The sequence below is a fragment of the Terribacillus halophilus genome (genome assembly GCF_900162685.1).
GTDB lineage: Bacteria > Bacillota > Bacilli > Bacillales > Amphibacillaceae > Terribacillus > Terribacillus halophilus_A.
This window is the reverse complement of the sequence record NZ_LT727828.1, coordinates 1,977,214-2,086,240: the sequence shown is the minus strand read 5'-3', so window position 1 is coordinate 2,086,240 and position 109,027 is coordinate 1,977,214. Positions and strand designations below refer to the sequence as shown.

111 protein-coding genes and 2 pseudogenes are annotated in these 109,027 nt (G+C 43.9%); 109 read left to right on the top strand and 4 right to left on the bottom strand.

The window, feature by feature from the left end; translation table 11 throughout:
* From B1K52_RS15225 to B1K52_RS15190, 8 genes are all read left to right on the top strand, one after another.
* Nucleotides 1-1,316, top strand: a 1,316-nt coding sequence (locus B1K52_RS15225; protein WP_143588944.1) for an ATP-binding protein, incomplete at its 5' end; no start/stop codon positions are given.
* Nucleotides 1,313-2,083, top strand: coding sequence for a dihydroorotate dehydrogenase electron transfer subunit (locus B1K52_RS15220; RefSeq protein WP_077309712.1), 771 nt, complete (start codon nucleotides 1,313-1,315; stop codon nucleotides 2,081-2,083). The genes B1K52_RS15225 and B1K52_RS15220, both read left to right, overlap by 4 nt.
* The gene (locus tag B1K52_RS15215; protein WP_077309710.1) at nucleotides 2,080-3,015 is read left to right on the top strand and encodes a dihydroorotate dehydrogenase; all 936 of its coding nucleotides are present in this window, start codon (nucleotides 2,080-2,082) and stop codon (nucleotides 3,013-3,015) included. Before B1K52_RS15220 ends, B1K52_RS15215 begins: the two co-directional genes overlap by 4 nt.
* Nucleotides 2,987-3,703 carry an orotidine-5'-phosphate decarboxylase gene (pyrF, locus tag B1K52_RS15210; RefSeq protein WP_077309708.1) on the top strand — a complete coding sequence of 239 codons (717 nt, stop codon included), beginning with the start codon at nucleotides 2,987-2,989 and terminating at the stop codon, nucleotides 3,701-3,703. The genes B1K52_RS15215 and pyrF overlap by 29 nt, the downstream gene beginning before the upstream one ends.
* Entirely contained in the window at nucleotides 3,687-4,298 is a 612-nt protein-coding gene (pyrE, locus tag B1K52_RS15205) for an orotate phosphoribosyltransferase (protein ID WP_077309706.1), read from the top strand. The genes pyrF and pyrE overlap by 17 nt, the downstream gene beginning before the upstream one ends.
* Before the next feature lie 288 nt (nucleotides 4,299-4,586).
* A complete protein-coding gene (locus tag B1K52_RS15200) occupies nucleotides 4,587-5,030 on the top strand; it encodes a GNAT family N-acetyltransferase (RefSeq protein ID WP_077309704.1) in 444 nt (147 codons plus the stop codon).
* 191 nt (nucleotides 5,031-5,221) lie between these two features.
* Complete coding sequence (locus tag B1K52_RS15195; protein WP_077309702.1) at nucleotides 5,222-5,719, top strand: GNAT family N-acetyltransferase; 498 nt, start codon at nucleotides 5,222-5,224, stop codon at nucleotides 5,717-5,719.
* A gap of 572 nt (nucleotides 5,720-6,291) precedes the next feature.
* Entirely contained in the window at nucleotides 6,292-7,467 is a 1,176-nt protein-coding gene (locus tag B1K52_RS15190) for a NupC/NupG family nucleoside CNT transporter (RefSeq protein ID WP_077309700.1), read from the top strand.
* Nucleotides 7,468-7,766: 299 nt separating this feature from the next.
* Here the strand turns inward: B1K52_RS15190 and B1K52_RS15185 are convergent, their stop codons facing one another.
* On the bottom strand, nucleotides 7,767-9,473 hold the full coding sequence (locus B1K52_RS15185; RefSeq protein WP_077309698.1) for an Rqc2 family fibronectin-binding protein: 1,707 nt from the start codon (nucleotides 9,471-9,473) through the stop codon (nucleotides 7,767-7,769).
* 88 nt (nucleotides 9,474-9,561) lie between these two features.
* Here B1K52_RS15185 and B1K52_RS15180 point away from each other — a divergent pair, with 88 nt between their 5' ends.
* On the top strand, nucleotides 9,562-12,210 hold the full coding sequence (locus B1K52_RS15180) for a cation-translocating P-type ATPase (protein ID WP_077309696.1): 2,649 nt from the start codon (nucleotides 9,562-9,564) through the stop codon (nucleotides 12,208-12,210).
* 321 nt (nucleotides 12,211-12,531) lie between these two features.
* Here the strand turns inward: B1K52_RS15180 and hmpA are convergent, their stop codons facing one another.
* Nucleotides 12,532-13,749 (bottom strand): NO-inducible flavohemoprotein, encoded by a 1,218-nt coding sequence (hmpA, locus tag B1K52_RS15175; RefSeq protein WP_077309694.1) that lies wholly within the window; start codon nucleotides 13,747-13,749, stop codon nucleotides 12,532-12,534.
* Between the two features lie 287 nt (nucleotides 13,750-14,036).
* On the opposite strand from hmpA, the gene B1K52_RS15170 reads away from it, so the two are divergent.
* The 15 genes and pseudogenes from B1K52_RS15170 to spoVM all read left to right on the top strand — a co-directional run bounded on the left by B1K52_RS15170 (nucleotide 14,037) and on the right by spoVM (nucleotide 27,503).
* Entirely contained in the window at nucleotides 14,037-14,915 is an 879-nt protein-coding gene (locus B1K52_RS15170; RefSeq protein ID WP_077309692.1) for a YicC/YloC family endoribonuclease, read from the top strand.
* A gap of 164 nt (nucleotides 14,916-15,079) precedes the next feature.
* Nucleotides 15,080-15,340, top strand: a complete 261-nt coding sequence (gene remA / locus B1K52_RS15165) for an extracellular matrix/biofilm regulator RemA (RefSeq protein ID WP_038560050.1) — start codon at nucleotides 15,080-15,082, stop codon at nucleotides 15,338-15,340.
* Nucleotides 15,341-15,354: 14 nt separating this feature from the next.
* On the top strand, nucleotides 15,355-15,969 hold the full coding sequence (gmk, locus tag B1K52_RS15160) for a guanylate kinase (protein WP_077309690.1): 615 nt from the start codon (nucleotides 15,355-15,357) through the stop codon (nucleotides 15,967-15,969).
* Between the two features lies 1 nt (nucleotide 15,970).
* Entirely contained in the window at nucleotides 15,971-16,168 is a 198-nt protein-coding gene (rpoZ, locus tag B1K52_RS15155; RefSeq protein WP_373022542.1) for a DNA-directed RNA polymerase subunit omega, read from the top strand.
* A gap of 98 nt (nucleotides 16,169-16,266) precedes the next feature.
* Nucleotides 16,267-17,475, top strand: coding sequence for a bifunctional phosphopantothenoylcysteine decarboxylase/phosphopantothenate--cysteine ligase CoaBC (gene coaBC / locus B1K52_RS15150; RefSeq protein ID WP_077309688.1), 1,209 nt, complete (start codon nucleotides 16,267-16,269; stop codon nucleotides 17,473-17,475).
* On the top strand, nucleotides 17,472-19,004 hold the full coding sequence (gene priA, locus B1K52_RS15145) for a replication restart helicase PriA (RefSeq protein WP_077309686.1): 1,533 nt from the start codon (nucleotides 17,472-17,474) through the stop codon (nucleotides 19,002-19,004). The genes coaBC and priA (B1K52_RS15145) overlap by 4 nt, the downstream gene beginning before the upstream one ends.
* A pseudogene (gene priA, locus B1K52_RS15140) lies at nucleotides 18,932-20,065 on the top strand (replication restart helicase PriA); the annotation flags it as partial. The gene priA (B1K52_RS15145) and the pseudogene priA (B1K52_RS15140), both read left to right, overlap by 73 nt.
* An 18-nt stretch (nucleotides 20,066-20,083) precedes the next feature.
* Nucleotides 20,084-21,034, top strand: coding sequence for a methionyl-tRNA formyltransferase (fmt, locus tag B1K52_RS15135; RefSeq protein ID WP_077309682.1), 951 nt, complete (start codon nucleotides 20,084-20,086; stop codon nucleotides 21,032-21,034).
* Nucleotides 21,021-22,364 carry a 16S rRNA (cytosine(967)-C(5))-methyltransferase RsmB gene (gene rsmB, locus B1K52_RS15130; protein WP_077309680.1) on the top strand — a complete coding sequence of 448 codons (1,344 nt, stop codon included), beginning with the start codon at nucleotides 21,021-21,023 and terminating at the stop codon, nucleotides 22,362-22,364. The genes fmt and rsmB overlap by 14 nt, the downstream gene beginning before the upstream one ends.
* A gap of 60 nt (nucleotides 22,365-22,424) precedes the next feature.
* Nucleotides 22,425-23,180: a Stp1/IreP family PP2C-type Ser/Thr phosphatase gene (locus B1K52_RS15125; RefSeq protein WP_077309678.1), complete on the top strand. Its 756-nt coding sequence runs from the start codon at nucleotides 22,425-22,427 to the stop codon at nucleotides 23,178-23,180.
* A 1-nt stretch (nucleotide 23,181) separates the two neighbouring features.
* Entirely contained in the window at nucleotides 23,182-25,188 is a 2,007-nt protein-coding gene (pknB, locus tag B1K52_RS15120) for a Stk1 family PASTA domain-containing Ser/Thr kinase (RefSeq protein WP_077309676.1), read from the top strand.
* Complete coding sequence (gene rsgA / locus B1K52_RS15115; RefSeq protein ID WP_077309674.1) at nucleotides 25,189-26,073, top strand: ribosome small subunit-dependent GTPase A; 885 nt, start codon at nucleotides 25,189-25,191, stop codon at nucleotides 26,071-26,073.
* A gap of 2 nt (nucleotides 26,074-26,075) precedes the next feature.
* The gene (rpe, locus tag B1K52_RS15110) at nucleotides 26,076-26,729 is read left to right on the top strand and encodes a ribulose-phosphate 3-epimerase (protein WP_077309672.1); all 654 of its coding nucleotides are present in this window, start codon (nucleotides 26,076-26,078) and stop codon (nucleotides 26,727-26,729) included.
* Nucleotides 26,730-26,732: 3 nt separating this feature from the next.
* Nucleotides 26,733-27,392, top strand: coding sequence for a thiamine diphosphokinase (locus tag B1K52_RS15105; protein ID WP_077309669.1), 660 nt, complete (start codon nucleotides 26,733-26,735; stop codon nucleotides 27,390-27,392).
* A gap of 30 nt (nucleotides 27,393-27,422) precedes the next feature.
* Nucleotides 27,423-27,503 carry a stage V sporulation protein SpoVM gene (spoVM, locus tag B1K52_RS15100; protein WP_077309667.1) on the top strand — a complete coding sequence of 27 codons (81 nt, stop codon included), beginning with the start codon at nucleotides 27,423-27,425 and terminating at the stop codon, nucleotides 27,501-27,503.
* A gap of 85 nt (nucleotides 27,504-27,588) precedes the next feature.
* Here the strand turns inward: spoVM and rpmB are convergent, their stop codons facing one another.
* The gene (gene rpmB / locus B1K52_RS15095; protein ID WP_038560076.1) at nucleotides 27,589-27,777 is read right to left on the bottom strand and encodes a 50S ribosomal protein L28; all 189 of its coding nucleotides are present in this window, start codon (nucleotides 27,775-27,777) and stop codon (nucleotides 27,589-27,591) included.
* A 209-nt stretch (nucleotides 27,778-27,986) separates the two neighbouring features.
* Between rpmB and B1K52_RS15090 the strand changes: the two genes are divergently transcribed.
* The 11 genes from B1K52_RS15090 to rnc all read left to right on the top strand — a co-directional run bounded on the left by B1K52_RS15090 (nucleotide 27,987) and on the right by rnc (nucleotide 38,182).
* Nucleotides 27,987-28,349, top strand: coding sequence for an Asp23/Gls24 family envelope stress response protein (locus tag B1K52_RS15090; RefSeq protein WP_077309665.1), 363 nt, complete (start codon nucleotides 27,987-27,989; stop codon nucleotides 28,347-28,349).
* Nucleotides 28,350-28,378: 29 nt separating this feature from the next.
* The gene (locus B1K52_RS15085; RefSeq protein WP_077309663.1) at nucleotides 28,379-30,031 is read left to right on the top strand and encodes a DAK2 domain-containing protein; all 1,653 of its coding nucleotides are present in this window, start codon (nucleotides 28,379-28,381) and stop codon (nucleotides 30,029-30,031) included.
* A 119-nt stretch (nucleotides 30,032-30,150) separates the two neighbouring features.
* Nucleotides 30,151-30,813 (top strand): L-serine ammonia-lyase, iron-sulfur-dependent subunit beta, encoded by a 663-nt coding sequence (sdaAB, locus tag B1K52_RS15080; protein WP_077309661.1) that lies wholly within the window; start codon nucleotides 30,151-30,153, stop codon nucleotides 30,811-30,813.
* A 14-nt stretch (nucleotides 30,814-30,827) separates the two neighbouring features.
* Nucleotides 30,828-31,712 (top strand): L-serine ammonia-lyase, iron-sulfur-dependent, subunit alpha, encoded by an 885-nt coding sequence (gene sdaAA / locus B1K52_RS15075; RefSeq protein ID WP_143588895.1) that lies wholly within the window; start codon nucleotides 30,828-30,830, stop codon nucleotides 31,710-31,712.
* 5 nt (nucleotides 31,713-31,717) lie between these two features.
* A complete protein-coding gene (gene recG, locus B1K52_RS15070; protein ID WP_077309657.1) occupies nucleotides 31,718-33,754 on the top strand; it encodes an ATP-dependent DNA helicase RecG in 2,037 nt (678 codons plus the stop codon).
* A 75-nt stretch (nucleotides 33,755-33,829) separates the two neighbouring features.
* The gene (fapR, locus tag B1K52_RS15065; RefSeq protein ID WP_077309655.1) at nucleotides 33,830-34,399 is read left to right on the top strand and encodes a transcription factor FapR; all 570 of its coding nucleotides are present in this window, start codon (nucleotides 33,830-33,832) and stop codon (nucleotides 34,397-34,399) included.
* A gap of 3 nt (nucleotides 34,400-34,402) precedes the next feature.
* Nucleotides 34,403-35,413, top strand: coding sequence for a phosphate acyltransferase PlsX (plsX, locus tag B1K52_RS15060; protein WP_077309653.1), 1,011 nt, complete (start codon nucleotides 34,403-34,405; stop codon nucleotides 35,411-35,413).
* Entirely contained in the window at nucleotides 35,414-36,364 is a 951-nt protein-coding gene (gene fabD / locus B1K52_RS15055) for an ACP S-malonyltransferase (RefSeq protein WP_077309651.1), read from the top strand.
* A complete protein-coding gene (fabG, locus tag B1K52_RS15050; protein ID WP_077309649.1) occupies nucleotides 36,364-37,104 on the top strand; it encodes a 3-oxoacyl-[acyl-carrier-protein] reductase in 741 nt (246 codons plus the stop codon). Before fabD ends, fabG begins: the two co-directional genes overlap by 1 nt.
* Nucleotides 37,105-37,172: 68 nt before the next feature.
* Nucleotides 37,173-37,406, top strand: a complete 234-nt coding sequence (gene acpP, locus B1K52_RS15045) for an acyl carrier protein (protein WP_077309647.1) — start codon at nucleotides 37,173-37,175, stop codon at nucleotides 37,404-37,406.
* Between the two features lie 92 nt (nucleotides 37,407-37,498).
* Nucleotides 37,499-38,182: a ribonuclease III gene (gene rnc / locus B1K52_RS15040; RefSeq protein WP_077309644.1), complete on the top strand. Its 684-nt coding sequence runs from the start codon at nucleotides 37,499-37,501 to the stop codon at nucleotides 38,180-38,182.
* Nucleotides 38,183-38,363: 181 nt separating this feature from the next.
* Here the strand turns inward: rnc and B1K52_RS15035 are convergent, their stop codons facing one another.
* Nucleotides 38,364-38,585 carry a DUF1128 domain-containing protein gene (locus B1K52_RS15035; protein ID WP_077309642.1) on the bottom strand — a complete coding sequence of 74 codons (222 nt, stop codon included), beginning with the start codon at nucleotides 38,583-38,585 and terminating at the stop codon, nucleotides 38,364-38,366.
* 133 nt (nucleotides 38,586-38,718) lie between these two features.
* On the opposite strand from B1K52_RS15035, the gene smc reads away from it, so the two are divergent.
* From smc to B1K52_RS18350, 74 genes and pseudogenes are all read left to right on the top strand, one after another.
* On the top strand, nucleotides 38,719-42,285 hold the full coding sequence (smc, locus tag B1K52_RS15030) for a chromosome segregation protein SMC (protein WP_077309640.1): 3,567 nt from the start codon (nucleotides 38,719-38,721) through the stop codon (nucleotides 42,283-42,285).
* Between the two features lie 15 nt (nucleotides 42,286-42,300).
* Complete coding sequence (ftsY, locus tag B1K52_RS15025) at nucleotides 42,301-43,314, top strand: signal recognition particle-docking protein FtsY (protein ID WP_077309638.1); 1,014 nt, start codon at nucleotides 42,301-42,303, stop codon at nucleotides 43,312-43,314.
* A gap of 74 nt (nucleotides 43,315-43,388) precedes the next feature.
* Entirely contained in the window at nucleotides 43,389-43,715 is a 327-nt protein-coding gene (locus B1K52_RS15020) for a putative DNA-binding protein (protein WP_077309636.1), read from the top strand.
* 12 nt (nucleotides 43,716-43,727) lie between these two features.
* Complete coding sequence (gene ffh, locus B1K52_RS15015) at nucleotides 43,728-45,071, top strand: signal recognition particle protein (protein ID WP_077309634.1); 1,344 nt, start codon at nucleotides 43,728-43,730, stop codon at nucleotides 45,069-45,071.
* Between the two features lie 79 nt (nucleotides 45,072-45,150).
* The gene (gene rpsP / locus B1K52_RS15010) at nucleotides 45,151-45,423 is read left to right on the top strand and encodes a 30S ribosomal protein S16 (protein ID WP_077309632.1); all 273 of its coding nucleotides are present in this window, start codon (nucleotides 45,151-45,153) and stop codon (nucleotides 45,421-45,423) included.
* Between the two features lie 14 nt (nucleotides 45,424-45,437).
* Nucleotides 45,438-45,662, top strand: coding sequence for a KH domain-containing protein (locus B1K52_RS15005; RefSeq protein WP_077309629.1), 225 nt, complete (start codon nucleotides 45,438-45,440; stop codon nucleotides 45,660-45,662).
* Nucleotides 45,663-45,734: 72 nt separating this feature from the next.
* On the top strand, nucleotides 45,735-46,118 hold the full coding sequence (locus tag B1K52_RS15000; RefSeq protein WP_077309627.1) for a YlqD family protein: 384 nt from the start codon (nucleotides 45,735-45,737) through the stop codon (nucleotides 46,116-46,118).
* Nucleotides 46,119-46,133: 15 nt separating this feature from the next.
* The gene (gene rimM / locus B1K52_RS14995) at nucleotides 46,134-46,655 is read left to right on the top strand and encodes a ribosome maturation factor RimM (RefSeq protein ID WP_077309625.1); all 522 of its coding nucleotides are present in this window, start codon (nucleotides 46,134-46,136) and stop codon (nucleotides 46,653-46,655) included.
* Complete coding sequence (gene trmD / locus B1K52_RS14990; protein WP_077309623.1) at nucleotides 46,652-47,380, top strand: tRNA (guanosine(37)-N1)-methyltransferase TrmD; 729 nt, start codon at nucleotides 46,652-46,654, stop codon at nucleotides 47,378-47,380. Before rimM ends, trmD begins: the two co-directional genes overlap by 4 nt.
* Nucleotides 47,381-47,508: 128 nt before the next feature.
* The gene (gene rplS / locus B1K52_RS14985; protein WP_077309621.1) at nucleotides 47,509-47,853 is read left to right on the top strand and encodes a 50S ribosomal protein L19; all 345 of its coding nucleotides are present in this window, start codon (nucleotides 47,509-47,511) and stop codon (nucleotides 47,851-47,853) included.
* 79 nt (nucleotides 47,854-47,932) lie between these two features.
* Nucleotides 47,933-48,490, top strand: a complete 558-nt coding sequence (gene lepB, locus B1K52_RS14980) for a signal peptidase I (protein WP_077309619.1) — start codon at nucleotides 47,933-47,935, stop codon at nucleotides 48,488-48,490.
* A 15-nt stretch (nucleotides 48,491-48,505) separates the two neighbouring features.
* Nucleotides 48,506-49,363, top strand: a complete 858-nt coding sequence (ylqF, locus tag B1K52_RS14975) for a ribosome biogenesis GTPase YlqF (RefSeq protein WP_077309617.1) — start codon at nucleotides 48,506-48,508, stop codon at nucleotides 49,361-49,363.
* A gap of 78 nt (nucleotides 49,364-49,441) precedes the next feature.
* Nucleotides 49,442-50,218, top strand: a complete 777-nt coding sequence (locus tag B1K52_RS14970; RefSeq protein WP_077309615.1) for a ribonuclease HII — start codon at nucleotides 49,442-49,444, stop codon at nucleotides 50,216-50,218.
* 15 nt (nucleotides 50,219-50,233) lie between these two features.
* Nucleotides 50,234-51,997, top strand: a complete 1,764-nt coding sequence (locus B1K52_RS14965; RefSeq protein ID WP_077309613.1) for a hypothetical protein — start codon at nucleotides 50,234-50,236, stop codon at nucleotides 51,995-51,997.
* Complete coding sequence (locus B1K52_RS14960) at nucleotides 51,994-52,269, top strand: EscU/YscU/HrcU family type III secretion system export apparatus switch protein (RefSeq protein WP_077309611.1); 276 nt, start codon at nucleotides 51,994-51,996, stop codon at nucleotides 52,267-52,269. The genes B1K52_RS14965 and B1K52_RS14960 overlap by 4 nt, the downstream gene beginning before the upstream one ends.
* 201 nt (nucleotides 52,270-52,470) lie before the next feature.
* The gene (gene sucC, locus B1K52_RS14955; protein WP_077309609.1) at nucleotides 52,471-53,631 is read left to right on the top strand and encodes an ADP-forming succinate--CoA ligase subunit beta; all 1,161 of its coding nucleotides are present in this window, start codon (nucleotides 52,471-52,473) and stop codon (nucleotides 53,629-53,631) included.
* An 18-nt stretch (nucleotides 53,632-53,649) separates the two neighbouring features.
* Complete coding sequence (gene sucD, locus B1K52_RS14950; protein ID WP_077309607.1) at nucleotides 53,650-54,552, top strand: succinate--CoA ligase subunit alpha; 903 nt, start codon at nucleotides 53,650-53,652, stop codon at nucleotides 54,550-54,552.
* A gap of 62 nt (nucleotides 54,553-54,614) precedes the next feature.
* Nucleotides 54,615-55,520: a DNA-processing protein DprA gene (gene dprA / locus B1K52_RS14945; protein ID WP_077309605.1), complete on the top strand. Its 906-nt coding sequence runs from the start codon at nucleotides 54,615-54,617 to the stop codon at nucleotides 55,518-55,520.
* Between the two features lie 139 nt (nucleotides 55,521-55,659).
* Complete coding sequence (topA, locus tag B1K52_RS14940) at nucleotides 55,660-57,738, top strand: type I DNA topoisomerase (RefSeq protein ID WP_077309603.1); 2,079 nt, start codon at nucleotides 55,660-55,662, stop codon at nucleotides 57,736-57,738.
* A gap of 346 nt (nucleotides 57,739-58,084) precedes the next feature.
* Nucleotides 58,085-58,993 carry a tyrosine recombinase XerC gene (xerC, locus tag B1K52_RS14935; RefSeq protein ID WP_077309601.1) on the top strand — a complete coding sequence of 303 codons (909 nt, stop codon included), beginning with the start codon at nucleotides 58,085-58,087 and terminating at the stop codon, nucleotides 58,991-58,993.
* Nucleotides 58,994-59,009: 16 nt separating this feature from the next.
* Nucleotides 59,010-59,555 carry an ATP-dependent protease subunit HslV gene (hslV, locus tag B1K52_RS14930; RefSeq protein ID WP_077309599.1) on the top strand — a complete coding sequence of 182 codons (546 nt, stop codon included), beginning with the start codon at nucleotides 59,010-59,012 and terminating at the stop codon, nucleotides 59,553-59,555.
* Between the two features lie 11 nt (nucleotides 59,556-59,566).
* Nucleotides 59,567-60,955, top strand: coding sequence for an ATP-dependent protease ATPase subunit HslU (gene hslU, locus B1K52_RS14925; protein ID WP_077309597.1), 1,389 nt, complete (start codon nucleotides 59,567-59,569; stop codon nucleotides 60,953-60,955).
* A gap of 16 nt (nucleotides 60,956-60,971) precedes the next feature.
* On the top strand, nucleotides 60,972-61,748 hold the full coding sequence (codY, locus tag B1K52_RS14920; protein WP_077309595.1) for a GTP-sensing pleiotropic transcriptional regulator CodY: 777 nt from the start codon (nucleotides 60,972-60,974) through the stop codon (nucleotides 61,746-61,748).
* A gap of 424 nt (nucleotides 61,749-62,172) precedes the next feature.
* On the top strand, nucleotides 62,173-62,571 hold the full coding sequence (gene flgB / locus B1K52_RS14915; RefSeq protein WP_077309592.1) for a flagellar basal body rod protein FlgB: 399 nt from the start codon (nucleotides 62,173-62,175) through the stop codon (nucleotides 62,569-62,571).
* A 2-nt stretch (nucleotides 62,572-62,573) separates the two neighbouring features.
* A complete protein-coding gene (gene flgC / locus B1K52_RS14910; RefSeq protein ID WP_077309590.1) occupies nucleotides 62,574-63,029 on the top strand; it encodes a flagellar basal body rod protein FlgC in 456 nt (151 codons plus the stop codon).
* Nucleotides 63,030-63,042: 13 nt separating this feature from the next.
* A complete protein-coding gene (gene fliE / locus B1K52_RS14905; protein ID WP_077309588.1) occupies nucleotides 63,043-63,342 on the top strand; it encodes a flagellar hook-basal body complex protein FliE in 300 nt (99 codons plus the stop codon).
* A gap of 70 nt (nucleotides 63,343-63,412) precedes the next feature.
* The gene (gene fliF / locus B1K52_RS14900; protein WP_077309586.1) at nucleotides 63,413-65,032 is read left to right on the top strand and encodes a flagellar basal-body MS-ring/collar protein FliF; all 1,620 of its coding nucleotides are present in this window, start codon (nucleotides 63,413-63,415) and stop codon (nucleotides 65,030-65,032) included.
* 15 nt (nucleotides 65,033-65,047) lie between these two features.
* A complete protein-coding gene (gene fliG / locus B1K52_RS14895) occupies nucleotides 65,048-66,061 on the top strand; it encodes a flagellar motor switch protein FliG (protein WP_077309583.1) in 1,014 nt (337 codons plus the stop codon).
* Nucleotides 66,054-66,800 (top strand): flagellar assembly protein FliH, encoded by a 747-nt coding sequence (gene fliH / locus B1K52_RS14890; protein ID WP_179106570.1) that lies wholly within the window; start codon nucleotides 66,054-66,056, stop codon nucleotides 66,798-66,800. Before fliG ends, fliH begins: the two co-directional genes overlap by 8 nt.
* Nucleotides 66,797-68,110 (top strand): flagellar protein export ATPase FliI, encoded by a 1,314-nt coding sequence (fliI, locus tag B1K52_RS14885; protein WP_373022657.1) that lies wholly within the window; start codon nucleotides 66,797-66,799, stop codon nucleotides 68,108-68,110. The genes fliH and fliI overlap by 4 nt, the downstream gene beginning before the upstream one ends.
* Before the next feature lie 4 nt (nucleotides 68,111-68,114).
* A complete protein-coding gene (fliJ, locus tag B1K52_RS14880; RefSeq protein ID WP_179106569.1) occupies nucleotides 68,115-68,561 on the top strand; it encodes a flagellar export protein FliJ in 447 nt (148 codons plus the stop codon).
* A gap of 1 nt (nucleotide 68,562) precedes the next feature.
* Nucleotides 68,563-69,192, top strand: a complete 630-nt coding sequence (locus B1K52_RS14875; RefSeq protein ID WP_179106568.1) for a MotE family protein — start codon at nucleotides 68,563-68,565, stop codon at nucleotides 69,190-69,192.
* Nucleotides 69,193-69,196: 4 nt separating this feature from the next.
* Nucleotides 69,197-70,591 (top strand): flagellar hook-length control protein FliK, encoded by a 1,395-nt coding sequence (locus B1K52_RS14870; protein ID WP_179106567.1) that lies wholly within the window; start codon nucleotides 69,197-69,199, stop codon nucleotides 70,589-70,591.
* Nucleotides 70,588-71,034 carry a flagellar hook capping FlgD N-terminal domain-containing protein gene (locus tag B1K52_RS14865; protein ID WP_077309571.1) on the top strand — a complete coding sequence of 149 codons (447 nt, stop codon included), beginning with the start codon at nucleotides 70,588-70,590 and terminating at the stop codon, nucleotides 71,032-71,034. Before B1K52_RS14870 ends, B1K52_RS14865 begins: the two co-directional genes overlap by 4 nt.
* 27 nt (nucleotides 71,035-71,061) lie before the next feature.
* Nucleotides 71,062-71,886, top strand: coding sequence for a flagellar basal body rod protein FlgG (gene flgG, locus B1K52_RS14860; RefSeq protein ID WP_077309569.1), 825 nt, complete (start codon nucleotides 71,062-71,064; stop codon nucleotides 71,884-71,886).
* Nucleotides 71,887-71,926: 40 nt separating this feature from the next.
* Entirely contained in the window at nucleotides 71,927-72,145 is a 219-nt protein-coding gene (locus tag B1K52_RS14855) for a flagellar FlbD family protein (RefSeq protein ID WP_077309567.1), read from the top strand.
* A complete protein-coding gene (gene fliL / locus B1K52_RS14850; RefSeq protein ID WP_077309565.1) occupies nucleotides 72,135-72,554 on the top strand; it encodes a flagellar basal body-associated protein FliL in 420 nt (139 codons plus the stop codon). The genes B1K52_RS14855 and fliL overlap by 11 nt, the downstream gene beginning before the upstream one ends.
* A gap of 32 nt (nucleotides 72,555-72,586) precedes the next feature.
* Nucleotides 72,587-73,588: a flagellar motor switch protein FliM gene (fliM, locus tag B1K52_RS14845; protein WP_077309563.1), complete on the top strand. Its 1,002-nt coding sequence runs from the start codon at nucleotides 72,587-72,589 to the stop codon at nucleotides 73,586-73,588.
* Nucleotides 73,581-74,708, top strand: coding sequence for a flagellar motor switch phosphatase FliY (fliY, locus tag B1K52_RS14840; RefSeq protein WP_077309561.1), 1,128 nt, complete (start codon nucleotides 73,581-73,583; stop codon nucleotides 74,706-74,708). The genes fliM and fliY overlap by 8 nt, the downstream gene beginning before the upstream one ends.
* A 26-nt stretch (nucleotides 74,709-74,734) precedes the next feature.
* Complete coding sequence (locus B1K52_RS14835) at nucleotides 74,735-75,097, top strand: response regulator (protein WP_077309559.1); 363 nt, start codon at nucleotides 74,735-74,737, stop codon at nucleotides 75,095-75,097.
* Between the two features lie 16 nt (nucleotides 75,098-75,113).
* The gene (locus tag B1K52_RS14830; RefSeq protein ID WP_077309557.1) at nucleotides 75,114-75,800 is read left to right on the top strand and encodes a flagellar biosynthetic protein FliO; all 687 of its coding nucleotides are present in this window, start codon (nucleotides 75,114-75,116) and stop codon (nucleotides 75,798-75,800) included.
* Complete coding sequence (gene fliP / locus B1K52_RS14825) at nucleotides 75,793-76,458, top strand: flagellar type III secretion system pore protein FliP (RefSeq protein WP_077309555.1); 666 nt, start codon at nucleotides 75,793-75,795, stop codon at nucleotides 76,456-76,458. Before B1K52_RS14830 ends, fliP begins: the two co-directional genes overlap by 8 nt.
* 20 nt (nucleotides 76,459-76,478) lie before the next feature.
* Entirely contained in the window at nucleotides 76,479-76,748 is a 270-nt protein-coding gene (fliQ, locus tag B1K52_RS14820) for a flagellar biosynthesis protein FliQ (protein WP_077309553.1), read from the top strand.
* A gap of 4 nt (nucleotides 76,749-76,752) precedes the next feature.
* Nucleotides 76,753-77,532: a flagellar biosynthetic protein FliR gene (gene fliR, locus B1K52_RS14815; protein ID WP_077309551.1), complete on the top strand. Its 780-nt coding sequence runs from the start codon at nucleotides 76,753-76,755 to the stop codon at nucleotides 77,530-77,532.
* The gene (flhB, locus tag B1K52_RS14810) at nucleotides 77,533-78,612 is read left to right on the top strand and encodes a flagellar biosynthesis protein FlhB (protein ID WP_077309549.1); all 1,080 of its coding nucleotides are present in this window, start codon (nucleotides 77,533-77,535) and stop codon (nucleotides 78,610-78,612) included.
* 18 nt (nucleotides 78,613-78,630) lie between these two features.
* Nucleotides 78,631-80,664: a flagellar biosynthesis protein FlhA gene (gene flhA, locus B1K52_RS14805; RefSeq protein WP_077309547.1), complete on the top strand. Its 2,034-nt coding sequence runs from the start codon at nucleotides 78,631-78,633 to the stop codon at nucleotides 80,662-80,664.
* Entirely contained in the window at nucleotides 80,661-81,770 is a 1,110-nt protein-coding gene (flhF, locus tag B1K52_RS14800; RefSeq protein WP_077309545.1) for a flagellar biosynthesis GTPase FlhF, read from the top strand. The genes flhA and flhF overlap by 4 nt, the downstream gene beginning before the upstream one ends.
* The gene (locus B1K52_RS14795) at nucleotides 81,763-82,650 is read left to right on the top strand and encodes a MinD/ParA family protein (protein WP_077309542.1); all 888 of its coding nucleotides are present in this window, start codon (nucleotides 81,763-81,765) and stop codon (nucleotides 82,648-82,650) included. Before flhF ends, B1K52_RS14795 begins: the two co-directional genes overlap by 8 nt.
* Nucleotides 82,622-83,689, top strand: a complete 1,068-nt coding sequence (locus tag B1K52_RS14790) for a protein-glutamate methylesterase/protein-glutamine glutaminase (protein ID WP_077309540.1) — start codon at nucleotides 82,622-82,624, stop codon at nucleotides 83,687-83,689. Before B1K52_RS14795 ends, B1K52_RS14790 begins: the two co-directional genes overlap by 29 nt.
* Nucleotides 83,689-85,701, top strand: a complete 2,013-nt coding sequence (locus B1K52_RS14785) for a chemotaxis protein CheA (RefSeq protein WP_077309538.1) — start codon at nucleotides 83,689-83,691, stop codon at nucleotides 85,699-85,701. The genes B1K52_RS14790 and B1K52_RS14785 overlap by 1 nt, the downstream gene beginning before the upstream one ends.
* Nucleotides 85,702-85,713: 12 nt before the next feature.
* A complete protein-coding gene (locus tag B1K52_RS14780) occupies nucleotides 85,714-86,184 on the top strand; it encodes a chemotaxis protein CheW (RefSeq protein WP_077309536.1) in 471 nt (156 codons plus the stop codon).
* Nucleotides 86,184-86,828, top strand: a complete 645-nt coding sequence (locus B1K52_RS14775) for a chemotaxis protein CheC (RefSeq protein ID WP_077309534.1) — start codon at nucleotides 86,184-86,186, stop codon at nucleotides 86,826-86,828. Before B1K52_RS14780 ends, B1K52_RS14775 begins: the two co-directional genes overlap by 1 nt.
* Complete coding sequence (locus B1K52_RS14770; RefSeq protein WP_077309532.1) at nucleotides 86,821-87,315, top strand: chemotaxis protein CheD; 495 nt, start codon at nucleotides 86,821-86,823, stop codon at nucleotides 87,313-87,315. Before B1K52_RS14775 ends, B1K52_RS14770 begins: the two co-directional genes overlap by 8 nt.
* Nucleotides 87,316-87,365: 50 nt before the next feature.
* Nucleotides 87,366-88,142 (top strand): FliA/WhiG family RNA polymerase sigma factor, encoded by a 777-nt coding sequence (locus B1K52_RS14765; RefSeq protein ID WP_077310622.1) that lies wholly within the window; start codon nucleotides 87,366-87,368, stop codon nucleotides 88,140-88,142.
* A 36-nt stretch (nucleotides 88,143-88,178) separates the two neighbouring features.
* On the top strand, nucleotides 88,179-88,658 hold the full coding sequence (locus B1K52_RS14760) for a DUF6115 domain-containing protein (RefSeq protein ID WP_077309530.1): 480 nt from the start codon (nucleotides 88,179-88,181) through the stop codon (nucleotides 88,656-88,658).
* Between the two features lie 172 nt (nucleotides 88,659-88,830).
* Nucleotides 88,831-89,577 carry a 30S ribosomal protein S2 gene (gene rpsB, locus B1K52_RS14755; RefSeq protein ID WP_077309528.1) on the top strand — a complete coding sequence of 249 codons (747 nt, stop codon included), beginning with the start codon at nucleotides 88,831-88,833 and terminating at the stop codon, nucleotides 89,575-89,577.
* Nucleotides 89,578-89,659: 82 nt separating this feature from the next.
* Nucleotides 89,660-90,541 (top strand): translation elongation factor Ts, encoded by an 882-nt coding sequence (gene tsf / locus B1K52_RS14750; protein ID WP_077309526.1) that lies wholly within the window; start codon nucleotides 89,660-89,662, stop codon nucleotides 90,539-90,541.
* Between the two features lie 65 nt (nucleotides 90,542-90,606).
* Nucleotides 90,607-91,332: a UMP kinase gene (gene pyrH / locus B1K52_RS14745; RefSeq protein ID WP_077309524.1), complete on the top strand. Its 726-nt coding sequence runs from the start codon at nucleotides 90,607-90,609 to the stop codon at nucleotides 91,330-91,332.
* Nucleotides 91,332-91,889, top strand: a complete 558-nt coding sequence (gene frr, locus B1K52_RS14740) for a ribosome recycling factor (RefSeq protein ID WP_077309522.1) — start codon at nucleotides 91,332-91,334, stop codon at nucleotides 91,887-91,889. Before pyrH ends, frr begins: the two co-directional genes overlap by 1 nt.
* A gap of 149 nt (nucleotides 91,890-92,038) precedes the next feature.
* Nucleotides 92,039-92,803 (top strand): undecaprenyl pyrophosphate synthase, encoded by a 765-nt coding sequence (locus tag B1K52_RS14735; RefSeq protein ID WP_077309520.1) that lies wholly within the window; start codon nucleotides 92,039-92,041, stop codon nucleotides 92,801-92,803.
* Between the two features lie 15 nt (nucleotides 92,804-92,818).
* Complete coding sequence (locus B1K52_RS14730) at nucleotides 92,819-93,643, top strand: phosphatidate cytidylyltransferase (protein ID WP_077309518.1); 825 nt, start codon at nucleotides 92,819-92,821, stop codon at nucleotides 93,641-93,643.
* Between the two features lie 25 nt (nucleotides 93,644-93,668).
* Nucleotides 93,669-94,814, top strand: coding sequence for a 1-deoxy-D-xylulose-5-phosphate reductoisomerase (gene dxr, locus B1K52_RS14725; RefSeq protein ID WP_077309516.1), 1,146 nt, complete (start codon nucleotides 93,669-93,671; stop codon nucleotides 94,812-94,814).
* 15 nt (nucleotides 94,815-94,829) lie between these two features.
* The gene (gene rseP / locus B1K52_RS14720) at nucleotides 94,830-96,086 is read left to right on the top strand and encodes an RIP metalloprotease RseP (protein WP_077309514.1); all 1,257 of its coding nucleotides are present in this window, start codon (nucleotides 94,830-94,832) and stop codon (nucleotides 96,084-96,086) included.
* Between the two features lie 15 nt (nucleotides 96,087-96,101).
* Entirely contained in the window at nucleotides 96,102-97,799 is a 1,698-nt protein-coding gene (locus tag B1K52_RS14715) for a proline--tRNA ligase (protein ID WP_077309512.1), read from the top strand.
* Between the two features lie 78 nt (nucleotides 97,800-97,877).
* Nucleotides 97,878-102,173: a PolC-type DNA polymerase III gene (locus B1K52_RS14710; protein WP_077309510.1), complete on the top strand. Its 4,296-nt coding sequence runs from the start codon at nucleotides 97,878-97,880 to the stop codon at nucleotides 102,171-102,173.
* A 277-nt stretch (nucleotides 102,174-102,450) separates the two neighbouring features.
* Nucleotides 102,451-102,924: a ribosome maturation factor RimP gene (gene rimP, locus B1K52_RS14705; protein ID WP_077309508.1), complete on the top strand. Its 474-nt coding sequence runs from the start codon at nucleotides 102,451-102,453 to the stop codon at nucleotides 102,922-102,924.
* Nucleotides 102,925-102,938: 14 nt separating this feature from the next.
* Nucleotides 102,939-104,042, top strand: coding sequence for a transcription termination factor NusA (gene nusA / locus B1K52_RS14700; RefSeq protein WP_077309506.1), 1,104 nt, complete (start codon nucleotides 102,939-102,941; stop codon nucleotides 104,040-104,042).
* Between the two features lie 15 nt (nucleotides 104,043-104,057).
* Nucleotides 104,058-104,330, top strand: coding sequence for an RNase P modulator RnpM (gene rnpM / locus B1K52_RS14695; RefSeq protein WP_077309504.1), 273 nt, complete (start codon nucleotides 104,058-104,060; stop codon nucleotides 104,328-104,330).
* The gene (locus B1K52_RS14690) at nucleotides 104,327-104,644 is read left to right on the top strand and encodes a L7Ae/L30e/S12e/Gadd45 family ribosomal protein (RefSeq protein ID WP_077309502.1); all 318 of its coding nucleotides are present in this window, start codon (nucleotides 104,327-104,329) and stop codon (nucleotides 104,642-104,644) included. Before rnpM ends, B1K52_RS14690 begins: the two co-directional genes overlap by 4 nt.
* A 4-nt stretch (nucleotides 104,645-104,648) precedes the next feature.
* On the top strand, nucleotides 104,649-106,790 hold the full coding sequence (gene infB / locus B1K52_RS14685; RefSeq protein ID WP_077309500.1) for a translation initiation factor IF-2: 2,142 nt from the start codon (nucleotides 104,649-104,651) through the stop codon (nucleotides 106,788-106,790).
* On the top strand, nucleotides 106,787-107,065 hold the full coding sequence (locus B1K52_RS14680; protein WP_077309498.1) for a DUF503 domain-containing protein: 279 nt from the start codon (nucleotides 106,787-106,789) through the stop codon (nucleotides 107,063-107,065). Before infB ends, B1K52_RS14680 begins: the two co-directional genes overlap by 4 nt.
* Before the next feature lie 30 nt (nucleotides 107,066-107,095).
* Nucleotides 107,096-107,446, top strand: coding sequence for a 30S ribosome-binding factor RbfA (gene rbfA, locus B1K52_RS14675; protein WP_077309496.1), 351 nt, complete (start codon nucleotides 107,096-107,098; stop codon nucleotides 107,444-107,446).
* Between the two features lie 72 nt (nucleotides 107,447-107,518).
* Nucleotides 107,519-108,439, top strand: coding sequence for a tRNA pseudouridine(55) synthase TruB (gene truB, locus B1K52_RS14670; RefSeq protein WP_077309493.1), 921 nt, complete (start codon nucleotides 107,519-107,521; stop codon nucleotides 108,437-108,439).
* Nucleotides 108,426-109,027: pseudogene (locus B1K52_RS18350) on the top strand (bifunctional riboflavin kinase/FAD synthetase); the annotation flags it as partial. The gene truB and the pseudogene B1K52_RS18350, both read left to right, overlap by 14 nt.

Here is a 109,027-nt window from a genome sequence, read left to right as displayed (position 1 = left end):
TGGGCGTTATCGTTCAATTCGGCGGTCAGACAGCAATCAATCTAGCAGAAGGGCTGGAACGGCGCGGCGTGAAAGTACTAGGAACATCACTGCAAGCAATTGATGCTGCTGAAGACCGAGATAAGTTTGAAAGATTGCTAGACGAACTGAAAGTTGCGAAGCCAGAAGGTGCATCTATTACAAAACTTGAGGATGCAGCAGAAACAGCGGCTAAAATCGGTTATCCGGTACTTGTCCGCCCGTCTTATGTCATCGGCGGCAGCAACATGGAAATCGTCTACAACGAAGCAGAATTACACCATTACATGGAAAAACGGGTTCATGTCCGTCATGATCATCCAGTACTAATCGACCAATACTTGACTGGTATTGAAGTGGAAGTCGATGCCATCAGTGACGGTGAAACAACGATCATCCCTGGCATTATGGAACATATAGAACGCGCAGGTGTCCATTCGGGAGATTCTATCGCCGTGTACCCAACGCAGACGATTACAGAAGAATGCCGTCAGCAATGTATCGAGGCGACGATGCAGATATCGAGAGCACTTGGTGTAAAAGGTCTGATCAACATCCAATTTGTTATCCATCAAGGAAAAGCTTACGTGCTGGAAGTGAATCCGCGGGCAAGTCGTACGATTCCATTCTTGTCTAAGATTACTCACGTAACAATGGCTAATATTGCGACAAAAGCTATTCTCGGTCAAAAGCTAGCTGATATGGGCTATGTAAGCGGCCTGCTGCCAGAACCAGAAGATGTGTTTGTAAAGGTGCCAGTATTCAGCTTTGAGAAGCTGCGCAGTGTCGATACACTGCTCGGACCAGAAATGAAGTCCACAGGAGAAGCAATTGGTCATGATCGGACGCTTGAAAAAGCATTGTACAAAGGGTTGCTCGCATCCGGACTTTCTGTGCCGCAGGAAGGAGCAATACTTCTGACAGTAGCAGATAAAGACAAAGCAGAAGCAATGGAAATCGCCAAACTGTTCTATGCACTAGGCTTCCAATTATATGCAACAGAAGGGACAAGTACAGCCGTAGAGGAAGCAGGACTTCCGGTCACAACCGTCGGTAAAGTCGGATCAGCAGAGCAAAATGTCATTAGCATCATTGAAAATGGCGAAGTACAATTTGTCGTCAACACGCTGACTTCCGGCAAACAGCCGCGATCTGATGGGTTCCTAATCCGACGCGAAGCAGTGGAGCACGGACTCGCATGTTTGACGAGCTTGGATACAGCCAAAGCAATTGCAAGCATTATTGAATCGATGACCTTTACTGCTAAGCCGGTTGTGGCAGGAGGCGTACTGTCTTGATTCATGAGCAACTCGAAATTATCAGTAAACAATATATTGCCAAAGATACAGTAGAGATGACCTTCCGCGGAAGAATGGCCCAGGAGAAAATTCTCCCAGGCCAGTTTCTTCATCTGCTTGTAGGTGAAGGGACGAATCATATGCTCCGCCGCCCAATCAGCATTGCGGGAGTAGATCAACAAGCTTCTACCATCACCATCATTTTTAAATTGCTGGGAGAAGGAACAAACACATTAGCTAAAGCGGCATTAGGAGATCAGCTGGATGCGCTCGGTCCTTGCGGGCAAGGCTATCCTGTCGACGACTTGCAACTGGAAAAAGCGTTGCTTGTCGGAGGGGGCATTGGGGTACCGCCGCTTTACTACCTGGCGCAGAGTCTGAAACAGAAAGGTGTGCACGTCACAATGGTGGCAGGGTTTCAGAATAAAGAGCACGTTTTTTATGAGGACCAGTTCCAGCTTCTCGGAACCTACTATCTCGCAACAGATGATGGCAGTGCAGGAGTAAAAGGGTTTGTAACGGATATTATTGACGCAGAAGAGCTGGATTATGATCAGTACTTTACTTGTGGTCCAACTGGTATGCTGAAAGCTGTATCTACGAAGCTTTCTGATCAGGAAGGATTTATCTCCATTGAACAGCGAATGGGCTGCGGCATCGGAGCTTGCTTCGCTTGCGTTGTTCCCGCACCGGATAGTGCAAGTGGGTATAAAAAAATCTGTAAAGACGGTCCTGTGTTCCGAGCAAAGGAGGTTGTGTTGACATGAATCTAGCAGTCCATCTGCCAGGCTTAGCAATGAAAAATCCGATTTTGCCAGCTTCTGGTTGCTTTGGCTTCGGCAAAGAGTACGCAGAGCTGTATAATTTGAACTTGCTAGGTGCCATTACGATTAAAGCCGCGACTGGCACAGCCCGATACGGCAATGCGACACCACGTGTAGCCGAGACAGATGCCGGCATGCTGAATGCAATCGGTCTGCAAAATCCAGGTGTCGATCAAATTATGGCACAAGAGCTGCCGTTCTTAGCAACTTACGATACGCCTATCATGGCAAATGTAGCAGGAAGCACAATTGAAGAATACGTCGAAGTAGCACAAAAGATCAGCACACATCCAGTCATCAAAGCAATCGAATTGAATATATCTTGCCCGAATGTAAAAGAAGGCGGTGTGCAATTCGGAACAGATCCAGCACTGGCTCAGACAGTTACTGCTGCAGTAAAAGAAGTTAGCATGGTTCCTGTATATGTGAAGCTGTCACCGAATGTCACGGATATCACAGCGATAGCTTCTGCAGCAGAAGCGGGCGGTGCAGATGGCTTATCTTTAATTAATACGCTGACAGGCATGCAAATCAATTTAGCGAGCCAAAAACCGCTGCTTGCGAATAAAATAGGCGGTTTGTCGGGGCCAGCTGTTAAACCTGTTGCCATTCGCATGGTCTACCAAGTCCGCCAAGTGACGGATTTACCGATCATTGGCATGGGCGGCGTAACAACAGCAGAAGATGTGTTGGAATTCCTGCTTGCGGGTGCCTCAGCAGTAGCAGTCGGTACCGCCAATTTCCAGCATCCATTTGTTTGTCCGGAAATTATTGAGCAGTTGCCGGCTGTACTCGAGAAATATGGTTTCTCAAGCGTGGAAGACGCAATCGGAAAGGGGCATGAACATGCAGACACCCATTTATCTCGCACTTGATTTTCCGACAGGAAACGATGCACTGCATTTTCTTGACAGGCATGAACTGGATGAAGTGCCAGTAAAAGTTGGCATGGAGCTTTTCTACCGCGAAGGGCCGCATATCATCTATCAATTAAAAGAGAAAAATCATCCAATCTTTCTTGATCTGAAATTGCACGATATTCCCAACACGGTTAAAAGAGCAATGCGTAATCTAGCAGCACTTGATGTTGATATCGTCAATGTGCATGCGCTTGGCGGAGCGACGATGATAGAGGCAGCGAAAGAAGGATTACATAGCGGAGCAGCAGATACTGTACCAAAACTGATCAGTGTGACAATGCTGACCTCCATGGATGAACAAACAGTCCAAACAGATTTACAGCAGCCAATGGAATTAGCTGCTTATGCACGTCATTTAGCAGAGCTGTCTAAACGCGCAGGGGCGGATGGCGTTGTATGTTCTCCGCATGAAGCAGCGAGCATCAAGGCAGCCTGCGGCGATAGCTTTCTAACTGTCACGCCTGGCATTCGCCTGGCTGGTTCTGCGCAAAACGACCAGCACCGTATTGCCACACCAGCTGCGGCGAAGAAGATGGGTGCTGATTACTTGGTCATCGGCAGAAGTGTGACGGCAGCGGAAAATCCAAAACAAGCCTACAACCAGGCAATACAGGAGTGGAAAAACGATGACAACGACAACTGATTTAGCAGAAGCACTGCTTTCTATCGACGCAATCCAAATTGATCCTTCCAAATCGTTCGTATGGGCAAGCGGCATTCATTCTCCGATCTACTGTGACAACCGGCTTACATTAGGTCATCCTGAAGTCCGAAGTGAGATTAGCAGACAGTTCCAAGACATACTGGCAGAATTACCGGAAACCGAAATTATTGCTGGCTGTGCCACAGGAGGAATCCCGCACGCTGCCTGGCTTGCTGAAAAAGTGAATTTGCCTATGATTTACGTTCGATCCAGTAAGAAAGGACACGGCAAAGGCAATCAGATTGAAGGAGCAGATGTGGCTGGTAAGCATGTGGTCGTTATCGAAGACCTTATTTCGACAGGCGGTTCTGTTCTGAATACCGTGCAAGCTCTAAAAGAAGCAGGGGCGATCGTTACAAAGGTATTAGCTATCTTTAGCTACAACTTACAAAAAGCGGATGATAACTTTGCTGAGGTGGAAGTTCCATTTGAAACGCTCACTAACTTTGATTCATTAACGGAGGTACTTGTGGCAAGAGGCACCATTACATCTCAGGAAAAGCAGGAACTATTGGATTGGCGCAACACACTGTAAAGATTTATTATATAAAATGTGCGAAGGCTTTAGCCCCGAAAGTAAGGGAGCTAAAGCCTTTTTACGCCTCATCTCATATTACATCAAAACACCCCAATAGGTGATGACAGCGATATCGCACAAACACCCATTTGCCACATAAACTAACGAAAAGATACAGGGAATGATCTGCCATACCGGTGCAGTGTATGAACATCAGTTTTCTTACACACAAGCAGTTGGGTCCCAATGTGTGGCGGATATCGTGGCCAGAGATTCTTATATGTAGTAAAGGAGATGTTTAAGCAGATGTCAATTAGAAGAGCTACACGTAATGAGACACAAAAAATCTGGAATCATTCTTCCGTCGTTTTTAATGAAGCAACGATGGGGTATGGGAAATTAACAAGCGATAAAGTGCTGCAAATGGCAGCTTCATTCTTGCATAGTGGAGGATATTACCTCGTTCATAATGAAAGTAATGATATCCAAGGGTGGATCGGTGTAGGAAAATCAAGCGATCATTACAATAATGAAATGGCAGGGTTTATATTCGAAATATATGTGCTGCCGCATTATCGTAAACAAGGAGTAGCCGAAAAGTTATGTGAGGCAGCGTTCCGGCAATTACAGGCAGAAGGTCTTCATAAAGTTCAGTTAAACGTCTTTGCAGGAAACCAGGCGAAACACCTTTATCAAAAACTTGGCTTCCAAGAAGTCTCTGCCTTGATGGAAAAAAGAATAAGTTATTAGAAGGAGGAGACAGTCCGGTTGTGAGCTGCCATTAACTGTACTTTTCGTTCTATTTAAAGTTACTAGTGTGTCATACATCCTAATCTGAAAGAGTGGGTTAAGATATTGTAAAAGGTTGCATTGCTTTGCTTTATAATAGAACAATAGGAAACAAGAACAGTAGTTATAGGGCGGGAATGGAGGAGAAAGTCATGCAGGTTATGGAAATAAAAGAGATAAGTGCTTATGAAGAAGAATTGGCTAATTTGTTTCAGGAAATAGTGGCGGCCGGTGCTTCTATGAATTATTTGCATCCGATGCAGCATAAAACTGCCACTGCGTATTGGCATAACGTCCTCTCCGAACATGTACGCCTATTTGTTGGCTTACTGGATGGTAAAATTGCAGGGACAGTGCAATTACATCTCAGTGATAAGGAAAACGGCCACCACCGAGCTGAAATCGCTAAGCTTATGACACACCCGGACGCTCAACGTAAAGGCATTGCAAGAAAACTGCTGCAGCACGCTGAGCAGGCCGCCCGGCAGGAAGGAAGAACGCTGCTTTTGCTAGACACAGAAAAACAAGGACCAGCAAATGTGTTATACCAGTCAGAAGGCTATGTATTGTATGGAGAAGTACCAGCATTTGCGCAAGATGCATTCGGCAATTACAAAGATGGCAATTTTTATTACAAAAAATTGAATTAATCTGCAAATAAGACCAATTCTGTTAAATATTTTAGAATTGGAGCAGGTGATAAGTTCTAAGTTATGAAAAGAGATATCCACTCTAAAAATCTATTAAAGTGGATATTTCGTTAACTTTTATCCGAACAAGACGGCAATTTTCAAGCATGGAGATGCACCGTATTGTCCGGTTTTTTTGTGCGTTTAAAATCTAGGGTAATAAATTATACATGATTATTCCTTCTATTTCTTCACAAATTCCCTCTATTCTCTTTCAAATGTTCAGCAGCATACAATATTTAGCAGTTGTAGTTATTGAAATTGAAATACTTTTATAAAAAATGTTAATAATGCAACTAATAATAAAAGTGTTATCACGAAATATGATATGTGTCATAATAGACGCCAGTACGCAGGAGATACTGTTAACATTTTTATAATCTGCTTATGATAACGGATTTATGTTAATCCTATAAATAAGTCCAAGTATAGAATCGCAGCTGCAGCAGCAGGGTGCGGGTCTATTAACTTTATATTTATAAGCTATGTACAAAAATCCACGGTTGGTTCTGCAAGGTTGGAGGGTAAATTGCGTGTCTATTGTTATTGGAGTTTTAGGAATACTTGTTTTAGTCGCTATTGCCTGGGCAATGTCAAACGACAAAAAACATATCAATTATCGCGCAGCTGGTATCATGTTGGCTGTGCAGCTCATATTAGCTTGGTTCTTGCTTAATACGTTAATTGGCAGAACGATCATAAGAAGAATAGTCGAGGTATTCACGAAAGTCCTTTCCTTTGGACACGAAGGCATTTCATTCGTATTTGGTGATTTGTCCACAAAAGGTTATTTCTTCCTTAATGTTCTTATGATGATCATTTTTATTTCTGCATTATTGTCTATTTTAACGTATCTCAGAATATTGCCTTTAGCGATTAAGTATGTAGGCGGTATTGTGTCCAAAATAACGGGACTGCCAAAAGTTGAATCCTTTGTGGCTGTAAATTCTATGATATTCGGTGATACGACAGCAATTATTTCGGTTAAGTCTCAACTTCATAAGCTGAGCCCAAACCGTTTGTTTATCGTTGCAACATCTTCACTTGTCGCGGTGTCTTGTTCAACTTTAGGAGGGTACTTGCAGCTGATACCACCTGAGTATGTGCTTGTCGCATTGCCGATAAATGTATTCTCTGGTTTAATTTTATCTTCTATTGTTGCTCCTGTTCGAAGCGAAGAAGATTATGATATTGACCTAAAAGAGATGAATACAGATAAATCATTTTTTGAAGCTGTTGGAAACGGTACCTTATTAGGTGGTAAAACGGCGCTGATCGTAGGTGCCATGCTAATAACGTATATGGCGTTACTGGCCATGATTAACTTCGTATTCAATGGCTTAGTGGGCATGACATTCCAAGAAATACTTGGTTATATCTTTGCACCTGTGGCATTTATTATGGGAATTCCAACTTCTGAAATTGTCAATGCAGGTTCCATTATGGGGACAAAAGTAGCTGCCAATGAATTTGTCGCCATCTCAGATTTCGTTAAGCTAGTCCCTGTCATGTCTGACAAAACAGTCGGTATTATTTCAGCTTACTTAATTTCATTTGCTAACTTCTCCTCGATCGGAATGATTTTAGGAACCGTACAAGCAATTGATCAAAAGCAGGCAAGTTTGCTTGCTAAAGTTGGACTGAAGGTGTTGTTAGTGGCAACAATGGGGTCCATATTGACTGGAACGATTGTTGGGTTGTTTTTATAAAAACAACATTATCTTCTTTTATAAGCAGTCTGATCAGTTTAATTAGAAAGTATATCGTTTTTTGTTGAATGACCTCGGTATGGTGCCGAGGTCATTTTTTTATATGGAACATTGATCAGAATTGGATTATTATTTGGCGGCATCACCATAATAATCTTTAAAGTAAAGAACTTGCGACATAATAAAAACAATTAACTCTAATAATGCAAAAAAATCCAAACGACACTGCTTAAACGGCGCATCGTTTGGATTTTATCTAGCTGAAATACAATTGTATAGTTGCCTTGCAGGTGACTGCTTTATTTCACAGCTAACTTCTTGACTAAGCTTTCTCCAGGCGTGACGTACAATGTTTTTTGCTGGTCATATGTCACAAAACCTGGCTTGGCGCCATTTGGTTTTTTGACATGTCGTATAAGTGTATAATCAACCGGTACGGATGAGGATAATCTGGATTTACTAAACCATGCTGCCAATTTAGCTGCTTCTTCTAATGTTTCTTCAGAAGGTTCGCTTGAACGGATGACGACGTGTGATCCCGGAATATCCTTTGTATGCAGCCATGTATCCTGTTTATGTGCAAGCTTCATCGTCAAGTATTCATTCTGCTTGTTGTTATGTCCGACCAGAATGGTGGTGCCGTCTGTTGCGGTGTACGTTTCTGGTGTAGGCAAGTTTGGCTTTTTGTTTTTCTTTTGCTGTGTTTTAGCTTTCAAATAGCCTTGCTCACGCAATTCCTCACGTATCTCCTCGACATCTTGCTCTCGGGCGCCTTCCACTTGCTGTACGAGCTGGTCTAGATATTCGATTTCCGCATTTGTTTTCTCTAGCTCCTGCTCTACCATCGTACGTGACTTTTTCAATTTATTGTATTGCTTGAAATAGCTTTGTGCATTTTCGCTAGGTGTTTTATTTGGATTCAGTTTAATACTTACCTGACTTTGATCCGGATCATAATAATCCGTAACGACAGCGTCGGTATCACCTTGCTTGATTTGGTGCATATGCGCTGTCAGCAGCTCACCATTTCGCTGGTACGTATCCGCTTCTTCTGATTTTTTTAACGTATTCTCATGAATGGTAAGTTTCCGGATATTCTTTTCACGTTCATTTTTCAAGAACCGGATCAAGTCACCTGCTTGCTGTTTCACGCGGTCGCGCTCTGCTTTCCCGGAATAAAACGCATCAATGAGTCTGCTCATCGTATCGTAATGTTCCCGTGTCCCTTCAATAGAGCGTAAATCCATTACATAAAAATCTTCTTTTTTTCCTTTGAAATAGGTTGGCTCGTAGCTGTCTTGCTTCATTTTATCAATGAAAGCTGCGAACGCAGCGGCATAAGCTTCCTTATCTCCCATATAAGCTTGTTCCGCAAGTTCGCCTGCTAAAGCAGGAGACACACCTTGCAGTAGGTTTAAAATCTGCTTGGGCATACGGCCGCTATTGAAATCGAGCTTGCGAGCAAAGTCAGCTGGATCCAGAGTGAATGGATTCAGTTTCTCCTGACTTGGAGGCAGCTTGTACGTTTGCCCTGGAAGAATTGTACGGTGCCGGTTCACACTAGAGGAGATATGCTTAATGCTGTCGATAATCATATCTGTTTCATTATCTACCAGCATAATATTGCTGTGTTTACCCATTACTTCCATGATAATGCGTTTGGAAGTTTTGTCACCAAGTTCATCTTTACTAATAAAGGTTAGCTGGATGATACGCTCATTTTCAAATTGCTCTACTTTTTCCAAAAAACCGCCTGCCAGATGCTTGCGAAGCAGCATGCAGAACATCGGTGGATTTTGCGGGTTCTGGTAGGTATCGTCAGTTATATGCACACGTGCGTAACTAGGATGCGCCGATAGTAATAGGGCGTGATTCTTCCCTTGACTGCGGAAGGTTAGCACGATCTCCGTATCAGTCGGCTGGTATATTTTCGATAGTCGGCCAGTAGATAATGTGTTATCCAATTCTCTAGCAATCGCTCTTGTTACTATTCCATCAAATGCCATGGTTTCACCTCATTCTCTGCTAGTATAGCATTTTATCGGACAAGCACGCATACATTTACACTAGAAATAAGAGGTGGAGGTATGCATTGTGCGATGGTATCAAATTTCTGCAGAAGAAACAGCCAAGAAGACAGGATCTGATCCACAGAAAGGCCTGGCTTCAAAAGAAGTCACACAGCGGCTAAAGCGGGACGGAAGAAATGAATGGAAAGAAGAGAAAAGCGCATCCCAGCTGGCGTTATTTCTTGGACAATTCAAAGACTTCATGGTTCTAGTGCTTCTTGCTGCTACTGTTATATCAGGAATACTAGGTGAATACATCGATAGCATCGCCATTTTGCTCATCGTCTTTTTGAATGCGCTGATTGGATTCTTTCAAGAAAGAAATGCCGAAAAATCACTCAGCAAGTTAAAAGAGTTAAATGCGCCAATGGCACGTGTGCTGCGGGACGGCCAATGGTCCAGAGTGTCTTCCGCAGAACTGGTCATGGGGGATATCGTCTCGCTGACAGCAGGTGATCGCGTGCCTGCTGACTTGCGTTTAATTGCTGTAACCAGCCTGGAGACAGAGGAATCAGCACTTACCGGCGAATCACTGCCAGTGGCCAAAATGACAGAACCGTTGAACAAAGAACAGCTCGGTCCGCAAGATCAAGTGAACATCGCGTTTATGAGCTCACTAGTTACTCGAGGTAACGGTACGGGCATTGTCATTGGTACCGGCTCCAACACAGCTGTCGGACAAATTGCAGAACTGCTCATTGATACAAAGCGTAAACAAACACCGCTGGAAAAAAGATTAGAAAAGCTTGGTAAAGTACTAATCGTTATTGCTTTGCTTCTGACGGCACTAACGGTACTTGCCGGTGTTTACCGCGGCAACCCGCTTTATGACATGCTGCTTGCTGGTGTGTCGCTTGCAGTTGCTGTTATCCCAGAAGGTCTTCCGGCTATCGTGACCGTAGCGCTTTCTCTCGGAGTGCAGCGCATGATTAAACAAAAAGCCATCGTCAGAAGACTGTCAGCTGTAGAAACGCTTGGTTCAGCAACTGTTATCTGTTCAGATAAAACCGGAACATTGACAGAAAACCAAATGACAGTAAAAGAAATATTCCTCGGCGGAAACAGCTATACGGTAACCGGCAGCGGATACGATCCTTCAGGCGGATTTTACCGAGACGAAAAGGAATCAAATGATAAAGCGCTCATCCGCTTTCTTCGCTACGGTGTTCTTGCTAGCCATGCAAAAATGATTCATAAAAAGAAGCGTTGGCTCATTGACGGTGATCCGACGGAGGGCGCGCTCGTTGTTGCTGGAAAAAAAGCAGGACTGGATGCTGACAAACTGACAGATTATGAATTCGTGCATGAAGTGCCTTTCGATAGTAAACGGAAGCGCATGACCGTACTCATTCGAACGCCAGAAGGAAAGCTGGTCGCAATAACCAAGGGAGCACCGGATGTTTTAATTGATAAAGCTGTTTATGAAGAGGTTGGTACTGATAAGAAGCCGCTTGCTTCGAAAGACAAAAAAATGTTGTACGAGGCCGTCGATCAGATGGCGGCGAAAGCACTGCGCACAATCGCGGTTTGTATTCGCGAATTTCCAGCCGGCTATGAACCGAAAGAAGAAGAGTTAGAACAGAACATGACATTCATCGGATTGAATGGACTGATTGATCCGCCACGCCAAGAAGCGAAGAATGCGATCATTGATTGCCGAAAAGCAGGAATTAAGACAGTTATGATAACTGGTGACCATGTGAAGACAGCTGCAGCCATCGCCAAGATGCTCCATATCTTGCCGGCTGGCGGAAAAGTAGTAGAAGGAAAAGATCTAGATCGTATGTCCGATGAAGAGTTGCGTGCCGAAGTAGATAGCATGTATGTCTTCGCGCGTGTTACACCAGAACATAAGCTCCGAATTGTACAAGCATTGCAGCATGTTGGTCATATTGTTGCCATGACAGGTGATGGTGTGAATGACGCACCAGCTATCAAAGCAAGTGATATCGGCATCAGCATGGGCATCACAGGCACAGATGTTGCCAAAGAGGCAAGTGGACTTGTACTAATGGACGATAATTTTGCCACGATTAAAGCGGCAATTAAAGAAGGCAGAACCATTTATTCGAATATCCGTAAGTTTGTCCGCTACTTGCTAGCCTCGAATGTCGGTGAAATACTCGTCATGCTGTTTGCCATGATTCTAGCCTTGCCCATGCCACTCGTCCCAATTCAAATTCTTTGGGTGAACTTGGTGACCGATGGACTGCCAGCCATTGCTTTAGGTATGGACAAAGCAGAAGATGAAGTAATGAAACAAAAACCACGTCATCCGAATGAAGGAATATTTGCCCGCGGACTTGGCACAAAAATCGTTACACGTGGTATCTTGATCGGCTCGGTCACCATCATTGCTTTCATGCTCATGTACCAAGGTGATCCAGACAATCTTATTTACGCCCAAACAACAGCATTCACAACGCTCGTAATGGCCCAGCTCATTCACGTTTTTGACTGCCGCAGTGAGAAATCAGTATTTGCCCGTAATCCGCTCGGCAACATCTGGCTTATCGGTGCCGTTCTTATATCGATGATTCTCCTGCTCGCTGTTATTTATATAACACCATTGCAGCCGATTTTCCATACAACAGATATATTGCTTCGAGACTGGCTGCTGATTATGGGGTTGAGTGCTGTACCGACCGTACTTTTTGGGTTTATTAAGAAATAGGAAGAGAATACAGCAATTTTTTTGCAATGAAGAGCCGGGCTATGATGAAATAGTCCGGCTTTTTCCTAAGCAATGCATGAGCTCGTCCATTTCGCAAGAGACAGAGACATAGACTTTCAAGTTTTTTTGTTCTTAGTCCGGTAATGCAAAAGTACTTCTAAATTTTTTACGACAGAAGTTTTAAGATATGAGTGCAGGGAAGGCTCACTCGAATAGCGCCTTAGTCATTCGCCGTCTCCGGACGTTTTTTTAGTTCGTAATCGCTTTAGAAAAAATGTTGGAAAACATACCATATTCTGTTTAAAATGCATCTTATTAGCTTTATTCATCTAACATGGCAATAGGATTGAATACCTCGTAGTTTATTTGTTCCGCTGGCACTTTTAGTTTTTCCAGCGTATGATTAATTGCCTGCATAAAAGGAATCGATCCGCAAAAGTATATTTCGGCATCCTTCAAACTAGGGATAGAGTTTAGTAAGTCAGCGTCAAGGAAACCTTCTTTATCGAAGTTTTGTTCGGATATATCTTGCTGTGTCGGCATGCTATAACAAAATAGGAGTTTCAAATTATATTTGTTAGCTGCGAGCTTTTTGACATGCTCCTTAAATGCATGTTTTTTACTATTGGCAGCAGCATGTATAAAGGATACCTGCCGCTGGTCATCGTTTTCGGCTAAATCGTTAAGCATACTAATCATAGGAGTAATTCCAATCCCCCCACTAATAAATACAATTGGTCGATTATTAGCCTTCAGTACAAAATCTCCCGCTGGTGCAGAAAATTCTAAGGTTTCGTTTCTATTCATCTCTTTATGAAGGTAATTCGATACAATTCCAGATGGTCCATCTTCACTGGCATCTTCCCGTTTTACACTTATGCGATAATATTCTCTATTCGGAGCATCAGAAATACTATAATGCCGAATGTGAGTGTATTGTTCTCCAGGAATGTTTGCTTTTATCGTTAAGTATTGCCCCGGTTTATAGGTGGCTATTTCTTTCCCGTCTTTTGGTTTTAAGTAAAAAGAAGTTATTTCGTCCGTTTCTTGTATAGTTTTATCTACGTAGAATTCTCGGTATCCGCTCCATCCTCCAATTTGTTCTTCGGCTTCATCATACAGCTTTTTCTCCAAGCTGATAAATGCTTCAGAAATATAGTCGTAGGCTTTTCCCCAAGCTTCGAGAATCTCATCTGTAGCAGCATCGCCTAGAACTTCTTTTACAGCTTGAAGAAGCGTTTCTCCGACAACAGGGTATTGTTCTGGCATGATACCGATTGCTCGATGTTTGTGGCATATTCTTTCAATGACCGAATTGAGTTCACTAAGATCCGTAATATGCTCACCAGCTGCGTATACAGCATATCCTAATGCTTCCTGCTGAAGGCCTCTTTTTTGATTGGTTTGATTAAAAATATTATACAATTCAGGGGCCTTTTCAAATAATAATCTGTAAAATGTTATTCCTATTTGATTGCTGTGTTCTTTTAGTACAGGAGCTGTTGCTTTAACAATTTTGATGGATTCTTTATCTAACATAAACTTTTTCTCCTTATTTCTACATTGATAGTATTAAGATTCCCAAATCGTTTTTGCATATACTGTGTGGAAGACAAAGATGAAAAAACAGATATACAGCTTAAAGAATTGCTTGTTGTAAGGTTACTTGCAAAGGCTAATTTTACGAGAGATAGCATTTTGTGAGAAATATACATCCTTCTCGAATTTTCTTATAGTTGTTGGACTCTTCTGACCCCATCCCTCAAACACGACAAACACCCTCACATTTGATAAACTAGAACTACCATGAAACCGGAGGGGTTTTCTTGACAAAAAGTATGACAGGTTATGGCAGAAGCACGGCTTCAGGAAACAGCCTCACCGTCACAGCAGAATTAAAGAGTGTCAATTCCAGATACTTAGACATTAAATATAAGCTTCCGAAAATGGCGGCCTCCTTGGAACCGAGTCTTAAAAATCAGCTGCAGCAGGTTGTCAGCAGAGGTAAGCTTGAAGTCACAATAGATATCGATGGGGAGGGATTGCGTAACAGGGAAATCTCCATTGATTGGGAATTAGCAGAGACATATATGGATAAGCTGAAAGTAATACGAAATGCTTTCGGCATGCGTGGGGATATTACAATTGATACGTTGCTTGCACAATCTTCCGACATTTTACTAGAAGAAAAACAGCCGGAGCTGACAGAGCTGCCTGACTTGGTCAGTGAGGCGCTGCAAGGTGCGATGCAATTATTTATCGAAATGCGATCAACCGAAGGAGCAGCGCTCGCGAAAGATATTCGACACAGAATAGCCGGGTTACAATCAATGCTGCAGGAGCTTCGAGAACTGCGGCCGCACGTAATGCAGGCCTATAAAAACCGGGTGGAAGAGCGAATTAATCATTATGTAGACGGCGGGCTGCCGGAAAACAGCCGCTTGTATCAGGAAATAGCCTTACTAGCTGAAAAAGGTGACATTACGGAAGAAATTATCCGATTAGAAAGTCATGTTGAACAGCTGCGCAATAATCTGGATAAAGAAGGTCCGATTGGGAGAACATGTGATTTCATTTTGCAAGAAATGCAGCGGGAAGCAAACACCATTGGTTCCAAATCAACAGATGCTTCCATTAGTGTGATTGTTGTGAGCATGAAATCGGAGCTGGAGAAAATAAAAGAGCAAGTGCAAAATATAGAATAGTGTTGAGTTTATTAATAAGTATAATTATAATGTATAAGATATAGTTTATTTGATGATAAGGGTATAATGGTGATAAGCCCTTTCATATGGAGAGCGGTTTACATACATTATCGGAATTTTTGAATGCCGTTCAACAGAGCAGTACAGCAAGGGGGAGAAGCAAGATGAGCTTACGATTGATTAATATCGGTTTCGGGAATGTCGTTTCCGCAACCAGAATAATCTCAATAGTTTCTCCTGAATCGGCTCCCATCAAACGAATCATCACGGTTGCACGTGATGCAAACAAACTGGTGGATGCTACTTACGGAAGGCGAACAAGAGCTGTCATCATCACGGATAGTGATCACGTCATTCTTTCAGCAGTACAGCCGGAAACAGTAGGGCAGCGTGTCCTGCGTGACGATGAACTATCTGAGGAATAGCTAGGAGGAAGCACATGATTGAACAGAAAGGAATTCTTTTCATCCTGTCCGGCCCATCAGGTGTCGGGAAAGGGACGGTAAGGAAGGCATTATTTGAACAGGATACACATTTACGTTACTCGATCAGTATGACGACTAGAAATATGCGTCCGGGAGAACAAGATGGTGTAGACTATTTCTATAAATCAAAGGAAGAATTCGAGCGTTTGATTACGCAGAATAAGCTTTTGGAGTACGCGAGCTATGTCGACAATTATTACGGCACACCGCGTGATTATGTAGAAGAAACTTTAGAAGCTGGTCACGATGTCTTCTTGGAGATTGAAGTACAGGGAGCATTGCAAGTGAAAGAGAACTTCCCGCAAGGTGTTTTCATTTTCCTTATCCCGCCTAGTCTAGAGGAATTGAAGAATCGTATCGTTGGCCGTGGCACGGAGACACCAGACTTGGTGAAAAACCGATTGAATGCTGCTCGCGATGAGATTGAGATGATGGATGCATATGATTATGTGGTTGTGAATGACAAGCTTAATCATGCTGTCTCTAAGATTCAATCAATCGTGCAAGGTGAGCATTGCAAGCGTGAGCGTGTTGCCAAAGAATACAAGAAAGCATTGGAGGTAAACTAATATGATGTTAGAACCGTCTATTGACAAACTGCAGGAAAAAATCAACTCTAAATACACACTGGTTACGTTATCATCACAGCGTGCCCGTCAGATGCAGGTAACGAAAACGACGAAAATTGCGAATCCGAAATCGTATAAAACCGTTGGTATCGCACTTGAAGAGATTCAAGCTGATCTATTGGAATACACAGAAGAATAAACGGTGAGGATGCCAGGCGCATCCGATTGAGATGCCCTCGCGTTGGTGAAGACCAAGCGGGGGTTTCTTTCTTATTGTAATCAGGAGGGGAAAACACAATGAATTTAGCTGGCAAGACGATTTGTCTAGGGGTTTCCGGCGGAATCGCGGCTTATAAAGCATGTGCGCTGACAAGCAAATTAACACAAAAAGGTGCCGATGTTCACGTTATTATGACGCAGCACGCAGCAGAATTCGTGTCGCCGCTCACGTTCCAGGCATTATCCCGCAACCCTGTTTATACAGACACATTTGATGAAAAGCATCCGGAAAAAATCGCTCACATTGATTTAGCAGACAAAGCAGATTTGTTCCTGCTTGCACCGGCAACAGCTAATCTGATTGGTAAAATTGCTGGAGGCATTGCCGATGAGATGCTCACCACAACATTACTTGCAACAGAGGCACCAGTTTATATTGCACCAGCCATGAATGTACATATGTATGCCCATCCTGCTGTAATTCGTAATATGAAGCAGCTCGATGCATGGGGGTATCGTTTCATCGAGCCGGAAGCTGGCTATCTTGCTTGCGGATATGTTGGAAAAGGCAGATTAGAAGAACCAGAATCGATCATTCGAATCTTGGAAGAACAATCAGGACAAGCGCAAGATCTTGCTGGGAAGCGGGTATTAGTGACTGCTGGTCCGACACAAGAGACGGTTGATCCTGTTCGTTTCTTTACTAACCATTCGTCAGGCAAAATGGGCTATAGCTTAGCGGAAGCTGCCGTCAAACGAGGAGCTGAAGTTACGTTGGTAAGTGGTCCTACCCAGCTGACAGCGCCAGCCGGTGTGAAGAAAGTAGATGTTGTCAGTGCGGATGATATGCTGCAGGCAGTGCTGTCTGTATATGATGAGCAAGATATTGTCATCAAATCGGCAGCGGTAGCCGATTATCGTCCAGTTCAAACTTCAGACAAAAAAATGAAAAAGCAAGCTGGCAATCTTGTTATTGAGATGGAGCGGACAACGGATATTCTATTAACACTTGGTCAGCGTAAACAGCAGCAGTTCCTAGTTGGTTTTGCTGCTGAGACAGATGATGCGATTGCGTATGGATATGGAAAACTGGAGCGAAAGCACTTGGATGCTATTTGTGTGAACACAGTAGGTAAAGACGGTGCCGGCTTCCAATCAGATACCAATGAAGTAACGTATCTAAACAAGGAAGGCAAGACGCAGTATTTTCCTTCCAATACGAAGCAGCAAATTGCCCATCAAATTCTAAACGAAATTTTGGCCGACATGGAGGCAGATGAAGTATGAATATCGCGAAGGTTGTTGTGGACGTCCCGGCTAGTCAGACCGATCGCGTCTTTGACTATCTGATTCCAGCAAAGCTGATGGATGTCCTGCAGCCGGGGATGCGTGTGATTGTTCCATTTGGCAACCGTCGTATCATGGGGTTTGTTTTGCAAATCAGCAATAAAACCGAAGTGGACAAGCTAAAGGAAATTCAGGAAACAATGGACTTGCTCCCAGCACTGACTCCGGAATTGCTCGATTTAGGTGTATGGATGGGCGAACAAACATTGAGCTTTCACATCACTGCATTGCAAGCGATGCTGCCGCAAGCGATGAAAGCGACCTATAAGAAAATACTAGTTCGTACTGGAGACATACCAGACGAGTTGCAGTCGGTATTTTCTAATGATGACACAGCTTTATTTGAACAGTTCGAACAAGCGCGTGTCTCTTTTGCTTTGCTGCAGCAAGCTATCAAGGCAGGACAGGTGGAGCTACGCTATCAAGTTAACTCCAAGGAAACGAAAAAAACAGTCCGCATGATTGATACAAAGAAGCAAACCGAAGAGCTGCAATTGGAGCTTGCCAAGGTAAACCCGCGGGCGATGAAGCAAAAAGCACTATTGGAGCATTTCATCGAAGAACCTGGACCGGTAGCGCAAAAGCAGCTGCTATCGATTTACCAGACGACAGCTTCTACACTAAAGCCCTTACTCGATGCAGGTATCCTGCAGGCATATGATAAAGAAATAATGCGGGATCCGTATGAAGATAGAAAAATAGAGCCAACAAGGCCATTGGAATTGTCTGATTCACAAGCCCAAGCACTCCAACCAATTTTGGAGAGTATTTCAACTGAAAAGCATGATGTTTTCCTTTTGCACGGCGTTACCGGAAGCGGAAAAACGGAAGTATACTTGCAAGCAATCCAGCAGGTGCTGGACAAAGGGCAAGAAGCGATTGTACTCGTACCTGAGATTGCCCTCACACCGCAGACTGTGAATCGTTTTAAAGGGCGGTTTGGCTCTGATGTTGCTGTGCTGCACAGCGCGTTGTCAGCAGGTGAAAAATACGATGAGTGGCGTAAGATTCAACGTAAGACAGTGAAAGTTGCCGTCGGAGCCAGATCGGCAATATTTGCGCCATTTGAGAATTTGGGCATTATCATAATTGATGAGGAACATGAAACAAGTTACAAGCAAGAGGATCATCCCAAATATCATGCTCGAGATATCGCCATTTTCCGCGGCAAGTATCACCACGCTCCCATCGTCCTTGGCAGTGCAACACCATCACTTGAATCATACGCCAGAGCAGAAAAAGGCGTCTACCAAATGCTCGAACTTCCTGAGCGGGTAAACGATGCAACAATGCCGGATTATCAAATCATCGACATGCGCGATGAACTGCATGCAGGCAACAGGTCTATCTTTTCTCGTGAGCTGCTGGATCAGATGAAAGAACGAATTCGTAAGAAGGAACAAACAGTCCTATTCTTGAATCGACGTGGTNAGGCGTCTACCAAATGCTCAAACTTCCTGAGCGGGTAAACGATGCAACAATGCCGGATTATCAAATCATCGACATGCGCGATGAACTGCATGCAGGCAACAGGTCTATCTTTTCTCGTGAGCTGCTGGATCAGATGAAAGAACGAATTCGTAAGAAGGAACAAACAGTCCTATTCTTGAATCGACGTGGTTACAGCACATTTGTTATGTGCCGCGATTGCGGTCATACAGTTGAATGTCCGCACTGTGACATTACGCTGACGTATCATCGCAGCAGTGAGCAGCTGAAATGCCACTATTGCGGATATGAAGAACCTGTTCCTCATTTTTGTCCGTCCTGTGAAAGTGATACGATCCGCTATTTTGGTACCGGAACCCAAAAAGTCGAAGAAACATTAACACAGCTTCTGCCGGAAGCACGTATCATTCGCATGGATGTGGATACGACAAGAAGGAAAGGATCCCATGAAAAACTGCTCGGCGCATTTGGAAGAGGAGAAGCTGACATTCTGCTCGGCACCCAGATGATTGCAAAAGGCTTGGATTTTGAGCGCGTAACACTAGTAGGCGTTTTAGCGGCTGATTCCATGTTGCATCTGCCGGATTTTCGTGCTGCGGAGAAAACGTTCCAGCTGCTCACACAAGTGAGCGGACGTGCTGGCAGACATGCCCTTCCGGGAGAAGTAATTATTCAGACTTACTCACCGGAACACTACAGTGTAGAGCTTGCAGCCTCAGGCGATTACCGGCCGTTTTTCCAAACGGAAATGCAAACGCGCAGAGTGTTTCAATATCCGCCTTATTTTTACTTGGCGCTGCTGACAATCAGCCATCAAAACCAAGTGAAAGCCATGCAGACAACACAGACGATCGCCCAGCTGCTGCAGAAGCATTTGTCTGACCAAGTAAGGATATTAGGTCCTACTGCATCTCCATTGGCGCGAATCAAAGATAGATATCGCTTCCAGTGCATGATAAAATACAAAAACGAACCGAACCTTCGTGATGTAATCCGGAGAATTCTCCATTATTACGAAGACGCACGGAAAAAAGAAGATTTGCAAATACATGTTGATTTACAGCCGTATTCGCTCATGTAAGAAAGGAGCTATTTTAAAATGAAACGAATTGTATTCATGGGTACACCTGATTTTGCTGTACCATCACTAAAACAATTGACAGAGGAGGAGTGCGAGGTAGTGCTCGTTGTCACCCAGCCGGACCGCCCGAAAGGCCGCAAAAGAGTCCTCACCAGCTCCCCTGTTAAAGAGGAAGCATTAAAGCACGGAATCCCGGTTTACCAGCCGGAAAAGATTAAAGAAAGCTATGAAGAAATCTTCTCCTATGAGCCAGATCTAATTGTAACAGCTGCGTTTGGGCAGATTCTGCCAAAAGAGCTGCTTGATTATCCGAAATATGGCTGTATCAATGTGCACGCATCACTATTGCCAGAACTACGCGGCGGAGCACCGATTCACTATGCTATTCAGCAAGGGAAAGCAGAGACTGGCGTGACAATTATGTATATGGTAGAGAAATTGGATGCAGGGGATATGCTGCTGCAGCGCTCTGTGCCAATTACGATGCAAGATCACGTCGGTACGATGCATGATAAATTAGCTGTATTAGGAGCAGAGATGGTGCATGCTATTCTGCCAGACATCTTCGCAAAATCAATAAATCCTATTCAGCAGGACGAAACCAAAGTGACCTTCGCGCCGACAATCAAGCGGGAACAGGAAGTAATTGATTGGAACCGTTCGAACTGGGATGTTTTCAATCATATTCGCGGCATGCATCCTTGGCCGGTAGCATTCACCACGTATCAAGGCAAGCCATTTAAAATTTGGTGGAGTGAATTGCTTGAACAAAAATACGAAGGTGAACCTGGGCAAATTGCAGCTTGTGAACAGGATGGTATTGTTGTCATCTGTGCTGAGAACACGGCTGTTAAATTAACGCAAGTACAACCAGCAGGAAAGAAACAAATGACGGCGGCAGATTTCCTGCGCGGTGTAGGTAAAGATATGCAAGCTGGAGAAAGGTTGGGCCAGAATGAAGAAGTATGAATTACGTGATACGGCAGTCACACTGCTTTCCAGGATTGGGGATCAAGGGGGCTACAGTCATCTGCTGCTTGATAAAACAATCCAAACGAAAGGTTTTGACAGCCGTGATACGGCGCTGTTAACCGAAATCGTTTACGGAACATTATCTTATAAACTGACGCTGGAATACTTTCTGCGTCAATTTGTTAACAAGAAATTAGAAAACTGGGCCCGCTGGCTGCTTTTATCGGCATTTTATCAAATGTATGTATTAGATCGTGTGCCTGACCATGCGGTTATTCATGAATCGGTGGAAATTGCTAAACAGCGCGGGCATAAAGGAATTGCCTCTCTTGTTAATGCTGTCCTGCGCAATGTACAGCGAAAAGGATTCCCGAACTTGGATAACATACAAGATCCTGCTGAGCGCATTTCTTTGGAGACAAGCCATCCAAAATGGCTTGTGGAGCGTTGGATTTCTCAGTATGGCGAAAAAACAGCTCGGGAAATGTGTGCCGTCAATCAAGTGGAAAAGCCAATAAGCGTCCGTGTGCAGCCTATGCTGACAACACGTGAAACTGCAATGGAGGAGCTAGCGTCACAAGGATTTACAGTGCGTGCCTCGGCTATTAATCCACAAGGAATTATTATAGAAAAAGGAAATATCCTAAAAAGCGATTTGTTTTTGTCTAACCAAGTAACAGTACAAGATCAGACAAGTATGCTTGCTGGTCAAATGGTTGATGCTGCACCTGGGATGACTGTGTTGGATGCTTGCAGCGCACCTGGAGGTAAAACGACGCATGTTGCTGAAACGATGGAAAACGAAGGAAAGCTTTTTGCTTATGACCTGCATGCGAAGAAAGCGAAGCAGGTTAGTCAGAAAGCTGAAAAATTGAAGCTCACCATCATTGAAGCAAATCAAGCTGATGCTCGTCATTTGCAAGAGACACATGCACCGGAGACCTTTGACCGTATCCTGCTTGATGCACCTTGTTCCGGCCTTGGTGTTTTGCGTGGAAAACCAGATATTAAATATCACAAATCAGAGCAGGATGTCTTGTCGCTTGCTTCCATCCAGGCGGAACTGCTGCATGATGTGGCGCCGCTTCTAAAAGTCGGCGGAAAGCTTGTTTATAGTACATGTACAGTAGATAAGGCCGAAAACGAGCAAGTGGTACAATCCTTCCTTGCTGAGCATCCAAACTATGAGGTTGATCCGGCCTTTCAGCATGAGTTGCCGCAAGCGGTACAGGATGCGCCTGGTCTAAGTTCAAATGGCTTACAAATATTCCCGCAGGATTTTGATACAGATGGATTTTTCCTTGTACGTCTTGTTAGAAAAGCGTGAAAAATGTGGTAGGATAAATTTGGAGCAGCAAACAGACTGCATATAGATGAGGTGAGTAGCGTGAGAGGTTATTTCATTACCGACCGAGGTCAGATTAGAAGTCATAACGAAGATGCGGGCGGGGTATTCTCAAATGCCCATGCGCAGCATTTAGCTGTCATTGCCGATGGTATGGGCGGGCATAAAGCAGGCGATGTTGCCAGTGAGCTGGCTATATCACATTTACGACAGTGGTGGGATACGGTTAGTGCGTTCGTCTCTCCGCAGGAAGCGGAAGAAGCGATTCAACAAGCCATCAGAGAAATCAATTTGCATGTCTATGAAGAATCCCGCCAAAACGAAGAGCTGAATGGTATGGGAACAACAATTGTTGCTGCCCTGTGTACAGATAATTTCGTTACGATTGCACATATTGGAGATAGTCGCTGCTATTTGCTGAATGAAGAAGGATTCAAGCAAGTGACGGAGGATCATTCTCTTGTAAATGAGCTCGTCCGGTCCGGAGAGATTACCGAACAGGACGCGGAAAACCATCCGAGGAAAAACGTCCTGCTTCGCGCACTTGGTACGGATCAAAATGTAGAGATGGACGTGCTCTCCATTACTTGGGATGCCGGTGATCGTCTGCTGCTATGCTCTGATGGTTTATCAAACAAACTGGACAAACAGGAGTTATTGCAATACCTCACATCGGAAGAAGATATTGAGAAAATCGCTTCTCAGCTCGTGTCTGTCGCTAATGATCGCGGCGGGGAGGATAATATCTCCTTAGTAATTGCTGATTTGGCGGATGCACCAGTCCGAGAGGGGGCATAGCATGCTGGAAGGACGTACGCTGAATGAGCGGTATGAAATTCACCGCCTAATCGGCGGTGGCGGTATGGCGAATGTCTATCTGGGCCAGGATATTATTTTGGACCGCGAAGTAGCCATTAAAGTCTTAAAGCTGGAATACGCAAATGATGATGAGTTCATTGCCAGGTTTCATCGGGAAGCACACGCAGCAACGAGCCTTTCCCATCAAAACATCGTTACCATATATGACGTCGGTGACGAGGATGGCATTTACTATATGGTCATGGAATATGTCAGCGGTATGACGCTAAAGCAATACATACAGGCGCATGGGCCAATTGTGGTGCCAGATACGGTAGATATTATGAAACAAGTCACTTCCGCAATCTCACATGCCCATGCTAACGGAATCGTGCATCGGGACATTAAACCTCAAAATATCCTGATTGATAATTACGGTAAAGTGAAAGTGACCGATTTTGGCATTGCGACCGCGCTGAGTGCTACTTCCTTAACACAGACCAATGCAATGCTTGGATCTGTGCATTATTTGTCACCGGAACAAGCAAGAGGCGGCATAGCAACAAAGAAATCGGACATCTATTCGCTAGGAATTGTCATGTTTGAGCTGCTGACCGGACGTCTCCCGTTCTCTGGTGAGTCTGCAGTTAGTATTGCCTTAAAGCATCTGCAAAATGATACGCCATCTGTCAGACGCTGGGCTGGGGATATTCCGCAAAGTGTCGAAAACATTGTGCTGAAGTCAACAACGAAAGATCCATTTTATCGCTATATGAGCACGTATGATATGGAGTCGGATTTGGAAACTTGCTTAGAGCCAAGCCGGGCTGATGAAATGCGTTTTGAGCCGCCAAAAGAAGAAGGGGACACAACGAAGGCTATCCCGATTATTACCGAAAATGATCTGAACAAGGCTTCCTTAGCAGATACGATCGTTCATAACGGAAATACAAATCCGCCAAAACAAACAGAAGAACAAAAGCCGAAGAAGAAAAAGAAACGCTGGAAAGTTTTTCTTTGGGCTGTCGTTGTTCTTATAGTGCTCGCTGTAGTAGGAGTTGGTGTTGTCTTAGCAATGTCGCCAAAGGAAATAACGATGGTTGATGTAACAGACCAGCCTTACGCAGATGCTGTAGACAGACTGTCGGATTTGGATTTGCGTGTAAAACGAGAAGTAACAGCATCAGATACAGTTGAAGAAGGAAATGTCGTGAAGACGGATCCTACGGCGGGCAACAAAATTAAAGAGGGATCAAGGGTTACCGTCTATACGAGCATCGGGAAGGAAAAAGAAGATTTTCCAGATTACGAGGGGAAATCATTTTCCCAGGTGGAAAAACTGTTAGAAGATAAAGGCTACAAAAATGTCCGCTCCTATGAGGAATTTTCGGATGAACCAGAAGGAACGATCATCTCGCAGATACAGCCGCAAGCGGGAACAGGAGTAGTGCCGGAGGAAACAACTGTCATCTTTGAGGTGAGCAAGGGGCCGGAAGCTGTTACGCTGACAGATCTCTCCGGTATGACAGAAGAAGAGGCACAGTCCTATTTGGACAAAAACAATTTGAATGGCAGCTTCATTGAGCAGCCATCTGATGAAGTAGAACAAGGAGTTGTCATCCGCCAAGAGCCGGCTGCCGGGAATTCTGTCGAAGAAAACGGCAGCGTGGATGTGTATATTTCCACTGGACCAGAAAACCTTCCGCCTGCGACGCATACTGTGACATTCACTGTGCCGTACGAGCCAGCTGAACCTGAATCAGGTGAAGAGACAGATGAAGCAACAGAGGAAGAACAAGAGCCGGTGCCGCAAAAGGTGCAGATTTATGTTGGGGATGCTGATCACGATATTACGGAGCTTTATGACGAGCGCTCGATCACAGCAGATGAAGAAGTAACGCTGCGACTAAGTATTCCTGCAGGGGGAGAAGCCGAATACCGGGTAATGCGTGATGATGAAGTATATTTAGAAGAAACGGTACCGTATGAAGACAGGGAAGGTGAATAGATGCCAACAGGAAAGATTATGAAAGCACTGAGCGGTTTTTATTATGTGCTTACAGCAGACGGAGAAACCTACCAATGCCGCGGCAGAGGCGTATTCCGTAAACAGAAAATCACACCTTTAGTTGGAGATGAAGTAGAATTCGATGCCGAAACGAAATTGGAAGGCTATGTGCATGATGTACGGCCGCGCAAGAATGAGCTTGTCAGGCCTCCAATCGCCAACATTGATCAAGCGATTATCGTGACGTCAGCTGCACAGCCTGATTTCAGTACAGTACTGCTGGACCGCTTTCTTGTGTTGGTGGAATCCAAGCATATTGACCCGGTCATTTTTATTACGAAGATTGATATGCTGACAAAGGACGAGCTTGCAAAAATAGAAGTTTATAAGCAGGAATATGAAAAAATCGGCTATTCTGTCGAGATGTTATCTTCAAAAGAAGAAACGAATTTGGAGCAAGTAAAACATCATATGAAAGACAAGATATCAGTTATTGCCGGGCAGTCAGGTGTTGGAAAGTCATCCATGCTGAATGCAATTGATCCGCGCTTGGAATTGGAAACAAAAGAAATTTCCGAAAGTCTGGGACGCGGGCGACATACGACAAGGCATGTGGAGCTTATCCCAATCGGAGGCGGACTTGTAGCTGACACGCCTGGATTTAGTTCGCTTGAATTTACCGAGATTGAGTCCGAGGAGCTTCCTTCTTGTTTTCCAGAATTCAGAGAACGAGAGGAAGGCTGCAAGTTCCGTGGCTGTATGCATCACCGTGAACCGAAATGTGCAGTGAAGCAAGCGGTAGAAGAAGGGGAGATACCAGAATACCGCTATACGCATTATTTGCAATTCCTAGAAGAAATCAAATCAAGAAAGCCGAGGTATTAATAATGACAAAAATCGCACCATCTATTCTTTCAGCTGATTTTGCAAGTTTAGGAAATGAAGTTTTAGATGTGGAAAAAGGCGGAGCAGATTATATCCATGTAGATGTGATGGATGGTCATTTTGTACCGAACATTACCATCGGACCGTTAATTGTCGAAGCAATCCGTCCGGTAACAAAGCTGCCTCTTGATGTTCATCTGATGATTGAGAATCCAGATAGCTATATAGAAACATTCGCAAAAGCAGGCGCTGATATTATTACCGTACATCAAGAAGCTTGTATCCACCTTCACCGTACGATTATGTTAATTAAAGAACAAGGGCTGAAAGCTGGTGTGGTTTTAAATCCTGCAACGCCTGTCAGTCTGATTGAAGAAATACTTCCGGAATTAGATATGGTTCTGTTGATGACAGTTAATCCAGGCTTTGGAGGACAGAAGTTCATATCGTCTGTATTGAAGAAAGTCGAGGAGCTTTCCCGGCTCCGTTCAGCTTTGGAACTTGATTTCGAGATCGAAATTGACGGCGGTGTGAACGTAGAAACGGCAAAATTATGTACGGATGCCGGAGCGGATGTATTAGTTGCTGGCAGTGCTGTCTATGGCAAGGAAGACAGAGCAGCAGCGATTGCTGCGATTCGGGAAGCGGCTGAATAAAACATGAGCGCCAAGCTTAGTATCGGTATTGTCGGCGGTTCGGGAAACCTGCCTGACTTGAACCCAGCTGCGCATACGATATGGATTGGAGCAGATGCCGGTGCACTAGCACTGGCATCTGCTGGTATTCGAATGAAGTTTGCTGTAGGTGATTTTGATTCGGTTTCAGAAGAGGAGCTAGAGACGATCAAGCAATACGCTGATGAAGTAACCGTCTTTCCTCCTGAGAAAGATGAAACAGATTTCGAGCTTGCTATTCGGCAAGCCAAGGAGATAAAAGCAGATGAGATAGCTGTTTATGGCGTGACTGGCGGGCGGCTTGATCATGAGCTGGTCAATATTCAAATGCTATACCGCCTGCTGGATAGCTTCTCTCGTTCTATTATCATTGATAGGCAAAATAGTGTTCAGATGCACCGACCAGGTACATATCATATAGAACAAGACCAAAACTACCGTTATATTTCATTTCTTTCATTTTCTGAGCAAGTTACTGGTCTAACCTTGACCGGCTTTAAATATCCTTTAACAGATGCCGGCATCCAATGGGGGGGGACGCTGTCCATCTCTAATGAGCTTGTTGCACAAACTGGTACTTATTCTTTTGTTACAGGCATAGTAATAATGATAAAGAGCAAGGATGTACAAAAGCTACAGCGTTAAGCTGCTCAGAAAAAGGAGGAAGGGGACCATATGAAATTCTATACCTTTAAACTCCCGAGGTTCATCGGTGGCTTTGTTCGCGTCATTATCGGCACATTTAAGAAAGATTAGCACAAAAAAAAAGCACCCTTTCCATGAAAGGTGTGCTTTTTTTGTCGCATGCGAATGCTCCATAAAAGTATTTTAGAAATGCTATTTATACGCGTTCGATGTTACCTTTTTTAAGTGCACGAGCTGATACATAAACTTTTTTAGGTTTACCATCAACAAGAATGCGAACTTTTTGAACGTTTGCTTTCCAAGTACGTTTATTAGCGTTCATGGCATGAGAACGAGCATTTCCAGAACGAGTAGTACGTCCAGTGATTACACATTTGCGTCCCATGTTATCCCTCCTAATATGACGATTAATTGTAACACTAAATAAATCTATCATAACTCAGCACGTAATGCAATAAAATACATCAAGAAAATTTACTTGACAGTGCAGTTTTTATCGGGCATTGTAAAAAGGGCTATTTTTAATCCGCTTTCAAATACAGCTTCCATATAGTATAGTAGGTGTAGATTTGAGTAGCGTTAGGAGGAGCCATTATGAGCTTTCATCTTACTACGGAAGATGGAAATATTACAATTGCGACGGATGTAATCGCGACATTGGCTGGAAGTGCTGCGGAAAAATGCTACGGCATCGTCGGTATGGCTTCCAGACATCAGTTACGCGACGGAATAGCAGAAATTCTTCGCAGGGAAAACTATTCAAAAGGAATAGTTGTTACCCAGGCGGACAACAAGGTCCAGATCGACTTGCATATTATCGTAAGCTATGGAACGAAAATATCGGAGGTTGCGCATAATGTGCAATCCCAAGTGAAGTATACATTGGATCGGGCATTGGGCGTGCTGACAAGCTCTGTAAACATATATATACAAGGCGTCAGCGTTTCTGCAGACTAAACAGCCGGCAGATTTGAGGAGGAAACAGTTTGAGTGTTCGACATATAGATAGTAAGACATTTTCAGCGATGCTGCTCACAGGTGCGCACCATCTATCAAATAATGCCAATACAATTGATGCACTGAATGTATTTCCTGTGCCTGATGGTGATACAGGTACGAATATGAATTTAACAATCACAGCTGGTGCGAAAGCGGTGCAAGAGACAGACAGCAAGGAAGTAGGTCAGATTGCGTCAGCGTTTGCTAAAGGATTATTAATGGGTGCGCGCGGTAATTCCGGTGTCATCCTTTCCCAGCTTTTCAGAGGCTTTGGTAAAGCGCTTGAAGGTAAAAGTGAATTAACAGCCGGCCAGCTCGCTAATGCTTTGGATGCTGGTACGAAGACAGCATACAAAGCAGTTATGAAACCGGTAGAAGGTACGATTCTGACGGTGGCAAAAGATGCAGCAGCTGCAGCAGTTGAGAAATCACGGACAGAGGCCGATCCTGTGGAATTGTTCCGTTATGTGGTGGAAGCTGCGAAGCAAAGCCTTAGCCGAACGCCAGAATTGCTTCCAGTTTTAAAGGAAGTTGGCGTAGTGGATAGCGGTGGTCAAGGATTGGTAACAATCTATGAAGGGTTCTTAGCATCGCTGACAGGCGAAGAACTGCCGGAAGCAGTTCAGCATGGCAGCATGGATAACCTTGTTAGTGCCGAACACCACAAGCAAGCGCAGGACTTCTTAGATACAGCGGATATCACGTTCGGCTATTGCACAGAGTTTATGGTAAAGTTCGAAGCGGACAAGCTGCAGCAGCATCCTTTTGATGAGCAAGCTTATCGCGAGGAACTAAATGAACGCGGAGATTCTTTGCTTGTTGTAGCAGATGAAGACGTCGTGAAAGTGCATATCCATACGGAGTATCCTGGCGATGTGATGACGTACAGTCAGCAATACGGCAGCTTGATTAATATGAAAATAGAAAATATGCGGGAACAGCACGCAGCGATTGTTGGCAAAAAAGAAGCGGCGAGAGAGCACAAGCAGCATAGTATTGTAACAGTTGCAATGGGTGACGGTGTGAAAGCATTGTTTGAAAGTCTAGGTGCGAACGTTGTTATATCTGGCGGTCAAACAATGAATCCGAGCACGCAGGATATTGCAGATGCTATCAAAGCCGCAAATGCTGATGCTGTCTATATATTGCCGAATAACAAAAATATCACCATGGCTGCAGAACAGGCAGCTGAAATGGCAGATACAAATGCATTTGTCATCCCTACGAAAACAATCCCTCAAGGAATGCGCGCACTGCTTGCTTATGACGAGACACAGGCAGCTGATCAGAATGCAGCTGCTATGAGAGATGCGATGACGCAGGTGAAATCCGGCCAAGTTACGCATGCGGTACGAGATACGACGATTGAAGGCGTCAGCATCAAGGAAGGGCAATATATCGCTATTTTGGAAGGGAAGATTATATCTGCTGCTTCCGATGCGGATGAAGCCTTAGAGCTGCTTCTTCGCAAGATGGTTGATGAAGAAGATGATGAATTGATTACAGTCATTCGCGGAGAAGATGCAAGTGCTTCTGGTGAGCGATTAGAAGCATTCATCGAAGAAGAATTCCCAGATGCAGAACTAGAGATACATGACGGCAATCAACCGGTTTATACGTATCTTGTTGCAGTTGAATAAGGAAGGGAAAGCTCCTGCTACAGGAGCTTTTTTCATTGTTTGCAGTAGGAACATATGTGTGCTGCATGCCTGAATACATGCTAAAATAGATATAAGAGTAAAGAAAGAGGAGTGAGCCTATGAAATATCAATCCGTATTCGATATTATCGGACCGGTAATGGTCGGTCCATCTAGTTCGCACACTGCCGGTGCTGTGCGTATCGGCCGAGCGGCGCGCCTTATCTTCGGTAAAGAACCAACGTGGGCAACCGTTCACCTGTATGGCTCGTTTGCGAAGACGTATCGAGGACATGGAACTGATCTGGCTATTGTTGGCGGTCTCTTAGGCTATGACACAGATGATGATCGAATCAGGTTCGCATTAGAAACTGCAAAACAGAAAAATATGAAAATAGAATTCATTGAAGATACAGCAGCTACAGAACATCCGAACACAGCGCGAGTGAAGCTCGGAACAGAAGATAGCAGCATGGAGCTCGTCGGTGTTTCTATCGGCGGAGGAAAAGTAGAGATTACGGAATTGAACGGCTTTGAACTGCGTATGTCAGGTAATAAGCCGGCTATTTTGATTATGCATAATGATCGCTTTGGTGCAATTGCTTCAGTGACCCAACTTTTAGCTATGCATGAGATTAACATTGCGCATATGGAAGTTTCCCGTAAAGATGTCGGGAAGGACGCACTAATGGTGATTGAGACGGACCAAAACGTGGAGGACAATGTGATGAAAGATTTGGAGCATGCATCGCATATAAACCGTGTGTCCCGCTTGATGAGTTGACAGGAGGAATGAACATGTTTCGCAACGTAGCGGAATTGATTGAACAAGCAAAAGCAGATAGCATTTCCATTTCAGAGGTGATGATTCGCCAGGAAATGGATGTCCATCAGCGCTCTCGTGAGGAAGTGATGGGACAGATGGAGCGAAATCTAGTAATCATGGAGGAAGCTGTGGAACGAGGTTTGCAAGGGGTAACCTCTCATTCTGGCTTAACCGGAAATGATGCTGTATTGCTTCAGCAATATATGGAAAAAGGCAACACACTCTCTGGTCATCTGCTGCTGGATGCAGTAAGTAAAGCTGTTGCAACGAATGAAGTAAATGCCGCGATGGGAATGATTTGCGCCACGCCGACTGCAGGAAGTGCAGGTTGTGTACCGGGAGCGTTATTCGCTGTTAAAGAAAGGCTGCAGCCGACTCGCGAGCAAATGATTCGTTTCCTATTCACAGCAGGAGCTTTTGGATTTGTGGTAGCGAATAATGCCTCCATCAGCGGGGCTGAAGGAGGCTGTCAAGCTGAAGTTGGCTCTGCGGCTGCAATGGCTAGTGCAGCGGTAGTCGAAATGGCTGGCGGGACACCAGAACAAAGTTCCGAAGCATTTGCGATTACGTTAAAGAATATGCTAGGGCTCGTGTGTGACCCGGTTGCCGGGTTAGTGGAGGTTCCATGTGTAAAACGGAACGCGGCTGGTGCTTCCAACGCAATTGTGTCTGCTGATATGGCGTTGGCGGGGATTACGAGCAGAATTCCTTGCGATGAAGTGATAGGAGCGATGTACCGTATCGGACGTTCGATGCCATCATCCCTTCGAGAAACAGCAGAAGGCGGCTTGGCGGATACACCGACTGGACGCCGACTAGCAGCTATGATTAATGGGATAACAAAAGAGAAAGAGTGAGAAACGTGCTGAAGCAACCGGTTGATCAAGTAAAAGGAATCGGTGACAAGCTTGCGGAAGGATTGGCGAATATGGGGATCTTCACCGTGGAAGATCTCCTTTTTCATCTGCCATACCGTTATGATGTTTTCGAAGTCCAGCCGCTAGCTGAACTGATTCACGACGATAAAGTGACAATTGAAGGGGAAATCGCCTCCCCTGCCCAAGTACAGTATTATGGCCGTAAGAAAAATAGGCTGACTGTAACACTCCTTGTAGAAAATGTTGCAGTGAAGGCCATCATGTTCAATCGCGCCTTTGCTCAAAAGCAGCTGCTTCCGGGCCGGCGAGTGACGATGACGGGCAAGTGGGACCAGCACCGCCTGCAGCTTACCGTTAGCAATTTTAAGCTAGGCGATGCAGATGAAATGACACCAATCCAGCCTGTCTATGGTGTTAAGGGCAGTGTGACAGTGCGGCAGCTCCAAAAAAGCGTAAAGCAAGCACTGGATCAATTCGAAACAGCTATCAAGGAAGTCCTTCCAAGTACATTTTTGAGGAGCTACAAACTGCCAGATCGCAAAACAGCGCTTCAACATATGCATTTTCCAGCTGACAGGCAGTCGCTTGCGCATGCTAGACGGAGATTTACGTATGAGGAATTTTTGCTTTTTCAGTTGAAAATGCAATTCATTCGTAAGAAAAAACGGGAAGCGAGCGCTGGCGGCAGTTTGTATTATGACAGAGAAAAAGTGAAAGACTTTATAACGACGCTTCCGTTTCAGCTGACAAATGCCCAGCAGCGCGTTTTGAAAGAAATCATGCGTGATCTTGGGTCAGCTTACCGCATGAATCGTCTCCTGCAGGGGGATGTAGGTTCAGGTAAGACAGCAGTTGCGGCTGTTGCGCTGTACGCTGCGGTAACTGCCGGGAAGCAAGGTGCCATTATGGTGCCGACGGAAATACTGGCAGAACAGCATGCACAGTCATTGGCTGCTATGCTGGATGGGTACGCAACGGTAACCTTGTTAACAGGAAGTGTAAAAGGCAAACGGCGTAAAGCTATCCTCGAACAAATAGCGAATGGCGAGGTTGACATTGTTGTCGGTACGCATGCACTCATCCAAGATGAAGTCCACTACAAGGAGCTTGCGGTGGCAATTGTCGATGAACAACATCGCTTCGGTGTGCAGCAGCGTCGAACACTCCGTGACAAAGGACTGCATCCGGATGTTTTGTTTATGACTGCTACCCCAATCCCGCGTACGTTGGCGATTACCGCTTTTGGCGATATGGACGTCTCTGCTATTGACGAAATGCCAGCAGGACGGAAAGAAATAGAGACTTATTGGGTAAAAGAAAATACGGTTGACCGGGTGTTGGATTTTATCCGTAAAGAAGTAGCAGCAGGTCATCAAGCCTATGTGATTAGTCCGTTAATAGAGGAATCAGACAAGCTGGATATCCAAAATGCAGTTGATCTTCATCAGATGCTGGCTGCAGTGTTTGAACCAGACATTCGGGTCGGACTCATGCATGGCCGGCTGCACCCAGATGAGAAAGAAGCTGTGATGAAGGAATTTGCCGATAATGAGACACAAGTTCTTGTTTCCACGACAGTTGTAGAAGTCGGGGTAAACGTACCGAATGCAACTTTGATGATCATATATGATGCAGAACGGTTCGGCTTATCGCAGTTGCACCAGCTGCGAGGGCGTGTCGGACGCGGAGATGCACAAAGCTACTGCATCCTAATTGCAGAGCCAAAAGGAGAAATCGGGAAAGAACGGATGCGAATCATGACCGAAACAACCAATGGATTTGAGTTGTCTGAGCAAGATTTACAGCTGCGGGGACCTGGGGATTTCTTTGGCAAAAAGCAAAGCGGTATTCCAGAATTCAAGGTGGCGGATATGGTGCATGACTACCGTGCGTTGGAAACTGCGCGCAAGGATGCAGAAGAAATTATCGCGGAAGAAAAATTAGAAAATGATCCGGATTATCGCAATTTGTTAGAAGCCTTAGATGCCCAATTTGCATTGAATGGAGAAGTGCTTGACTAAAAACGGCTGTTGCAATTTAAAGCCTGCTATTATATATTACCTTTAGTACCTAGTCTTAATTTTGGCGGTGGAGAAATGAGAAGAAGCAAAAAAGACAGACAGGACTTGTTACGGCAAACGATTGAACATACACCGTTCATTACAGACGAGGAATTGGCCAAAAAGTTTGGTGTCAGTATTCAGACAATCCGGCTGGACCGAATGGAGCTGACGATACCGGAACTGAGGGAACGGATTAAGCATGTTGCTAATTCCCAATGGGATGAAACCGTAAAATCTATCAATATCGATGAAGTAATTGGTGAGATTATTGATTTGGAGCTTGATGAACGGGCAATAAGTATATTAGATATTAAACCAGAGCATGTGTTCACACGAAATCAGATTGTCAGAGGGCATCACTTATTTGCACAAGCGAACTCTTTGGCAGTCGCCTTGATAGATGATCCGCTGGCGCTGACCTTTCATTCGGAGATTACATTTACTAGACAAGTAAAGCTGCATGAACGAGTAGTTGCCAAGGCGAAGGTCATTCGTCAGGATCGAAAACGAACAGTCATTGAAGTAGAAAGTGCTGTAGAACAAGAACAAGTATTCAAAGGTACGTTCGAGATGTTTCGCTCGAGCGTCAAAGAAGGGAATTAAGTTATGCGAATCGCAATTGATGCAATGGGCGGAGATCACGCACCAGAAGAAGTTGTCAAAGGTGCCGTACTCGCAGCAACAGAGGATGCCTCTTTACAGCTGACGCTTGTTGGAGATCAGAAAAAGATCGAACCGCATCTTGGCGAGATACGACCGTCGAACATTCAAATTATACATACGGAGGAGTTCATTACAGCAGACGATGAACCGGTGCGAGCTATCCGGCGCAAAAAGCAATCCTCTCTTGTACTGACAGCGCAAGAAGTGAAAGAAGGGCGAGCTGATGCTTGTGTATCGGCCGGTAATACAGGTGCACTTATGACGGCGGGCCTCATGGTTGTCGGAAGAATTAAAGGAATTGAGCGCCCTGCGCTTTCACCAACGCTGCCTACAGTGGACGGAAAAGGATTTGTACTGCTTGATGTTGGAGCGAATATTGATGCGAAAGCAACTCACTTACTCCAGTATGCGGTAATGGGTTCCATCTATGCAGAAAAAGTTCGCGGCATTGACAATCCGCGAGTAGGACTGCTTAATGTTGGTGCTGAAAACGGAAAAGGCAATGATTTGACGAAGAAGGCGTTCGAACTTCTTAGCCAAGCACCAATTAATTTTGTCGGTAATGTAGAAGGCCGCGATTTTCTATCTGGTGATTTTGATGTAGTCGTGACAGATGGTTTCAGCGGGAATATTGCTTTAAAGACAATTGAAGGTACGGCTTCGATGTTTTTCTCCATGATAAAAAAAGCGTTCTTGCAGAATATGAAAACAAAGCTTGCAGCAGGCATGATGAAGCCGCAGCTGAAAGAAATTAAAGCCAGCACAGAATATGCGGAATACGGCGGAGCAGCGTTGTTCGGATTAGGAGCACCAGTTGTGAAGGCACATGGTTCCTCTAACGCACGAGCAATTCAAGTTGCAATCAAGCAGACAAAACAAATGGCAGAAAAAAATGTAACAGGAATTATTGAAGATACGATTAAGCAAATCAAGACGGATGAGGAGGAAGTATAAGTGAAAAGAGTAGCATTTGTATTTCCGGGGCAAGGCTCCCAAGCAGTAGGCATGGGACAGGAAATGTACAATGAATATCAGGAAGTCAAAAGTCTATTCCAGACTGCAGATGAATTGCTTCCGCACCCAATTACACCCCTAATGTTCGAAGGGCCAGCCGAAGAACTGACAAAGACGGAGAACGCACAGCCTGCGCTGTTATTAACAAGTGCAGCAATTTTTCAGGTATTGCAAAATGAAGGTGTTCGTCCAGTTGTTACAGCTGGTCACAGCTTAGGTGAGTACAGCGCACTAGTTGCTGCTGGCGTATTTTCTGCAGAAGATGCAGCAGTGCTTGTCAACAAGCGCGGTCAGCTTATGGAGAAAGCTTATCCAGCTGGACAAGGCTCTATGGCAGCTGTTCTTGGGCTTGGAGTAGAAGAGATTCAGGCCGTCCTGCAAACAGTCAATGATACGCATAATGAAATTGTCGATGCAGCTAATATTAACTGCCCTGGCCAAGTGGTTATTTCCGGTACGAAAAATGGCATTGAGCTTGCCGAGCCTTTGCTGAAGGAAGCCGGTGCAAAGCGTGTGCTTCCGCTGAATGTGAGCGGTCCGTTCCATTCCCGTTTGATGAAAGAAGCGGCCGAAGAATTTGGTTCTGTCTTGAAAGAAGTTGAAAAGACAGATGCATCAATCCCGGTGTATGCCAACGTAACAGCAAATAAAGTACAAGACCATAAAGATATCGAGCAGCTTCTCATTGAGCAGCTTTACTCCCCTGTGCGCTTTGAAGAGACGATTGTGAATATGCTGCAGGATGATAACCTTGATGCAATTGTAGAAGTAGGAAATGGCAAAGTGTTAAGTGGTCTTGTCAAAAAAATCAACCGTCGCACAACAACTTTCAACGTCCAAGATTCTGAATCATTGCAGGCTTTCTTGACGTGGTATAAGGAGGAAGCGTAATGTTAACAGGCAAAGCGGCACTTGTAACAGGTGCATCCCGTGGAATTGGCAGAGAAATCGCACTAGAGCTTGCACGTAAAGGAGCGAATGTGGCAGTCAACTATTCTGGCAGCAAAGAAAAAGCCGAGGCTGTTGCAGAAGAAATTCGCGCAATTGGGCAGGAATCTATCGTAATCCAAGCGAATGTAGCCGAAGAAGACAGCGTCAAAGCTATGGTCAAGGAGACAATTGACGCTTTCGGAAGTCTGGACATACTAGTAAATAATGCTGGTATCACACGTGACAATCTGCTAATGCGCATGAAGGAAGAAGAATTCGATGCAGTTATCCAAACGAATTTGAAAGGTGTCTTCCTTTGCACAAAAGCCGTTACACGTCAGATGATGAAGCAGCGAGCTGGACGTATTATTAATGTGGCGAGCATTGTAGGCGTAAGCGGTAATCCTGGACAAGCGAATTACGTTGCGGCTAAAGCGGGTGTTATCGGATTGACGAAAACAGCTGCGAAGGAATTGGCAGCTCGTAATGTCCTAGTTAACGCTGTTGCGCCAGGATTTATTACGACAGATATGACAGATGAACTGACAGAAGACCAGAAACAAGCAATGCAAAGTATGATTCCGCTTGGCAAACCTGGTAAGCCGGAAGATGTTGCGCGTGTCGTACGATTCCTCGCTTCTGAGGACAGTAATTACATGACTGGACAGACGCTGCACATCGATGGCGGCATGGTAATGTAATTCCATAAAAAAACCTGTAGTTTTCCGGGACAAAATGTCCTATAATAACGAAGGGAGGTGAGTTTCCTATGGCAGATGTATTCGAGCAAGTAAAACAAATCGTTATTGATCGTCTTGATGTAGACGAATCCAAAGTAACACTAGAAGCTTCTTTCAAAGAAGATCTAGAAGCAGATTCCCTTGATGTAGTGGAATTGGTTATGGAATTGGAAGATCAATTCGACACGGAAATCTCTGATGAAGATGCGGAAAAAATCGCAACTGTTGGTGACGCTGTAAACTACATAAACAGCAAACAGTAAGATTTAAATAAGATGCATAGGTGAAAGTCCCGCTTAATTAGGCGGGGCTTTCTCCGCATTATCACACCATTTAGGAAAGTGGGGACAGCAGTATGACATTACAAAAACTGCAGGAGCAGCTAGAAATCTATTTTCATGATGAAGCTTTGTTGCAGAATGCTTTAACCCATTCATCTTATGTGAATGAACATCGCCACCTGAAGAAGACGGATAATGAACGCTTGGAATTTTTGGGCGATGCCGTACTCGAACTTGGCGTTTCTCAATTCCTGTACAAGCATTATCCTGATATGCCGGAAGGAAATATGACCAAGCTCCGAGCAGCAATCGTCAGGGAGGAGTCCCTTGTGCTATTTGCTAAAGAGATGGATCTTGGTGCATATGTTCTGCTTGGCAAAGGTGAGGAGCGTACTGGCGGAAGAACGCGTCCAGCACTCTTGGCAGATGTTTTTGAAGCATTTGTTGGTGCGTTGTATTTGGACCAGGATTTTGAAGTGGTACTCCGGTTCTTCGATAGAATCGTATTCCCGAAAATCAGCCAAGGTGCTTTTTCACATGCGATGGATTATAAGAGCAGATTGCAGGAAGTCGTACAGCAGGATAAGGATAAGCTGATCACTTATGCAATTGTCGACGAAAGAGGACCGGCACATAACCGAGAATTTGTTGCTGAACTGAAAATTCAAGGTGACTTGGCAGGCACTGGAGTCGGCCGTACCAAGAAAGAAGCGGAGCAGAACGCTGCCCGTATTGCATTGGAAGTTTTGAAGGCATAGGAAGAGAAGCTTGGAGAAGTGCTTAAATCAGAGGAAAATCCGAACCGATGAAGATTCTTTAACAAGAATTCGCATTGATTCGGATTTTTTAGTTGTGCTAGATATGGGATCGACATAAAAACTGGTAATTCAGGACGGACGAAAAAAACTTTTGTAACGCTCTGCTGAGTCCTAGCTGCTTTCACTTTCTGTATCTTGCCAGCTCTTGGATGAAAGCTTCTGTTTCATATACACTTAGTTGTCCTTGCGATTCAATATGATCATACAGATCTTTAATATCCTGGTACTTCTCCAGCTGATAATCTTCCGGCTGCATGATCGAACGGTTAACGACAGAGAGGCGATCAGCAATCGTGTTAATCAAGATTGCTAAATTCTCCTCTGATGCTTGTTCAAGCTGCATGGTCAGCCTCCTTTGCGCGTAATTGATACCTATTATGTACCTTTAGTTTATGATAAAATAAATAAGTTAAAAACGAAAGAAAAATTACCAACAATGCAGAATAAGCGAAATGCTTTTATATAGGAGAATGAATATGTTCCTGAAACGATTAGAGACCGTCGGATTCAAATCATTTGCTGAGAAAGTCACACTTGATTTCGTACCAGGTGTTACAGCTGTGGTGGGACCAAACGGCAGCGGGAAAAGCAATATTACCGATGCCATCCGCTGGGTGTTAGGTGAGCAATCAGCCAAGTCCTTGCGCGGATCCAAAATGGAGGATATTATCTTCCAAGGCAGTGATACGAGAAAGGCGCTCAATGTAGCAGAAGTAACACTCGTATTGGATAATGCAAATCAGACATTACCGCTGGAGTATCAGGAAGTGAGTGTGACCAGACGGGTCTTCCGTTCTGGAGAAAGTCAGTTTTTGATCAACAACCAAAGCTGCCGGCTGAAGGATATCGTTGACTTATTTATGGACTCCGGACTAGGAAGAGAAGCCTTCTCTATTATCAGTCAAGGTAAAGTAGAGGAGATTTTGAGCTCCAAACCGGAAGAAAGACGATCCATTTTTGAAGAAGCTGCCGGCGTGCTGAAATACAAGCAGCGGAAAAAGAAAGCGGAATATAAACTAGCTGAAACCCAGGAAAACTTGAACCGGGTCGAAGATATCACATTTGAAATTGAAGGGCAGCTGGAGCCGCTGCGCGAACAGGCAACAATTGCCAAAGATTATCTGGAGAAAAAAGCACAGCTCAAAGATGTGGAAATTGGACTGCTTGTAGCAGAAATTGAACAACTACATAAAGAGTGGAAAGCTGTCCTGGAAGAGCTGGAAAGCAACAAGCAAGTGCTGCAAGGCCAAAAGCAGGAAATCAATCAAAAGGAACAGCAGCTGGAGGCTGAAAAGAATGAACTCCAAGCTTTAGATGCTTCTATCGATGAACTCCAAGCATCATTGCTCATTGTGACACAAGAGCTTGAGAACTTAGAAGGTAAAAAACAGCTGTTAAATGAACGCTCCAAGCATTTAGCTGAGAACAAAGAAAAGCTGGAGAAAGATACCGAACAGCTCAGCGGCACCCTCGCGCATCAAACACAGCAGCTCGAGCAGGAGCAGTCCGTGTTGACGGCATTAGAGGGCGAGAATAAAACAATCAAGTCAGAACTGCGGAATTTGGACAAATTGCTGTCGCGCACGCAAGAAGATTTGAGTGAACAGATTGAAGAAAAGAAAAGTGAGTATATTGACTTGCTGAACGAGCAAGCTGCTAAAAGGAATGAAACAAACTCATTAAAACAGCAAATTGCGGCTATAGAAGCGAAGAAAGACCGCCAGCAGACGAAATATAAAGATGTTGTTCAAAATCGCGACGAAATAGAAACGAAGCGGGAAGAACTAGCGACTCGTTTGGAAGAAGCAACTGCAAGCAGGAAACAAGCGGAGGACCGAGCAGAAGCACTTCGCGGTGAGTCGACACAAAAACGGGAGCAATATCAGGATGCGCAAAGCAAACTGTATACCGGCTACCAGCATATTGAAAAACTCCGCTCTAAGCAGGAAATGCTGCAGGAGATGAAAGAGGAATTCCAAGGATTCTTCCAAGGTGTAAAGGCTGTGCTCAAAGCGCGTCAAGAACAAAAGCTCGAAGGCATTGAAGGAGCTGTCATTGAACTGATTGATGTACCAAACGATTATGTGACAGCTATGGAAACAGCTTTAGGAGGTCAAGCCCAGCATATCGTGGTCGACAATGAAGCGAGTGCGCGCCAAGCTATTAATTGGCTGAAGCAGACGCATAACGGACGGGCGACTTTCTTGCCGCTTGGCTCCATCCAACCGAAGCAAATTCCGTCCAATGTGCTGCAGAATGCGATAAACCGCGAAGGCTTTATCGGCGTTGCAGCTGATTTAATACAAGTAGATGAAGCGTATAAGCGTGCTGTTGATTTTCTTCTAGGAAATGTCGTAATCGCTGAAAATTTACAGCATGCAAATGCAATTGCAGCTGCACTAGGCAGACGTTATCGGATTGTTACTTTAACTGGTGATGTTGTTAATCCTGGCGGTTCTATGACAGGCGGTGCCCAAAAGCGGAGCGGACAGTCTTTGTTCACAAGAGAAAAAGAGATGCAGGAAGTAACAGAAAAGCTTGCTGATTTCCAGGCTCGTACAGAAGTGTTTGAACGTAAAGTCGCACAGCTGAAGGAAGAGCTGCAGCAAGTCGAGACTTCCTCAGAAGAAATTAGGCAGCAAATAAAACAGCTGCAAGAAACAGAGCAGGAATTGCAAGCAGCATTTACGGAGACAAGTATCCGCTTTATGCATGCGAATGATAATCTGACAATGTATGACCAAGACAATGCGCAGTATGACGCCGAACGCAAGGAAGTAGAAATGCGTACGGAGCAGCTGAAGCAGGAGCTTGCTAACTTGGATGACCAGCTGCAGCAAATACAGCAGGAAATCAAAGAGCTTACGGAAGCACATCAAGCATGGCAGGATACGAAGGAAATAAAACGTCAAGAGCAGCAAACACTTCAAATACGATCAGCAGAAAGTCTTACGAAGCTTCAAAACCAAGAACAGCGTATCGGTGAGCTGACGGAGCAGCTGCTGCAGACGAAGCAGAAATTCGAGGAGCAGCAGCGCACACTGCAGCAAATGAATGAAGTCGGTGAGAAAGCTCAGACAGAAGAAGAGATTATCGAATTAATTACAATGAAACAGCAGCATAAGCAGCAGACAACAGCGTTAGTAGAGGAACGCAAAGCAGAACGACAAGAGCGGCATGAGTGGGTGCAGCAGGAAGAGCTGGCCGTTAAAGAAGCGAATCGTCAGCACCAAAATCTAGTACAGCAAGTACAAGATCAGGAAGTTCGCACAAACCGTCTGGATGTGGAGCTGGAGAACCGTCTGTTAAACTTGCAGCAAAGCTATTCGCTGACATTCGAAAAAGCTTTGGCCACTTTCGGCAGAGCAGAAGATATCGAGAGCGCGCAAACCGAAGTAAAACTGATCAAACGTGCTATACAAGAGCTGGGAACTGTCAATGTAGGTGCGATTGAGGAATTCGATCGTATCAATGAAAGATACAGCTTCCTTACTGAACAAAAAGATGACCTATATCAAGCAAAAGCCACATTGCTTGCGGTTATAGAAGAAATGGACGAAGAGATGAAGCGGTTATTTGAAGATGTGTTTACGAAAATCAAAACCGAATTCACAGAAGTATTTCGTTCGCTCTTCGGCGGTGGTCATGCGGAGCTGAAACTGACAGATAGCGGCAACCTTTTAGAGACAGGCGTTGACATCATTGCGCAGCCGCCAGGTAAGAAACTGCAAAATCTAGGTCTGCTGTCAGGCGGCGAGCGGGCATTAACAGCCATTGCGTTGTTATTCGCCATTTTGCGCGTCCGTCCGGTGCCATTCTGTATTCTGGATGAGGTGGAAGCAGCGTTGGATGATGCAAACGTCAGCCGGTTTGCTCAATATATGAAGCAATTCAGTGAAAAGACCCAGTTCATTGCGATTACGCATAGAAAAGGTACAATGGAGGAAGCAGATGTCTTGTATGGCGTTACCATGCAAGAATCCGGTGTCTCCAGGCTTGTATCTGTCCGTCTTGAAGATACGCCTGCACTAGTGAAGATATAAGAAAGGAAGAACAAAATGAGCTTTTTTCAGAAACTGAAAAATAAATTCAAAAACCCTGAAAACAACACAACAGATGAACAAACACCGGAAAAGTACAAAGAAGGCCTAAAAAAAACCAGAACGACCTTCTCTGACAAAATGAATAACCTGATGGCGCGCTACCGGAAAGTCGATGAAGATTTCTTCGAGGAGCTGGAAGAAGTTTTGATTGGTTCTGATGTCGGCGTGACGACTGTGATGGATTTAGTAGACGAGCTTCGTTTGGAAGCGAAACGGCAGAATATTAAAGACAGCAGTCAGCTAAAAGACGTTATCTCAGAAAAACTAGTCGAAATCTACCAAGGTGACGAAGATGAACAGCCGCAAAAACTGCAAATGAACGAAGATGGGCTGACGATTTACCTGTTTGTTGGTGTTAATGGTGTCGGTAAAACAACGAGCATTGGTAAACTGGCATATAAGCTTAAAAACGAAGGAAAAAAAGTTGTTATGGCGGCGGGAGATACTTTCCGAGCTGGAGCTATTGAGCAGCTTCAAGTTTGGGGAGAGCGCACAGGCGTGGAAGTAATCCGTCATAACGCAGGAAGCGATCCAGCTGCTGTAATTTATGATGGCATCAAGGCAGCGCAGGCACGCGGGGCGGATGTTCTGCTTTGTGATACAGCCGGCCGTTTGCAGAACAAAGTTAACTTGATGAATGAGCTGAATAAAGTGCATCGTGTGATTGAGCGTGAAGTACCAGGTGCTCCTCATGAAGTATTACTCGTGCTGGATGCTACGACAGGTCAAAATGCATTGGCACAGGCGAAAACATTCCAGGAGACTGCGAAGGTTTCTGGAATTGTTCTATCAAAACTAGACGGTACCGCAAAAGGTGGTATCGTGCTGGCAATTCGAAACGAAATGCAGATTCCGGTTAAATTCGTCGGTCTTGGTGAACAAATGGAAGATTTGCAGGAATTCGATCCGAACGCCTTCGTATACGGTTTATTTGCTGATTTAATGCAGGAAGAAGAACAGGCAGAGTAGCAGGTTCTTGACAGCTGTGCACTTTGTTGGCTACAATTTTGTAAAGGCATTTCACTTAACAAGGGGTGCGCTATATGTTAGAAAAAACGACGCGAATGAACTATCTTTTCGATTTTTATCAAGCACTGCTCACGCCGAAGCAGCGCAGTTATATGGAAATGTATTATTTAGAGGACTTATCTTTAGGGGAAATCGCGGAATCATTCGATGTATCCCGTCAGGCAGTCTATGATAATATACGGCGCACGGAAACAATGATTGAAAGTTATGAAAAGAAACTAAACTTGTATGATCGTTTTAAGGAAAGGTGTACGCTGCTGGATGAGCTCGAGGACACAATAGACTCGGAAGTCCAGCCGCATGCTCATAGCCTGATCATGAAGATAAAAGAATTAGATTAGGAGGTCGATTCCATGGCATTTGAAGGATTAGCCGACCGACTGCAGAGTACGATTCAGAAAATACGCGGGCGCGGTAAAGTCACAGAACAAGATGTAAAAGAAATGACACGTGAAGTAAGATTGGCATTATTGGAAGCCGACGTTAACTTCAAGGTCGTTAAACAACTGATTAATAAAATTAAAGAGCGGGCTATTGGACAGGAAGTAATGGAAAGTTTAACGCCTGGTCAGCAGGTTATTAAAGTCGTCCAGGAAGAGCTCACGCAGCTTATGGGCGGTGAGCAAAGCAAGATTGCAACAGCGGATCGTCCGCCGACTGTCATAATGATGGTCGGTCTGCAAGGTGCTGGTAAGACGACGACTACCGGTAAGCTGGCGAATCATTTGCGTAAAAAGCATAACCGCAATCCATTGCTGGTGGCAGCTGACGTGTACCGTCCAGCGGCCATTGATCAGCTAGAGACGCTAGGGAAGCAGCTCAGTCTGCCTGTTTTCTCCATGGGAACAGAAGCTAATCCGGTGGATATTGCCAATGAGGCAATAAAGAAAGCTAAAGAAGAGCATTATGATTACGTGATTATCGATACAGCTGGTCGTCTGCATGTTGACGAGAAGCTCATGGATGAGCTGACGCAGATTAAGACAGATGTCAAGCCTGCTGAGATTTTCCTCGTTGTTGATGCGATGACAGGACAAGACGCAGTTAATGTGGCCGAGAGTTTTGATAGCCAGCTTGACATCTCTGGTGTTGTGCTGACGAAGCTTGATGGTGATACACGAGGAGGGGCGGCACTTTCCATTCGTGCTGTGACTGGCAAACCGATTAAATTTGTCGGGATGGGTGAGCGGACAGATCAGCTGGAAGCTTTCCATCCTGAGCGCATGGCATCCCGTATCCTTGGCATGGGCGATGTACTATCTCTCATCGAGAAGGCACAGGAGAATGTTGATGAGAAACAGGCGCGTGATTTAGAAGAAAAAATGCGCAGCATGAGCTTCACTTTTGATGATTTTCTTGAGCAAATGAGTCAAGTGAAGAAAATGGGGCCGCTGGATGATCTATTAGATATGCTTCCAGGTGCAGGCAAAATGAAAGGCATGAAAAATGTACAGCTGGATGAAAAGCAGCTTGTTTATGTCGAGGCGATTATTCAATCCATGACGCGCAAAGAGCGTCAGGAGCCATCTCTGATTAATGCCAGTCGTAAAAAAAGGATCGCAAAAGGCTCAGGCCGCAGCGTTTCCGAGGTCAATCGTCTGCTGAAACAATTTGAAGATATGAAGAAGATGATGAAGCAGATGACCAACATGCAAAAGGGAAAAAAGAAGCGCGGAATGAAATTTCCGTTTATGTAATGTAAAAACCCTTTACAGTGATAATTTAATCTGATACAATCAATTCTTGTGAGAAACATTATTTTGGAGGTGCAACAACATGGCAGTAAAAATTCGTCTAAAACGTATGGGTTCTAAAAGAAACCCTTTCTATCGTGTAGTAGTTGCTGATTCTCGTTCTCCTCGTGATGGACGTATTATCGAGCAAATCGGAACATATAATCCAACAGTTAACCCAGCTGAGGTTAAAATGGATGAAGCGAAAGCTCTTGATTGGATGGCTAAAGGTGCGAAACCAAGTGATACAGTTCGCAATCTTTTCTCTAACGAAGGCATTTTGAAAAAGTTCCACGACGCAAAAAACCAGAAGTAAAGGGCTGATCGATTCTGAAAGCACTCATTGAAGCGATGGTTGCTCCGCTTGTTGATTTTCCTGAGCAAATCGTCGTGTACGAACAGGAAGAGCAGCATAAGGTTACCTATCAGCTTCACGTGCATGAATCTGATATTGGCAAAGTGATCGGCAAGGACGGCCGCAACGCACGTGCCTTGCGTACGGTGCTGCGGGCGGGCGCTGATTACGGAAAACGCATTTATCTGGATATTAGGTAAAAAGGGAGAGGGAAACCTTTCCCTTTTTTACCATGTAAAAAAGTTTTGCCAGCAGAAAGCCGGGGGTGTCCAATGAAGATCATCCGAAAACTGCGCGTCGATGAAGTGATTACTGAATCCAGCAAAACAGCAATCAGAGAGCGTCTTCAAAAGGCTGCGCATCAACTTGACCAAGAGAGTCAACAGCTGTTGTTCGAGAAACGGAAACTAGAAAAGAAACAAGGTGTATCCAAACAAGATGTACATAACCGTTTCCAATCAGAAATTAGAAAGCGGCAGGAAAAAAGAGCTTCGATTGAATTCCAGCTCAGTCAGCTGGACGTATTGCCAATTGGCAGTGAGATTTTGGTCCAAGAGGTTGAAGCTCTTGTTGAAGTTGAAGTAGGCATGAAGTGGGACGAGCTTACAACACAGAAAATCGTCATCCAGGATGGTACTGTCATCCGGATCGAATAATAAAGGTGAGATATGATGGATATAAACATGTTTAATGTAGGAAAAGTTGTTAATACACATGGAGTTGTCGGTGAAGTCCGTGTTGTTCGGATAACCGATTTTGAAGAACGGTTTGAGCCTGGCCAGGAGCTTTATTGGTTTCAAGATGAAAACAGCAAGCCGCAGAAGCTAATTATTCAAACGCACCGAAAGCACAAGTCATTTGATCTGCTTACATTCCAAGGGTATACCAATATCAATCAAGTGGAAGAATTGAAAGGCGGTATCCTTAAAGTACGAGAGGATCAGCTTGGTGAACTAGAAGAAGATGAGTTCTATTACCACGAGATTATTGGCTGCTCTGTCGAAACAACTGAAGGAGAAATGCTCGGTAAAGTGAAAGAAATCCTTTCACCTGGAGCAAATGATGTATGGGTTGTGCAACGTGTGAAGCAGAAAGATCTGCTATTGCCTTATATTGAAGACGTCGTCAAACATATCGACATAGATGCAAAGAAAATTGTCATTGAGCCAATGGAAGGATTACTGGATCTATGAAAATTGATATATTAACTTTATTTCCGGAAATGTTCGAAGGTGTGCTGCAGCATTCCATCTTAAAGCGTGCACAGGAACTTGGTGCTTTTCAGCCAAACTTAGTGAACTTCCGAGAGTTTACAACAAACAAACATAAAAAGGTTGACGACTATCCATACGGCGGCGGGGCAGGAATGGTATTGGCACCGCAGCCTATCTTCGATGCGATTGAGCATGTAACAGAAGGAGCTGCTAAGCCTCGTGTCGTACTCATGTGTCCGCAGGGGGAACCGTACAACCAAAAGAAAGCGGAAGAATTAGCGAAAGAAGAGCATTTGATTTTTATATGCGGTCACTACGAAGGATATGATGAACGCATTCGCGAAAACCTGGTAACGGATGAAATCTCAATTGGTGATTATGTTCTTACAGGCGGAGAAATCGGTGCAATGGCTGTTATCGATAGTGTAGTAAGATTATTGCCAGATGTACTAGGTAATGCCTCATCTGCCCCAGAAGATTCGTTTTCGACTGGCTTATTGGAGCATCCGCATTATACACGTCCAGCGGATTTCCGCGGTATGCAAGTGCCAGAGGTACTTACATCAGGAGACCATGGTAAAATCGAAGCTTGGCGCCGGGAACAATCGCTGTATCGAACTGCTACAAGAAGGCCTGACCTGCTTACAGATGCAGCACTGTCCGACAAAGAACGGGACCAAGTGAAAAAGTGGCAAAAAGATTAAATAATGCTTTGAATTCATGAAGTAAATATGATATATTTAATGCTGTGCTTACAACGGTAGGCATCATATTACAATGTTCCGCTGTCGTTTATACGAGAATGAGCATTGGTGAGAAGGAGTTGAACAGAATGCAGGAATTAATTCATGACATTACAAAAGAACAGCTTCGCGCTGATCATCCTGAATTCCGTGCCGGAGATACGGTTAAAGTACACGTTAAAGTAGTAGAGGGTACTCGCGAGCGTATCCAGCTATTTGAAGGCGTTGTAATCAAACGTCAAAACGGTGGAATTTCAGAAACTTTCACAGTACGTAAGATTTCTTCAGGCGTTGGTGTGGAACGTACTTTCCCAGTACACAGCCCACGTTTGGATAAAATTGAAGTTAGCCGTCGTGGTAAAGTACGTCGTGCAAAACTTTATTACCTACGTAAACTTCGCGGAAAAGCTGCTCGTATCAAAGAAATCCGCTAAGTACCAGAAAAGAGAGCTTGCTTCGTCAAGCTCTTTTTTTGCTATTATGACATTTTATTAGACAATTGGAGGCTTCTGCATGGCCAAACAAAAAAACGAGTGGCTGGATTGGCTAAAGGCACTAGTCATTGCTGTTATCATTGCTGTTGTGGTTCGGATGTTTTTGTTTGCCCCGATTGTAGTTGACGGGCCTTCCATGCAGCCGACATTGCATGATAATGATTTTATGATTGTAAATAAACTCAGCTATCATCTGCATGATCCGGAACGGAAAGATATCGTTGTTTTCCATGCTACGGAAGAGAAAGATTATATAAAACGTGTGATTGGTATCCCGGGCGATCATGTTGAAATGATGGACGATACCTTATATATAAATGGTGAAGTTGTGGAAGAGCCGTATTTGGAAAGCGAGAAAGAGGCGCTAACAGACGGCGGTAATTTGACCAATGATTTCACGCTTGAAGATTTGCCGGGTAATTACGAGGAGATTCCAGAAGGCTATGTACTCGTACTCGGGGATAATCGCAGAAACTCAACCGATAGCAGATACATTGGGCTAATACCCGAGGAACAGATTGTTGGGAAAGTACAGCTGACTTTCTGGCCGCTAAATCGCATCGGTCTGACTAATTAGGAGGAACATATTCTCGTGACGATTCAATGGTTTCCCGGTCATATGGCCAAAGCTAGAAGAGAAGTAGAAGAAAAACTGAAGCTCGTGGACTTTGTCATTGAACTGGTTGATGCACGAGCTCCAGAGGCATCGCAAAATCCGATGCTCAGAAAAGTACTCGGCAATAAGCCAAAAATGGTTGTACTCATGAAAAAAGACTTAGCAGACAAGTCGGTCACAGATGTTTGGATTCGTTATTACGAGGAACAAGGAACTCCGGCACTTGCTGTTAATGCGGATGAAAAAGGTGACGTGCAGCGTGTTATTCAGCGAGCACACGACATGCATGCAGCCAAACGGGAAAGATGGAAACGCAAAGGCTTGCAAAATCCTCCTCCCGGCCGCGCAATGATAATTGGTATACCGAATGTAGGCAAATCAACATTAATCAACCGGCTTGCCAGCAAGAAAATTGCCAAGACAGGCGACAGGCCAGGTGTCACTACGCAGCAGCAATGGATCAAAGTAAAGAAAGATTTCGAATTGCTGGATACACCAGGGATTTTATGGCCGAAATTTGAAGATCCGCAAGTAGGCCTTGTGTTAGCTGCAATTGGTACAATTAAAGATCAAATTTTGCCGATGGAAGAAGTAGCGACATTCATCCTTTCCTATTTAAAAGAACATTATCCAGCACAACTTTCCGAAAGATACGGAATTGATAATCTTGCTGAAATTGACGTAGTGGAGATGTTCACGCATATTGGACGTATGCGCGGTGCTCTTGAAGGCGGCGGTATGATTAACTATGAAAAAACGTACGAAATTGTTATTCGTGACCTTCGCAGTAAGCGAATAGCTAATGTTACATTTGAAAAACCAGCAGCAGAATAATTGGACATACATATTTTTTATGTATGTCTTTATTTTTTGCTTTGTTGACCGATAAACAGAGAAAAGGGAGATAGTTTTATGAAAGACGCACTGACGATTCAGCAAATACGCACGCATTTACATGAAGGCACGTATTCAAATGAGATGCTCACTTCCTGGCAGGAAGACCATCGTGCAGGTGTTCAAAAGCTGATAGCGACACATCAACGAAAAGAAGCGAAAGAAAAAGAGCTTCGGGATTTATACACCGAGATGTGCAGCTTTGAAAATGCTCGTTACGCAGATGGGAAAAAGTATATAGCTGGCATCGACGAAGCGGGCCGGGGGCCACTTGCTGGGCCGGTCGTTGCAGCATCCGTTATTTTACCGAGAGAAGTCTACATAGCCGGATTAAATGATTCTAAACAGCTAAGTGAAGCAAAAAGGGAAGCATTATATGAGCAAATAATTGCTTCTTGCACCGCGTATGGGGTAGGTATTGTCTCCAGTCAGCGGATCGATGAGATTAATATCTATCAAGCTGCAAAGCAAGCAATGATGGAAGCTGTCGAAGCAATGGAACAACAGCCTGATCATGTGTTGGTTGATGCCATGCCGCTGGATACATTGTCATGTTCTCATGAATCGCTTATTAAAGGAGATCAGCGGAGTGTAAGTATTGCGGCTGCCAGCATTATTGCCAAAGTAACACGCGACCGGCTCATGAAAGATGCTGATAGAGAATACCCGGGCTATGGCTTTAAAGACAATATGGGTTATGGCACAAAGCAGCATCTTGAAGCTTTGCATTCGCAAGGAGCAACGCCTCTTCATCGGACAACTTTTGGTCCTGTGAAGGAACTTTCCCGCATCTAGAAGGGAAGCGACAGCATGTATCAACAATCAATTCAAGCGGCCGGGAGGCTTATGCAAGCAACACAGCAGCAGGAAAAAACACTGCGAGCAGGTGAAATTGTTACAGGCAAAATCAATAAGTTTTTTCCTGATAACAAAGCGCTGCTGCAAATTGGTGCCAAGCAGGTGATTGCGGAATTACAAACGCAGTTAGCAGCTGGGGGTACTTATTGGTTTGAAGTAAAAGAAGGCGGCGAGCGCCCAGTGCTGCAAGTGCTTCCGCAAACAGTGCAAAAGCATAGCAGTATCGCAGGTTTAATTGAGTTCACTGGCAATAAGGTAAACAGCACGGCTAGCAGCTTTGTAGAAACACTGCGAAAACAGCAAATTTCTTTTACGATGCCAGAGTTGAAACAAGCATTACAGCTTCTTCAGCAGCAGGAGCCACGCGTAATAGATGTCAGCAAAGAAGCATTGCAAGTCATGCTAAAACGACAGCTGCCGCTATCAGCAAATGTGCTGCAAGCAATCACAGCACGTCAAACGATGGATATGACAGCATCCATACGGCAGCTGGCGCAAGCTTCACCAGCGGACGGAAAGATAAACTTGCCTCTTCAGAACGTACTTGGTAAATTGGCGCCTGGTAGTGCCATAGGAAATAACGCACAGCTTGTGCAGCAGATCGTCCACGAAGTGAAATCAGGAAAGCAGGATACGTATCAAGCGATTCGACCATTTTTTTCCTCCAATCCGCCAGCATATAACACGTGGCAAGAGAAGTGGCTGACTTTTGACGCAAAGACACTAAAAGCAATGGATATGCAAAGTCTGCAGCAATTAGTCATAAACGGCTTTTCGAAAGAAGGCAAAATTCCTTTCTCGGTTGCTTTGCAATCATTTATGGAAGAAATACAACAGGCTGCGAAACCGATTGCTGCTGCGCAGTCAAATGCTCAAACAGCACTTTCTACAGCGCAGCAGCTGCTTCGTATGTTCCCGGACCAGCCACTAGCACAAAATGTTCAAGCCAGCGTAAGCAAGGCGTTAGATGCGTTCAACATGGTCTCAACATCTCAGAAATTACAAGAAATGCTCACAAACAGCAACCCGAAGCATGAGGAACTGTTGGCAAAAACTTCAGACATGCTGCAGCTTCTCCAGTTGGCGCAGCGGAATGAGCAAAGCAAAGATGGTGCATTTTTTAAAGTGCTGTTGCAAGACGTGTTTCGGGTGACGGGATTTTCCTATGAACACGATTTGGCACATGCTGTAACGGAGCTGCCTTTAAAAGGATTGCTTCTTCAGCATTATGCATCAGGGGCCGAGAAAGCAGAGCTATCTTCTCAGCTGCTGCAGCAAATTACTGGCAGTCAGCTGCTGCAAGTTCAAGATGACAAGCAAATGGCTTATATTCAGCTGCAATTGCCTGGTGCACCGTTTGGTCTGGACAAGGATATGCTCCTGGACATCGAGAGCAGAAAAGAAGCTGATGGCCAATTATCTGCAGAACATTGCCGGATCATGTTCTATCTGGATATGCCGGTTCTGAAAGAGCTGGCAGTTGACATGTTTGTGCAGAAAAAGACAGTTAATTTGCATATTTATACACAATCTGAAGCAACAGAGATTGCAATGCGGCCGCTGCAGAACAAGTTGAAGGCAGCATTAGAAAATAGCGGCTATCATCTCTCCTCTGTAAAATATTCTTTGTCGAGAAAAGCTAATACAGGCAGTCAGTATACTGCTGCGAAGCCAAACGTATCCTTTGAACAGAGAGGAGTCGATTTCCGGATATGACAGACAAGCATCCTGTACGCCAAGCAGCAGCTTTAAAATATAATGCAGCGAAGCAGCGCGCCCCTGTGCTTACAGCGAGTGGGCACGGTCTAACCGCTGAAGCTATAATCAAGCGTGCCGAAGATAATGGTGTCCCAATCCAGCAAGACCCTGCATTGGTAGGTCTATTAAGCGAATTAAAGGTAAACGATACAATTCCGGCAGATTTATACGAAGCTGTGGCAGAAGTTTTTGCTTTTATCTATCAAGCGGACAAACAGGCGGGAGAGTAAGCATCCTACTGCAGGATGCTTTTTTCCATAAATTCTCTTATGAAAGCATTTTCATAAATCTTTATTGGAACCTGCACTCTCTTCTTCATATGTGCTTATAAGTTTTATATAGATTCTGTATTTTCTATAGTTTTTGGTAGACATTCCTAAAAGAAATCGTTTACAATAGTCTTGCACGGAATCTGACGGGGAGGGTACAGAATGAATATTCATGAGTATCAAGGCAAAGAGGTTTTACGTGAATTTGGTGTGTCTGTTCCTGCTGGTAAAGTGGCGTTTAGTGTCGAAGATGCTGTGGAAGCAGCTGAAAGCTTAGGCACAAATGTATGCGTTGTCAAAGCGCAAATCCACGCCGGCGGACGCGGTAAAGCAGGCGGTGTTAAAGTAGCGAAAGGCTTGGATGAAGTTCGTACATATGCGGAGGAAATCTTAGGCAAAACGCTTGTGACGCATCAAACAGGCCCTGAGGGGAAAGAAGTTAAACGGCTTCTCATAGAAGAGGGCTGTGATATCCAGAAGGAATATTATATCGGTCTTGTACTTGACCGCAGCACATCCCGTATCGTCATGATGGCTTCTGAAGAAGGCGGCACGGAGATTGAGGAAGTTGCTGAAAAGACGCCGGAAAAGATTTTCCGAGAAACGATTGACCCTGTTGTCGGTTTGACTGGCTACCAAGCTAGAAGATTGGCATTTGCAATTAATATTCCGCCAGAGTCCTTAAATAAAGCTGTCGGCTTCATGATGAGTTTGTATCAGGCTTTCGTGGAGAAGGATTGCTCAATTGCCGAGATTAATCCGCTTGTTACGACAGGCGACGGTCAGGTATTGGCGCTGGATGCTAAACTGAACTTTGATGAAAACGCATTATACAAACATAAAGACATCGCTGGACTTCGCGATCTTGACGAAGAAGACGAAAAAGAAATTGAAGCGTCAAAATATGACTTGAGTTATATCTCCTTAGATGGGAATATCGGCTGTATGGTAAATGGAGCTGGTCTTGCCATGGCCACAATGGATATTATTAAACATTACGGCGGAGATCCCGCTAACTTCCTCGATGTTGGGGGCGGTGCTACAACGGAAAAAGTAACCGAGGCGTTTAAAATCATTTTGGCCGATCAAAATGTAAAAGGTATCTTGGTTAATATTTTCGGAGGCATCATGAAGTGTGACGTAATAGCAGAAGGTGTCATTGGTGCATCTCGTCAAGTCGGGTTGGACATTCCGCTTGTTGTGCGTCTGGAAGGTACGAATGTAGAACAAGGCAAGCAGCTGTTGGAAGAATCCGGTCTGAATATCACTTCAGCATCTTCCATGGCTGATGCGGCTGAAAAAATCGTTGCACTTGTAAACTAACGGGGGAGGTACAAATACATGAGTGTTTTCATTAATAAGGATACAAGAGTACTCGTACAAGGTATTACTGGTTCAACTGCATTATTCCACACAAAGCAGATGATTGAATACGGTACCCGAATCGTTGCGGGTGTTACGCCGAAAAAAGGCGGTACGGAAGTGGAAGGCGTACCGGTTTATAATACAGTGAAAGAGGCTGTACACGAAACTGGAGCTACTGCTTCGGTTATTTATGTACCGGCTCCATTCGCTGCCGATGCAATTTTGGAAGCTGTAGATGCAGAGATAGACTTAGTAATCTGCATCACGGAACATATTCCAGTTATGGATATGGTACGTGTGAAACGCGCAATGGAAGGCAAGCATACAAGACTGGTAGGACCGAACTGCCCAGGTGTTATCACACCTGACGAATGTAAAATCGGCATCATGCCAGGCTATATCCATAAAAAAGGTCATATTGGTGTTGTATCCCGTTCGGGCACCCTTACGTATGAGGCTGTGCATCAGCTTACACAAGCAGGTATTGGACAGTCCACAGCTGTCGGTATTGGTGGAGATCCGGTAAATGGCACAGACTTCATTGATGTTTTAAAAGCTTTCAATGAAGACCGTGAGACGGAAGCTGTTATTATGATTGGAGAAATTGGCGGTACGGCAGAAGAAGAAGCTGCTGAATGGATCCGTAATAATATGACAAAGCCGGTAGTAGGCTTTATCGGCGGCGCAACAGCACCTCCAGGAAAACGAATGGGACATGCTGGGGCAATCATTTCCGGCGGGAAAGGTACTGCAGCTGAAAAAATGAAAGTTTTGGAAGCATGCGGTGTGAAGGTTGCGGATACACCTGCTGTTATGGGTGAAACGCTAATTGAAGTACTAAAAGAAAAAGGGCTGTACGAAATCTGTCAGACACATTAAGATGAAAGTGGGCCGATGAGTCGGCCCGCTTTCTTATCTTTTTAAGAGACAGGAGTGAGATATTGGAGAAACGGGAAAGATTGTTATTGTTACATCGTGTGCTGCAAGGAAGGCGCAAGGTCATGCGGCATATCCTCGCATGCGATCCTCAACTGGATAACCTCCTACAGGCATCCTCACAGGAATTGAGGCTGCACTACCACCTCTCTGAGACTTTTGCTGGTAAACTATTCCACGCACTGCAAAACGCTTCTCATCGGTACGCAATCGAACAAGCTGTGCAAACTTTTCATACGATAACATGTTTAGATGCAGCTTACCCAGCTATTCTGCGGACTATTCCGGATGCACCGCTTGTACTGTACGGTGCTGGCAGACTTGAGCTTCTTGACCAAATGCCTGCTGTCAGTGTTGTCGGCAGCCGTCAGCCCACAGCTGCTGCCCCAGGGAAGATAGCATATTTACTAGAGCCTTTAGCATCATCTGGATGGACAATTGTTAGCGGTATGGCCAAGGGAATAGACAGCATGGCTCATCATGCTGCATTACGCGTTCATGGAAGCACCGTTGCTGTTCTGGGCAGCGGTTTACAGCATATTTACCCGCTATCCAATAAGAAATTATTCGAGACAATGGCAGAGTCACAGCTGCTGATTAGTGAGTATTACCCTGATCAGCCGCCACGCAAGTATCATTTCCCAGAACGCAATCGAATCATTAGTGCGCTGGGGTTTTGCACCATCGTTGTGGAAGCGAAAAAGCAAAGCGGCTCCATGCATACGGTGATGCATGCACTTGAACAAGGAAGGGAAGTTTTTGCCATACCAGGTGATCCACTCAACGCCCAAACAGCAGGCTGTCATCAAATGATTTCAGAGGGAGCTGGAATTATTTTTGAACCAGGACAGCTGCTTGAGGAATGGGAACAGAATAAGACAAATTGGGCACACTATAATAGTAGAAACTAGCATTTTTAAAGCTCTTATATTACAAAAAATAGCAAGTTATGTTTGACAAACAGAAGATAAGTATTCAATAATAGGGAAGATTTATCAAACAATATACAAAAAGAGAACAGAAAAGAAAAACCTCTTGGGAGGAAACAATATGGCAGATTATCTTGTAATCGTGGAATCTCCAGCAAAAGCGAAAACAATTGAACGATATTTAGGAAAAAAATATAAAGTAAAAGCATCTATGGGACATATTCGTGACTTGCCTAAAAGTCAGATGGGTATCAACGTCGAAGAATCATTTGAGCCTCGTTATATAACTATCCGCGGAAAAGGTCCTGTGCTGAAAGAATTAAAAAGTGCTGCTAAGAAAGTGAAAAAAGTGTATCTCGCAGCCGATCCCGATCGCGAGGGAGAGGCAATTGCCTGGCACCTTGCGCATAGCCTGAATATAGATGAAAATTCAGATTGCCGCGTCGTATTTAACGAAATTACAAAGGATGCTATTAAAGAATCCTTCAAGCATCCGCGCAGCATTAATATGGATCTGGTCGATGCACAGCAAGCACGTCGAATTTTGGATCGGCTTGTTGGTTACAACATCAGCCCTTTGCTTTGGAAAAAAGTGAAAAAAGGATTAAGTGCCGGCCGTGTCCAATCTGTGGCCGTGAAAATGATTATGGATCGCGAAAATGAAATTAAAGCATTCATTCCTGAAGAATATTGGTCAATTGATGCAGCGTTCCAATCCGGTAAAAATAGCTTTGAAGGAGCATTTTACGGAGTGGACGGCGAGAAGGTCAGCCTTGCCTCTGAAGAGGAAGTGCAAGAAATTATTGGGAAATTGAGCGGTAATGATTTCCAGGTAGATAAAGTGAACAAACGGGAACGTAAGCGAAACCCAGCAGCTCCTTTTACAACTTCTTCTCTGCAGCAGGAAGCAGCTCGTAAGTTGAACTTCCGTGCTCGTAAAACGATGATGGTTGCGCAACAGCTGTATGAAGGTATCGATTTAGGGAAGAAAGAAGGCGGCATTACCGGTTTAATCACCTATATGCGTACCGATTCTACCAGAATCTCTAATACAGCGAAGGAAGAATCAGCCAATTTCATTAAAGAAACTTACGGCGAGGAATTCCTCGGAGCTGGAGCGAAAGCGAAGAAAACAGAAGGCGCCCAAGATGCCCATGAAGGTATTCGTCCGACATCTGCTTTTCGACATCCAGATAGTGTGAAAGCAATTCTTTCTCGTGATCAGTTCAGACTGTATAAGCTTATCTGGGAACGCTTTATTGCAAGCCAGATGTCACAAGCGGTTTTGGATACGATGACTGTGCACTTAATCAATGAGGGTGTCGAGTTTCGTGCTACCGGGTCGAAAGTGAAATTTAAAGGGTTTATGAAAGTCTATGTCGAAGGAAATGATGATAATAAGGACGAGAAAGATAAAATGCTTCCAAATCTGGAAGAAGGCATGCAAGTGAAAGCAGAAGAAATTACGCCGAATCAGCATTTCACGCAGCCGCCTCCGCGTTATACAGAGGCGCGGCTCGTACGTACGATGGAAGAGCAGGGAATTGGACGACCGTCCACATTTGCACCGACATTGGATACAATCCAGCGCCGCGGCTATGTAACACTAGATAATAAACGCTTTGTTCCAACAGAACTAGGCGAAATTGTGATTGATATTCTTAAGGAATTTTTCCCGGAGATTATTGACTTAGAGTTTACTGTTAAGATGGAGGAAGACCTTGACCATGTAGAAGATGGCAAGACGCAGTGGGTTACCATTATCGATGAGTTTTATAAAGGCTTTGACACAAGATTGGAAAAGGCCGAGCAAGAAATGGAAAAAATCGAAATACGCGATGAACCAGCCGGCATCGATTGTGAAGAATGCGGCCATGAGATGGTATATAAAATGGGACGCTACGGTAAATTTCTGGCTTGCTCCAACTTCCCGGACTGCCGGAATACAAAGCCAATTTTGAAGAAAATCGGTGTAACATGTCCGAAATGTAAAGAGGGCGAAGTTGTAGAGCGTAAGTCGAAGAAAAATCGGGTATTTTATGGTTGTGATCGTTATCCTGACTGTGATTTCCTCAGCTGGGACAAACCGATATCCAGACCATGTCCAAAATGCTCCTCGATGCTTGTCGAAAAGAAAGCGAAGAAAGGCACACAAATTACATGCTCCAGCTGTGATTATAAAGAAGAAGTGCAGCAGTAGGGCACACAGACTCCGGCTTTTGATAAGTCGGAGTTTTTGTTTAAACTGTTAAGAGTTAGTGAAAATGAAAATATATACGGGAAATAATTTGACACAGTTTTGCACGAGGTCTATAATAACGGATTGGAAAGGGATTTTGCTTGACACTTGAGAGGTACAAGCGAAGTGCCTAGATGCATATAGACAGTAATGGATATAAATGGACCGCCAACGAAGCAGAAGCAATCACAAGCTTTGCTGGTCAGCATGGACTCTATTTCAGAATTTTGCCACAACTTGCTATTATCGTTTGCTTATGCGCTCGCAGTTATGATAAGCTTTATACGCTTGAAGTGGGGAGATCAAATTGAAAAAAGCAGAACAGTACGTACAAGCGTTTAAATCGTACTTGCAAGTGGAGAAGCATGCTTCTTCGCATACCGTTTACTATTATCTGAATGATGTGAATTTTTTCCTTGATTTCCTTCAAACGGAAGCAATTCAGTTTGAACAGGTTGATCCTGGTGTTGTCCGCGTGTTTCTTACGCAATTATATAATCGTAAGCTTTCCAGACGAACTGTTTCCCGGAAGATATCCAGCTTGCGTGCTTTTTATAAGTTTCTAGAACGCGAAGACGTTGTTTCAGCTAATCCATTTTTACGTCTTGTACAACCGAAAGCGCCAGCTTATGTACCGAGCTTTCTTTATGAACAGGAACTTGATAAGCTGTTTGAGGCATCCGACCTGGATTCGCCTTTAGGACAGCGGGATCAAGCTATTTTGGAGTCTCTCTATGGAACAGGAATGCGAGTCAGTGAATGTGCTGGTATGACTTTGGATGATATCGATTTGTCCATTGGCACTGTGCTAGTGCGAGGGAAAGGGCGTAAAGAGAGGTATATTCCGTTCGGCAGCTTTATGGAGAAAGCAATCCGGACCTATGTGGAGGATGGCCGCCGACGTCTTTTAGAGAAATCGCAAGAAAACACCGATAAAGTATTTCTGAACAGCAGAGGAAAACCGATAACAGAGCGGGGTATTCGTCTCATTCTGAATAAATTGGTGGAGCAGTCCGCTGTACATATGCACCTGCATCCGCACAAGCTGCGCCACACTTTTGCCACGCACATGCTGAATGAAGGTGCTGATTTGCGTGCAGTGCAGGAGTTGCTCGGACATGAGCATTTATCTTCTACACAGATTTATACGCATGTAACAAAAGATCGTTTGCGTACGATATATATGAATAGCCATCCGAGAGCGAATCGGGAATAAAGGAGTTGGACTAAACATGAGTTCGGAATTTCATGCGACCACGATTTTCGCCGTACGCCATAAAGGTACGTGTGCGATGTCGGGAGATGGACAGGTAACACTTGGCAATCAAGTAGTCATGAAGCATAAAGCGAAGAAAGTCAGACGACTATTTAAAGGACAGGTGCTGGCAGGTTTTGCGGGCTCCGTTGCAGATGCTTTTACACTGTTTGAGAAGTTCGAGGGCAAGCTTGAGGCCTATAATGGCAATCTTGCGCGCGCCGCTGTAGAATTGGCAAAAGAATGGCGGAGCGATCAAGTGCTCCGAAAACTTGAAGCAATGCTCATCGTCATGAATAAAGAGCAGATGTTTCTAGTTTCCGGAACTGGAGAAGTAATTGAACCAGATGACGATATTTTGGCAATTGGCTCCGGCGGTAATTTCGCCCTTAGTGCCGGCCGTGCGCTGAAAAGATATTCCGAAGAAAAGTCTGCTGCTGAAATTGCTCGTGCAGCCTTGGAGATTGCTGGAGAAATTTGTGTATTCACAAATGATCAAATCACGTTGGAAACTCTGGAATAGGAGGCGTTAAAATGGAAACGAATTTGACACCAAAACAAATTGTGGCGCAGCTGGATCGGTATATTATTGGACAGAAAAGTGCCAAGAAATCGGTTGCTGTTGCGCTTAGGAACCGTTATCGCCGCATGATGCTAAGCAGTGACTTACGTGATGAGATAACGCCGAAAAACATTTTGATGATTGGTCCGACGGGTGTGGGAAAAACAGAGATTGCCAGAAGACTGGCAAAGCTTGTCAATGCGCCATTCGTTAAAGTTGAAGCAACAAAATTTACCGAAGTTGGCTACGTCGGACGTGATGTAGAGTCCATGGTCCGTGATTTAGTTGAAGCAGCTGTCAGAATCGTACGGGAAAACAAACTGGAATCTGTGACCGAGAAGGCGGAAGCGCAAGCGCATAAACGGCTTGTGAAACTGCTTGTGCCAGAAACAAAGAAGCAGCATAACAACTTTAAAAATCCTCTCGAGATGCTCTTCAATCAGCAGCAGCACGAAGAGCAAGATGAAAAACCTTCCGAAGAGACAGAATCGAAGCGTGAACGCACAAAGCGTATGCTTGAGATGGGTGAATTGGAAGATACAATGGTGACCATCGAAATCGAAGAACAACAATCATCCATGTTTGATATGCTCCAAGGCTCCGGAATGGAACAGATGGGGATGAATATGCAGGATGCACTCGGTCAGTTCATGCCAAAGAAAAAGAAAAAGCGCAGGCTGCCGGTATCCGAAGCGCGCCCGCTGCTCGTGCAGCAGGAAGCACAAAAGCTGATTGATATGGATGAAGTATCACAAGAGGCTGTGCAGTTAGTAGAGCAGTCCGGTATTATCTTTATTGATGAGATAGATAAAGTAGCTGCTAAGGGAGATCAAGGCGCCAATGTATCGCGTGAAGGTGTACAGCGTGATATTCTTCCTATCGTCGAAGGGTCGACTGTTACAACAAAGTACGGGCCGGTGAAGACTGATCACATCCTGTTCGTTGCAGCAGGTGCCTTTCATATGGCAAAACCTTCTGATCTTATACCGGAATTGCAAGGCAGGTTCCCAATCCGTGTAGAACTAGAAAAACTATCTGTAGAGGACTTCAAAAAAATTCTCGTCGAGCCATCCAATGCGCTGCTGAAACAATATCAAGCGTTATTGGAAACAGAGGGTATAAATGTTGTGTTTACAGACGAAGCTGTTACCAGACTAGCAGAAGTGGCTTTTGAAGTGAATCAGGAAACAGATAATATAGGTGCTCGTCGTCTTCATACGATTTTGGAGAAGCTGCTGGAGGACTTGAGCTTTGAAGCTTCAGATATCAGCATGGGTACCATAGAGATTACACCAAGTTACGTAGATGACAAACTGGCGTCCATTGCAAAGAATAAAGATTTAAGCCAGTATATTTTATAAATCACAGGAGGACAACATGAAATTATTAGATAAAACAAGAGATATAAACTTTATGCTGCAAAAGACAGCAGGAAAGGCTGTTAACTTTAATAATATGTCGGAAACACTTCAGCAAGTTATTGAGAGTAACACTTTCATTGTCAGTCGTCGCGGTAAACTGCTCGGGTTTAGCATTAACCAGGCAATTGAAAATGACCGGATGAAACAAATGCTTGAAGAAAGACAGTTCCCGAAAGAATACACAGATAGTTTATTCCAAATTCAGCAGACAACAGCTAATATTGATATCGACAGCCCATACACAGCGTTCCCTGTCGAGAATAAAGATCTCTTCCAAGGCGGATTAACAACAATTGTACCAATTATCGGCGGTGGAGAGCGTCTTGGTACTTTGATTTTGAGCCGAATCGCAGAGAACTTCAGTGATGATGATCTACTTCTAGCAGAATACGGTGCAACAGTAGTAGGTATGGAAATACTTCATCAAAAATCAGCGGAAATTGAAACAGAAGCACGCAGTAAAGCTGTTGTACAAATGGCGATTAGTTCATTGTCTTATAGCGAATTAGAAGCAATCGAGCACATCTTCGAAGAGCTGGATGGAAGTGAAGGCTTGCTTGTGGCAAGTAAAGTTGCCGACCGTGTCGGTATTACGCGTTCCGTTATTGTAAACGCACTGCGTAAGCTTGAGAGTGCAGGCGTTATCGAATCTCGTTCGTTAGGTATGAAAGGAACTTATATCAAAGTTCTTAACAATAAATTCTTAGTAGAGCTACAAAAACATACGAGTTAATCAAAAAGAAGCAGGTATTCAGCCCTGCTTCTTTTTTTTGTATTAAAAGCGTGACTCTTATACTAGAAAGTTGTTAGAAAGATATAAAAATTTAAGAAAACCCTTACATGTATCTCGAAAAGAAATATTTTAGTCTAGTAAAATATATTCAGATAGCTAGAAAAAGAAAGGTAATTAAGCAGGATAGATGAGTTGCCTAGTAGATTAATATCAGTTGTGCAAAAAAGTTAATATCGTAATATCCGCAAAATATGTAAGTTACTGTAATTGAAATAGGTATATAGGATTAGTATGCTTAGACTATTTTGTAAAATATAAGAAATTTATCACAGAACATATAGACACACGTACCTCCTTTCAATACAATTATCCTGTACATTAGAGCTAATTCGACAATATACATAGCACTCTAGGAGGGACGACAATGGACCTATATGGGGGGGCGATTCAAAAATTGGATCGTTCATTGGATTATGCCAATCTTAAAAATCAGACCATTGCCAATAATATAGCGAATGCCGATACACCCGGGTTTAAGGCAGAAACAGTTTCCTTCAAGGACACTTTGCAGCAGACAATGAATTCTACTTTTTCTGCTAAGCGTACCAATCTCAAACACCTCACTTTCGGCAGTTCTGAAAGTTCATCAGCTTTTCAAGTAACCAAAAGGGAAGGCACTTCCTATATGAACAGTGGCAATAACGTAGATATAGATAAGGAGATGTCGGAATTAGCCGATAACCAACTATACTACCAAGCGCTTGCTGATCGGATAAGTGGTAAATTCAACAGCTTATCCAAAGTTATTAAGGGAGGCAATTAATTGTGACGATTTTTTCATCTATGAATATGAGTGCGAGCGCGCTTACAACCCAGCGTCTGCGAATGGATGTTGTTTCGTCCAATATTGCAAACGCAGAGACAACTCGGGCAACGATTGATGAAGATGGGAATTATGTTCCATACCGAAGAAAAATGGTATCTCTGGAATCACGCGATTCTAATACTTTTTCTTCCTTTCTAGAACGCGCACAAGGCGGAAAGCAAGCCTCAAGCGGTGTTAGGGTATCAGAGATTACTGAAGATGAAACACCCTTCCAAATGGTATACAACCCCACATCACCAGATGCAAATGAACAAGGGTATGTCGCGATGCCCAATGTCGATCCACTAAAGGAAATGACAGATTTGATTAGCGCTACTCGCTCTTACGAAGCGAACGTAACTGCAATGAATGCGACAAAAGGTATGCTTCAAAAAGCATTGGAAATCGGTAAATAAAGGAGGTTAAAACATGGCAGTTGAAGGAATTAGCGGATTAAGCGGGTTGAATGGCGTATCTTCAGTCAAACAAGCTACACCAGCACAAGCACAATCCAGTTTCACCGAACGTCTAAAAACAGCAATTGATAGTTTAAACGAAACCCAGCAAGCATCGGATAAAATGACAGAAGCGCTGGCAGCTGGTGAAGTCAATAATTTGCATGATGTTATGATTGCGTCTCAAAAAGCAAGTGTAGCGATGGATGCGGCTGTTCAAGTACAAAGGAAAGCAATTGACGCTTATACAGAAATGATGCGCATGTCTATGTAACAGAAGGAATATCTTTTGTTTTATCAGACATGCTGTTGTTATGAATTTGACCTAGCTTTGGGGGAACAAAATGAATCAGCAAATTGCTCAATACAAAGAAAAAATGGCTGGTTTCTGGCAAACAAGACCAGCCTGGCAAAAAGCTTTACTAATAGGTACCCCAATTCTTCTGATTTTAATCATCGGTATCACATCTTTTTTTGCATCAAAAGAAACGATGGTGCCGCTGTACAAAGACCTATCTGCGCAAGAGACCGGGCAGATCAAGGAAGAATTGGACGCTAAAGGTGTAACCTATGAATTAGAAGGAAATGGTACCACTATCCTTGTGCCAGATACAGAGGCAGAAGGATTGCTTGTCGATTTGGCTGCTGAAGGACTGCCGAAGACAGGGAGCATTGATTACTCCTTCTTCAGTAACAATGCATCCTGGGGCATGACGGATAATGAATTTGATGTTATCAAGCTGGATGCCCTTCAAACGGAATTGGCAACATTATTGACGAATATAGACGGTATTAAAAGTGCGGAAGTGATGATTAATAAGCCAACTGACCCTGTATTTGTCACCGATGAGCAGGAAGAAGCTTCCGCTTCCATCGTGCTGAACACAGAAACAGGATACGATTTTCAGCCGAATCAAGTAGAAGCAATGTATCGACTTGTTTCGAAAACGATACCTAATCTTCCTGAGGATAATATCGTTATCACTAACCAGGACTTCGAATACATCAATATGGAAACAGCGCAATCCGGCGGCGGAGATGCTTACACAAATCAAATGGGCATCAAGCAGGAAGTGGAGCAAGGACTTCAGCAGCGTGTGCAGCAAATGCTCGCAGCTATGGTCGGCGCCGAAAATGTACGCGTATCCGTAACAACTGACATAAACTTTGATCAGGAAACACGTACGGAAGAACTGGTTGAACCAGTAGATGAAGAAAACAATGAAGGTCTGCCAGTGAGTGTAGAAACCATCACAGAAACATACGAAGGTGAGCCTGGAGATGAAGCGGGCGTAGCGGGAACTGGTCAAGAAGAGGTTCCAAACGTCGCTGCTGAAGAAGAGACAGCAGGTGATGGTGCTTATAACAATGTAAAAGAGTCTGTGAACTATGAGTTTAATAAGATCAAGAAAGAAATCACAGAGAGTCCATACAGCATCCAAGACATCGGTATCCAGGTAGCCGTAGACAGCAATAAAAACACAGCTGCACAAAATGGTGAGACAGAACAGCTGAGTGCGCAAGAGCAAACCGAGGTTGAAGAAAGTATCACTTCGATTCTAAATTCCATTGTGTCCACATCAGTTGATGCAGAAGCGGTACAGGCTATCGATCCGGAAAACAGTATTTCAGTTGTGTTCCAGCCATTTGCAAAGAGTACGGGTACACAAGCTGATGACGCAGCGAAAGCAGGAATCCCAATTTGGGCCTATATCGCTGGCGGTATTTTATTAGCGGCTGTAGTGGTATTAGTCTTCATACTGATTCGTTCGAGAAGAAATCAAGTCGAAGAAAGTGAAATGGATGACGTACCAGAAGTTGTATCCCCAACAGTTAATGTGGAAGAAATTGATGATGCACCGGAAACAGAAGCAACAATGAAGCAAAAACAATTGGAAAAATTAGCACAAGAGTCACCAGAAGACTTCGCGAAATTATTGCGAAGCTGGATGGCTGAAGATTAAAGGAGCAATGAAGGAATGGCAGCTGTGAAAGGACGTTTAACAGGAAAACAAAAAGCGGCGGTCTTGATGATCTCTCTTGGCGCTGATACGGCAGCAAACGTATATAAGCATTTAACAGAAGAAGAAATTGAGCGTATGTCATTGGAGATTTCTTCTGTTAAGAAAGTAGATAGTGCAGAAAAGGAGTCCATTGTTGACCAATTCCACCAAATTGCCATTGCTCAGGATTATATATCGCAAGGCGGGATTAGCTATGCGAAATCCGTATTAGAAAAGGCACTTGGAGCAGATGAGGCAGCTGCTATCATGAACAGGCTCACTTCCACTTTGCAAGTCAGACCATTTGATTTTGCGCGAAAGGCGGACCCAACCCAAATACTTAATTTTATTCAAAACGAGCATCCGCAAACCATTGCGTTAGTACTATCTTATCTGGATGCGGAACAATCTGGTCAAATTTTGTCTGAATTACCGCAAGACATGCAGGCTGATGTAGCGAAGCGTATTGCCACGATGAGCAGTACATCACCTGAGATTATTAGTCAGGTTGAACAGATATTAGAAAAAAATCTATCCGCAACGGCGACCCAGGATTATACCCAAACTGGAGGTATTCAAGCAGTTGTTGAAGTGCTAAATGGAGTAGACCGGAGCACGGAACGTACCATTCTGGAAGAGTTGGAAGTCCAGGACCCTGATTTGGCTGAGGAGATCAAGAAACGAATGTTCATCTTTGAAGATATTGTTACACTTGATAACCGTGCTATTCAGCGTGTGATCCGTGAAGTGGAAAATGATGACTTGAAACTATCCCTAAAAGTGGCAAGTGACGAAGTGAAGGATATCGTATTCCAAAATATGTCTGACAGAATGGCACAGACATTTAAAGAAGAAATGGAATTCATGGGACCTGTTCGCTTGAAAGATGTGGAAGAAGCACAAAGTCGAATTGTTTCTGTGATTCGACGACTGGAGGAAGTAGGCGAAATAGTTATATCTCGTGGTGGAGGAGATGACATCATTGTCTAATATCTGGCAATCAGTTGCAGTGAAAGAGTCAAAAGTAATTGAATTGAAACCAATTCGAACTTCTTTTGAAGTGATGGATGACACAAACTATAACGCTGATCTACAGGCAAAGAAAGAGCTGCAAAATCAACATCTTCAAGAAGTCAAAGCGGAAGCGGAGCAGATGTTAGCTGCTGCTAAACTTAAAATTGAAGAACAGAAAAAGCAATGGGAAACGGATCGACAGGAACTCGTGGAACAAGCACAGCTGGAAGGCTATCAGAAAGGCTTTGCCACCGGACAGCAAGAAGGTCTTCAATCATACCAAGCGAGTATTACCGAAGCGAAGCGGCTTGCAATTTTAGCACAGCAAGACTATGAAGCAACAGTAGAAGCAAGCGAGGATGCTGTTCTCGAGTTAGGGCTGAAACTGGCAGAAAAAGTTTTGCATGCAGAATTGACGGCTGGTAAAGAACGTTATGTACAGCTTGTAAAAGGTGCCATTTCTGATTGGAAAGAGCGAAGTGACGTGCGCATCTTTGTTCATCCGGATAGTTATGAACTTGTGTTACAGCAGAAAGAAGAGCTCGCAGTCTTGGCAGGGAAAGATTTCGACATCTCCATTTTGCCACAGCACGATATGCAGGCAGGAGGATGTATGTTGGAAACCAAGCACGGCCGAATTGATGCCAGCATCGATTCCCAGCTGACCGTTCTGCGAGACAAGCTGTTCGAGATTAGACGCGAGGGAAATGTCTGATGCTACAACGTTACTTTGATGAAATTGATAAAATGGATACGTATAAAAGATACGGAAGAATTCATCGGGTTGTCGGGTTACTGATTGAATCACATGGACCGGTTACGAGTGTTGGAGAGGTTTGTTACATCCATCCTTCTTCGAACTCAGGAGAAAGATTTCTGGCAGAAGTCGTCGGATTTGATGATGAAAAAGTATTGCTCATGCCGTTTGCTCCATTAAAGGATGTAGGTCCAGGCTGTTTAGTAGAAGCTACTGCTCAACCGTTGTCAGTGAAGATTGGACATGGCTTAATTGGCAGCATTATTGATCCGTTAGGACAACCGTTAGATGGCAGCATGCTTCCGAAGGGATTAAAGTCATTTACGACAGATAGAAACCCGCCGAACCCGATGACAAGGCCGCGGATTTTGCAGCCTTTGGAAACAGGCGTGCGAGTTATTGACAGTATGCTGACGGTCGGTCAAGGGCAGCGAGTAGGCATCTTTGCCGGAAGTGGTGTCGGGAAAAGTACTTTACTCGGTATGATTGCCCGTAAATCGAGTGCAGATGTGAATGTGATTGCTCTAATTGGTGAGCGCGGGAGAGAGGTTCGAGAATTTATTGAAAAAGACTTGGGCGAAGAAGGTATTAAAAGATCGATTATCGTTGTCGCCACCTCGGATCAGCCAGCACTCATGCGGATAAAAGGAGCATATACAGCTACTGCTATTTGTGAATATTTCCGTGATCAAGGAATGCATGTCAATTTGATGATGGACTCGGTAACACGAGTGGCAATGGCACAGCGGGAAATCGGTCTTGCCTCAGGCGAGCCGCCAACAACGAAGGGATACACACCTTCGGTTTTCGCAGCTCTGCCAAAACTTCTCGAGCGTACCGGTACAAATGATACGGGAGCTATTACCGGTTTTTACACTGTGCTTGTAGATGGGGACGATATGAATGAACCAATAGCAGATACTGTACGCGGAATTTTGGATGGACACTTTGTGCTGGATCGTAAGTTAGCAGAACAGGGGCAGTTTCCTGCTGTAAATGTTCTAAAATCAATCAGCCGTGTGATGCCGCAAATAACAGATCAAGAAGATTATCATCTGGCACAGCGACTGCGAACAATGCTTGCTTTATTTGAGGAAAATCGGGAGCTAATCCAAATCGGTGCGTACCGAAAAGGCACCAATCAAGAAATCGATGAAGCGATCACGTATCAAAAACCGATTCTTGAATTTCTCAAGCAAGGCATGCATGAGTTTACCAACCGCAGCGACACGATGCAGGCGATGCGGCAGCTGCTCGGGAAGGGATGACTTGATGGCCGATACGAAGGTATTTGAAAAGATATTGCGTATGAAGGACCGTGAACGCAAAGCGGCCCAGCAAGCTTTTACTGAAAAACAAGAACATTTTGAAAAAGCTGCAACCAATTTATATGAATTGCTGAAGAAAAAAGAAGATGCAGAAGCACTCCTAGCCAATGGCTTAGCAGCATCACTTCCTATACAGCGATTATCAGAGCATCATGCATTTCTGGAAACAATTAACCGGCAAATCGACAGGGCGCAGATTGCGGTACAATTTGCCCGCACAGCGATGTTAGAGAAGCAGGAACTGCTCTCTGAGGCGTATATAGAAGTGAAGAAAATCGATAAGCTTTTAGAGAAAAAACGACAAGAAGCTTGGCGAAAGCTGCAAGAAGAAGAAAACAAGCAGATGGACGAGCTTTCAATCCGGCAATTCTTAGCAAATGGAGCACGATAGCATGGCAAAACAAAAAACAGATCAACAAAAGAAAAAAGGAAAAGGCAAAGGATTCTTACTTTATTTTCTCTTGCCAATTGTACTAGCAGCACTACTTGTCGTCGCGATACTCGAATTCTCGGGCGTATCTGTTGCAAAGGTAGCTTCTGGTATCCCGGTAATTGGAAATCTCGTCAGTGAAGAGACTGCAGCACCAGCCACTAGTTCAGCAGATACAGAAAAACTTAAAAAACAGCTGAAAGAGCAGCAAGAGGCCATTGATATGATGAAAGAGACGGAAGACGCGAAAAACGCAGAAATTGATGATCTGAATCAACAAATCCTCAAGCTAAAGAACCAATTAAACGGTGCTGAACCAGCTAGTGATGCAACAGCACAAACGGCCGGCAGTAATAGTGAGGCCGAGGGAGAAGAAGAAATATCTCCTTATAAAGAAGCTGCAACTTCTTTTAATAAAATGGAAGACAGCAAGGCTGCCGCAATCATCAGTAAGCTGGACAGTGAAAAAGCATTAGGTGTCCTTCAGCAGCTTTCTGGTAAGAAGCGAGGAACAATTCTAGCAGAAATGGATCCGGAAGCTGCAGCGTCATACACAAGTACCATGGTGGATGAAGCCGAGAAGGGGGGATAAGCGGTTGAATAATGTAATTACACCACTGCTGCAAGCGGCGGGGATTGTGAAAGGTCAACAGAATCAATCTTCCTCAGGGGATAGCCTCTTTCAAAGTCTGTTTCAGCAAGTTAGTACAGATAAAAATACCGAGCTGGCAGTAAATAAAGACTCCAAGAGCAATCAGGATCTGGACTTACAAGATAAGCAGGATATACAGGTTATTTTACAAGCATTCTTTGATAAACTACCAGACAATGGATCTATGCAGTTAAAAGAACAGCCTGCAAATGCTTGGGAATTAATGGAGCAAGTGCTAGGAGAAGATAAACTTACTGCCTATTTGCCCGATCAAATAAAAGTAAAGGCAGAGACAATTCTTAAAGACATAAAGGCAGATCATAACAATTTATCCGTTGAAGGGCTTCTAGAGAAACTTCAAGGGTTGCAATCATATCTTATGAACACGGACAGTATTCACTACGTGTCAAAAAACGCAGCGCAAGAAAAAGCAGCCTCTTCACACGTATTCTCGAGTGAATTAATGGGTAATCGACCAGCTAACACTGCAGTCAGTTTGCAAAAGACTACTGTTGGTCAAGCAGCTCCAGTTAAGGAGACAGAATCGAATGCAGCCTGGTTGAAATTACAAGGTCGAACCTCAATTTCAGAATCTCATGGAACACAGACGCTTGTAAAAAAAAATACGCCGACAGATCAATTGACAGTAAAACAGCAACCTAGTAACGCTTCCGCATCCATGCAGCACGCTGTCGGTAAGCAGACAGTTACGGAAACAGCAAAAGCAATCCAAAGTATTGTTGAGTCTTCTAACAGAGCTGGAAAATCATCGTTAGGTAATGTTGTGAATCAGCAGCAAGAGGAATCTATACCATTAGATTCGAAGCAAGTGAGTAATTTCCAGATGTCTAAACAGGAACAGCTTGTCTTCCACTTAAAACAAGCTGATCAAGTTCCGCAGCAAGCAGGTAAAGAGCTAGTAGAAAAAATAGAGCAAGCAGTAAAATTTAGCGGAATATTATCTGACAGGAATGGCCTGAAGGAACTCTCAATACAGCTTCGTCCCGGTAACTTAGGGGATTTACAAGTAAAGTTACATCGTGAAAATGGTGAGATTACAGTTCAGATAATTGCTGCTTCTAAACAAGCCAAGGATATGCTGGACTCTAATATATCTAGTCTTAAGCACATGTTCTCGCCTCATCAGGTGAGTATTTTGGAAAGAGTTGATCAACCGGACGGGTCTCAGGCAGAGAGAAACACGGACCAAAGTTTTCAAGATAATGCTGATGAGGAGAGAAAAGAAAAACAGCAGGAACAGCGAAATAATCTTACACGAGAGAATACCGATTTCGCGTTTGCAGATATATTATCTGAACAGAAGGAGATAAGGATATGAAGACAACAGGAGCTATAGACTCTAACTACTATCTGGACTCGCAATCAACACGCACGCCAAGTGCTACGCTTGATAAAGATGATTTCCTCCAAATCTTAATGGTTCAATTACAGAACCAGGATCCGACCAGTCCTATGGACGATTCAAAGTTTGTGGATCAAATGACCACTTTCACTAACCTAGAACAGGTAATGAATATTTCAGAAGCTGTTCAAAAAATTGCTGGTAAGCAAACAAGCATGTCGCCAGTTCTCCAATATAGTCATATGATTGATAAACAAGTGACATATAACGAATATGATGAGGAAACAGGTCAAACGGTTACGGACACTATTACAAGCAAAGTAAAAGCCATTACCCAAAAGGGTGGTTATGCGGTGCTTGAATTGGAGAACGGAAAGTCAATTTTCGCAGATGCGGTGACGAAGGTTAGCAACGAATAAAACAATTAAAGAAAAGGATGATGATGAATGTTACGCTCACTATATTCCGGTATTTCTGGTATGAAAGGTTTCCAAACAAACCTTGATGTTGTTGGAAACAACATTGCAAACGTTAATACCTCAGGTTATAAGAAAAGCAGAATCACTTTTCAGGACATGATGAATCAGCAAATCAAATCTTCCAATGATCCAACTGAGATAACGGGTGGTACAAATGCCAGTCAAGTAGGATTAGGCTCAAAGATAGGATCCATTGATAATGTACATACCCAAGGGAATCGTCAAAATACAGACAGAACATTAGACCTGGCACTTGAGGGAGATGGAATGTTTATTGTTGCTGAATCACCAACAGGTAATACCGATTTGAATTCTGCAGCTATTGGATTCACAAGAGCTGGTAACTTTTATCTGGATGGAGAAAACAGACTTGTAAACAGCAGTGGTTTATTCTTGCTAGATACAGCTGGTGATGCTATTACAGTTCCTGAAGGAGCAACGAATTTAAGCATTAATTCTCAAGGATTAGTTTCTTACAATACAGAGGATGGCGAACTTGAAGAAGCGGGTACAATTGGTTTGGCCAAATTCTCTAATCCAGATGGCTTGATAAAGAACGGTAACAGCACGTATCGAAACACACCAAACGCAGGTCTGTTGGGTGAAGGTATCTCCGTTCCGGGAGAAGATGGAACAGCAACAATAGTATCCGGCGCTTTAGAAATGTCCAATGTTGACCTATCTGAAGAATTTACAAACATGATCATTGCGCAGCGTGGATTCCAGGCAAATACAAGAATCATCACAACTTCTGACCAAATTTTGGAAGAGCTTGTTAACTTGAAGCGTTAAGAAGGAGGTGAAGGGGGTTTTCCAGACTCCCTTTCATAACATGATTCTGTTAACTAGATTAAACGGAGAGACATTTACGTTAAATGCATTGTTCATTGAGCAGATACAGTCGTTTCCTGATACGACGATCACACTGACTTCCAGTAAGAAAATTATCGTACGGGAACCTGAGATAGAGGTTGCGAGAAAAATACGCGAATTCTACCAAACTATCGGTCTGGTCGTTGTAAAGGAGAAGCAAGAGAAAAATGAACGCTAAACTAATTATTATCATTTTATCAGTTGTAATCATCTTAGGAGCGGGCGGCTATGCAGCTTGGAGTTTCTTTATAAGCCCTACTTCAGAGGCGGAAGCAAAGGAACCATCTGCAACGGAGCTTGCTGAACATTCTGTGACAACTGACGAAATTACAACAAATCTAAAAGATGGCAGCATTGTCCGTCTGCAGTTCCAAGTTATTACAGATGGCGAGAAAGCCAAAGAAGAAGTGACTGCGAGACAGTTCCAGCTGAAAAATGTCGTTATCAAGGAACTGACGACAATGAATAAAGAAGATATTGAATCAGGCTTAACTGAGCTGGAAGAGAGTCTGAAGAAAAAACTGAATGAAGAAATGCAAGAAGGCAAGATCGATGATGTGTATACGATCAACAAGGTACTACAATAAACCAGTGAGAAGCAGGAACGGAGGTGACGTGCATGGCAGAAGAGGTCTTATCACAGAATGAGATCGATGCACTGTTATCCGCTATATCTTCCGGAGAGATGGATGCCGACGAGCTGAAACAAGACGAGAAGAACAAGCGAGTGAAGACGTACGATTTTAAGCGGGCACTCCGTTTTTCTAAAGATCAGATTCGCAGTCTGACGAGAATACATGAGAACTTTGCCAGAATGCTGACTACTTATTATTCAGCCAGGCTAAGAACGTTTGTCCAGATAGCAGTTGCTTCAGTGGATCAAGTGCCTTATGAAGAGTTCATTCGCTCGATTCCGACGATGACTATCTTGAACACGTACAGTTTGTCACCGCTTGAAGGGAAAATACTCATTGAGTATGATCCTACCATTGCATTTGCAATGCTTGATCGAACGCTTGGCGGGCAAGGAAGCAATGTGAATAAGATAAACAACTTGACTGAAATCGAAACGACATTAATGACGCAGTTATTTGAGTCAAGTATGGAAAACTTGAAAGTTGCCTGGCAATCGCTTGAAGATGTAGATCCGATACTTGAGGACTTTGAGATTAACCCGCAGTTTCTGCAAATGGTTTCACCTAATGAAACAGTTGTAGTTGTTACGTTGAATTCTACAATTGGAGAAACAACCGGCATGATTAATATTTGTATCCCACATGTCATATTAGAACCAATTGTATCGAAGCTGTCCATTCATTACTGGATGCAAGCACCTTCAAATAAAGAAGGAAACGAGACAGAATGGCGTGATCTTTCTGCAGGAATTCAAAGAGCTTCAGTCGATGTGAAAGCGATACTCGGAGAAACGTCGATTGATGTAGAAGAATTAGTTAATCTTCGGGAAGGGGATGTGTTGATGCTGAATCAGCCCATTGACGCCCCTTTGCAAGTTAAGGTAGATAATCAAGTGAAATTTAATGCGCAGCCAGGCAAAAAGAAAAATAGAATGGCTATTCAAATTTTGGAAGAGATTGATACAGGGGGGGAAGAAAATGAGTGATATGTTATCCCAAGAAGAAATAGATGCGTTATTAAACGGTTCAGACGATATTTCAACTACCACAGGCGATGAGCAGCTCCTCCCTGGAGATGACTTGGGAACGATGGAAGTGGATGCATTAGGGGAGATTGGTAATATCTCTTTTGGCAGTTCAGCAACAACGCTTTCTACCTTACTAAATCAGAAAGTAGAGATCACAACACCGAAGACAGCTGTGGTTAAAAGATCAAGTTTATATGAGGAGTTCCCGCAGCCGAATGTGGCCATTGAAGTAAGTTATACGGAAGGATTTACTGGTGCAAATCTCTTTGTCATCAAACAAAGTGATGCTGCCATTATCGCTGATTTAATGCTTGGCGGTGACGGAAGTGCTCCAGCTGAAGAATTCAATGAGATACACCAAAGTGCCGTGCAGGAAGCGATGAACCAAATGATGGGTGCTGCTGCGACTAGCATGAGTACAATATTCAGTAAAAAAGTGGATATCTCCCCGCCTTCCATAGCACTAATGGATCTTTCTGAAGGGACAGGTACTGAAAAGCTTCCAGATGATGATCAAGTTGTAAGTGTTTCTTTCGACTTGAAGATTGGAGATTTAATAGATTCTTCTATTATGCAGCTGCTTTCAACTGAGTTTGCGAAAGATATGGTAGATGAATTGCTTAACCCTCCTGCTCCAGCTGCTGAAGAGCCGGCGCCGGCAGCAAGCAGTACACAGCCAGCATCAAGTGCACAACAAAGTGCGCCAACAGCGCCAGCACCTGTACAGCAGCAGCCAGCACCAAGTCAGCCTGCTCCCAATGTGCAGCAAGCAGCATTCACAACGTTTGATACACCAGCTGCTCCGCCGGCAGAACAGCCGCGCAATCTGGACTTATTGATGGATATTCCATTAAAGGTGTCAGTAGAGCTAGGCCGTACGAAAAGAACCATTAAAGATATCCTAGAGCTTTCTGTTGGTTCTGTAGTAGAGCTGGACAAGCTTGCTGGCGAGCCAGTAGATATTCATGTTAATGATAAATTGATTGCTAAGGGAGAAGTTGTCGTAATTGAAGAAAACTTCGGTGTACGTGTAACAGACATCCTAAGCCAGACAGATCGATTAAAATCAATCAACTAATTTGACCATTGAGAGGAAGAGATAATATGGGGAAAAGAATTCTAATTGTAGACGACGCGGCATTCATGCGCATGATGATTAAGGACATTTTGACAAAGAACGGGTTTGAGGTTGTAGGAGAAGCCCAAGATGGCCAGCAAGCGGTAGAGAAATACAAAGAATTAACACCAGATCTCGTAACAATGGATATTACAATGCCGGAAATGGACGGAATTGCGGCTATGAAAGAAATTAAAAGCCAATATCCTGATGCAAAAGTTATTATGTGTTCAGCGATGGGACAACAGGCGATGGTTATTGACGCTATCCAAGCTGGAGCGAAGGACTTCATCGTTAAACCATTCCAAGCAGATCGTGTTGTAGAAGCAATTACAAAAGCTTTAAGCTAAAAAAGGTGAGTAGGAAATGATAAAAAGAACAGTCTGGGCATGCGTGCTTCTGCTAGTGCTGCATGTTGCCGTTTCGCCAGTCACAGTCTCGGCTGCGGCAAGTGTAGGAGATTGCTTAAAAGAAGATGCCGCGCAAACGGATGCCTGCAAGGACATGAATGAAGCCGGTAACCAACAAGAAAATACACCAACAACAGATACGGCTGATTCGGCAGCCGGAGGTACATCTACCTTTCTGAATCTTGTCAAGCTTGCATTGGCTTTAGTGGTTGTGCTCGGACTGATCTATGTCCTACTGAAGTTTTTAAACAAACGCAATCGATTGTTTCAGCAAGTGCGCGCCATGGAGAATATAGGCGGGATTGCTTTAGGAAACAACAAATCAGTACAGATCGTCAGAGTTGGCGAGAAGGTGTATATGATCGGTGTGGGAGACAATGTAGACTTACTCACCGAGATTACCGATGAACAAACAATTCAGGAACTAACGGAGAATGAACAACAGGAAATGAAGGCTTCGACTTTGCTGACAAGCATGCTGCCAGGCAGAAAACAGCAAGCTGCTGGTAAGGAAGTAACAGCAACAGAAAAGGATGAATCCCAAGATCGGTTTCAAGCCCTTTTCAAGCAAGAGTTAGGGAAATTGAAGCAATCAAGAAGTAAATTGAAACAGCAGCAGAGGAAGGGCGCAGACGATGAATGATTTTATAAGTGTATTTTCTGGAACCGACCCCGGGAGTGTATCGACCTCGGTAAAGCTGCTGCTCCTGTTGACCGTATTTTCCTTGGCGCCAGGGATTTTAATCTTGATGACTTGCTTTACCCGAATTATTGTCGTTTTATCTTTTGTTCGAATGAGCTTAGGTACCCAACAAACACCGCCAACACAAGTATTAATTGGGATTGCGCTATTTATGACATTCTTTATTATGGCACCTACTTTCAACGAGATAAATGATCAAGCGATTTCTCCTTTAATGAATAATGAAATGTCGTTAGATGAGGCGTATACCGAGGCAAGCGGGCCAATAAAAGCGTTTATGGCGGAAGAAACCAGACAAAAGGACTTATCTTTATTTATGAATTATGCCGGAATGGATAAACCGGAATCTATCGATGATATTCCGTTAACGACGCTGGTACCTGCTTTTGCTATCAGCGAATTGAAGACCGCCTTTCAGATGGGATTCATGATTTTTATTCCATTCCTGGTTATCGATATGGCAGTAGCCAGCATCTTGATGTCAATGGGGATGATGATGCTTCCGCCGGTAATTATCTCATTACCATTTAAAATTTTGTTATTCGTCTTGGTAGACGGTTGGTATCTGGTGACTTCCTCACTGTTGAGAGGGTTTTAGAATGAAGGAGCGTACGCATTATGAGCAGTGAATTTGTCATATCAATCGCAGAACGCGGTATTTATACAGTACTTATTATTACTGGTCCTTTGCTAATTCTTGCACTTGCAGTGGGGTTGATCGTCAGCATATTCCAAGCGACAACACAAATACAGGAACAAACACTCGCGTTCATTCCAAAGATTGTTGCTGTATTAGTTGGGATTATATTTTTTGGACCGTGGATGCTGACCAGGATGGTTGAATTTACAGCAGGTATCCTAGAGAATTTGGATCGGTTTGTGGGCTGAATAGATGCTATCTCAGATTGATTACACCGTTGTACCAGCATTTGCATTGGTTTTAGTCCGCTTAATTGCGTTCTTTGTCACAGTCCCGTTATTCTCGTACAAGAATGTGCCGACGACTTTTAAGATAGGGTTTAGCTTCTTTCTGGCCATGATTATTTTCTTTACCATTGACCGACCGACAATACCGGTTGATTCAACATATTTCCTGCTGCTTTTCAAGGAAGCGTTAGTAGGCTTATCCATTGGGCTGCTTGCTTTCATCGTTATGCAGGCAATCAATGTGGCAGGCGGATTAATCGATTTTCAAATGGGATTTGCCATTGCTAACGTCATTGATCCAGTCACAAGAGCTCAGAGCCCTTTGACCGGACAGTTTTTATATACGATTGCTACTTTATTCCTGCTTTCGATAAACGGACATTTGCTTTTAATCGACGGTATCTTCTACAGTTATCAGCTTATTCCGTTGGATGAAATGGTACCATTCGGCAGCCAGGATATTGTAGATCTTGTTCTTCATACATTTGGTCAGATGTTTCTTATTGCCTTCCAAATGAGTATTCCGATTGTTGGCAGTCTGTTTCTTGTTGATGTCGCTATTGGTATTGTAGCCAGAACCGTTCCGCAGCTGAATGTTTTCGTTGTCGGTCCGCCGATCAAGATACTGGTCGCTTTTGTTTTGCTTTTCATATCAATAGGCGTTTATATGACCGTTGTGAGACAGCTGTTTGACTATATGTTAGTCACAATGCGTGATTTGATGGTCTTGTTTGGAGGGGCTTAAATGAAGTACCGTTTAGACCTGCAGTTTTTCGCTGGTGAGAAAACGGAAAAAGCGACATCGAAGAAACGACAAGATACAAGGAAAAAAGGGCAGGTAGCCAAGAGTCAAGATATCAATACGGCTTTTCTGCTTTTGTTATCGTTAGGTTTGCTCGCTTTAATGGGCGGATATTTTAAGAACCAGTTTCTTTATCTCTTTACCCATGTATTTGATGAATATCTCACAAAAGATATTACTGCGAATACTGTGCAGACCTTGCTGGTAGAGATGAGCATCTCACTAGCTAAAATTGTAGGACCAGTTATGGGTATTGCCATTATTGCAGGAGTAGTTTCCAACTTTGCGCAGTTTGGCTTCCTTTTCAGCCCAGAGGCTATAAAATTTGATTTAAAAAAAATGGACCCGATTCAAGGTGCTAAACGTATTTTTTCTGCGAGAGCTTTAGTGGAGCTAGTAAAGTCGTTGCTCAAGATCAGCATGGTGGGAGCAGTTACATTTTTTATTCTGTGGCAGAACATGGACACGGTGATGACAATGTTCACGAAAACCGCAGAAAATGCATTACAGTTCTTTGGCAGAATTACTTTGTATATGGGATTTGCTGCAACAGTTGTGCTGCTGTTCATTGCTGTGATTGATTACGTTTACCAGCGCTTTGACTTTGAGAAAAATATTAAGATGTCCAAGCAAGACATCAAGGATGAACATAAGAACATGGAAGGAAACCCGCTCATTCGTTCCAAGATAAAAGAAAAGCAGCGGCAGATGTCCGCGATGCGCATGATGAGTGAAGTTCCAAAAGCAGATGTCGTCATTACCAACCCGACGCATTTCGCTATTGCTATTCGATACGACGAATCGAAGTCAGATACTCCGATTGTCGTAGCAAAAGGGATGGACCATGTAGCATTCAAAATCAGAGAAATAGCGAAAGCGAACAACGTTACGATGGTAGAGAACAAGCCGCTTGCTCGCGGACTGTACAGTAAAGTAGAGCTTAACCAGCCGATACAGGAAGAATTTTTCCAGACGGTAGCGGAGGTGCTTGCCTTTGTTTACCGGACGGAGCGTAAAATGTAAGAGAAGAGGAATAACCATATGAAAATGAAGGATATGTCAGTACTTATAGCGGTAATATTAGTGATCGTGATGCTGATCGTCCCAATGCCAGGCTGGCTGCTCAGCTTTCTAATCCTAATTAATATCACACTTGCTTTAATCGTTATTTTGGTGTCGATGAATACCGAGGAACCGCTGCAATTCTCGATCTTCCCCTCTCTCATACTGTTGCTTACGCTGTTTAGGCTGGCGTTGAATGTTTCAACGACTAGATCGATTCTTTCAGAAGCGGAAGCCGGCGGGGTAGTAGATACGTTCGGCAGCTTTGTAACTGGAGGCAACCCGCTTGTTGGTTTTGTTGTATTCGTCATCTTAGTTATTATTCAGTTCCTTGTCATCACGAAAGGGTCAGAGCGTGTTTCGGAAGTAGCGGCTCGCTTTACACTAGATGCGATGCCCGGTAAGCAGATGAGTATTGACGCTGACTTGAATGCAGGTATGATTTCCGATGTGCAAGCGAAAGAACGCCGCCAGAAAGTCGAGCATGAAGCTGATTTCTACGGTGCGATGGATGGTGCCAGCAAGTTCGTTAAGGGGGACGCTATTGCTGGAATTATTATCCTGTTAATGAATATCATTTTTGGACTCATCATTGGTATGGTCCAGCTGGACATGGGTTTCCAAGAAGCTATTGATACATACATGCGTCTTACAGTCGGCGATGGTTTGGTTTCTCAAATACCAGCTATTCTGATTTCAACTGCAACAGGTATCGTGGTAACCCGTGTAGCGTCTGAAGGAAACCTCGGAAGTGATGTGACAAAGCAGCTATTCCGTTTTCCAAGTATGCTATATATCGCTGCAGGAACAATTTTCTTGTTAGGGTTAACACCAATTAACTTCTTCTTGACGACAGCACTTGCCGGTGTATTAGCAGGCATTGCATTCTTCTTATCGAGATTACAAAAGCAGCAAGAAACAGTAGAAGTAGAAACAGAGGAAGTGAAAGAAGAAGCTTCAATGAAATCCTCGGATAATGTTGTCAGTTTGCTTAGCATGGATCCAATTGAGTTTGAATTTGGTTATGCACTCATTCCGTTAGCTGATACAAATCAAGGTGGAGATTTGCTTGATCGAATTGTTATGATTCGTAAACAGCTGGCGATTGAGCTGGGTATCGTTATACCGGTTGTGCGTATTCGTGACAACATCCAGTTAGGCCCGAACGAATACCGCTTGAAAATAAAAGGCAATGAAGTAGCAGCAGGAGAAGTGCTGCTGGATCATTATTTAGCGATGAGTCCAGGTGTGGAAGATGACGGACTTGAAGGAATTGATACACTGGAACCAGCATTTGGCTTGCCAGCTAAATGGATTAGCGATGATATAAAAGATGAAGCCGAGCTGTCTGGCTATACAGTAGTTGATCCTCCTTCTGTTGTGTCTACGCATTTGACCGAAACGATAAAACGTCAAGCGCATGAATTGCTTGGAAGGCAGGAAACGAAGCAGCTAATTGATCATTTGAAAGAATCGTATCCGATTTTAGCGGAAGAAGTAACACCAGATCCGCTCTCTGTCGGAGATGTGCAGAAAGTGCTGGCAAAACTGCTGCGGGAACATGTGTCCGTCCGGAACTTGCCAGTAATCTTTGAAACATTGGCTGATTTCGGCAGAATGACGACAGATACCGACCTTTTGGCAGAGTATGCACGCCAAGCACTGGCACCGCAAATTACGAAACAATATGCACAAGGCAATCAACCGTTACAAGTAATCACTGTTTCTGGAACAGTAGAGAAGCTGATTGCTGATCATATCCAGCAGACAGAGCACGGAAACTATTTATCACTCGATCCAGATTCACAACAACAAATCGTCCAATCTGTCATGCAGCAGGCAGAACGGTTGTCTTTGCAGGAGGAAACGGTTGTCGTGCTCTGTTCTCCGACAATTCGGATGTATATCAGACAGCTGCTTGACCGCAGTCTGCCGCATGCAGTAGTACTTTCGTATAATGAATTGGACAATACAACAGAGATCAAGAGTGTGGGGATGGTGAATGTCGCATGAAAATGAAAAAATATACAGCGGCATCTATGCCTGAAGCGATGATACAAGTAAGACGGGAACTTGGAAAAGACGCAGTTATTTTGCGTACAAAAGAGTTCTCAAGCGGCGGATTTCTCGGTTTATTCAAAAAGAAGCAGATTGAAGTTATTGCAGCTTTGGATCCTGACGTAAGCAAAAGCGAAACTGTCAAAGAGAGCGTCGCAGCTATGTCTGCTACACCTTCTAATAGAGCAAGCAAAGAAACAGGGAGCGAAAGGCAAACAGATATGTCCTCAGAATTGACTGCCTTAAAGCAGGAATTAAGAGCGGCAATCTCCGGCCAGACAAGGCATTATGCCATGCCCCTGCAGCGTTTATACGAAAGACTGCTTCATAATGAGGTACTTCCTCAAATCGCTTCTGGTCTGATGGAACGATTAATCGAACAGGGCTACGCTGACGACGCAGAAAGCAAGCTGCTTGAACTGCTTACAGAGCGTTTTAGTAAAGTGCAGCAACCGGCAAGTTTTGATAAAAAATTTGTTCATCTTGTCGGTCCCACTGGTGTGGGCAAGACGACAACCATAGCCAAGTTGGCAGCCAAAAGCGCGTTGGTCGATAACAAGAAGGTAGCTTTTATCACGACGGATACATACCGTATTGCTGCCATTGATCAGCTGCGGACATATGCGAAGATATTGGATGTGCCAATGGAAGTTGCTTATTCACTTGAAGATTATGAAGCAGCAAGAAAGAAGTTTGCTGCATATGATCAAGTGTTCGTGGATACTGCTGGCAGAAACTTTAAAGATGCTGCGTATGTAAAAGAGCTGGAGCGTACACTCGATTTGCAGCAAGATGCAGAAACTTATTTAACATTAGCTATCACTACTAGAGCAAGTGATCTTGCAGATATCTATCAGCAGTTTGCTCATCTGCCAATCAAGCAGTTTATTTTCACAAAAATAGATGAAGCAAGCCGCTACGGCGGAATATTGAATCTCATGCAGCAAGCACATATTGGGGTTGCTTATCTAACACACGGACAAGATGTACCTGATGATATTTTAGCTCCGACTGCAGATTATTTGGCAAAACGCGTAATGGAGGAGACGGCTCGTGCGTGATCAAGCTGCGAAATTGCGGGCAAGTGTCCAGCGTACCGAATCAGGTCGTACAATAGCCATTGCTAGTGGAAAAGGAGGCGTTGGGAAGTCCAATTTTGCTTTGAACTTCTCTTTGGCTCTATGTAAGCTCGGCAAATCTGTTCTGCTAATCGATTTAGATCTTGGTATGGGGAATATTGAGATTTTGTTAGGGAAATCAGCTAATTATTCCTTCATTGACATGATCCAAAAACGATTAGACTTTGAGGAAATCGTGGAATCTGGACCACACGGCCTGGATTTCATCGCGGCGGGAACAGGGATGAATAATCTGTTCCAGATGGATGACGCTGGATTTGTCCATTTCCAAGCGGAATTCGAAAGAGCGCAGCTCCAGTATGATTATGTCTTCCTGGACATGGGAGCTGGATTAACAGAAGAAAGTGCGGCCTTCATTTTGGCGGCAGATGAAAGTATCGTTGTTACGACAACAGAGCCGACGAGCATGATGGATGCATACGCTTTGGTCAAGCATATTAAACAGCGGCATGCGGACTTACCGATGCATTTGCTTGTAAACCGAGCTGCTGATCGGCTAGAAGGTCAAGAAACAGCAAGTAGAATGCAAGAAGTGGTACAAACTTTTTTGCAGGCAGAAATTAAGCTTTTGGGGATACTGCCCGAGGATAAGCAAGTAACAAGATCAGTGAAGCTTCAACAGCCATTTTTTGAACAAAAAGATTCAAAGGCTGCAGCAGCTATTCGGCAGCTTGCAGCCAGCTACCAACAGCCAGTTCTGGATACAGCAGCAAAAGAATCAACATCATTCATTGGCCGGTTGAAAGATATCTGGCTGAAAGGAGGAACACGCAATGGGAAAAATCCGCGTTTTAGTCGTTGATGACTCAGCTTTTATGCGGAAAATTATCTCAGATCTGCTGAATGGCGATGACCGCCTGGAAGTGATCGGAACAGCAAGGAACGGACAGGATGGCCTCCATCAGATACAGCAGCTGAAACCAGATGTTGTGACGATGGACGTCGAGATGCCTATTATGAGCGGTCTGGAAGCACTAAAAGAAATTATGAAGAAGCATCCTCTCCCTGTTGTCATGCTTTCCAGTCTCACAAAACAAGGGGCGGATATGACCATTCAAGCGATGTCACTTGGTGCAGTTGATTTCATCGCCAAACCATCGGGATCCATCTCATTGGATCTGGATAAGGTCCGAGATGAACTTGTTGTCAAAGTAGCGGCAGCAGCTTCATCCCGGCTTTCTGCTAAGCAGCAAGTGAAGGAACCGGAAGTTAAAGTCATCAGCAGAACACCAACGAAGAGGCGTTCTGCTCATAGTCTGGTTGCTATCGGAACTTCCACCGGAGGGCCAAGAGCTTTGCAGGAAGTAATTGGTAAACTACCGGCATCTCTTTCTGCTCCAGTTGTCGTTGTGCAGCATATGCCAGTAGGTTTTACCAAGTCGCTGGCAGAAAGATTGGACAGCTTGAGTGCTGTGAAAGTAAAAGAAGCCGAGCAGCATGAAATATTGCGTAATGGCACAGTATACATCGCTCCTGGCGGTTATCATCTGACAATTGTGCAGTCAGAAGACAGACTAGTTGCTAAATTGACGACTGAGCCACCTGTGAGAGGACACCGCCCATCTGTTGATCGAATGTATGAATCTATTAGTGCTTTGAAAAATGTGGATGTATGTACAGTCATTATGACTGGCATGGGAGCTGATGGGACAGAAGGCTTGCGCAAGATTAGTAATCAGCTGTCTTCTGTTTACAGTATTGGAGAATCTGCGTCAACTTGTGTCGTCTACGGTATGCCTCGGGCAGCTGCTGAAGCGGGTTTGCTTCATCATGTTTGTCCTGTGCAGTCGATTGCACAAGCCATTCACCAGCGAATCAATCTTTTAGAGGGGGTCAATTAATGGAAACAGATCAGTATCTAGATGTATTCATTGAAGAAAGCAAAGAACATCTCCAGGCATTAAACCAGCATTTGCTTGAGCTTGAAAAGCAGCCCGAAGATCTCAGCTTAGTAAATGAAATTTTTCGTTCGGCTCATACACTGAAAGGTATGTCTGCTACGATGGGGTATCAGGATTTAGCTAATTTAACGCATCAAATGGAGAATGTTCTTGATGGAATCCGTAATCATCAAATTAAAATCAATCCGGACATCCTTGATGTAGTTTTTGAAGCTGTAGACAGCCTGGAAGAGATGGTGCTCGATATTGAGTCAAGCGGAACAGGGAAGAAAGAAGTCAGTGAACTTGTTCGCCAGCTAGAAGCAATTGAAGCAGGCGAAGCTGTGTTGCAAACGGCAGCAGCTGTTGCTGAAGAAACAGAAACAAACAATGACACATCAGGTATCGCTTTGGACGAATTTGAACTTGCAGTTCTCCGGGAAAGTGAAGAAAAAGGATACCAAAACTTCTACGCAAAAGTCACTTTACGTGAAGATTGTATGTTAAAAGCTGCAAGGGTTTATATGGTCTTTGAAGTATTAGAATCCTTAGGTGAAATTGTAAAATCGAATCCGGATGTTTCCCAGTTAGAAGATGAGGCATTTGATTTAAGTTTTGAAGTGCTGTTCGTAACGCAGCAGTCGATGGACCTAATCAAAGAGAAAATTCTTCGAGTTTCAGAGATTGACACAGTTTCCATCCAAGACTTTTTCGTGGATACATATAAAGAAGTTCAGGATACGGCTCCAGAAACGAAAGAAACACCGGTACCTGAGAATGAAGAAAAGCAGCAGGAAACAACCGGAGAGAAAAAAGCGCAGCACAACAATAAGACAATTCGAGTAAATATCGAGCGTTTGGACATTCTCATGAATTTATTTGAGGAGCTGGTGATCGACCGTGGCAGACTAGAACAGATTGCCGAAGATGTAAAGCATCCAGAACTGAATGAAACAGTCGAACGGATGGCGAGGATATCTGGTGATCTGCAAAGTATCGTACTGACAATGCGGATGGTGTCTATTGACCAAGTGTTCAATCGTTTCCCACGTATGGTTCGGCAGCTTGCCAAGGATCTTAACAAAAAAATCGACCTTCAGATTGAAGGGGCAGAAACAGAGCTTGACCGTACTGTAATCGATGAGATTGGTGATCCGCTTGTACATTTGATCCGGAACAGTTTAGATCATGGAGTCGAAACTCCGGAAGTTAGACGCAAACTAGGAAAACCGGAAACAGGAACCATTAAACTGAAAGCTTATCATTCTGGTAATCATGTCTTTATTAATATTAGTGATGATGGCGCTGGAATCAATCGCAAGAAAGTGACCGAGAAAGCGATTAATAATGGGTTAATCACAAAAGAACAAGCCTCAATTATGACAGATAACCAAGTGTTCGGTCTCATCATGGAAAGCGGCTTTTCCACTGCAGATACTATTTCGGATATATCTGGAAGAGGTGTCGGGTTGGATGTTGTGCGGAACACGATAGAATCGCTTGGCGGAGCAATTACAATCGATTCTGAAGAAGGAAAAGGTTCCACATTCAGTATTGAATTACCGCTGACATTATCTATTATTAGTGTCTTACTTGTAGAGATACAACAAGAAAAATATGCAGTTCCGCTTTCGTCTATCATCGAAACGGCGATTATCTCAAAATCGGATGTCATGCACGTTCATAATCAAGCAGTAATAGATTTCCGCGGCAGAGTTGTGCCACTCGTTTCTTTGAAAGATGTGTTCCAAGTACCTGAAGTAAATGAAGAAACGGATCATTATTCCGTTGTTATCATTAAAAAAGGCGATAAATCTGCCGGCTTAATCGTTGATGGTTTTATCGGTCAGCAGGAGATTGTGCTCAAATCACTTGGCAACTATCTGACTGACATTTTTGCAATCTCCGGAGCTACTATTCTTGGAGATGGACAAGTAGCACTTATTATCGACAGCAATGCGTTAATCAAATAAGGAGGGTTCATTATGGCAGAAGAAATCGTACAAGACGTGAAAGTAATTGTTTTTCAATTAAAGAATGAAGAATATGCAGTACCTGTAACCCAAGTAGGTTCGATTGAGAAGATGGAGCATATCACGAGAGTGCCGAATACAGAAAACTTCATTAAAGGTGTTATCAATATGCGTGGTATCGTCACACCGATTGTCGACTTACGCAGCCGCCTGGGGCTAGAGGAAACACCAGCTGATGAGAATACAAGAATTATTATTGTTGATCTTGCTGATACATCCATCGGTTTAATTGTTGATGCTGCCAATGATGTCGTAGATATACCTGTCGACAAAATTGAAGAAGCACCACAAGTGATTGGTGCAATTGACATCGATTATATTGACGGTGTTGTGAAACTGGATGACAGACTAATCATTTTGCTTGATTTGCGAAAAGTGCTTAAATTCCATGAAATCGAGCAAATCAAGTCTATTGAAAACTAATGTATGATTTAAGGCATATAACAGAGGATCAACTGGATGCATTAAAGGAAGCTGGAAATATCGGAGCAGGAAATGCCTCTACTGCTCTCTCTACTTTGCTTCGTCGTGATATCGACATGCAGGTTCCTGCGGTGCGGATATGTCATTTCAATGAATTGATTGATTCGACAGGTGGAGCGGAGCAGCCAGTAGCAGCCATCTATCTTCGGATTCAAGGAGATGCTCCAGGAAATATGTTTTTCCTGTTAGAACCAGGAGATGCAGAAATGTTTGTTCATTACATTACGGGCAGTGAGACTTTCGCTTGGTCGAACACCTCCCATGATGATATCAATTTGTCTGCTTTACAAGAGATGGGCAATATTTTGGCTGGCAGCTATTTGTCGGCTATCAGTGATTTCGCCGATGTAAACATGCAGCCATCAGTTCCGCAAATAAGTGTAGATATGGGCGGTGCTATTTTAGCGAATGGACTTATTGAAATTGCTCAGGAAAGCGACTATACCGTTGTCATTGATACAGTAATATCCTTACTCAACCCAAATCAGGAACAACACATGATCGAAGGGAAATTTCTTCTGCTGTTGGATCCAGATGCGTTCGGTCAACTATTCCGATCTTTAGGAGTCGAAGCGCATGACTGATACAGAGGTGTTGCATGTCGGAATCGCGGATGCAAAAATTGCTGCTTCTCCGCAGCATTTGCGCACAGCAGGCCTTGGTTCTTGTGTCGGTGTTGTTGTCTACGACAGGCAAACAAAACTTGCTGGAATGGCACATGTCATGCTGCCTGACTCAAGTCTTGCCAGGCAGACACAGATGAATCGTAATAAATACGCAGATACTGCGATGGACGACCTGATTGCGAAATTGCTGCGTTTAGGTGCGAGCAAAATGCGTTTTAAGGCGAAGCTGGCAGGGGGAGCACAAATGTTTTCTTTCATGTCAAGTGATGAAAAAATGCGGATTGGTCCCCGAAACATCGAAGCAGTTGAACGGAAGCTTCAAGAATATCGAATTCCAATTGAAAGTAAGGATGTTGGCGGAAACAATGGACGGACGATTGAGTTTGATACAGATACGTGTGCTTTGAAGGTCAAAACAGTAAATAAAGAGGAAGCGATCATATAATGGAGCAGCTTTATGCCTATGACGCAACAGCAAACGAAGGAGGGAGTTTCATGATCAATAATGGATCAGAAACAGAACAGCACTATTGGAACAGCTGGTTGATAAAGAAAGATAGCGAAGCTGCCAATGAATTGATGCGAATGTATATGCATGTAGTAGATTATCACACCCAGCGCATCGCTGCTCATCTTCCCTCCAGTGTGAGCAGAGATGATGTCAGAAGCTTTGGTTACACAGGATTGTATGATGCCTTGCAAAAATTCGAACCGAGCCGGGATTTCAAATTTGAAACGTATGCTTCTTTTCGTGTAAGAGGCGCCATTATGGATGGATTACGAAAAGAGGACTGGCTTCCTCGCACCGTACGAGACAAAGTGAAGAAAATTGAAGCAGTAGCTGCCAGTCTGGAACAGTCGCTTGAACGCCAGCCCACTAGCTCCGAAATTGCCAAACAAACTGGTTTTAGTAAAGAAGAAGTGGAAGAAGCTGTGCGAGACTCACTGTTTTCCAATGTGCTTTCTATGGACGATAAGCCTGCTCAGCCTCAAAAGGAAAAACAAGATGCTGGTTATGTTCTGCCTGATTTAAAGACGCCTCAGCCAGAGGATGCTATCATGCAGAAGGAATTGCTGCATCAGCTCACAGACTGCATAAAATTGCTCAATCAACATGAACAGCTTGTCATCAGTCTCTTCTATAAGGAAGAATTGACGTTTACGGAGATTGGTCACATACTGGAATTAACAACTTCCCGAATTTCTCAGATCCACAAACGTGCGATTTTTAAATTAAGGGAATCTTTGGCAAAGCTTTCAGCTATCAGCTGAAAGCTATTTCCATTTTGTATAGAAAGAAGGTTCTCCATGCTTACACTACTAGTAGCCGCCAGTCTTCTGCTGCATCTTCTAACCTTTATTGCTATTCGAACACTTCAATCAAACGTGCAGCGACAAGAAAGCAGACATAAGGAAGAAAAGCAGTCCTATGAGGCAATCCTCAGCTCTATCTTAGATGAACTAAAAGAAGAAAATGAACGATTGCTTCAAGCTGAGCAAGTGAATGAGAAAGTTTTGCCGGTAAATAACATGAAGCAGGAACCAAATGCTGTTCCTGCTGCTGAGCCTGTAAAGGAAGTAGAAGAAGCCCCTCGTTCTGCAGATTATGCGCCTCCGCAGCCCGAGGAGGAAGATCAAGTATCGATGTCTAATCTCGGCCGCGTCCTTCAGCTTCATGAGCAGAAGCTCGCTCCTGCAGAGATTGCCAAAAAGCTTGGAATGGGGAAGACAGAAGTAGAATTAATCCTTTTAATGAGGAATAATGGCAAAACAAATAAAAAAAGCTGAGAAAGTATAAAAACATGTCTAATAAACTTGATTGAAGGCAATAGCTGTGCTATATTTATTTTTGGTGTTAATACACACGTCTGCCGATTTTTACGGGAGGTGCTGATATTCATTCAGTTCCCGATAAAAGATGAAGCAGTCGGAGGAGAAAAAACCATTAGGAGGAAACACTATGTCAGTCATTTCAATGAAACAATTGCTTGAAGCTGGTGTTCATTTCGGTCACCAGACTCGCCGTTGGAACCCGAAAATGAAGAAATACATCTTCACGGAGCGTAACGGTATCTACATCATCGACCTTCAGAAAACAGTTAAGAAGGTTGACGAAGCGTACAATTATGTGAAGGAACTTGCTGCTGATGGCGGTACAATCCTATTCGTAGGTACGAAGAAACAAGCACAGGAATCTGTTAAAGAAGAAGCGATCCGTTCTGGTCAGTACTTCGTTAACCAACGCTGGTTGGGTGGTACGCTTACAAACTTCCAAACAATCCGCAAACGTATCAACCGCTTGAAATCTATCGAGCGCATGGAAGAAGACGGTACTTTCGAAGTACTTCCGAAGAAAGAAGTAGTAGGTCTTCTTAAAGAAAAAGAACGTCTTGTTAAATTCCTTGGCGGTATCAAAGACATGGAAAGAATTCCAGACGCTCTATTCGTTATCGACCCGCGTAAAGAAAGAATCGCAATTGCAGAAGCTCACAAATTGAACATCCCGATCATCGGTATCGTTGATACGAACTGTGATCCAGACGAAATCGATTACGTGATCCCTGCGAATGACGACGCTATCCGCGCTGTCAAATTGCTTACTTCCAAAATGGCGGATGCTATCTTGGAATCCAAGCAAGGTGAAGAGTTGGAAGAACAAGAAGCTCCAGCTGCTGAAGAAGAAGCTGCAGAAACTGTAAGCGAGTAATGGATGAAGGGTGATAAGGGGGGACCTTTTATCACCCTTTTTTCAAGAAATAAATTGTCCAAACCCTAAGGAGGCATTTACGATGGCAATCACAGCACAAATGGTAAAAGAATTGCGCGAAAAAACAGGCGCAGGAATGATGGACTGTAAAAAAGCGCTAACACAAACTGATGGTGACATGGAAAAAGCAATCGACTATCTTCGCGAGAACGGTATTGCGAAAGCAGCGAAAAAGGCTGACCGCGTCGCAGCAGAAGGTCTTGCATTCATCGCTACAGAAGGCGATCTTGCAGCACTAATCGAAGTAAACTGTGAAACTGACTTCGTTACAAAGAATGATCAGTTTAAAACACTATTGAATGATTTGGCACAGCATATCCTTGCTAACAAACCAGCAGACGTGGAAGAAGCGCTTGAGCAAAAAATGAACGATGAGCAAACTGTTGGTGAATACATCAACGCTGCAATCGCTAAAATTGGTGAGAAAATCTCTCTTCGTCGTTTCGCACTTGTAAGCAAAACAGAAAACCAAGCATTCGGTGCTTACCTGCATGGCGGCGGCCGTATTGGTGTATTGACATTGCTTGATGGCACAACTGATGCTGACCTTGCAAAAGATGTTGCAATGCACGTTGCTGCTGTTAACCCACGTTATGTTTCTCGTGATGCAGTTGCTGCAGAAGAAATCGACCGCGAGCGTGAAGTATTGAAAACACAAGCTTTAAACGAAGGCAAACCAGAAAACATCGTAGAAAAAATGGTAGAAGGACGTCTTGGCAAGTTCTTCGAAGAAATCTGCTTGCTTGAGCAAAGCTTCATTAAAGATCCGGATCACAAAGTGAAAAAATATGTATCCGACAAAGGTGCTTCAGTCGTGAACTTTGTTCGTTATGAAGTCGGCGAAGGTATGGAAAAACGCGAAGATAATTTCGTTGATGAAGTAATGAGCCAAGTTAAAAAATAAGCACGACAAAAAAGGGGACACGTAGTGTTCCCTTTTTTACAAAATACATACCTTTGGAGGCAACAATGACTAAAGCGCGCTATAAAAGAATTGTACTGAAATTAAGTGGAGAAGCATTGAGCGGAACAGTTGGTTACGGAATCGAGCCATCTGTAATTCGCAATATTGCGGAACAAGTAAAAGAAGTTGCGGAAATGGACGTAGAAGTTGCTGTCGTTGTCGGCGGCGGTAACATTTGGCGCGGCAAAGTCGGAAGTGAAATGGGCATGGATCGTGCAAATGCCGATTACATGGGTATGCTGGCTACAGTGATGAATTCACTGGCTTTACAAGATAGCTTGGAGAACCTAGGCATTCCGACAAGAGTGCAAACTTCCATTGAAATGCGCCAGGTTGCTGAACCATATATCCGTCGAAAAGCAATTCGTCACCTTGAGAAGAAGCGTGTTGTTATTTTCGCAGCCGGAACGGGGAACCCTTATTTCTCAACAGATACGACAGCAGCGCTTCGTGCAGCTGAAGTGGAAGCAGAAGTTATCTTAATGGCGAAAAACAATGTTGATGGTGTCTACAATGCGGATCCGAAATTAGTTGCAGATGCTGTAAAATATGATTCCTTAACATACATGGATATCCTGAATGAGGGATTAGGTGTTATGGATGCGACTGCTTCATCTCTATGCATGGATAATGACATCCCGCTGCTCGTTTTCTCAATCAGTGAACAAGGCAATATTAAAAAAGCAGTTGCCGGTGAGGATATCGGCACAATTATCAGGGGGAATAAATAATGTCAACGGCAATTGTAAATGATGCAAAAAGTAAAATGACACAAACAGTACAAGCTTTCTCCAGACAGTTGGCAACTGTACGTGCAGGACGCGCTAACCCGTCCTTATTAGATAATGTTTATGTTGATTATTATGGCGCTTCTACACCGCTTAATCAGCTTGCAAGCGTTACGGCACCTGAAGCACGTATGCTTGTTATTACACCATATGACAAAACAGCTATTTCAGATATCGAGAAAGCTATCCAAAAAGCAGACTTAGGCTTATCTCCTTCCAGCGACGGAAATATCATTCGTCTAAGCATCCCAGCTTTAACGGAAGAGCGTCGTAAGGATCTAGTTAAAGTTGTATCCAAGTATTTGGAAGAAGCGAAAGTTCAAATCCGAAACGCACGCCGTGACGGCAATGATCAGCTGAAGAAAGCTGAGAAGAATAAAGAAATTACAGAAGATGATTTGAAAGGCTTCCAGGATGATGTGCAGAAAGAAACAGATCATCATATCGGCGAACTGGAAAACCTTGCTAAAGACAAAGAAAAAGAAATAATGGAAGTTTGACCCTTAACCATGTAAAATAAGCAGTACAAGACCCTCTTGCTAAAGGGGGTTTTTGCTCTTTTTGCGAGAGCTAAGGAGCAAGTACTGTACAGGGCACCCAGTTTGACTCATGCAGTCAGCAGAGAAATAAGCCCAATGGAGGATTCAAAATGATTAAACTTCCTTTTTTTAACAGGAAAAGAAGAATAGAATTGCAGCCGACAACATTACAGCTGGAGAATATTCCAAATCATATAGCTATTATTATGGATGGTAACGGTCGCTGGGCCAAAAAACGAGGACTTCCGCGTATAGCTGGTCACAAAGAAGGTATGACTACTGTACGGCGAATCGTAAAAGCTGCCAACCGTATTAATGTGAAGGTACTGACTTTGTATGCCTTTTCTAAAGAAAATTGGAAAAGACCGCAAGCAGAAGTCGAATTTCTAATGAAGCTGCCAAAAGAGTTTCTGACAACGTATCTGCCTGAGTTGGTAGAAGAAAATGTGAAAGTGCAAACAATTGGTGATTTAGAAGGACTGCCTTCTTTTACAAGAGAAGCTGTACGTGAAGCAATGGAACAGACAAAGCATAACGATGGGCTGATCCTTAACTTTGCGTTAAATTATGGCGGTCGTTATGAGTTGGTGAACGCTGTTCAAAGTATCATGCAGGATGTTCAAGAGAATAAGCTGCAGTTAGATGAAGTAGATGAGTCTTGCATATCTCGTTATTTATATACAGAAAAAATGGCAGATCCAGATTTGATTATCCGTACAAGCGGCGAGCATCGTTTAAGCAACTTCCTGTTATGGCAAAGTGCTTATGCAGAGCTTTGGTTCACGGAAGTATTATGGCCTGATTTTGATGAGCTGCTGTTTGAGCAGGCTGTGAGTGACTTCCAGAACAGAAAAAGGCGCTATGGCGGTATTTGAGGTGAATAGTTAATAATGAAGCAACGTTTAATCACAGCGGTTGTTGCAGGCATATTTTTCATGATATTCGTACTGCTCGGTGGGGAATGGTTCGAAGCGTTCGTTTATTTGATCGCTACCATTGCTTTCATAGAGCTGCTGCGTATGCGCAAAATCGCAAAATATAAAATACCATCGGTCGTCAGTATCCTGATGCTTTGGGGTCTATTGTCACCGGAACTCGGCATGATCAATGCCATATTTGATGTACATATCAATAAGACAGACATTCTGTTGTTCTCGGTAATTCTGCTTTTAAGCTATACGGTACTTGCCAAGAATCGATTCACATTTGAAGATGCAGGGTTTCTGCTCATCACAGTCGTATACATTGGATTTGGGTTCCTTTACTTCCTAATAACGAGAAATTCCCCGGATGTTATTGTTGAAGGCCATATTGTTACTGGTTTAGCTAAATTTATTTTTGTACTTGTCGTGATATGGGCAACAGACTCTGGCGCTTATTTCTTCGGCAAGGCATTCGGAAAGCATAAGCTTTGGCCAACTATCAGTCCCAATAAAACGATTGAGGGCGGTATTGGCGGTCTCGTGCTTGGTTGTTTGGTCGGTGTTATTTTCCAGATTATTTCACCGGTAAGTGCCTCTATGTGGGCCGTCATCGGGGTATGTATTCTAATTGCTGTATTCGGACAGCTTGGTGATATGGTCGAATCCGCATTCAAACGGCATTATCTTGTAAAAGATTCCGGTAAGATACTGCCGGGTCATGGCGGAATTTTAGATCGATTCGACAGTATGATTTTTGTTTTTCCAATTCTGCATTTAATTCCATTCTTTTAATAGAGTATAGAGAGGGGCGTGTCCGATGAAGACAATCGCATTATTAGGGGCAACCGGTTCAATTGGTCTGCAAACCTTAGATGTTATCCGAAATCATCCGGAAGCTTTTCGACTGCACAGTATGGCATTCGGACGTAACGTTGAAAAAGCTGTACCGTTTATTAAAGAATTTAAGCCATCGGTTGTCGTCGTACAGGACGAAACAGCAAAAGAAAAGCTTCACCAGGCAATGCCTCACATCGACATCTTGGTTGGCTCAGCTGGTATGGTGGCCATTAGTTCGGCACGTGAGGTAGATGTTGTTGTAAATGCGGTGCTCGGCAGCATCGGACTAGAAGCGACACTGGAAGCAATCCGTGCGAAAAAGCAAGTAGCCTTTGCGAACAAGGAAACACTTGTTTCTGCTGGACATCTTGTCATGGCAGAAGCGAAGAAACATGGTGTGAATCTGCTTCCAGTGGATAGCGAGCATGCAGCTATTTTCCAATGCTTGAATGGGGAGAAGCTTGAAGATGTAAACAAACTCATCATAACAGCATCTGGCGGCAGCTTCCGCGATTATACGAGAGACGAACTGAAAAAGGTAACACTTGAGGATGCACTGCGCCACCCGAACTGGAGCATGGGGCAAAAGATTACAATCGATTCTGCCACAATGATGAATAAAGGCTTGGAAGTAATTGAAGCGCATTGGCTTTTTGGCATTGATTATGATGATATTGAAGTTGTTCAGCACCGTGAAAGTATTATCCATTCCATGGTGGAATACAAGGATTATAGTGTCCTTGCACAGCTTGGAACACCAGATATGCGTGTTCCGATCCAGTATGCGCTCACCTACCCGGAAAGACTTGATTTAGCTGTCTCAAAAAGGTTAAACTTAGTTGAAATAGGCAAGCTCCACTTTGAAGAAATGAGTTTGGATCGGTTCCCTTGTTTGCGCATGGCTTATGAAGCAGGCAGGGCAGGCGGTACCGCTACAACGGTACTGAATGCTGCGAATGAGGAAGCGGTCGCACAGTTTCTTGCTGGGAAAATTGACTTTCTCACGATTGAGGATTATGTCGCACGTGCGCTTGATGCACACGACTATGAATCTTTCCCGTCCTTAGAAACGATTATGGAGACTGATCGACTCACACGCAGTCAAGTGAGGTCCTATATCCAATAAAGGCAGGTGCTCATTATGACAACTATTATTGCGTTTATTCTCGTGTTCGGGCTGCTCGTGTTCGTGCATGAACTCGGACATTTGATATTTGCAAAGCGTGCTGGCATGCTAGCACGTGAATTCGCTATCGGCTTTGGGCCGAAAATTTTCTCTTGGACGAAAAATGAGACACTTTATACAATTAGGCTTCTTCCAGTTGGGGGATATGTCCGCGTTGCGGGGGAAGATCCGGAAATTGTGGAATTAAAACCAGGCCATCATATCGGCTTGGAATTCAACGACAAACAAGAAGTAACAAAGATTATCGTCAACAATAAATCGAAGCACCCAAACTCCCGTGTCATTGAAGTAGAACGGGCAGATTTGGATCATAGTCTAATGATTTATGGCTATGAAATCGGGGAGGAAGAACGTCTGTCATTCCCTGTTCATGAAAAAGCCATGTACGTTATGGACGAGACCGAAACGCAGATTGCACCTTATAATCGTCAATTTGCGTCAAAGAACAAAAGGCAGCGGGCAATGCAATTATTTGCCGGGCCTTTAATGAATTTTCTGCTAGCGATTTTCCTTTTCTTTGTGCTAGCACTTATACAAGGCATCCCGGCTGATAATGCTGCTGTAGGAACCGTACAGAAGGATTCCCCAGCAGAAGAAGCAGGACTGCAATCCGGTGATGACATTACAGCCATCGATGGGACACCTGTACAGACGTGGGAGGAATTCACAGCAATTGTTCAAGACAGCCCGGAAGAAGAATTGGAAGCTACGATTGTACGGGATGGTCAAGAACAGCAAGTGCCAATCACTCCTGCGCTCGTGGAGAGCGGAGACCAAAAGATTGGACAGATTGGTGTGACACTCGCGATGGAAAAATCCTTCTGGGGTGCAATACCATACAGTTTCCAGCAAACCTATCAATTTGGTACGTTGATCTTAACGAATCTAGGACAACTCGTCACTGGCCAGCTTAGTTTTAATGCTTTATCCGGTCCGGTTGGAATCTATGATGTGACAGACCAAGTAGTGAAGACTGGCTTGATCAACTTGATTCAATGGACTGCTTTATTGAGCGTCAATTTAGGAATAGTTAATCTCGTACCGCTGCCCGCTCTAGATGGAGGTCGACTCCTATTCATCGGTGTGGAAGCGTTGCGCGGTAAACCAGTTGAACCGCAGAAAGAGGCAGTAGTGCATTTCATTGGATTCGCACTGCTGATGCTTTTAATGATTGTGGTCACCTGGAATGATATACAGCGGTTATTTTTATGATGCAGAGGTGGAAGAATGCGACAAAGTAAAACATTTATACCAACATTAAGAGAAGTACCGGCTGATGCGGAAGCTATCAGTCATCAGCTACTCGTCAAAGGTGGCTATATCCGTCAGACAGCCTCCGGAATATACAGCTACCTGCCGCTAGGTACAAAAGTGCTGCGTAAAGTGGAAGCCATCATTCGGGAAGAAATGAATCGTTCAGGAGCAAGTGAGATGCTAATGCCGGCATTGCAGCCAGCAGAACTTTGGCAGGAAACAGGACGCTGGAAGGTGTACGGACCTGAACTAATGCGCATGCATGACCGAAATAGCCGACAGTTTGCGCTCGGACCTACACATGAGGAAGTGACAACCAGCTTAGTGCGTGATGAGTTGAACAGTTACAAAAAACTTCCGCTTACAGTTTATCAAATCCAAACAAAGTTCCGTGATGAACAGCGTCCGCGTTTTGGACTGCTGCGCGGACGTGAATTTATTATGAAGGATGCTTATTCTTTCCATGCAGATTATGAAAGCCTAGATGAAGCCTATAAGACAATGTCTGATGCTTACCATCGAATCTTCAAACGCGTAGGATTGAATTTCCGAGCAGTTGTTGCTGATTCTGGTGCAATGGGCGGAAAAGATACGCATGAATTCATGGCGCTTGCCTCTGTCGGGGAAGACACAATCGCCTTTAGTGATACATCAGATTATGCTGCTAATATTGAGATGGCAGAGGTGCTTGATCAAGGCCAAAAGCCGGAAACAGAAGCGCTGCCATTAGAGAAGGTAGAAACACCACATGTAAAAACGATGCAGCAAGTTGCAGATTATCTTGGTCATACGTTAGAAGAAGGCTTAAAAGCAGTCGTCTTCAAAGTGGATGAACAGCTCGTAATGGTTATCGCGCGCGGTGATCATGATATTAACGATATTAAGGTGAAAAACCTGTATCAGGCACAGCTGGTTGAGCTTGCGGATGAGGCAGAAGTAAAAGAACTTCTTGGAGCAGGTTTTGGATCGCTTGGACCAATCAATGTACCAGAAGCAGTAGATGTTATTGCTGATAATAGTGTGAAGTATGTTGCTAATGTTACATGCGGTGCGAATGAAGATGGTTACCATTTTAAAAACGTAAATCCAGAGCGTGACTTCCAAGTGAAGCAATATGCTGATCTTCGATTCATCCAAGCTGGAGACGCTTCTCCAGATGGTCAAGGTACTATCCAGTTTGCAGAAGGAATTGAAATTGGACAAGTGTTCAAACTTGGCGAATTTTATGCAGATAAGATGCAGGCAAAATTCCTTGACGAACAAGGGAAAGCACAGAACCTTATTATGGGTTGCTACGGAATCGGTGTTTCCCGTACGCTTGCAGCAGCTGTTGAACAGCATAGCAAGGACGGAGCAGTTATATGGCCGAAAGCAATCAGTCCATTCCAAGTGCATTTAATCAGCTTGAATCCGAAAAAAGACGAACAGCGTGAGCTGTCAGACCGTCTTTATGAAAGATTACTTGAAGCTGGCGTCGATGTGTTGTACGATGATCGTAAGGAACGTGCCGGTGTCAAATTCGCTGATAGTGATTTGATTGGTATTCCAGTTCGCGTTACGGTAGGTAAACTAGCTGCTAATGGCGAAGTGGAAGTGAAGTTCCGTGATACAGAACAAGAAGCAGTTTCACATGAAAATGATCTGCTAGATCAACTAGCTGCTTATCTATAAAAAGTACAAGCCCTTGTCAATTATTGACAGGGGCTTTCGTAAGACCGCATTTTAGTAGCGGGGGAGGAGAAGGTCAATATGAGTCTTACCAGCAATCAGAAAATGGACATGCTGCTAGATCAAATCCAGCTTGATGAAGAAACCATCACTGCTCATTTTAAAGAAAGTCAGCTGGAAAAATTGGAAGTTGATCCAAAGTCAAAAACCTGGCATTTCCATTTTCAGCTGGCCAATCTGCTGCCACCAACTATATATAAAATTTTCACGACAAAATTGACAGACACATTTGCGCATATTGCTGCGGTGAATTGGTCAATTAAATGTGTCTCTAATACGCTGGAGTCAGCTCATATTGCTGACTATTGGCAGGATTTTGTACTTACCTATCCGCAAATGTCACCAGCATATAAGGATTTAGTCCAGTCGCAAGTACCTGCAGTTAACGGTAATAAGATTATGTTAACTGCGAGGAATCAAGCAGAAGCAAGTGCACTGAAAAAAAGGCTTGAACCTGCATTTCAAACGTACTGTCAACGTATCGGCGCCAGCGTTTATATGCTGACCGTCACCGTACAAGAGCAAAACATGGAAGAAATAACGAAATTCCGAGAACAAAAAGCACTAGAAGATAGCTTGCTCGTACAAAAGGCAATGAAAGATCAAGAAGAACGTGCGAAGAAACAAGACGATGTTCCGCAAGGCCCAGTTATGATTGGGTATGCAATAAATGATGAACTAACATCGATGCGTGATATACAAGATGAAGAACGGCGTATGGCTGTACAAGGCTATGTATTTGATGTGGATATTCGCGAATTGCGTTCCGGGCGGCATTTACTTATTGCCAAAGTGACAGATTACACGGATAGCTTCCAAATCAAAATGTTCTCTAAAGGCAATAATGAAGATGCGGACCGATTCAAGCAGCTTAAAAAAGGCATGTGGATTAAAGCGCGGGGAAGCATTCAAACAGATACCTTCACCAATGAATTGACAATGATGGCGAATGATATCAATGAAGTCACTGTCCGTTTGCGTGAAGATAAAGCACAAGCAGGCGAGAAACGTGTTGAACTTCATACGCACACGCTTATGAGTCAAATGGATGCTGTCACTTCTGCTAGCAGATTGATTGAGACCGCAGCCAGATTTGGTCACGATAGTGTTGCAATTACTGATCATGCTGTTGTACAGAGTTACCCGGAAGCTTATGCTGCCGGTAAAAAGAATAATATTAAAGTGATTTACGGCATGGAGGCCAATCTTGTCGATGACGGGGTGCCAATTGCTTATAACACAAAAGATATGAATCTGGAACAAGCAACTTATATCGTATTTGACGTAGAGACAACAGGTTTGTCTGCTTCCTATGACAAAATTATTGAATTAGCAGGCGTAAAATTCCGCGATGGAGAAATCGTTGACAGATTCGAGCGGTTTGCTAATCCACATCAAAAACTAAGTCAGACAATTATCGATCTGACTGGTATAACCGATGATATGCTTGTTGATGCACCCGAAATCGATGAAGTTCTGCAAGACTTTCATGCTTGGATGGGAGATGACATATTAGTTGCCCATAATGCCAGCTTCGATATGGGGTTCTTAAATCAAGGATTTAAACGTATCGGCTTGCCGAAAGCAGAAAATGGTGTCATCGATACGCTTGAATTAGCTCGATTTTTATTCCCGCAGCTGAAGAATCACAGATTGAATACATTATGTAAGTTCTTGGATATTGAACTGACACAGCACCACCGTGCGATCTATGATACAGAAGCGACCGGGTATTTGCTGTGGCGTTTGCTGAAGGAAGCGTTCAAACAAGAGATTATGAACCACAATCAGCTGAATGACTATATGGGACAAGGAAATGCATATCAGCGTTCCCGCCCATACCATTGCACCATCTATGTACAAAATGAGGTTGGCTTAAAAAACATGTACAAACTTGTGAGCATGTCGCACGTCGATTATTTCTATCGTGTGCCGCGTATTCCGCGCTCTAAGCTGGTACAGCATCGAGAAGGCTTAATCATCAGCTCTGGCTGTGATAAAGGTGAAGTCTTTGAAGCAATGATGCAGAAATCAAAGGAAGAAGCAGCAGAAGCAGCAGCTTTCTATGATGTAATTGAGATTCAGCCGCCGTCCAATTATTATCATTTAATTGAGAAGGAACTTGTGCAGAACGAAGCTCATCTCTACGATATTATGCGCAACCTCGTCGAATTGGGCGATGACTTAGACAAGCCAGTGATCGCAACAGGAAATGTGCATTATATAGAAGAACACGAAAAACAGTACCGGAATATTTTAATTAAATCTCAAAATGGTAATCCGCTCAGCAGGCAGACTTTACCGGATGTACATTTCCGCACTACACCAGAAATGCTGGAATGCTTTCACTTCCTGCCAGCTGAAAAAGCAAAAGAAATCGTTGTAACGAACACACAAAAAGTTTCTGCAATGATGGAAGATGTGAAACCGGTAAAAGAAGATCTATATACGCCGAATATCGACGGGGCAGAGGATGAAATGCGCCAGATGAGCTACGACCGTGCGAAAAGCATCTATGGAGATACACTCCCGGACATCGTTGAAAAACGGATTGAGAAGGAGTTAAAAAGTATTATTGGTCATGGTTTTGCCGTTATTTATTTAATATCGCATAAGCTCGTGAAGAAATCGCTTGAAGATGGCTATCTTGTCGGCTCGCGGGGTTCTGTCGGATCTTCTTTGGTCGCAACGCTTACCGATATTACCGAAGTTAACCCGCTGCCGCCGCATTATGTGTGCCCAAGCTGCAAGTTTAACGAGTTCTTTGATGATGGATCTGTAGCCAGCGGCTATGATTTGCCGGAAAAAGCTTGTCCTTCTTGCGGAGAAGCGCTGAATCGTGATGGCCAGGATATACCGTTTGAAACCTTCCTTGGATTTAAAGGAGATAAGGTTCCCGATATTGACTTGAACTTCTCAGGTACGTATCAGCCGCAAGCACACAACTATACGAAAGTGTTATTCGGTGAAGATAAAGTGTATCGTGCCGGAACAATTGGTACGGTAGCTGAAAAGACGGCTTATGGTTATGTAAAGGGCTATGCGAGCGATAATCAGCTGCATATCCGAAACGCAGAAGTCGATCGCCTTGTTCAAGGCTGTACCGGCGTAAAAAGAACGTCTGGTCAGCATCCTGGGGGTATAATTGTTGTACCTGATGACCAAGATATATATGATTTCACACCGATTCAGTATCCGGCGGATGATCGGAACTCGGAATGGCGAACGACACACTTCGACTTTCATTCCATTCATGATAATCTGCTGAAGCTGGACATACTCGGACACGATGATCCGACCGTAATCCGTATGCTGCAGGATTTATCCGGTATTGATCCGAAAACAATACCGACAAATGATCCGGAAGTGATGAAGATCTTTTCCGGACCAGAGGCTTTAGGTGTAACGGCAGAACAAATAATGTGTAAAACAGGAACGCTTGGCGTGCCGGAATTTGGTACCCGATTTGTTCGGCAGATGCTGGAAGATACGAATCCTTCAACCTTTGCAGAACTTGTTCAGATTTCTGGTTTGTCACATGGTACCGACGTATGGTTAGGCAACGCTCAGGAACTAATTAATAAGGGTATTTGTACGTTGCCTGAAGTAATCGGCTGCCGTGATGACATCATGGTATATCTGATGCACAAAGGGCTGGATTCCTCGCTTGCATTTAAGATCATGGAGTTTGTTCGTAAAGGTAAAGGACTGCAAGATGAATGGATCGAAGAAATGAGAAAGAATAATGTACCAGATTGGTACATTGATTCCTGCTTGAAGATCAAGTACATGTTCCCGAAAGCCCACGCTGCGGCGTATGTGCTCATGGCAGTACGGATTGCTTATTTCAAAGTGCATCACCCGATACTGTTCTACGCAGCATACTTTAGTGTGCGTGCCAGCGATTTCGAATTGGATACGATGGTCAAAGGGTCGGATGCCATTCGTCAGCGTATTAACGAAATTAATCAAAAAGGCAATGATGCTTCTCCAAAAGAGAAGAGTCTTGTTACGGTTTTGGAATTGTCACTTGAAATGTGTGAACGCGGCTTTCATTTCCAAAAAGTAGACTTGTACAAATCCAGTGCAACTGACTTCCTTGTTGATGGAAACAGTCTTATTCCACCATTCAATGCAATTGATGGGCTAGGAACCAATGCCGCCCTTAATATTGTAAAAGTGCGGGAGGATGGCGAGTTCTTGTCGAAGGAAGACTTGCGTGAGCGCAGCAGAATCAGTAAAACCGTGTTGGAGTATATGGATCAGCATGGCTGTCTGGAAGGCATGGCAGACCAGAACCAGCTTTCGCTATTCTAACAGGATTCTTGCCTAAACAAGAAACTTGTGGTATATTATCCAATAGCGGTATTGATACGAACCAGATCAAGAGTGGGATTACCCACTCTTTTTCATACCCATGGATTCGGCATCATTTGTACGGGGAGCGCCTCTTCGTTGTTTTGTAGCAAAATGCACATGATAAACATTGTTCCCTTGCTTCCTTTTCGGGCAAGGGTTTTCTATTGATGAGAGGCACACCCCACCCATTCGAAGTAATAAATGTCTGAAAGCGTGCAGTAAAGGAGGAAGCATTTTGGCAGCCAATATAACGGAAGTTACGGAAGATTATCTACAACCGATCGTGGAAGAGCTGCAGCTTGAGTTAGTCGATGTGGAATTCGTGAAAGAAGGAAAGAACTGGTTTTTGCGAGTGTATGTCGACAAGACAGAAGGCATCGACATCGAGGAATGCGCAGTGGTCTCAGAAAAATTAAGCGCCATTCTAGATGAAAATGATCCGGTTGATTTCCCATACTTTTTGGAGGTTTCTTCTCCAGGAGCGGAAAGACCGCTTAAAACGAAACAAGCAATTACCAAAAACATCGGCAAGAATGTATACGTAAAGCTATATGAGCCGATTGATAACGAGAAAGAGTACGAAGGTACGTTGAAAGCGTTCGAAGACGACGTTCTGACTTTAGAAGTCATGGTCAAAGCGAGAAAGAAGGAAGTGGCACTTCCTTACGAAAAAATCGCCAAGGCACGTCTGGCTGTAACGTTTAACTAAAGGGGGATATACGAGTGAGCAGCGAGCTTTTTGATGCCATTAATTATTTGGAGAAAGAGAAGGGGATTAATAAAGACGTCCTTATTGAAGCGCTGGAAGCAGCCTTGATCTCCGCTTATAAAAAGAATTTCAAATCTGCTACAAATGTACGTGTTGATTTGAATGAAACTACTGGTTCTATGAAAGTCTTTGCGCGCAAGGATGTCGTCGAAGAAGTCGAGGACAGCCAGCTGCAGATGACTTTAGACGAAGCTCGTGCAGTTTCCGGTACATATGATATCGGTGACGTTGTTGAGATCGAAGTAACACCAAAAGACTTCGGGCGAATTGCAGCACAAGCAGCCAAACAAGTGGTAACACAGCGTGTGCGTGAAGCAGAACGCGGCGTCATCTTCAGTGAATATGCAGATCGTGAAGAAGATGTTATGACGGGAATTGTTTCCAGAAATGATCCGCGATTCATCTATGTTGATCTGGGCAAGATTGAAGCGAAATTGCCTGAGAGCGAACAGATGACGACGGAAAAATATGATATTCATGACCGCTTAAAGGTATTTGTAACAAAAGTGGAGAACACGAACAAAGGACCTAGCATCTTTGTGTCACGGACACACCCGGGTCTTTTGAAGCGATTGTTTGAAATGGAAGTGCCTGAGATTTATGATGGTACTGTGGAGATTCGTTCCGTAGCCAGAGAAGCTGGAGACCGTTCCAAGATTTCTGTCTATGCAGCACAGCCGGAAGTTGATCCAGTTGGTTCTTGTGTTGGCCAGCGCGGTCAGCGTGTACAAGCAATCGTAAATGAACTAAAAGGCGAAAAAATTGATATTGTCGAGTGGTCTGAAGATCCAGTCGAGTATGTATCAAACGCATTAAGCCCATCTAAAGTAATCCAAGTATTAGTGGATGAAGAAGAAAAAGCGACGACGGTCATCGTGCCAGATTACCAGCTAAGCCTGGCAATCGGTAAACGCGGCCAGAATGCCCGTCTGGCAGCGAAGCTGACTGGATGGAAAATCGATATTAAATCCGAGACAGAAGCACGAGACCTCGGAATTTTGACAGTACAAGATACCGAAGCAGACGACTTCGATGACTTTGACGAAGACACATATTGATAAGGGGCGCTGTATATGAAGCAAAAAAAGGTTCCGCTTCGAAAATGTGTGGTTTCCAATGAAATGAAGCCGAAACAGGAATTGATTCGTATCGTCCGCAACAAAGAAGGCGAAGTGTTCGTGGATGATACAGGCAAGAAGAACGGTCGCGGTGCGTATGTTTCAAAGGATGCACTGATCATCGAGAAAGCGAAGAAACAAGATACGCTGGCGCGCCATCTTAATACAAAGATCGATGATTCTATTTATGAAGAGCTTGAGCGAATCGCGAAAGGTCAGCAATCATGAGTAAAAATTATTTGAATTTGTTAGGGCTGGCTGTGCGTGCCGGACAGTGTACCTTTGGAGAAGAAGCCATCGTCCGGGATGTACAGCGGCAGAAAGCAAAGCTAGTAATAGCTGCCAGTGATATCGGTCCCCAAACCTTAAAGAAGCTTCGCAACAAGACCGATTTTTACAACATCGCCTTTCTGCAGGTAGAGGAGGACCGGGAGCAATTATCACAAGCGGTTGGTAAATCCGGCAGAGTCGCAATTGCCGTCTTAGACAAAGGCTTTGCAGACAAATTGAAATCTTTGCTCACTGAATCCACTCGGAGGTGAACGTATGTCAAAGATTCGTGTTTATGAATACGCAAAAGAAAAGAACGTTTCAAGTAAAGAAATTATTAATAAGTTAAAAGATATGAATGTTGAAGTGTCCAATCATATGTCGATGATTAATGAAACGGCAAAAGATAAATTGGATAAAAGCTTCACAGTAAAAAGCGCGGGTAGCGAGAAAGTAGCGATTAAAACGGGGAACTCAGCAAACACATCCAACTCAGCAAATAATGGTCAAAACAATAAGCCAAAAGGCAAAAGCGGCGGCGGACAAAACCGCAGCCAACAGCGGGGCGGCAACAACCGACCTGGCAAAGGCGGACAAAATCGACGCGGAGGCCGGAACAACAACCGCAGCCAGAAACCGCAGCAGAAACGTCCAGCAATGCCGACTCCAGACAAAATCACCTTCAAAGGGTCTTTGGCTGTCAGTGAATTGGCAGCGAAGCTTCACCGGGAGTCCACAGAAATTATCAAGAAACTCTTCTTGCAAGGTGTCATGGCAACGAAAAACCAAGAGCTTGATAAAGATGCTATTGAATTAATTTGTGCGGAGTATAACGTAGAAGTAGAAGAAGAAGTAGATGTTGATGTTACAGACCTTGACAACTACAAAATTGAAGACAAGGAAGACGACCTTCAAGAGCGTCCTGCGGTTGTTACAATTATGGGTCACGTTGACCATGGTAAAACAACATTGCTTGATTCGATTAGAGACACAAAAGTTACAGAAGGCGAAGCTGGCGGTATCACACAGCATATTGGTGCATATCAGATTGAAGATAACGGTAAGAAGATTACGTTCCTTGATACACCAGGTCACGCAGCGTTCACGAGCATGCGTTCCCGTGGTGCGCAGGTAACGGATATTGCTATTCTTGTTGTTGCTGCTGATGATGGTGTTATGCCACAGACAGTAGAAGCAATCAACCATGCGAAAGCTGCAGAAGTACCAATCATTATCGCTGTAAATAAAATTGACTTAGAAGGTGCCAATCCGGATCGTGTAATGCAGGAACTGACTGAGCATGGCTTAATTCCAGAAGATTGGGGCGGCGACACAATCTTCGTTCAGCTATCTGCGAAGAAGCGTGAAGGTATTGATGATCTTCTTGAGATGATTCTGCTTGTTACGGAAGTAGAAGAATTGAAAGCTAATCCAAATCGTCCAGCAGAAGGTACAGTTATTGAAGCGCAGCTTGATAAAGGCCGCGGACCTGTAGCAACATTGCTTGTACAAAACGGTACCATGCATGTAGGTGACAGCATCGTAGTTGGCCACTCTTACGGCCGTGTCCGTGCCATGGTGAACGATTTAGGACGCCGTGTGAAGACAGCTGCACCTTCTACACCTGTTGAAATTACTGGCTTGAATTCCGTGCCAAATGCCGGCGACCAGTTTATGGTATTCAAAGACGAGAAGCAAGCTCGTCAAGTTGGTGAAGCAAAACAGCAAAGACAAGTAGAAGAGAACCGTTCTTCAGGTGCTCGTGTAAGTCTTGATGATCTGTTTAACCAGATTAAACAAGGTGAAGTGAAGGATATCAATTTAATCGTGAAAGCAGACGTACATGGTTCTGTAGAAGCGATGGCTGCATCCTTAGAGAAAATTGAAGTGGAAGGCGTTAAAGTACGTATCATCCACACTGGTGTAGGTGCTATCACTGAATCAGATGTTATTCTTGCATCTGCTTCGAATGCTATCATCATCGGTTTTAACGTTCGTCCGGATACAAATGCGAAGAAAGCCGCTGAATCGGAGAATGTTGATATCAGACAGCATCGTATCATTTACAAAGTAATTGAAGAGATTGAGTCTGCTATGAAAGGCATGCTGGATCCAGAATTTGAAGAAAAAGTCATTGGACAGGCAGAAGTTCGTGAAATCTTTAAGGTTTCTCGTATCGGTACCATTGCAGGTTCTTATGTAACAGAAGGTAAGATTACACGTGATGCATCTATCCGCGTTATTCGTGACAGTGTCGTAATCGTAGAAGACGAAATCGACTCCTTGAAACGTTTCAAGGATGATGTACGTGAAGTTGCTACAAACTATGAGTGTGGAATTACGCTGAAAAACTTCCACGATCTTAAAGAAGGCGACACCTTTGAAGCATATGTGATGGAAGAAATCGAAAGAAAATGATTCTGGCTGCGGTTGTAGAATGTATCATCTATGACGCGCATTCCCTCAAGGATAAGCGGTCGGTCGTTAAACGGATCACGACACGGATTGGCGGTTCCTTCAATATCGCCATCAGTGAAGTGGATTATCATGATTTATGGCAGCGCACCTGCTTTGAATTGGTAACAACTTCTCCTGACCGTGTCCGTGCTGAGCGGGTAATAGACCAGGCACTTGCTTTGATTGATTCTTTTCCGGAGATCGAGAGAACAGCTGCTGATAAACAGTGGCTTTAGAATCCCTCCAAATGACGATGAGGTGAATATATGAGTGAATTACGTGCAAATCGTGTAGCAGAGCAAATGAAAAAAGAGCTCGGCGACATTATTTCCAGAAAGATTAAAGATCCGCGGATTGGTTTTGTAACAGTAACCGATGTAGAAGTTACAGGTGACTTACAGCAGGCGAAAGTTTATATTTCCGTCCTCGGTGAAGAAAAGCAGAAAAATAATACACTTCTCGGATTGGCGAAAGCAAAAGGATTTATTCGCTCTGAGATTGGCAAGCGAATCCGTTTGCGCAAAACGCCGGAGCTAGCCTTCGAATTCGATGAAGCAGTAGAACAGGGAAATCGCATCGAGCATTTGCTAAAAGAGCTTGACGATTCCGAAAGATAAGAACACGAAAAGAATCCCTTCGCCCTTATGGGAGAAGGGATTCTTTTTACATATAGTAAAGGGGTGCTGGCATTGGATGGAATCCTGCCGTTATGGAAACCGAAAGGGATGACCTCCCATGACTGTGTGTTCAAAGCACGCAAGCTATTACAAACGAAAAAAATCGGGCATACCGGCACACTTGATCCCGATGTGGAAGGTGTTTTGCCGCTTTGTATCGGACAAGCTACTAAGATTGTTCCGTATTTGACGGATACTTCCAAAACATACGTAGCGGAAGTAACGCTTGGTACCTCGACGGAAACAGAAGACAAAAGCGGAGAGGTAATTGAAGAGAAACAGATCACAGAGCCGATCTCTTTACCTGCTATTGAAGAAGTACTCAAAAGCTTTCTTGGTGAAACGAAACAGATACCGCCCATGTATTCTGCTGTAAAGGTAGGAGGCAGAAAGCTGTATGAATACGCCAGACAAGGACAAGTTGTGGAGCGTCCAGTTCGGCAAATTACAATCCACAGCATTGACTTGCACCAAGATTCAGTTAGCGAAGATGGCAGTGTGTTTGGTTTTACGGTAAGCTGTTCAAAAGGTACTTATATTCGTACGCTTTGTGTTGATATCGGCAAGGCTCTAGGATACCCGGCGCATATGAGCAGTTTGGTGCGCACACAAGCTGGAGCATTTTCTGCGCAAGATACGGTTACGTTTGCTAAAATAGAGGAAGCAATGGAAGCAGGGACGATAGAACAGCTGCTGCAGCCTGTCACGAAAGCAGTTGACTATCTGCCGCTCATCGAAGCAGATGCCGAGATCGAACAAAAGGTCCGATACGGTCAGCGTCTTCCTCGGCCGGCACAAGCGGATCTTTATCGTGTCCAAAGAGGAGAACAGCTGCTTGGCATTTATGAGACGCATCCTTCTTATTCACAGCTATTAAAGCCAAAACGAGTATTCGTATCAGGGAAAGCAGGTGGCACAGATGCAAACGATTAAACTACAATATACAGAAACAATGGAATTGAATGATATGCCTGCAATCAGTGCAGCGATTGGTTTTTTCGATGGAATCCATCGCGGCCATCAGCAGGTTATCCAGTGTGCGATTGACTATGCGAAGGAAAAACAGCTTAAAAGCGCAGTCATCACTTTTCATCCGCATCCATCAGTTATTCTTGGTAAAGCAGAGACAAGAGAAGATTATTTAACACCACTTCGTGAAAAAGAAGCAATACTTGAGAAGATGGGTATTGATTATCTTTATTTAATTGAATTCACGAAAGAGCTTGCAAGTTTAAGTCCGGACAGCTTTATTGATCGATTCATCAATGGGCTGTCGGTGCAGCATCTTGTATCTGGTTTCGATTTTACGTACGGGCAAAAAGGCGCCGGAAATGCTGCATCTCTCCAAGATGCAGCACAAAGCAATGCATTCAGCTATGAAGCGGTAGCAAAAGTAGAAAACGCAAATGAAAAAATCAGTTCCACACAAATCAGGGAGTTAGTGGCTGCTGGAGAAATAGAAAAAGCGTTTAAATTACTTGGCCATCCGCTCACATTGACTGGAGAAGTGATTACAGGTGA

Bases quoted from the DNA above. Each gene is read 5' to 3' on its own strand.
- sucC (WP_077309609.1), top strand. From the start codon at position 52,471: ATGAATATTCATGAGTATCAAGGCAAAGAGGTTTTACGTGAATTTGGT.
- B1K52_RS14715 (WP_077309512.1), top strand. From the start codon at position 96,102: ATGCGACAAAGTAAAACATTTATACCAACATTAAGAGAAGTACCGGCT.
- B1K52_RS15105 (WP_077309669.1), top strand. From the start codon at position 26,733: ATGAGCGCCAAGCTTAGTATCGGTATTGTCGGCGGTTCGGGAAACCTG.
- B1K52_RS14770 (WP_077309532.1), top strand. From the start codon at position 86,821: ATGACTGATACAGAGGTGTTGCATGTCGGAATCGCGGATGCAAAAATT.
- ffh (WP_077309634.1), top strand. From the start codon at position 43,728: ATGGCATTTGAAGGATTAGCCGACCGACTGCAGAGTACGATTCAGAAA.
- smc (WP_077309640.1), top strand. From the start codon at position 38,719: ATGTTCCTGAAACGATTAGAGACCGTCGGATTCAAATCATTTGCTGAG.
- B1K52_RS15215 (WP_077309710.1), top strand. From the start codon at position 2,080: ATGAATCTAGCAGTCCATCTGCCAGGCTTAGCAATGAAAAATCCGATT.
- fliP (WP_077309555.1), top strand. From the start codon at position 75,793: ATGAATGATTTTATAAGTGTATTTTCTGGAACCGACCCCGGGAGTGTA.
- pyrF (WP_077309708.1), top strand. From the start codon at position 2,987: ATGCAGACACCCATTTATCTCGCACTTGATTTTCCGACAGGAAACGAT.
- B1K52_RS15000 (WP_077309627.1), top strand. From the start codon at position 45,735: ATGAAGATCATCCGAAAACTGCGCGTCGATGAAGTGATTACTGAATCC.
- sdaAA (WP_143588895.1), top strand. From the start codon at position 30,828: ATGTTTCGCAACGTAGCGGAATTGATTGAACAAGCAAAAGCAGATAGC.
- rplS (WP_077309621.1), top strand. From the start codon at position 47,509: ATGCAGGAATTAATTCATGACATTACAAAAGAACAGCTTCGCGCTGAT.
- fapR (WP_077309655.1), top strand. From the start codon at position 33,830: ATGAGAAGAAGCAAAAAAGACAGACAGGACTTGTTACGGCAAACGATT.
- gmk (WP_077309690.1), top strand. From the start codon at position 15,355: ATGATTGAACAGAAAGGAATTCTTTTCATCCTGTCCGGCCCATCAGGT.
- pyrE (WP_077309706.1), top strand. From the start codon at position 3,687: ATGACAACGACAACTGATTTAGCAGAAGCACTGCTTTCTATCGACGCA.
- rnpM (WP_077309504.1), top strand. From the start codon at position 104,058: ATGAAGCAAAAAAAGGTTCCGCTTCGAAAATGTGTGGTTTCCAATGAA.
- fliG (WP_077309583.1), top strand. From the start codon at position 65,048: ATGGCAGCTGTGAAAGGACGTTTAACAGGAAAACAAAAAGCGGCGGTC.
- fabG (WP_077309649.1), top strand. From the start codon at position 36,364: ATGTTAACAGGCAAAGCGGCACTTGTAACAGGTGCATCCCGTGGAATT.
- fliR (WP_077309551.1), top strand. From the start codon at position 76,753: ATGCTATCTCAGATTGATTACACCGTTGTACCAGCATTTGCATTGGTT.
- ftsY (WP_077309638.1), top strand. From the start codon at position 42,301: ATGAGCTTTTTTCAGAAACTGAAAAATAAATTCAAAAACCCTGAAAAC.
- B1K52_RS14710 (WP_077309510.1), top strand. From the start codon at position 97,878: ATGAGTCTTACCAGCAATCAGAAAATGGACATGCTGCTAGATCAAATC.
- B1K52_RS14960 (WP_077309611.1), top strand. From the start codon at position 51,994: ATGACAGACAAGCATCCTGTACGCCAAGCAGCAGCTTTAAAATATAAT.
- B1K52_RS14865 (WP_077309571.1), top strand. From the start codon at position 70,588: ATGAAGACAACAGGAGCTATAGACTCTAACTACTATCTGGACTCGCAA.
- B1K52_RS14965 (WP_077309613.1), top strand. From the start codon at position 50,234: ATGTATCAACAATCAATTCAAGCGGCCGGGAGGCTTATGCAAGCAACA.
- trmD (WP_077309623.1), top strand. From the start codon at position 46,652: ATGAAAATTGATATATTAACTTTATTTCCGGAAATGTTCGAAGGTGTG.
- B1K52_RS15195 (WP_077309702.1), top strand. From the start codon at position 5,222: ATGCAGGTTATGGAAATAAAAGAGATAAGTGCTTATGAAGAAGAATTG.
- dxr (WP_077309516.1), top strand. From the start codon at position 93,669: ATGAAGACAATCGCATTATTAGGGGCAACCGGTTCAATTGGTCTGCAA.
- remA (WP_038560050.1), top strand. From the start codon at position 15,080: ATGAGCTTACGATTGATTAATATCGGTTTCGGGAATGTCGTTTCCGCA.
- fliM (WP_077309563.1), top strand. From the start codon at position 72,587: ATGGCAGAAGAGGTCTTATCACAGAATGAGATCGATGCACTGTTATCC.
- B1K52_RS14735 (WP_077309520.1), top strand. From the start codon at position 92,039: ATGATTAAACTTCCTTTTTTTAACAGGAAAAGAAGAATAGAATTGCAG.
- fliJ (WP_179106569.1), top strand. From the start codon at position 68,115: ATGGCCGATACGAAGGTATTTGAAAAGATATTGCGTATGAAGGACCGT.
- infB (WP_077309500.1), top strand. From the start codon at position 104,649: ATGTCAAAGATTCGTGTTTATGAATACGCAAAAGAAAAGAACGTTTCA.
- pknB (WP_077309676.1), top strand. From the start codon at position 23,182: ATGCTGGAAGGACGTACGCTGAATGAGCGGTATGAAATTCACCGCCTA.
- B1K52_RS14765 (WP_077310622.1), top strand. From the start codon at position 87,366: ATGATCAATAATGGATCAGAAACAGAACAGCACTATTGGAACAGCTGG.
- codY (WP_077309595.1), top strand. From the start codon at position 60,972: ATGAAATTATTAGATAAAACAAGAGATATAAACTTTATGCTGCAAAAG.
- coaBC (WP_077309688.1), top strand. From the start codon at position 16,267: ATGAATTTAGCTGGCAAGACGATTTGTCTAGGGGTTTCCGGCGGAATC.
- plsX (WP_077309653.1), top strand. From the start codon at position 34,403: ATGCGAATCGCAATTGATGCAATGGGCGGAGATCACGCACCAGAAGAA.
- flhA (WP_077309547.1), top strand. From the start codon at position 78,631: ATGAAAATGAAGGATATGTCAGTACTTATAGCGGTAATATTAGTGATC.
- frr (WP_077309522.1), top strand. From the start codon at position 91,332: ATGTCAACGGCAATTGTAAATGATGCAAAAAGTAAAATGACACAAACA.
- fliF (WP_077309586.1), top strand. From the start codon at position 63,413: ATGAATCAGCAAATTGCTCAATACAAAGAAAAAATGGCTGGTTTCTGG.
- B1K52_RS14730 (WP_077309518.1), top strand. From the start codon at position 92,819: ATGAAGCAACGTTTAATCACAGCGGTTGTTGCAGGCATATTTTTCATG.
- fliQ (WP_077309553.1), top strand. From the start codon at position 76,479: ATGAGCAGTGAATTTGTCATATCAATCGCAGAACGCGGTATTTATACA.
- B1K52_RS15020 (WP_077309636.1), top strand. From the start codon at position 43,389: ATGTTAGAAAAAACGACGCGAATGAACTATCTTTTCGATTTTTATCAA.
- B1K52_RS15200 (WP_077309704.1), top strand. From the start codon at position 4,587: ATGTCAATTAGAAGAGCTACACGTAATGAGACACAAAAAATCTGGAAT.
- pyrH (WP_077309524.1), top strand. From the start codon at position 90,607: ATGACTAAAGCGCGCTATAAAAGAATTGTACTGAAATTAAGTGGAGAA.
- spoVM (WP_077309667.1), top strand. From the start codon at position 27,423: ATGAAATTCTATACCTTTAAACTCCCGAGGTTCATCGGTGGCTTTGTT.
- fliE (WP_077309588.1), top strand. From the start codon at position 63,043: ATGGCAGTTGAAGGAATTAGCGGATTAAGCGGGTTGAATGGCGTATCT.
- rsgA (WP_077309674.1), top strand. From the start codon at position 25,189: ATGCCAACAGGAAAGATTATGAAAGCACTGAGCGGTTTTTATTATGTG.
- B1K52_RS14835 (WP_077309559.1), top strand. From the start codon at position 74,735: ATGGGGAAAAGAATTCTAATTGTAGACGACGCGGCATTCATGCGCATG.
- acpP (WP_077309647.1), top strand. From the start codon at position 37,173: ATGGCAGATGTATTCGAGCAAGTAAAACAAATCGTTATTGATCGTCTT.
- hmpA (WP_077309694.1), bottom strand. From the start codon at position 13,749: ATGTTAGATAAAGAATCCATCAAAATTGTTAAAGCAACAGCTCCTGTA.
- B1K52_RS14790 (WP_077309540.1), top strand. From the start codon at position 82,622: ATGGGAAAAATCCGCGTTTTAGTCGTTGATGACTCAGCTTTTATGCGG.
- B1K52_RS14830 (WP_077309557.1), top strand. From the start codon at position 75,114: ATGATAAAAAGAACAGTCTGGGCATGCGTGCTTCTGCTAGTGCTGCAT.
- flgG (WP_077309569.1), top strand. From the start codon at position 71,062: ATGTTACGCTCACTATATTCCGGTATTTCTGGTATGAAAGGTTTCCAA.
- hslU (WP_077309597.1), top strand. From the start codon at position 59,567: ATGGAAACGAATTTGACACCAAAACAAATTGTGGCGCAGCTGGATCGG.
- rnc (WP_077309644.1), top strand. From the start codon at position 37,499: ATGACATTACAAAAACTGCAGGAGCAGCTAGAAATCTATTTTCATGAT.
- rpoZ (WP_373022542.1), top strand. From the start codon at position 15,971: ATGATGTTAGAACCGTCTATTGACAAACTGCAGGAAAAAATCAACTCT.
- rpmB (WP_038560076.1), bottom strand. From the start codon at position 27,777: ATGGGACGCAAATGTGTAATCACTGGACGTACTACTCGTTCTGGAAAT.
- topA (WP_077309603.1), top strand. From the start codon at position 55,660: ATGGCAGATTATCTTGTAATCGTGGAATCTCCAGCAAAAGCGAAAACA.
- flgB (WP_077309592.1), top strand. From the start codon at position 62,173: ATGGACCTATATGGGGGGGCGATTCAAAAATTGGATCGTTCATTGGAT.
- lepB (WP_077309619.1), top strand. From the start codon at position 47,933: ATGGCCAAACAAAAAAACGAGTGGCTGGATTGGCTAAAGGCACTAGTC.
- B1K52_RS14690 (WP_077309502.1), top strand. From the start codon at position 104,327: ATGAGTAAAAATTATTTGAATTTGTTAGGGCTGGCTGTGCGTGCCGGA.
- B1K52_RS14785 (WP_077309538.1), top strand. From the start codon at position 83,689: ATGGAAACAGATCAGTATCTAGATGTATTCATTGAAGAAAGCAAAGAA.
- B1K52_RS14760 (WP_077309530.1), top strand. From the start codon at position 88,179: ATGCTTACACTACTAGTAGCCGCCAGTCTTCTGCTGCATCTTCTAACC.
- rimM (WP_077309625.1), top strand. From the start codon at position 46,134: ATGGATATAAACATGTTTAATGTAGGAAAAGTTGTTAATACACATGGA.
- rpsP (WP_077309632.1), top strand. From the start codon at position 45,151: ATGGCAGTAAAAATTCGTCTAAAACGTATGGGTTCTAAAAGAAACCCT.
- B1K52_RS15090 (WP_077309665.1), top strand. From the start codon at position 27,987: ATGAGCTTTCATCTTACTACGGAAGATGGAAATATTACAATTGCGACG.
- B1K52_RS14875 (WP_179106568.1), top strand. From the start codon at position 68,563: ATGGCAAAACAAAAAACAGATCAACAAAAGAAAAAAGGAAAAGGCAAA.
- rsmB (WP_077309680.1), top strand. From the start codon at position 21,021: ATGAAGAAGTATGAATTACGTGATACGGCAGTCACACTGCTTTCCAGG.
- B1K52_RS14970 (WP_077309615.1), top strand. From the start codon at position 49,442: ATGAAAGACGCACTGACGATTCAGCAAATACGCACGCATTTACATGAA.
- sdaAB (WP_077309661.1), top strand. From the start codon at position 30,151: ATGAAATATCAATCCGTATTCGATATTATCGGACCGGTAATGGTCGGT.
- rbfA (WP_077309496.1), top strand. From the start codon at position 107,096: ATGAGTGAATTACGTGCAAATCGTGTAGCAGAGCAAATGAAAAAAGAG.
- rpsB (WP_077309528.1), top strand. From the start codon at position 88,831: ATGTCAGTCATTTCAATGAAACAATTGCTTGAAGCTGGTGTTCATTTC.
- sucD (WP_077309607.1), top strand. From the start codon at position 53,650: ATGAGTGTTTTCATTAATAAGGATACAAGAGTACTCGTACAAGGTATT.
- B1K52_RS14680 (WP_077309498.1), top strand. From the start codon at position 106,787: ATGATTCTGGCTGCGGTTGTAGAATGTATCATCTATGACGCGCATTCC.
- fliY (WP_077309561.1), top strand. From the start codon at position 73,581: ATGAGTGATATGTTATCCCAAGAAGAAATAGATGCGTTATTAAACGGT.
- B1K52_RS14775 (WP_077309534.1), top strand. From the start codon at position 86,184: ATGTATGATTTAAGGCATATAACAGAGGATCAACTGGATGCATTAAAG.
- flhB (WP_077309549.1), top strand. From the start codon at position 77,533: ATGAAGTACCGTTTAGACCTGCAGTTTTTCGCTGGTGAGAAAACGGAA.
- tsf (WP_077309526.1), top strand. From the start codon at position 89,660: ATGGCAATCACAGCACAAATGGTAAAAGAATTGCGCGAAAAAACAGGC.
- fmt (WP_077309682.1), top strand. From the start codon at position 20,084: ATGAAACGAATTGTATTCATGGGTACACCTGATTTTGCTGTACCATCA.
- flhF (WP_077309545.1), top strand. From the start codon at position 80,661: ATGAAAATGAAAAAATATACAGCGGCATCTATGCCTGAAGCGATGATA.
- B1K52_RS15035 (WP_077309642.1), bottom strand. From the start codon at position 38,585: ATGCAGCTTGAACAAGCATCAGAGGAGAATTTAGCAATCTTGATTAAC.
- B1K52_RS14855 (WP_077309567.1), top strand. From the start codon at position 71,927: ATGATTCTGTTAACTAGATTAAACGGAGAGACATTTACGTTAAATGCA.
- B1K52_RS14780 (WP_077309536.1), top strand. From the start codon at position 85,714: ATGGCAGAAGAAATCGTACAAGACGTGAAAGTAATTGTTTTTCAATTA.
- rseP (WP_077309514.1), top strand. From the start codon at position 94,830: ATGACAACTATTATTGCGTTTATTCTCGTGTTCGGGCTGCTCGTGTTC.
- fliL (WP_077309565.1), top strand. From the start codon at position 72,135: ATGAACGCTAAACTAATTATTATCATTTTATCAGTTGTAATCATCTTA.
- rpe (WP_077309672.1), top strand. From the start codon at position 26,076: ATGACAAAAATCGCACCATCTATTCTTTCAGCTGATTTTGCAAGTTTA.
- B1K52_RS15185 (WP_077309698.1), bottom strand. From the start codon at position 9,473: ATGGCATTTGATGGAATAGTAACAAGAGCGATTGCTAGAGAATTGGAT.
- hslV (WP_077309599.1), top strand. From the start codon at position 59,010: ATGAGTTCGGAATTTCATGCGACCACGATTTTCGCCGTACGCCATAAA.